This window comes from Enterobacter sp. K510, from assembly GCF_055804875.1.
In genome coordinates this window covers 172,202-286,901 of record NZ_JBNRLQ010000005.1, presented here as the reverse complement: position 1 = coordinate 286,901, position 114,700 = coordinate 172,202, and the positions used below count along the sequence as shown (strand labels likewise).

Genomic DNA, 114,700 nt, shown 5'->3' with positions numbered 1-114,700 from the left:
AATGCGCCGCTCTTTCGCGCCATCAACAACATTACCCGAATTATTTCGACTTCAGGTTTGAGCAACTCCCCCTCTTAGTTACAAAAATGGCAGTTGACGCATATCGCAGAGTACCTGATGTTAAAGGGGATAATTCACCCACAGGAGAAAAAGGAATGAGCGATATTGTGATCCGCCACGTACAACCGGACGACGCCGAAGCATTACGCCAGTTGAATGCCCAGCCGGAGGTGTATCACGACACGCTACAAATTCCGCATCCTTCTATGGAAATGTGGCAGGAGCGACTAAAACCACAGCCGGGTCGTCGCCATCTGGTGGCCTGTATTGACGGTATTGTTACAGGCCATCTGGCGCTGAGCGTCGAGCAGAACCCGCGCCGCAGTCACGTGGCGACCTTTGGCATCAGCGTATCGCCCGATTTCCGCAACCGCGGCGTCGGCAGCGCGTTATTGCGTGAGATGGTCAACCTGTGCGACAACTGGCTGCGCATTGAACGTATCGAATTAACGGTCTTTGTCGATAATGCGCCCGCGCTGGCGCTGTATCGTAAATACGGATTTGAAACCGAAGGTACCGGCAGAAAATACGCGCTGCGCAATGGCGAATATGTCGATGCGCTGTTTATGGCGCGAATGAAATAGCGCCCCTCACCCTACCCCTCTCCCCAGGGGAGAGGGCATAAACCGATGCCGTACTCCCCTCTCCCCACGGGAGAGGGCCGGGGTGAGGGGCATAAAAATTAATACCCCGCCGTCAAATCATCCACCGACCGCGGATCCGACGCGCCGTACAGCGTGCCGTCAGGCGCGATCATAATACTCTGCGTACTACCCATCGCCTCTTTCACGGCGACTTTCTGCCCTTTCTGCTCCAGCAGTTTCAGTGTATCCGGGCTGAAGCCCTTCTCCACGCGCAGCTCATCCGGTAACCACTGATGATGGAAGCGTGGGGCGTTGGTCGCCTCAGCGACGTTCATCTCAAAATCAATGCTGTTCACCACCATTTGCAGCACAGTAGTGATGATACGGCTTCCACCCGGGCTGCCGGTGACCAGCCAGGTTTTACCGTCTTTTACCACGATAGTGGGCGACATCGACGACAGTGGACGTTTGCCCGGCCCCACGGCGTTCGCATCGCCGCCCACCAGCCCGTAGACGTTAGGTACGCCCGGTTTAGCCGAGAAATCATCCATTTCGTTATTCAGCAGGATACCGGTATTCCCTGCCACAATGCCCGTTCCGAAGGTGGTGTTGAGGGTGTAAGTGACCGATACGGCGTTCCCGTCTTTATCCACTACCGAGAAATGCGTGGTCTGATTACTTTCGTAAGGCGCGAGCTTGCCCGGGCGGATCTGGCTCGACGGCTTCGCCTTTGTCACATCGATCTGCTGGGCGATGGATTTGGCATATTCCTTATTGGTCAGCGCCTGCCACGGCACCTTCACAAAATCCGGGTCGCCTAAATATTCCGAGCGATCGGCATAGGCATATTTTTCCGCTTCGGCCATCACCTGCATGGCATCGGCGCTGCCAAAGCCGTATTTCGCCAGATCGAAGTTTTCCAGAATATTGAGGATTTGCACGATGTGGATCCCGCCGGAGGACGGCGGCGGCATGGAGAACACCTCATAACCGCGATAGGTGCCGCTAATGGGCGTGCGCTCGACGGCTTTATAGGCTGCCAGATCCTCTTTAGTGATCAGGCCGCCGTTTTTACTCATCTCCTGGGCGATCTGATCGGCAATCGCGCCTTTATAGAACGCCTCCGGGCCTTTCTCTGCAATCATTTCCAGGCTTTTGGCCAGATTGGTCTGCACCAGTTTGTCGCCTTTTTTCAGCGGCTCACCGTTTTTCCAGAAGATCGCTTTGCTGTTTTCATAGTTGGGCAACACTTCGCTGCCGTAGGTTTTCAGATCTTCCGCCAGCGCGTCGTTAACGGTAAAGCCCTGCCTGGCAAGTTTGATGGCAGGCTGCACCACTTTATTCAGCGGCAGCGTGCCGTATTTTTCCAGCGCCAGCGAGAAGCCCGCCACCGTGCCCGGCGTGCCGGTCGCTAAATGTGAGGTAAGGGATTTTTTACTGTCGGGATTGCCCTGATCGTCTAAGAACATATCGCGGGAGGCCTGGGCCGGTGCCATTTCGCGGAAGTCGATGGCGGTGGTCTGTCCGTCTTTGGTGCGCAGCAGCATAAATCCACCGCCGCCGAGATTGCCCGCCTGCGGATGGGTAACCGCCAGCGCATAACCTACCGCCACGGCGGCATCCACGGCGTTACCGCCCTGCTTAAGAATATCGACGCCGACGCGGGTCGCTGCCGCATCCACAGACGCCACCATGCCTTCTTTCGCCTGCACCGGATGGAAGACATCTGCTTCCACGCCGTATGACACCGGCGGCGGTGGCGGCGGAGGTGCAGCAGCCACGCCAAAACATCCCCCTGCCATCAGAGCGGCGACGGCCACCCAACGCACAACATTCTGTTTCATCATCGCGGTTCTCCAGAGATATGAGCAACAGGCCCCGCTTAAGCCTGGTTCACTACTCTTAAAAAATCATCGTTTTGCCGGAGAGCAAGTAAACTTAAGCTATTCCCCATGAGAGGAGATGATGATGAAACCCTACCTGATTCTGGCGGCATTATTGCCGTTTGGCGCTTTCGCACAGCCACTCAATACCATGAATAACCCGAATCTGCCGGACTATCAGATCCCGTCCCAGCAGCGGATGCAGACGCAGATGCTTAACCAGCAGTCGCAGCAAAAAGGCATGCTGAACCAGCAGTTACAGACGCAGACCCGCATTCAGCAGCAGCATCTGGAATCGCAGATTAATAACAACTCGCAGCGGATCATCCAGTCCCAGCCGGGCGAACCGACGCTGCCGCGCCAGCAGCCGCTGCCAAACAGCAACGGCGGGATGCTGAATAACAGCGATGCCTCGCTGAATACGCAGCAGCACATGCTGCCGCAGCAGACGAACGGCAGCATGCTGAATCAGAACACCGGCAGCACGCCGCAGCCAAATATCCCGCTGAAAACTATCAGTCCTTAAGGCTGAAAGTTCGGGCCGATGATGTCGATGCTGTCGGTACAGATTGAATCCACCCCGGCGCGCAGCAGTTCAGCGGCGCGCCCGGGTTTGTTGACGGTATAGACCAGGATGCGCAGCCCGGCGTCTTTGAGTGCGGCGATGCGCGCTTCATCCAGCAGGCGGTGATTTAAATGAATGGAGACGCAGCCCAGCTGTGTCGTCAGCGCCCGCCAGTCGTCCCGCCATTCATCCAGTAATAACCCGCGCGGCAGTTCAGGCGCGGCCTGTTGTGCCGCTTCCAGCGCATCAATATCAAATGAGGATAACAGCGGCGGCGTCATATCCGCCCAGAGTTCGCGTGCCGCCAGCGCCACGGTTTTGCCGGTCAGCGGGCCGGTGCCGGTGGTCGGTTTGATCTCAATGTTCGCCATCATGCCGTGCTCGCGGCAGCGCTGCGCCACCTGCGACAGCAACGGCAGGGGTTCGCCTGTAAAATCGCGGCTGAACCAGCTTCCCGCGTCTACCTGTAACAGATCGCTCCACGGCAGCCTGCCCGCCACGCCCCAGCCGTTGCTGGTGCGCTCAAGATTGTCGTCGTGCAGCAGGAAGATCTGTCCGTCCTGCGACAATTTCACGTCAAATTCAATCATGGTGTGGCCGAAGCGCGCGCCAGTATCAATGGCGGCCAAGGTATTTTCCGGGGCCAGTTTGCCGCCGCCGCGATGCGCGACAATGTGGGGATAGGGCCAGTTGCTCATACTCGTTGTCCTGTGTCACCGTCGAAAAGGTGCAGATGGTTTTCCGCGAAATGCAGCCATAATGTGCTGCCAGGCGCAGGACGTTCATGATGCGGCAGACGAACCACCATTTTCTGTTCGCCCCAGCGCCCGTGGGCCAGGTTGTCAGCGCCGAGCATTTCCAGCGTGTCCATCACCAGCGGGATCCCGCCTGCGGATTGTGAGCTTAGCGTAATATGTTCCGGGCGGATACCCAGCGTCATTTTGCGACCGGTATAGCCACGGTAAACCCAGTTAATCGGCAGCGACATGCCGCTGTCGAGATCAAAATGGGTGCCGCTGGTGCTGATGCGCCCTTCCAGCAGGTTCATCGCCGGGCTGCCGATAAAGCTCGCCACAAAGCGGCTGGCGGGCTTCTCGTACACTTCTACCGGCGTGCCGATTTGCTCCGCCACGCCTTTGTTCATCACCATCACGCGCTGGGCCAGCGTCATGGCTTCCACCTGATCGTGGGTGACGTACAGTGAGGTGGTTTTCAGGCGACGGTGCAGCTGTTGCAGCTCAAGGCGCATCTGCACGCGCAGTTTGGCATCGAGGTTGGAGAGCGGTTCATCAAACAGGAAGACCGCCGGATCGCGCACAATGGCGCGGCCCATCGCCACACGCTGACGCTGCCCGCCGGACAGTTCGCGCGGACGGCGTTTGAGCAGGCCGTCCAGCTCCAGAATACGCGCGGCGTCCTTTACCCGCTCGGCGATGTGCGCTTTGCCCATGCCGCGAATTTTCAGGCCCCAGGCCATGTTTTCTTCCACGCTCATGTGCGGATAAAGCGCGTAGTTCTGGAACACCATGGCAATACCGCGATCGACAGGCTCCAGCTCGGTCACGCGCTGGCGATCGATCCACACGTCGCCGCTGGACACCCGCTCCAGACCCGCCACCATACGCAGCAGCGTGGATTTACCACAGCCGGACGGCCCGACCATGACAATAAATTCACCGTCCGACACGTCCAGCGTCAGCGGCTGAATAATCTGCGTTTTGCCGTTATCCCAGCTTTTGGTTACTGCCTGTAATTTCAGACCTGCCATCTTATTTCTCGCTATCAACTAAACCACGCACAAAAGCACGCTGCATGGCTAAAACAATGACGACCGGCGGGATGAGCGTCAGCAACATCGCGGCCATAACGTGGTTCCACTGCGTGGTGCCCTCTCCCGTGGCGATCATCCCCTTGATGCCCGCCACCGCAGTGCCGAGGTTCACGTCGCTGACAATCAGCAGCGGCCACAGGTACTGGTTCCAGCCGTAGATAAAGGTGATGACAAACAGCGCCGCCAGATTGGTTTTCGACAGCGGCAGCACGATGTCGCGGAAAAAGCGCATCGGGGATGCGCCATCAATGCGCGCGGCTTCGATCAGCTCGTCCGGCAGCGTCATAAAGAACTGGCGAAACAGGAAGGTGGCGGTTGCCGAGGCCATCAGCGGCAGCGTCAGGCCGGTATAGCTGTCGAGCATATCCAGCCGGGCGATCACTTCCACCGTCGGGAAAATACGCACTTCAACGGGCAGCATCAGGGTGATAAAAATCATCCAGAAGAACAGATTACGCAGGGGAAAGCGGAACCAGACGATGGCGAACGCGGAGAGCATCGACACCACGATTTTGCCGACCGTAATGCTGAGCGCCATGATAAAGCTGTTCAGCAGCATCAGTCCGAAGGGCGCGCTGTTCGCCCCCACGCCTTCCCGCCAGATGGTGCGGATATTTTCCAGCAGATGCGTGCCGGGGATCAGCGTCATCGGCGTTTCAAATACCTGCTGGTTGTTGAGCGTGGCGGCGACAAAGGCCACGTACAGCGGAAACAGAATGGCGGCGATCCCGAGGATCAACATGACATGGCTGAAGATCGTCAGCCCGCGACGGTTCTCGATCATTGATAGCGCACCTTACTTTCCACATAGCGGAACTGCACGACGGTCAGCCCGATGACCAGCAGCATCAGCACCACCGACTGCGCGGCAGAGGCCGAGAGATCCAGTCCGGCGAAGCCTTCGCGGTAAATTTTGTAGATCAGCGTCGTGGTGGCCTGCACCGGCCCGCCCGCCGTCGCGGCGTCGATCACCGGGAAGGTATCGAAGAAGGCGTATACCAGATTGACCACCAGCAGGAAAAAGCTCACCGGCGCGATCAGCGGTAACGACAGCTGGAAGAAGCGGCGCACCGGCCCGGCGCCGTCAATGGCCGCAGCCTCAACCAGCGAGCGGGGAATTGATTGCAGCGCGGCGAAAAAGAACAGAAAGTTGTAGCTGATCTGCTTCCAGATGGAGGCGAATACCACAAGGAACATCGCCTGTCCGCTGTTCTGCGCATGGTTCCAGTTGTATCCCACCGCTTCCAGCGCATGGGTGATCAGCCCGCGGCCAGGGTTGAATAAGAAGATCCACAGCACGGCGGCGATGGCCGGCGCGACGGCATAAGGCAGCAGCATCAGCGTCTGATACAGGCGGCTGGCGCGGATCACGTAGTCCACCAGCGCGGCGAAGAATAATGAACTCAGCAATCCCCAGAAGGTGACCATGCCGCTGAACTTGATGGTGGTCCAGAAGGAGTCGAGGTAATAACTGTCATGAAACAGGGCGACGAAGTTGTCCATGCCGACGAACTGGCTGGACAGCCCGAAGGGATCGACGCTCTGTACCGAGTACCACAGCGCTTCGCCCGCAGGCCAGATAAAGAAAATGATGGTGATAATCAGCTGCGGGGCGACCAGCGCATAAGGCAGCCAGCGCGAACGGAATACCGGACGGGATGATGACATGGGGATTGGATTCCTGAACAGCGCCGGGTGGCGGCTTCGCCTTACCCGGCCTACAGGCTAAATGCCACTTGTAGGCCGGATAAGCGCAGCGCCATCCGGCATGAAAACATTAAGACTTCGTCGACTGCTCGAAGCGGCGCAGCAACTGATTACCGCGCTCAACGGCGGAATCCAGCGCCTGCTGCGGGGTTTTCTTGCCGGTCCACACCGATTCCAGCTCTTCATCCACAATGGTGCGGATCTGCGGCATGTTGCCCAGACGCAGGCCTTTGGTGAACGGCAACGGCGGCTTATTCAGCATCTGACGAGTGGCGGTATCCGCGCCCGGGTTTTTATCGTAGAAGCCCTGCTCGCGCGTCAGGTTATAGGCAGCGGTGGTGATCGGCAGATAGCCGGTTTTCTGGTGCCATTCAGCCGCATTTTCAGGCTTCGCCAGGAACTCCAGGAACTGCGCCACGCCGGTGTAAGTCGGCTTGTCTTTACCCTGCATCACCCACAGGCTGGCCCCGCCGATAATGGCGTTCTGCGGCGCGCCTTTCACATCGGCGTCATACGGCATCATACCGACACCGTAGTTGAATTTGGCGTAGTGACGGATGTCCGCCAGCGAACCGGAAGAAGCAGTGGTAATAGCGCAGTCGCCGTTATAGAACTTCTCGGTGGACTCATCCTTGCGGCCAAAGTAGCTGAAGTCGCCTTTCTTGTTCAGATCGGCCAGCAGGGCGATGTGTTTCACCTGCTCCGGCTTATTGAATTCCAGTACCGCGTCGGTACCGTCAAAACCGTTGTTTTTGCTGGCGACCGGCAGACCATGCCAGGCGCTGAAGTTTTCGATCTGGATCCAGCCCTGCCAGCCGCTGGCGTAACCACATTTCATGCCTGCCGCTTTCAGTTTTGCGGTATAGGCGGCCAGGTCCTGCCAGGTTTTCGGCGGCTGCTCCGGATCTAAACCGGCTTTCTTAAAGGCATCTTTGTTGTAATACAGCACCGGCGTGGAGCTGTTGAACGGCTGGGACAGCAGGTGCCCGGTTTTTGAATCGGTGTAGTAACCGGCAACCGTCGGCACGAACTGCGTTTCATCAAACTTGATGCCCGCATCGCTGAACACTTCGTACACCGGTTTAATGGCTTTCGACGCCATCATAGTGGCGGTGCCTACTTCATACACCTGTAACAAAGCTGGCGCATTACCGGTACGGAAAGCCGCGATACCCGCGCTCAGACTCTGCTCGTAGTTGCCTTTGTACACCGGCACAATTTTGTAATCCGGATGGGTGTCATTAAAACGTTGCGCCAGGGATTCAACTTCTTTACCTAACTGACCTTCCATAGAGTGCCAGAACGGAATAGTGGTGACTGCCATCGCCTGACCTGCAAATGCCAGGCTTATCGCCAGTCCTAAAGCTGTATGTCGTAACGAAGTCATTCGGTTATCTCTCTTGTTGTGCCGGATGCGCGAAAACACGCGTTTTATGCTCGCGAGGTAACATGACACGCGCGAATGACAGAAAAATAACCTTTTAATTACAAAACGGTGACAGTCAGGGGTCAGGGAGATGATAGGCAGATGATGATCAGGTGAAGGTAATGTGTAGGCCCGGCGGAGGTTGCCGGGCATCAGACGCTAGCGCTGTAAACGTTGAACAACATCTTCCAGAGATAAATTCCCTGCCGCCGCCTGTACCGTCAAATCAACAAAATCAGGATTAGCCGCCAGGGTAATACCGTTGCGTTTCAGAAACAGCAAAGTAATAAACAGCGCAGTGCGTTTATTGCCGTCATTAAAAATATGACCGCGTGAGATCGCCAGCAGATGCATGGCCGCCAGCATCCAGATATCGGTAACGCCTTCGTACTCGTATTTATTCAGCACCCGATAAAGTAACGCCTCTGCACGCCCGGCATCGGGCATTCCCGGCACGCCGGGCGTCACGCTCAGCAACCGATCGTGAAACTGAATTATCTCCTCCGCTGAGATAAATTGTAGGGTCATTTATCCGCCAGCTCCCGTAGCTCATTTCCATGCACCGCCATAATGGCGGCGAATTCAGCGTCCATTTTGGCAGTCTGATAACGCTCAAACTCTTCCGCGCTGATAATGACCGCGGATTTCTGCCCACGTCGGGTAATGGTCACAGGTGTGCCAGTCGCGGCGGTTTCCAGCGCGGCAGCCAGGTTTTGCCGCGCTTCGCTGTAGTTCATGGTGTGCATAAGCGCCTCCTCAGTTGTACAGGTTAATTGTACAACTCAGACGTACAAAAAAGGAGCCCGCAGGCTCCTTTTTCATCACGAGAAACTTAACCGCCCAGATAAGCGCTGCGTACTGCTTCGTTCGCCAGCAGCGCGTCGCCGGTATCTTCCAGCACCACGTGACCGTTTTCCAGCACGTAGCCGCGATCGGCGAGCTTCAGCGCCTGGTTGGCGTTCTGCTCGACCAGGAAAATGGTCATCCCTTCCTGACGCAGCTGTTCGATGGTGTCGAAGATTTGCTGGATGATGATCGGCGCAAGACCGAGCGATGGCTCATCCAGCAGCAGCAGACGCGGCTGACTCATCAGCGCGCGGCCAATCGCCAGCATCTGTTGTTCCCCGCCGGACATGGTGCCCGCACGCTGAATACGGCGCTCATACAGACGCGGAAACAGCTCGTAGACGCGTTTAATACGGGTCTGGAACTGCTCGCGGTCGGCAAAGAAACCGCCCATCGCCAGGTTTTCATCCACCGTCATACGGGAGAAGACGCGACGCCCTTCCGGCACAATTGCCACCGCTTCCCGCATGATTTTCGCGGTCTGCCAGTCGGTAATGTCTTTCCCGTCGAAGGTCACACGCCCGCTGGTGGCACGCGGATCGCCGCACAGCGTGCCCAACAGCGTGGTTTTACCCGCGCCGTTGGCCCCAATCAGGGTGACGATCTCCCCCTGCCTGATATTCAGGCTCACGTCGTGCAGCGCCTGAATCTTGCCGTAGTGGGCACTTACTTTGTCAAAGGACAACATGACTTTTTCCATCTTATGCCTCACCTAAATAGGCACGGATAACATCCGGGTTATGACGAATTTGCTCCGGCGTCCCGTTGGCCAGCGGCGTGCCCTGGTTCACCACGTAGATGCGGTCGGAAATGCCCATCACCAGCTTCATGTCGTGTTCAATCAGCAGGATGGTGGTGTTGTGATGATTACGCAACTCGACAATCAGCTCGTCCAGTTCTTTGGTTTCCTTCGGGTTGAGACCGGCCGCGGGTTCATCGAGCATCAGGATCTCCGGCTGCGTCACCATGCAGCGGGCAATCTCCAGACGACGCTGATCGCCGTACGCCAGGTTGCTCGCCTGCCGGTTAGCGTGTGCTAACAAACCAATGCGGTCAAGCCAGGTAGCGGCGCGATCCAGGGCTTCAGTCTGCGCGCGACGGAAGGCCGGGGTTTTCAGCAGACCGGAAAACAGACCGGTTTTCAGTTGCTGATGCTGCGCAACCAGCAGGTTTTCGATCACCGTCATTTCGCGGAACAGACGCACGTGCTGGAAAGTGCGCACCACGCCCATACGGGCAATCTGCTGCCCCGGCAGACCTTCCAGATGCTGGTCGCGCAGCATGATGGTGCCGCCGGTCGGCTTATAAAAACCGGTCAGGCAGTTGAACACCGTGGTTTTACCCGCGCCGTTCGGCCCAATCAGCGACACAATTTCCTGCGGATGCAGATCCAGCGAAACGTTATTTACTGCCAGCAGACCGCCAAAGCGCATCATCAGGCCGTTAACGGATAATAAAGGCTGACTCATGCCTGCTCTCCTTTCGCGGCTTCCCCGGTTTTCAGCTTCAGCTGTGGACGGGTCATGGGCAGCAGACCCTGCGGACGCCAGATCATCATCAGCACCATCAGGCCACCGAGCATTAACATGCTGTATTCATTGAAATCACGCATCAGTTCACGGGATACCACCAGCAGGATAGCCGCGAGGATCACTGCAAACTGCGAGCCCATGCCGCCGAGCACCACAATCGCCAGCACAAAGGCGGATTCCGCAAAGGTGAAGGATTCCGGGCTGACAAAGCCCTGGCGCGCGGCAAACAGCGTTCCGGCAAAACCGGCAAAGGCGGCGCTGATAGTGAACGCGGTCAGCTTGATGCGGGTCGGGTTCAGGCCCAGAGAACGGCAGGCGATTTCATCTTCGCGCAGCGCTTCCCACGCGCGGCCCAGCGGCATACGCAGCAGACGGTTAATGACGAACAGGCTCAGCACCACCAGCAGCAGCGCCACCAGGTAGAGGAACACCACGCGGTCGCTTGGATCGTATTTCACGTTAAAGAAGTTGCTGAAGGTATCCCAGCCGCCTTCACGGGTCGTACGGCTGAACTCCAGACCAAAGAGCGTCGGTTTCGGGATCTGGCTGATGCCGTTTGGCCCGCCGGTCACTTCGGTGTTGTTGAGCAGCAGAATACGCACAATTTCGCCGAAGCCGAGGGTGACAATCGCCAGATAGTCGCCGCGCAGACGCAGCACCGGGAAGCCGAGCAGGAAACCTGCCGCCGCCGATACCAGCCCTGCCAGCGGCAGGCAGGTCCAGAAGCCGAGGCCGTAATAGTGATTGAGCAGCGCGAAGGTGTACGCGCCAATGGCGTAGAAGCCGCCGTAGCCCAGCACCAGCAGGCCGGACAGTCCCACCACCACGTTAAGCCCCAGACCGAGAATGATGTAAATCATGGTCAGGGTGGCGATATCCACCGTGCCGCGCGACACCATAAACGGCCAGGCCACAGCCAGCACCAGCAACGCCAGCAGGAACAGTTTCTGTTTTACCGTGGAGCCATCAATGGCCGGCAGCACGAATTTCGGGCCGGAAATGCCCTTCATGCTTTTCTGGAATACCGGACGCAGCAGCTGGAAGAAAAAGACCACTGCAGTACCGACAAACACCCACTGCCAGCGGATATCCGCCGCGTGTCCGACCACCAGTTTGGTGCCGTCCAGTTGCAGCTGTACGCCCATAAAGACGCCCGCGAGGACGAAGAACATCGCCGCCGACAGCAGCGCCATGGCAAAATGCATCGGTTTCATACTTTCTCTACCTCCGGACGGCCGAGGATCCCGGTCGGCATCACCAGCAGCACGCCAATCAGCAGCGCGAAGGACACCACATCTTTATATTCCGTGCTCAGGTACGCCGAAGAGAGCGATTCCGCGACGCCCAGAATGAGGCCGCCGATCATCGCGCCCGGAATGCTGCCGATACCGCCCAGCACCGCCGCCGTAAAGGCTTTCATCCCGGCCATAAAGCCGATATACGGGTTGATCACGCCGTAGAACTGACCGAGCAGGACGCCCGCCACCGCCGCCATCGCCGCGCCGATGACAAAGGTCAGGGCGATCACGCGGTCGGTGTTGATGCCGAGCAGGCTCGCCATCTTCAGATCTTCGGCACAGGCGCGACAGGCGCGGCCCATGCGGGAGTAGCGGATAAAGAGCGTCAGCGCCAGCATGGCGACGAAGGTCACCACCCAGATCACCAGCTGCATGGTGGTAATGGACGCGGAGAAGTTTTCACTGCTGCCCACCACCCACTGGCCGTTAAACAGGCTTGGCAGCGCCACATCGCGCGACCCTTCCGTCAGGCTGACGTAGTTTTGCAGGAAGATGGACATCCCGATGGCGGAGATCAGCGCGATCAGGCGCTTGGAGCTGCGCACCGGGCGATAGGCCACCCGTTCGATACTCCAGCCGTAGGCGCTGGCGATGACAATCGCCCCGACAAAGCCGGCGGCCACCAGCAGCCAGCTGCTGTCGATGCCCATCATCATCAGCGCGGCGATGATCATAAAGGAGACATAACTGCCGATCATATACACCTCACCGTGGGCGAAGTTGATCATGCCGATAATGCCGTAAACCATGGTGTAACCGATGGCAATAAGCGCGTAGGTGCTTCCCAGCGTAACGCCGTTAAACATCTGCTGCATGAAGTAGAGAAACTGCTCGGACATAGGGAAACCTTTTCATTCCCGCCCGACAGTGCCGGGCGGTGGGAGTGTTATCTGGCTACCGAGGATGAACCATCGGCGTGCCACTGGAAGACGCCAAATTCAAATCCCTTCAGATCGCCTTTCTCATCCCAGTTCAGCGGCCCAATCACGGTCTTAGCACCGTTTGCTTTTAAATCTTTTGCCAGCGCTAATGGCTCATCGCTGCCGGTACGTTCCAGCGCGGTCGCCAGCGACTGCACAGCGGCATAGGTGATCCATACGTACGGGCCGGACGGATCCTTTTTATCGGCTTTGAGCGCCGAAACGATAGCGCTGTTTGCCGGATCCTGGTCATAGCGTTTTGGCATCGTCACCAGCATGCCTTCGCCCGCCTCGCCCGCGATATTCGACAGCGACGCATTGCCCACGCCTTCCGGTCCCATAAACTGTACTTTCAGACCGTTTGCGCGCGCCTGGCGCAGCATCTGCCCCATTTCAGGGTAGTAGCCGCCGTAATACACGAAGTCGATATTTTCTTTTTGCAGACGGGCGATCAGCGCGGAGAAATCTTTCTCACCGGCGGTAATACCGTCAAAGAAGACCACATTCGCGCCGCCTTTTTTCAGGCCGTCCTGCACCGAGCGCGCCAGGCCTTCGCCGTATTGCTGCTTGTCATGAATAATGGCGATGCGCTGCGGCTTCACCTTTTCCAGAATGTATTTTGCGGCGGTCGGCCCTTGTGAGGAGTCCAGGCCTGCGGTACGCATAATGTGCTGATAGCCGCGCTGCGTCAGTTCGGGATTGGTGGCGCCCGGCGAAATCATCAGGATGCCTTCGTCTTCATAAATGTCCGACGCGGGCTGGGTGGATGATGAGCAGAGATGACCGATAACGTACTGAATACCGTCATTAACGATTTTGTTGGCCACCGCCACCGCTTGTTTTGGATCGCAGGCGTCGTCATATTCCACTGCGACCAGCTTGTCGCCTTTGATACCGCCTTTGGCGTTAATATCTTTGATGGCCTGACGGGCACCGTTGAATTCCATATCGCCCCACTGGGCAACCGGACCGGACATCGCCCCGACCACCGCTACCTTAATATCGGCAGCAGTAGCGGTTTGCGACATCGCCAGTGCGATCATCCCCGCGATCAACGTCTTCGCGTTCCTGTTCATACCTGAAAATCCCCATTCGTGATGTCGTGTTTACACGTCTGGCCACCGGCGAAGGAAGACCCCGCGGCGGCTCATAATAATTGTGTATAAAATTTGTTTGTTAATGGTTAAAAATAACGCTGACGATTTAATGCACAATGCTATTTTTACCTGTGCCTTTAATGGTTTAGCGTAGTTTTTTACTGAAAACCACACTAAATCCCCTATTTTTCAGGCGATTAAGAACAGATAATATTCTGTATTTATCCAGAGATAAACAAAAAAAGTGCCCTTGCCAGCATAAAATAATGGTACAAAGCGTGGAATAAATCACTGCCTGTCAGGTTAAAATACTGCTTATTTTTCGATCCCTGACGTTTAAAACTACTCTGGCGGCTGAGTCAGAAGTAATCGCCTGATGAATGGATTTAAAAAGTGAAAGCGCCTGAGCGCAAAAATTGAGTACACTGCACCCTCACTTGACGATCTGGACCCGCAGTAAATGAAACTGACTATTATCCGTCTGAACACATTCAGCGAACAGGATCATATCGATTTAGGCAAAATCTGGCCGGAGTACTCCCCGGATTCCCTGGCGGTTGACGACAGCCACTGCATTTATGCCGCCCGGTTTAACGATCGCCTGCTGGCAGCGGTGCGCGTCACCTTAAGCGGTAAAGACGGGGCGCTGGATTCGCTGCGCGTACGCGACGTCACCCGCCGCCGTGGCGTGGGCAAGTATTTGCTGGAGGAAGTGCTGCGCGCACACCCGGAGATCAGCGTCTGGTGGATGTCTGATATTGCGGTCGAAGATAAAACGGTGATGGATGCGTTTATGCAGTCGGCAGGTTTCAGCGCCCGCGCGGACGGCTGGCAGAAGCGGTAAATCCCCTCACCGGCGCAAGGGGAAGCAGGCTATACGATGAGCTTCAGATCGGCTTTACGATGGCGTTTCTGCTCGTCATAAAAATTTTCGTGGGAGCCAATGCTCAGAAGATACAGCTCCAGCTTCCCCTCAATCCAGCTGTAACCTAACAGATACAGCTGGTTATTCATTCTGAACTTATGTACGCGCAGGAAACTGAGATCCCCTTTCTTGCGTTCGCCAAGTTCTGGATCGTCCAGGATCAGTTCGATTTGCTCATCGACATCTTTCTGTTCCTGTTCAGTCAGCGTGGCAAATTTCTTTTCAAAACGACGTGACTGATATACCTCAATTTCAGGTCCTGTCTTTTTTGCGCACATATTTGGTGACGTGTCCGTTGTCGATTTCTGATTTAGCCAGCAGGATTTCGTTAATAAGCGCCCAGGACATTTCAGGATTCGCTTCCGCAATGCGTCCTATTTTTGCCCAGTGTTCAATTTGCTTCGGCACGCTACGGCTCTGCGCGTCGGCATGAACCTTCACATTTTCAACAAAATCATCATCCAGCCGGATGCTAATTGCCATATCGGTACTCCAGTTTTGTGGCCATCGTTTTGGAACAATGGTTTTTTTAAACATCTCAAGTTTGCGACATTTTGTCGCGTAACGCAATCAAATGAAAAAACCCGCCGCAGCGGGTTTACAGGAAGGATGGTATTTGACGGTTTTCTTATTTCGCGTCAGTCGCCGTACCGTTCGCATGCCAGGTGAACACGCCGAACTCAAACCCTTTCAGGTCGCCCTTCTCATCCCAGCTCAGCGGTCCCATTACGGTTTCCACAGAGTTGGCTTTCAGGTATTTGGCGATCTCTGCCGGATCTTCTGAATGCTCCAGCCCCGCTTTCAGGGATTGCAGCGCCGCGTAGGTGGTCCATACGAATGCACCGCTCGGATCCTGTTTCTTCGCTTTGATCGCGTCAACAATAGGTTTGTTCACCGGCAGCTGATCGTAGTTCTTCGGCTTGGTAACCAGCATACCTTCGGCAGATTCACCGGCAATGTTAGACAGGGAGACGTTCGCCACGCCTTCCGGGCCCATAAACTGGGTTTTCAGACCGGCAGCACGCGCCTGGCGCAGGATCTGCCCCATTTCCGGGTGGTAGCCACCGTAGTAAACGAAGTCGATATTCTCTTTCTTCAGACGCGCCACCAGCGTGGAGAAGTCTTTCTCGCCCGCGGTCAGACCGTCGAAGAACACCACGTTCGCGTTGCCTTTCTTCAGGTTTTCCTGCACGGCACGCGCCAGGCCTTCACCGTATTGCTGTTTGTCATGGATCACGGCGATACGCTGCGGCTTCACTTTTTCCAGAATGTATTTTGCAGCCGTCGGGCCCTGGTCAGAGTCCAGACCGGTAGTACGCAGCAGCATGTTATAGCCGCGTGCGGTCAGTTCCGGCGCGGTGGCGGCCGGAGTGATCATCAGAATGCCTTCGTCTTCATAAATGTCAGACGCTGGCTGGGTAGAGGAGGAGCACAGGTGGCCGATCACGTATTTGATACCGTCGTTAACCACTTTGTTGGCAACGGCAACGGCTTGTTTCGGGTCACAGGCATCGTCGTACTGTACCGCAACCAGCTTGTCGCCTTTGATACCGCCTTTGGCGTTGATGTCTTCGATCGCCTGTTTCGCGCCGGTAAATTCCTGGTCGCCATACTGCGCCACCGGGCCGGACATCGCGCCCACCACTGCAACTTTAATGTCTTTCGCGAATGCGACGTTGCTCATTGCCAGCGCGATACATCCTGCCAGTAACGCTTTACCCTTCATTTTCATCCTGAGAATCCCCATTATTGTGGTTATTACATTCGTTGTGATGTTGTTGTTCAGCACTTTATTTCGATTATTGGTCGGCTGCCCGTGCTTTAGCAGCATACTCTGCTAAAACATACCCCATTTTTCAGAATATGTAACAACATTTTTACCGGGTTAGCGACGCGTGAATAATATCCAGCGCCTGCCTGAACTGCGCTTCCGGAATAGTCAGCGGATAGAGGAAACGGATCACGTTGCCGTACACGCCACAGTTGAGCAGCAACAGTCCGGCCTCCAGCGCCCGCGCTTGTACCTGACGGGTAAACTCCGGCGACGGCTCGCCGCTGTGCGGAGCGGCGAACTCCACCGCCACCATGGAACCCAGCGCGCGGATCCCGGCAATCTGCGGGCACTCCGCTCTGGCTTTTTCCAGCACCTCCACCAGATGCTGTCCCAGATGGGCCGCGCGCTGACAGAGGTTTTCTTCGTCGATCACCTCCAGCACCGCCAGGGCTGCCGCCACTGCCAGCGGGTTTCCGGCATAGGTGCCGCCCAGCCCGCCCGGCGCAGGCGCGTCCATCACCTCTGCGCGTCCCGCTACCGCCGACAGCGGCAGCCCACCGGCGAGGCTTTTCGCCATGGTGATGAGATCGGGTTTGACGCTGTAATGCTCCATGGCAAAAAGTTTGCCGGTACGGGCAAAGCCGGTCTGCACTTCGTCGGCAATCAAGAGAATGCCGTGGGTATCGCACAGGGCACGCAGTCCCTGCATAAAATCATCCGGTGCGATGACAAATCCGCCCTCACCCTGCACCGGCTCCAGCACGATGGCCGCCACCTGATCCGGCGCGATGTCCGCTTTGAAAATACGCTCAAGGCTGTTCAGCGCATCGGCTGTACTCACACCATGCAGCGTATTAGGGTACTGCGCGTGAAACACCGATCCGGGAAAGGGACCGAAGCCGATTTTGTAGGGCGCGACTTTGCCGGTCAGCGCCATCGTCATATAGGTGCGGCCATGAAAGCCGCCGCCAAAGGTGATAAGGCCGGGCCTGCGGGTGTAAGCGCGGGCGATTTTCACCGCGTTTTCCACCGCTTCCGCGCCGGTCGAGAAGAAGGCGGTTTTGGCAGGCCCTGCGACTGGCACGCGCGCGTTGATTTTTTCCGCCAGCGCGACGTAACTCTCATAGGGCACGATTTGATACGCCGTGTGCGTAAAGGCGTGCAGCTGTTTTTCCACGGCGGCCATCACTTTCGGATGACGATGCCCGGTATTAAGCACGGCAATGCCCGCGGCGAAATCGATCACCTCGTTGCCTTCCACGTCCCACAGCGTGGCGTTTTCGGCTTTATCCGCATAAAAATTACACATCACGCCAATGCCGCGCGGCGTGGCCTGTAAACGTCTTTCATTGAGTTCGTTATTTCTCACCCTGTCCCCCTGAGATGCCATTGTTTATATAATGCGCATCTGTAAGTGTTTGCCAGAGGGTAAAAAATCGCCAGAGCAGGCGTAAAAAAACAAAACCCCCGGACTTTCATCCAGGGGTCTTTGACGTCAAACCACAAAAAACGGTTTGCGGAGATCAGGCTTCGATGGCGATACGCAGTTTTTTCATGGCGTTCTTTTCCAGCTGGCGTACACGCTCAGCGGAAACACCATAGCGGTCGGCCAGTTCCTGCAATGTAGACTTGTTGTCTTCGTCCAGCCAGCGGGCGCGAATGATCGCCTGGCTACGCTCGTCGAGACCCTGCATCGCATCGGTCAGTTTGTTCGCGGCCTGCTCTTCCCAGTTATCGTCTTCAATGCCGTCGGCAAAGTTAGAGGTTTTATCCTGGAGATAGAGTACCGGCGCCATTGGCTGGCTGTCGGATTCATCGTCCGACGACATGTCAAAGGTCATGTCCTGGGCGGCCATACGGGATTCCATCTCACGCACGTCTTTACTGGAAACACCCAGCTCGCGGGCGACCATTTCCACTTCGTCCTGATTAAACCAGCCCAGACGCTGCTTGGTTTTACGCAGGTTAAAGAACAGCTTACGCTGCGCTTTAGTGGTGGCGACCTTCACAATACGCCAGTTACGCAGCACGTATTCGTGAATTTCGGCTTTGATCCAGTGCACGGCAAAAGAGACCAGACGCACACCCACTTCCGGATTGAAGCGGCGCACAGCTTTCATCAGGCCGATATTACCTTCCTGAATCAGGTCTGCCTGCGGAAGGCCATAGCCCGAGTAGTTACGAGCAATATGAACAACAAAGCGCAGGTGCGACAGGATCAGCGTTTTAGCTGCTTCCAGTGAACCCTGGTAATGCAGCTTTTCAGCAAGCTCCCGCTCTTCATCAGCCGTCAACATCGGCCATGCGTTCGCAGCCCGGATATAGGATTCCAGGTTACCAACAGGGGCTAAAGCTAAAGTTTGCATTTCTTTGGTCATTCAAATCCTCTCAATGTACTTCTTACTGGCGGCGGCTTGTCCCCTTCAGGCAACAAACATGCCAGCGCTTATGAGCAGCGAGAATATCATCCACACTTTTATCAGACAGTGATTTTATCCACAAGTTCCATGCAACGTTGTGAATAGATTACGCACAAAATGTGACATTACTATGATAAAGGCTAAGCAGGAGAAAAGAGAGATCAGGGACTCTTTCCCTGCTAACAGACATCCGATGCAGCAGGGAAAGAGTATATCAGAGAATTTTTAGTCGGGGGTAAAGTGACGTAAATGTTGCACCGTTGCCAGCCACGCGGCCAGCCAGCCAATCATTGAGCACACCAGCAGCAGTAATAAACACTCGTCAAATGAGAGGCCGCTTAGCTCAAACTGGGTGCCGAAAATCTTCGCCACTTCCGTCACCGCCGATGACAGCCGCATCACCAGGATCTCCGACAGAATGAGCGACAGGAATGCCCCGCTAAAGCCGAGCAGCGCCCCGCCGTAGAGGAACGGACGCAGGATAAAGCCATCCGTTGCGCCAATCAGTTTCTGCACGTTGATGCTGTCGCGACGGGAGAAAATGCTCAGACGCACGCTGTTACCGATGACGAGGAATACCGCCGCCACCATCAGAATGCCGATCATCACAGACACGCGGCCCACCAGCCCGGTGAGCGCCGCCAGACGCGCAAACCAGCTGTCGTCCATCCGCACTTCATCAATGCCGTTAATGCGGGTGATACGGTCGCGCAGGGTATTCAGCGATTCGGTATTCTGGAAGTCGATTTTCGGCACCACGACCGCCACAGCGGGCAGTGGGTTTTCTTCCAGCATATCCAGCGCGCCGCCAAAGCCTGACCAGTTGCGGAACTCGCCCAGTGCGTCTTCCCGCGACAGGTAGTTCACCTTCTCGACGCCCTGTTCCGCCTGCAACTGCCCGACCACCTGCTGCGCGGCGCCGTCGTCCAGTGTCTTATCGAAGTAGACGGTAATTTGCGGCGACGGATAATACTGCGATGAGGCCTGGTGCACGTTTTTGTACACCATATAGCAGACGCTTGGCAGCGTCAGGGAGATGGCGATCACCATCACCGTCAGCAGGGTCGCCAGCGGCTTGCTTTTCAGATCCTGCACCGCGCCCTGCCAGGCGTAGCGCATCTGTTCATTAAAGACGTTGGTCTTGCGCGAGCCAGGTTTTGGCGGCGTTTTGCTGCGGCCGGAACCGCCACGGTTGCCGCCGCTGCCCTGTCCCGGTTTACGGAAGCGGTCCAGTTTATTGCCGAACTGGCGGATTTGATTGACTGCGTCGCGTTTATTCACCCGTCAGGCCTCCATGCAAATGACCGTCGCTCAGACTCAGCATGCGGTACGAGCGGCGCGCAATCAGACTCATGTCGTGCGTGGCCATCAGTACCGTTACCCCAACGCGGTTGAATTCTTCAAACAGACGCAAAATCCCTTCCGACAGCGCGTCGTCGAGGTTACCGGTCGGTTCGTCCGCCAGCAGCACCGCAGGTTTGTTCACCACCGCACGGGCAATACCCACGCGCTGCTGTTCACCGCCGGAAAGCTGAATGGGAAAGTTTTTCGCTTTGTCGAGCAGCCCGACTTTATCCAGCGCCGCCGATACGCGACGACGAATGTCTTCACCGCTGGCCCCGGCGATAATCAGCGGGATCGCCACGTTGTCAAAGACCGTACGGTCCATTAACAGATGGTGATCCTGAAAAATCATGCCGATCTGCCGACGCAGAAACGGCACTTCGCGGTTTTTCAGACGGCTGATCTCATGCCCGGCAAACCAGATTTTCCCGGCGCTTGGCCGCTCGATACCGCAGATCAGCTTTAACAGCGTACTTTTACCTGCGCCGGAGTGGCCGGTCAGAAACGCCATCTCGCCCGGTTGCAGGTGGAATGTCACCCCCTGCAACGCCTGTCTCCCGCCGAGATAAGCCTTGCTGACATGTTCAAAGCGAATCATTGTTAATCCTCTCGGGCAAAAAGTGCCTCTATAAAATCGCCCGCATTAAACGGACGTAAGTCTTCAATACGTTCGCCGGTACCGATATAGCGGATCGGAATACCGAACTGGTCGGCTACCGAGAAGATCACGCCGCCTTTGGCGGTACCATCAAGTTTGGTCAGGGTGATCCCGGTCAGCCCGACGGCTTCGTGGAACAGTCTGGCCTGGCTTACCGCATTTTGTCCGGTGCTGGCGTCGATGGTCAGCATCACTTCATGCGGCGCATCGACATCGAGCTTTTTCATCACGCGCACAATTTTCTTCAGCTCTTCCATCAGGTGCGCTTTATTCTGCAAGCGCCCTGCGGTATCGGCGATCAGCACATCCACCTTGCGGGATTTCGCCGCCTGGATAGCATCGAAAATCACCGAGGCGGAATCCGCGCCCGTGTGCTGCGCAATCACCGGAATGTTGTTACGCTGGCCCCATACCTGAAGCTGTTCCACCGCTGCCGCACGGAAGGTATCCCCTGCCGCCAGCATCACCGATTTGCCCTGCTGCTCAAACTGACGCGCCAGCTTGCCGATGGTGGTGGTTTTACCCACGCCATTAACGCCAACCATCAGAATAACAAATGGCATTTTGCCTTCAATATTAAGCGGTTCGTCGACTTTTGCGAGGATATCGCTCATTTCATCTTTCAGCAGACCGTACAGCGATTCCGCATCGCGCAGCTGTTTGCGGCTGGCCCCTTCCGTCAGATTGGTAATGATTTTACGGGTGGTTTCCACGCCGACATCGGCAATCAGCAGCTGCTCTTCCAGCTCTTCAAACAGATCATCATCGATTTTTTTGCCGCGGAACAGACTGATAAATCCGGAACCGAGATTTTCTTTGGTTTTCACCAGGCTGCGTTTTAAGCGCGCAAAGAAACCTTCTTTAGTCGGTTTTTCCTGCTCGACGATCGCCTCAGGCTCCGGCTCTGGCTCGTCTGCGGCAACGACGGTACCTTCTTCCGGCAGCCACGCTTCCGGCTCCGGTTCGATGGTTGCGATCTCTTCCGGCACCGGCAGTTCTTTGTGCTCTACCGCCACTTCAGGTTCGACGATCGCTTCAGGTTCAACGATCGCTTCCGGTTCCACAACCTCTTCTTCAGCGATGGTTTCCGGTTGCGCTTCGCGCTCAATCACCTTTTCCGTGACGTCCACGACGTCCGCGGCAAAGGCCTCGGATTCGATCTGCGAATGGGGCGCAGTTTCGGCAGGCGTCTGCTCCTCAACAGGGGCTTGTGCTTCAACAGGGGGTTGTTCTTCAACAGGGGGTTGTTCTTCAACAACCGCCTGGGATTCCATTTTCTGTTCTGGCGCGGCTTCCTGCGGCTCCTCTTTCTGACCAAAGCCTAACCAGGAGAACAGGCCACGTTTTTTCTCTTTTGCCATTTGCGACTACACTCCTCGCGGTTTATTCATGGCGCAGCCCGCATTGTCGCAAACAGGGGGCTGAAAAATGAGTAAGATGTAATGATAAGTCTTTCGTTAGTCTACCACTTTCCTTGCAACACGGCACCGCCTGAGGATTAAGGTTCCACCCCACGCTTCCCGCCGTTAAAATAGCGGGATAAATTTGTGACCAGAGCTTTCACTATGAAAAAACCCAACCGTGCCGCCAGCGGCCAGATTCGTATTATTGGCGGACAGTGGCGTGGCCGTAAACTGCCGGTGCCCGACAGCCCTGGTCTGCGCCCGACGACGGACCGCGTGCGCGAAACCCTGTTTAACTGGCTTGCCCCGTCGATGGTCAATGCCCGTTGCCTCGACTGCTTTGCGGGCAGCGGCGCGCTGGGTCTGGAAGCGCTGTCACGCTACGCCGGTGCCTCCACGCTCATTGAAATGGAGCGCAGCGTGGCGCAACAGTTACAGCAAAATCTGGCGACGCTGAAAGCCGCTAACGCCAACGTGGTCAACACCAATACCCTGACATTCCTGAATCAGACCGGCACGCCCCATGATATTGTTTTTGTCGATCCGCCGTTTCGCAAAGGGCTGCTCGACGAGACCTTACGCCTGCTGGAAGTGAACGGCTGGCTGGCGGACGACGCGCTGATTTATGTCGAAAGCGAAGTGGAAAACGGGCTGCCGCAGGTACCGGTTCACTGGGATCTGCATCGCGAGAAAGTGGCCGGTCAGGTGGCCTATCGTCTGTATCACCGCACCGTACAAGGAGAGCAACATGCTGATTAATCTGGGACGTTTACTGATGCTGGGGGTATGGGCGTTTCTTATCCTCAACCTCATCCACCCTTTCCCGCGGCCGCTGAATATTTTCGTCAACGTCGCGCTGGTATTCACCGCTTTTATGCATGCGCTGCAAATGGTGATGCTGAAAACCGCGCTGCCCAAAAATGGCCCGCAGATGACGGCGGCGGAACAGTGGCGCGTTTTTCTGTTCGGCGTCTTTGAACTGCTGGTGTGGCAAAAACGTCTGAAAGCGCTGCAAAACAAAAAATAATCCTCACCGGATGCCTCAGAAAATGCGGAAAGTCTCCCCGCAGGCTGAAGGGGCATTGCCATCTGCGTTGCGCGACCACTACACTGAAGACAGGGCTGTGGGCGCAACGCCCACGCGACAATAACGAATTCAAGGAATTAAGATGCTTTGGTCGTTTATCGCTGTATGTTTTTCCGCATGGTTGTATGTGGACGCGTCGTATCGCGGGCCGGCATGGCAACGCTGGGTATTTAAACCTGTCACTTTATTACTGCTATTGCTGCTTGCCTGGCAGGCGCCGATGTTTGATGCCATCAGCTATCTGGTGCTGGCGGGGCTGTGCGCCTCGTTGATCGGTGATGCGCTGACGCTGCTGCCGCGCCAGCGTCTGCTGTACGCCATAGGCGCGTATTTCCTCGCCCATCTGCTCTACACCATCTACTTCGCCGGTCAGATGACGTTGTCCTTTTTCTGGCCGCTGCCGCTGGCGCTGCTGGTCATTGGCGCGCTGTTGATCGCGGTGATCTGGACGCGACTGGAGGAGCTGCGCTGGCCGATCTGTACCTTTATCGCCATGACGCTGGTGATGGTATGGCTGGCGGGCGAGCTGTGGTTCTTCCGTCCGACGGCCCCGGCCCTGTCCGCCTTTGTGGGTGCCGCGCTGTTGCTGCTGGGGAATATCGTCTGGCTGGGCAGTCACTACCGCCGCCGCTTCCACGCCGACAACGCCATCTCTGCCGCCTGCTACTTTGCCGGGCATTTCCTCATCGTGCGATCGCTCTACTTATAATGCTTGACTCTGGAGTCGACTCCAGAGTGTATCCTCCGGGTAATGAGAAAATTATCATTCCCGGAGGATGCCATGCTCACGCCGCCCGTCAAAAAAACGCCGCAGTTTGCCCGCGCCCCGCTGCGCCCGTTAACGCCTGCGCCTGAAAAAAGCTGCTGCGCTGACCATACCGATCCGGCACCGGCATCGCTATCCGGCGATCCGCAGGGCAGCCGTTTTTCCTGGCAGGTCGCCGGGATGGACTGCGCCGCCTGCGCCCGTAAAGTCGAAACCGCCGTGCGCCAGGTTGAGGGCGTCAATCAGGTTCAGGTCACCTTCGCCACCGAAAAACTGATTGTCGATGCCGGGCGCGATGTCCGTGCGCAGATTGAAGCCGCCGTACAGCGCGCCGGTTATACGCTGCGCGATGCGCAGGCCCCGGTCCCGCCCGTCTCCGCCCTGCGGGAGAATTTGCCGCTGCTGACGCTGGCGGTCATGATGGCTATCAGCTGGGGTCTGGAGCATGTTAATCATCCCCTCGGCCAGCTGGCGTTTATCGCCACCACGCTGGTCGGTCTGTTCCCCGTTGCCCGCCAGGCGCTGCGGCTGATCAAAAGCGGCAGCTGGTTCGCCATTGAAACGCTGATGAGCGTGGCGGCCATCGGCGCGCTGTTTATCGGCGCCACCGCCGAAGCGGCCATGGTATTGCTGCTGTTTTTAATCGGCGAGCGGCTTGAAGGCTGGGCAGCCAGCCGCGCCCGCCAGGGCGTCACGGCGCTGATGGCCCTGAAACCGGAAAGCGCCACGCGGCTCACGGGCTCGGCGCGTGAATCCGTGGCACCGGACAGTCTGCGCCCCGGCGATGTGATTGAAGTGGCAGCGGGCGGGCGTTTACCGGCGGATGCAAGACTACTCGCCGCCTTCGCCAGCTTTGACGAAAGCGCGTTAACCGGTGAGTCGGTGCCCGTTGAGCGCCGCGCAGGGGAAAAAGTTCCCGCCGGGGCGACCAGCGTCGACCGGCTGGTGACGCTGGAAGTCATTTCCCGCCCGGGCGAAAGCGCTATCGATCGCATTCTACAACTGATCGAAGAAGCCGAAGAGCGTCGTGCGCCCATTGAGCGCTTTATCGATCGCTTCAGCCGCGTCTATACGCCGGTCATCATGGCGGCGGCGCTGCTGGTGGCCGTGCTGCCGCCGTTGCTGGCAGGAGCGGCCTGGTTTGAGTGGATCTACAAGGGCCTGACGCTGCTGCTGATCGGCTGTCCGTGCGCGCTGGTGATCTCCACCCCTGCCGCCATCACCTCCGGGCTGGCGGCGGCGGCGCGTCGTGGAGCGCTAATCAAAGGCGGCGCGGCGCTGGAACAGCTGGGCCGTATTCGTCAGGTGGCGTTCGATAAAACCGGCACGCTGACGGTGGGTAAACCGCAGGTAGTGGGCGTTTCGGCGCAGGGGATGGGTGAAGATGAACTGCTGGCCTGTGCCGCCGCCGTGGAACAGGGATCCACCCATCCGCTGGCGCAGGCCATCACAGAGGAAGCGCAGGCGCGCAATCTGACGCTGATGCAGGCGGAAGATCAGCGTACGCTGCCTGGCAGGGGTATTGAGGCAAGGGTCGCGGGGAAATCTATCTTTATCTGCGCGCCGGATAAACTGCCTGCCGGTGTGCTGGACGAAAGCTGGCTGGCGCACATTCAGGAACAGGAAGCGCAGGGCCAGACGGTGATCGCCGTGCTGCGCGATGGCGGGCTGTGCGGCACCCTGGCGCTGCGCGATACGCTGCGGGAAGACGCCCCTGAAGCCGTAAATGCCCTGCGTCGGCTTGGCATCAGCGGCGTGATGCTCACCGGCGATAATCCCCGCGCGGCAGCGGCCATTGCCAGCGCGCTGGGACTGGAATTCCGTGCCGGGTTATTGCCCGCCGATAAGGTGACCGCCGTGACCGCGCTGGATCGGCAGTCGCCGCTGGCAATGGTGGGCGATGGCATTAATGACGCACCGGCCATGAAAGCCGCCACCATCGGCATCGCCATGGGCAGCGGCACCGACGTGGCGCTGGAAACCGCCGATGCGGCGCTGACCCACAACCGCCTGACCGGGCTGGCGCAGGTGATCCAGCTGGCCCGCGCCACCCATGCCAATATCCGGCAGAACATCGCGATCGCGCTGGGCCTGAAAGCCATTTTCCTGGTCACCACGCTGCTTGGCATTACCGGCCTGTGGCTGGCGGTGCTGGCAGACACAGGCGCCACCGTACTGGTGACGGCGAATGCGCTGCGGTTGTTGGGTAAGCGGTAGCGGACTACTGCATCCCCAGCAATCGCGGCAACCACAGCGAGATCGCCGGGATATAAGTCACCATTCCCAGCACCAGTAGCAGCATGCCGTAGAACGGCAGCATCGCGCGCACGACGGACTCAATTTTCTGCTTGCTGACGGCGCTGGCGACAAAGAGCACCGATCCCACCGGCGGCGTGATCAGGCCGATCCCCAGGTTAACCATCATGATCATGCCGAAGTGCACCGGATCAATCCCCAGCGCGTTGGTAACCGGCAACAGAACCGGCGTCAGGATGAGGATAATTGGCGCCATATCCATCAGCGTGCCGATGAGCAGCAGCATGACGTTGAGGTACATCAGGATGACGTACTTGTTATCCGACAGCGACGTAAAGAACGCGGTAATACGCTCCGGCAGCTGCATGTAGGTCATCACGGCACCGAAGGCGGCGGCAAAGCCAATCAGGATCATGACGATGGTCACGGTTTTCACCGTGCGGCACATCAGCTTCGGCAGTTCGCTCCACTTGTAGTCACGGTAGATAAACATGGTGACGAAAAACGCCCACAGGCAGGCCACGGCAGCAGATTCGGTGGCCGTAAAAATTCCCGACAAAATACCGCCGAGGATGATCACCACGGTAAACAGGCCCCACAGGGCGTCGAAGAAAATTTTCAGCGCCTGTTTAAAGGGGATCCTGTCGCCTTTCGGGTATCCGCGCTTATGGGCGAAACCAAGGCACATAACCATCAGGCTGACGCCCAGTAATAGCCCCGGCAGCACACCGGCGATAAACAGCGTGGCGATAGAGACCGTGCCGCCTGCCGCCAGCGAGTAAATCACCGAGTTATGGCTGGGCGGAATAAGGATCGCCTGGACCGAGCCGCTGGCGGTCACTGCCGCCGCGTAATCACGGGGATAGCCCTTCTTTTCCATCTCCGGGATCATCACGCTGCCGATCGAGGCGGTATCGGCCACCGAGGAGCCGGAAATCGCGCCGAAAAAGGTGGAGGCGACGATATTCACCAGCGACAGGCCGCCGCGAATAAAGCCGACGAAGATATAGGCAAAATTCACCAGCCGTTTAGCAATGCCTCCTTCCGCCATGATCGCGCCGGCGAGAATAAAGAACGGTATCGCCAGCAGGGTAAATTTGTTCACCCCGCTGGTGATCTGGATCATCAGCGCCTCAAGGGGTAAATCGATCCACAGCGCGCCTGCGACGGCGCTCAGGCCGACGGCAAAGGCCACCGGCATCCCCAGCGCCAGCAGAATGGCGAGGGTGAACAACAACACAAATGCATCCATCTCTCACCTCTTAGCCATGGTTACCAATCAGCACTACCGGACGGTTCTCCTGGGAACCGAACAGCAGCCGCTCAATCACAAACAGGATCAGGATCGCCGAGCCAATGGGCAGCGGCAGATAGCTCTCCCCGGAAGTCAGCACCGGGAATTCCGCTACCGGCTGCTCCCACAATTCCATACACAGTAAATAGCTGTACCAGAAGATCAGGCCGGAGATGAGCAGCATCAGCAGATCCACCACCCGCGCGCAAACATTTTTCAGCGCCAGCGGCAGACGGTCGGTCAGCATGTTGACGGCGATATGCGATCCGGCGCGATAACCCACCGCCGCGCCGATAAAAGTGAAGGTCACCATACAGATAATGGCGACCGGCTCCGGCCATGACTCGCCGCGGTTAAGCACGTAGCGCGAGAAAATGCCGATGGGGATGACAATGGTCATCACCAGCAGGGAAATCCCCGCCACTGTCATGGCGAGCAGGTACAGGCGATCCATCCACTTCAGGTAGATTTCGGACATACGTCCTCCACAAGGCGTTATGCGCCAGCGGACGGCTGGCGCAGCAGAATTACTTCACATCCGCGATGGCTTTCATCAGATCCTGGTGTTTGTCGCCATACTGCGCGCGCACCGGCTCTGTCGCCTTCACAAAGACCGCCTTGTCGATTTCCTGGAATTTCACGCCGCCAGCTTTCATTTTCGCGACCGCGTCGGCGTTATACGCCTGCCACAGCGTGCGCTGTTCGGCCTGGGCTTCACGGGCGAGGGTGAGGATTTTCTGCTGATCGTCGGCGCTGAGTTTGTCCCATTTCACTTTGGAATAGAGCAGCATTTCCGGGGTAATAAAGTGACCGCTCAGGGTGTAATTCTTGGCGATCGGCAGGTAGTTATGGGCCACAAAGGTTGGTGGATTGTTTTCCGCGCCGTCGATAACGCCGGTCTGCATGCCGCTGTACACTTCACTTACCCCCATCGCCACCGCGTTCGCGCCCATTGCTTTCAGGGTCGCCAGCGCCACCGGGCTGCCCTGCACGCGGATCTTCATCCCTTTCAGCGCTTCAGGCGTGGTGACGGGCGTCTTGGTGATCAGGTTACGGGTGCCGGAATCCATCCAGCCAAGAAACACCAGCCGCGATTTCGGGTTGTTAGTCAGCTTTTCGCCGATGCTTTTGCCGATATCGCCGTCGATCACTTTATGCATATGGTCTTCATCGCGGAAAACGTACGGCAGGGTGAAAACTTCGATGTCCGGCAGAATGGCGGCGACCGGCGCCATCGAGACGCGGATCATGTCGATTGCTCCCATCTGCGCCTGTTCAATCATCTGCTTTTCATCCCCTAATACGCCGCCGGGGAAGACTTTAATTTCTAATTTGCCATCGGTTTGCTGTTTGAGTTTTTCGCCCATGTTCTGCACGGCCACCACGTTCGGGTAGCCCTGCGGATGCACGTCGGCGGCTTTGATCACCTGCGCCATCACGGCAGGGGCAAACAGTAATGACGCGGTGGACAGGCACAGCGAAGCCAGTAACGGCTTGAGGGTCGTTTTCATCGGGTCAGCTCCAGGGTAGGGTCAGCGGTAAAACTGTGTTTTATTTTTACGCTTAGAAATTAGCCTGGGTTGTGACGGGCAGGGGTGAAGCGGTTCACAAAAGCGCTAAAATAATGAAACGGAGGTTTAACAATGTGACAACAGGGGTTCTTTTTGTGGTCAGCGGCTAGTCGCCTTTACGCAGCAGATAGCGATAAGGCAGCGATTCTGTCTCCTGCGCCACAAGTTCATGCTCCATAAAACGGCAGAAACCGGGGATGTCGCGCGTGGTCGCCGGATCGTCGGCAATAATCAGCAGGGTTTCGCCCGCCTGCATGCTGCGCACGGTTTTGCGCACCATCATGACAGGTTCCGGGCAACGCAGCCCCAGGGCATCAAGGGTGTGGTCAGGTGTGGTAAACAGATCGCTCATGGTTGTCTCATCCGGTCAAAAACCGCATTAGTTTACGCCGCCATTTTTGTGACGCAAGTCAGGTTAACGATTGCGTGAAAATTAGCCATTGCAATGGTGATTTAAAGCAGTATCATGCGGCGGCTTTATAAAATTACGTTGCATTAATTGGGTTCCCTAACCCCAACCACTAAAAAGGTCACAATATGTCGCAGTTCTCTCAATCCCAGCGCGTAAAAGCGTTGTTCTGGTTATCGCTATTCCATTTACTGGTGATCACTTCCAGTAACTATCTGGTGCAGTTGCCAATCACCATTTTTGGTTTCCACACCACCTGGGGCGCGTTCAGCTTTCCGTTTATATTCCTCGCCACCGATCTCACCGTGCGTATTTTTGGCGCGCCGCTGGCCCGACGCATTATCTTTGCCGTGATGATCCCGGCGCTGGTGGTGTCGTATATCATTTCGTCGCTGTTTTATATGGGTAGCTGGCAGGGATTCGGCGCGCTGGCGCATTTCAACCTGTTTGTCGCCCGTATCGCCGCCGCCAGCTTTATGGCCTATACGCTGGGGCAGATCCTCGACGTACGCGTCTTTAACCGCCTGCGCCAGAGCCGCCACTGGTGGCTTGCGCCGACGGTTTCCACCATCTTCGGTAACGCCAGCGATACCATCGCCTTCTTCTTTATCGCCTTCTGGCGCAGTCCGGATGCCTTTATGGCGCAACACTGGATGGAAATCGCGCTCGTTGACTACAGCTTTAAGGTGCTTATCAGCCTGGTCTTCTTCCTGCCGATGTACGGCGTACTGCTTAATATGTGCCTGAAAAGACTGGCAGATAAATCTGAAATTCCGGCGTTGCAGGCCAGTTAAAGGTACGCCTGATAACTTGTGATAAGATTGACGAATGAGCCGTTATGGCCGTTTATCGAAAGGAAGAAGTCAATGCGCAATCTGGTTAAATATGTCGGTATTGGCCTGCTGGTAATGGGGCTGGCGGCCTGTGACAACAATGATAAAGCGACTCCGGCGCAGGCTGCGTCGGCGGAAGCCAATGCCACCGGTCAGCCAGTGACGCTGCTGGACGGCAAGCTGAGTTTCTCGCTGCCCGCAGACATGACCGATCAGAGCGGCAAACTGGGCACCCAGGCTAACAACATGCACGTCTACTCTGACGCGACCGGCCAGAAAGCGGTGATTGTCATTGTCGGCGATAACAGCAACGAAGAGCTGTCCGTGCTGACCAAACGTCTGGAAGATCAGCAGCGCAGCCGCGATCCGCAGCTGCAGGTAGTGACCAACAAATCCATCGACGTGAAAGGCCAGAAAATGCAGCAGCTCGACAGCATTATCTCTGCCAAAGGCCAGACTGCCTGGTCTTCCGTGGTGCTGGGTAAAGTGGATAATAAATTGCTGACCATTCAGGTCACGCTGCCGGCAGAAAACCAGCAGCAGGCGCAAACGGCAGCCGAGAACATTATCAACACCATCGTGCTGAAATAAGTCTCTGCCGGACAGGCATAGTTAAACAACGGTCTCCACAGGAGGCCGTTTTTTTAACCGCCATGCCAGCAACAGCGCCACCGCCACCAGCCCCGCAGCCGCCAGATAGATCACCGATACGCCCGCCCATGCCATCAACAGCCCGGCCGCCGGTCCTGTCACCCCCAGCGAAAGATCCATAAATACCGTATAGGTCGCCAGCGCCGCGCCCTGATTCTGTTGCGGCACGGCCTTCACTGCCACCACGCCCAGCGCCGGGAAGACCAGCGAAAAACCCGCCCCCGCCAGCAGTACACCGATTTTTGCCATCCAGGGATCGACAGCCAGCCCCACCAGTACCAGGCCGAGGGTTTCCACCACGAAACAGACCATCGCCACGTTCAGCCCGCCGACGCGGTTAACGGTATTGGGGAAAAACAGCCGTGTGCCGACAAAGGCACAGCTGAACAGCGTTAAGGCGAAGGCCGCGCCATCCCAGCCACGGGCGTCGTAAAACAGGGTGATAAAGGTGGCGATGACGCCAAAACCGGCAGAGCCGAGCGCCAGCGCCATGCCGTACAGCCAGACCCGCCCCAGCACGGCGCGAAACGGCAGCGGCTTGCCTTTGCTGACCTTCACCGCCGGACGGCTCAGGGCAAACAGTAGCGCCGTTACCGCCACCGCCATGATAATGGCCGCCAGCCCCGTCAGCCCGGTGTAGTGGTAGCAGAGCACCCCCAGCGGCGCGCCAATCGCCATCGCCCCGTAAGACGCAATACCGTTCCACGAAATCACTTTTCCGATATGCAGCGATCCCACCACGCCGACGCCCCACAGCGTAGCCCCGGTCCCGGCAAAACTCTGCCCGATGCCGAGGATCACCCGGCCCAGGCACAGCAGCAATAAACAGACCACCGGCGTGGCGGCGCTCAGCCCCGCCAGCAGATAAAACAGGCCGCTCAGCACGCAGCCGCACAGACCGAAGACGACAATCTTTTTCGGGCCGAACAGATCGGCGTAACGCCCGGCATGAGGACGACTCACCAGGGTGGCAAAATATTGCAGGCTGATCACCAGTCCCGCCCAGAAGGCGCTAAATCCCATCACATCATGGACATAGCCGGGCAACACTGCCAGCGGCAGGCCGATAGTCAGATAACTGGCGAAGTTAAAAATAACGACAGAGATAATGCGCAGGTTGAGGCGCAATCCGTTCAGCGCCGGTTCGGCAACGGGTTCAGGCATGGAACTCACCACATTTTTTACAACAGTGTTTCACTATTATCATGATGACGGCTGAAAATCAGCAGCAGATTCAGATAATGCACGTCATACGAAGCCCCGCTAACGCACTACACTTAGCGGGCACAGCGAAAAAAGGAATTCACTATGATCACCCCCCAGCCCGATAAAGCGGGCTTGCATATCCTCCTGAAATTAGCCGCTCTGGTTATTATTCTGGCGGGCATCCATGCCGCCGCCGACATTATTGTTCAGTTATTAATGGCGTTGTTTTTCGCCATCGTGCTTAATCCGCTGGTGACCTGGTTTTTGCGTCGCGGCGTGAAGCGACCGGTCGCGATCACCATTGTGGTGGTTGTCATGATGATCGTGCTGACCGCGCTGTTTGGCGTGCTGGCGGCGTCATTTAATGAATTCATCACCATGCTGCCCAAATACAATAAGGAATTAACGCGTAAGGTTCTGCAGTTACAGGACATGATGCCGTTCCTGCATCTGCACATGTCGCCGGAGCGCATGTTACAGCGCATGGACTCCGACAAAATGATGGCCTTCGCCACCCTGCTGATGACCGGCCTGTCGAACGCTATGGCGAGCATTGTGCTGCTGGTGATGACCGTGGTGTTTATGCTGTTTGAAGTGCGCCATCTGCCGTACAAACTGCGCTTTGCGCTGAACAATCCACAGATCCATATCGCCGGGCTACACCGCGCCTTAAAAGGTGTGTCGCACTACCTGGCGCTGAAAACACTGATCAGCCTGTGGACCGGGGCCATCATCTGGCTGGGCCTCATGCTGTTAGGCGTCCAGTTTGCGCTGATGTGGGGCGTGCTGGCATTTTTACTTAACTATGTGCCTAACATCGGCTCGGTGATCTCGGCCATCCCGCCGATGATCCAGGCCTTCCTGTTCAACGGCTTTTACGAGTTTATGATGGTGGGGATCCTCTTCCTGGTCGTGCACATGGTGCTGGGGAATATGGTGGAGCCGCGCATGATGGGCCACCGTCTGGGCATGTCGACCATGGTGGTATTTTTATCCTTACTGATCTGGGGATGGCTGCTCGGCCCGGTGGGAATGCTGCTCTCTGTGCCGCTCACCAGCGTCTGTAAGATCTGGATGGAGACCACCAAAGGCGGCAGCAAGCTGGCGATCCTGCTGGGGCCTGGCCGTCCTAAAAGTCGGCTGCCTGGCTAGGGATAACTCATCTTGCGCCACGCAACTGCTACGCTTAACGGTCTGAAGAATCATCAATAATGACCGGGAGCAGACCATGAAAATTGATTTAACGGGAAAACTCGCGCTGGTGACCGCCTCCACGGGCGGGATTGGCTTTGCTATCGCCCGCGGCCTGGCAGAGAGCGGTGCGGAAGTGATCGTGAATGGCCGCAGCGAAAGTTCGGTAAATCAGGGTATTCAGCATCTCCAGCAGGTGGTGCCGGGCGTGGCGGTGCGTGCGGCCATTGCCGATCTCAGTACGCCGGAAGGAGTGGAATCGGTGCTGCGGGCGGCTTCCGGCGTGGATATTCTGGTAAACAATGCCGGGATTTATGGCCCGCAGGATTTCTACTCCACCGATGACGACACCTGGGAAAACTACTGGCAGACCAACGTTATGTCCGGCGTTCGCCTCGCCCGTGCATTATTGCCTGGCATGGTGCAAAAACGCTGGGGTCGGGTGGTGTTTATCTCCTCTGAATCGGCGCTCAATATCCCGTCGGACATGATCCACTATGGCGTGACCAAAACCGCGCAGCTCTCGCTTGCCCGCGGGCTGGCAAAATTTGTCGCCGGTAGCGGCGTAACGGTCAACAGCGTGCTGCCGGGTCCGACCATGTCAGACGGCTTCGCCGCCATGATGAAAGACGAGATGGAGCGCACCGGTAAATCACTGGAAACACTGGCGACAGAGTTCGTGATGGCGAACCGCCCGAGTTCAGTGATCCAGCGCGCGGCCACGGTCGAAGAGGTCGCTAATATGGTGGTCTATGTCTGTTCGACCCAGGCGTCAGCGACATCAGGCGCTGCACTGCGCGTGGACGGCGGCGTGGTGGATGATATTGTTTGATATGCAGCCAGCGGTGCCCGACTGAGCACCGCTGGACATACAGGTCTTAAATTTTGAAGCTGGTAACAATTTTTTCCAGCTGAACGGTCTGCTCTTCCATGGACTGTGCCGCAGCGGCCACTTCCTGCACCAGCGCTGCGTTTTGCTGGGTGGTGCTGTCGAGCTGGTTAATCGCCATATTAATCTGATCGATACCCTTACTTTGCTCGTTGCTCGCCGAGCTGATCTCAGAGATTAAGGTGGTTACGCTCTCCACTTTTTCCACCAGGCCGTTCATGGTGACGCCGGCCTGCCTGACCAGACTTCCGCCCTGCTCGATATTCGCAACAGATTCTTCGATCAACTTTTTGATCTCCTGCGCTGAGGTAGCGCTGCGCTGTGCCAGGGAGCGCACTTCCCCCGCGACCACCGCGAAGCCGCGTCCGTTTTCACCGGCACGCGCCGCTTCAACCGCCGCGTTGAGCGCCAGGATATTGGTCTGGAACGAAATACCGTCAATGACGCTGATGATGTCGACAATCTTCACGGATGAGTCATTAATTCTGCTCATCGTGCTGACCACCTCGTTCACCACCGAGGCCCCTTCCCGCGCGGCGCCCGATACCTGGCTGGAGAGCTTGTTTGCTGCCTGCGCGTTATCGGCGTTCTGGCGTACCGTGCTGGTCAGCTCTTCCATCGAGGCTGCGGTTTCCACAATCGACGATGACTGATCTTCGGTACGGGCTGACAGATCGCGGTTGCCGCCAGCGATCTGGCGCGATGCCGAAGAGATCGCCTGCGCGCTTTGCCCTACCTGCTGCATTAATTCCTGCAAATAGGTAATAAAGGCATTGAAGTTCTGAATGATAGCGTTAAATTCCGGGCTTTTACTCTCGGTTAAGCGTTGGGTCAGGTCAGCGCCACCTCTGGACAGTGCCTGGATATTGTTATTTAACAGGCTGACGTTTCTGAATATGTTGCGCACAAAAATCATTAAGACGAGGATTAAGACGATCCCCAGCGTTAACTGAACAATAGTTAATTTGGTCAGAATAGAATTCGATGCCTGCTCCAGCTTACTGGCTGGCAGATCGACGGCCAGGAACCAGGGGCTGCCTTCAATGGGCAGCACAAATAACGCGTGCTCACCGTCCGATCCAGAATACTTTCCTTCATAAGACTTTTGTTGGCCGGTATTCAGCAGCGACAATAATGCCTGAGAAGATGGCAGATTAAGGTCACGTAAATTATTCAGCGCCTTGCCGCCTTCTGTGGAAGCGCCATTACCGACGATTTTTCCGTCCTGCTCAATAATCAGAACGTTACCCTCAACCGCTTTACTCATGTCTGCGGCCAGCTGATTGAAAAAGCCGAGCGTCACGTCAATGGTCGCCACGCCCCAGGGTTTACCGTCACGCCATATCGCCATGGCGCAGTTAGTCCGCGGCTGTGGGCTGGCAGCATCCTGATAAGCACGCGCCCAGGCACATTCGCCTTTGGCGGCGTTCAGGCCGTCTTTATACCAGGGCTGTTCCCAGTATTTGTCTGCTTCCGGCTGGTTCCACACGGTATTGACCTGCAGTACTCCACCGGCATCGCGGGCAAAGAAGGTGCTGAACTTCTCGCGCTCAGGATCGCGCAGACGGGGTAATGGCCAGATACCGCCGCCGAACACATTCTGATCGCCATACTGGTTTACCAGATTTGGCAGCAGTTGATCGATCTGCGCACTGTCGAGGGTGCCGACAAGTTCAGTGATGGTTTTTTGCTGCGCTTTCACGCGGTTCATTTGTTCTTTAATAGCGTTACTTTGCAGGGCAACGGTATGACGAACCAGTTCCGTTTCCGTGGCGACAATTTGCGGCGAGACAAAATGCTTAATCACGAAAAACGTAACCAGCACTAAAATAAAGAAAAATCCAACAAGAAGCAGGCTAAAACGACCCTGGGTGGTTTTCCATAGCATGATAAATATGACTCAGGTAGGGGAGGTATAGAATGGATAACGGCATAACGCTCAATAACTTTAATTTTATAAATTAGTTAGCAGTGAACGCTTATATAATTAATGGCTGCGGAAAAGCGGAGAAATAAAATAGCCCGATTCTTATCGGGCTATTTGCTAAAAATATTTTGAGTCTATCAAAATTTATTTATCGCTGAGTGCCTGCGCACACGCCCAGGCGCTGGCCCAGGCCCACTGGAAGTTATAGCCGCCCAGCCAGCCGGTGACATCCATCACCTCGCCAATAAAATACAGTCCAGGCACATTACGCGCTTCCATGGTGCGTGACGACAGCTCATGGGTATCCACGCCGCCGAGGGTCACTTCCGCCGTGCGGTAGCCTTCGGTACCGTTTGGCTGCACCCTCCACCGGGTCAGCGTTTCAATAAGCGCCTGCTGGTCGCGTGGGTTAAGCTGCTTCAGGGTCACATCCGGGATCTGTCCCAGCGACTGTAAGCACTCCACCAGTCGCTTCGGCAGGTGCATCGCCAGCGTGTTTTTCAGGCTCTGGTTCGGATGTGCCGCCCGCTGCTCATTGAGGACGCTTTCAGGATCGCATTCCGGCAGCAAATTAATGGTGACGAATTCACCCGGCTGCCAGTAGTTGGAAATTTGCAGGATCGCCGGGCCGGACAGACCGCGATGGGTGAAGAGCAGGTTTTCACGGAATACCGTGCCGTATTCCGCCTCGATCACTGCGGGCACCGACACGCCGGAAAGCGTTTGTAACTGCTCCAGTAATGGTTTATGCAACGTGAAAGGCACCAGGCCTGCCCGTGTCGGCAGCACTTTAAGGCCAAACTGTTCGGCAATTTTATAGCCGAAGGGCGTTGCGCCAAGGCCCGGCATGGAAAGGCCGCCGCTGGCGATCACCAGTTTGTCGGCGCTGACGGTATCGCCGTTCAGCGTCAGCGTATAACCGTCGTCATCGCGGGCCACCTCAAGCACCTCAGTGCGCAGTCGCATCACTACTTTTCCCGCTGTACATTCTGCCACCAGCATATCAACGATCTGCTGGGCGGAATCGTCGCAGAACAGCTGTCCGAGGGTCTTCTCATGCCACGCGATACCGTGTCTGCCGACCAGATCGATAAAATCCCACTGGGTATAACGTGCGAGGGCAGATTTACAAAAATGCGGGTTCTGGCTCAGATAAGCCGCAGGGTCGACATAAAGGTTAGTAAAGTTACAGCGGCCCCCGCCAGACATCAGGATCTTACGGCCCGGTTTTTTACCGTTATCGAGTAACAGGACGCGCTTACCTGCCTGTCCGGCCTGCGCGGCGCAAAACATTCCGGCCGCTCCGGCGCCAATTACGATGGCATCAAACCTTTCCACACGACGATCCTCTTGATTAATGAGCGGCGAATTGTAAATTTTCGCCGCTGGTCGCACCAGCAAAAATATGTCAATTCGATGACAGCTATTTGAAAAATAAAAGATAATTGTTTTTACGCTTTTACAACCTAAGGAAAATTATCAAAAAAAGTCTATATTTCACTTTCCCCGCACCGCGGTTGTCCACGATAATGCGCCGCGTTCATGACCTCAAAATGGCGTAACGTATATGCTACATTTATTTGCCGGCCTGGATTTACATACCGGGTTATTACTTCTTCTTGCTCTGGTCTTTGTCCTGTTTTACGAAGCCATCAATGGCTTCCATGACACGGCGAACGCGGTGGCAACGGTTATCTATACCCGTGCGATGCGTTCTCAACTCGCGGTCATTATGGCTGCGGTGTTCAACTTTTTCGGCGTTCTGCTGGGTGGACTGAGCGTGGCCTATGCGATTGTGCATATGCTGCCAACGGATCTTCTGCTCAACGTCAGCTCGGCGCATGGCCTCGCCATGGTGTTCTCAATGTTAACGGCGGCGATTATCTGGAACCTCGGCACCTGGTACCTGGGTCTGCCGGCCTCCAGCTCTCACACCCTGATTGGCGCGATTATCGGTATTGGTTTAACCAATGCGCTGATGACCGGCTCTTCTGTGGTGGACGCGCTTAACATTCCTAAAGTTATCAATATCTTCGGCTCGCTGATCATCTCGCCTATCGTTGGCCTGGTGTTCGCAGGCGGGCTGGTATTTTTGCTGCGTCGTTTCTGGAACGGCAGCAAAAAACGCGACCGCATTCATATGACTCCGGCAGAGCGTGAAAAGAAAGACGGCAAGAAAAAGCCGCCATTCTGGACGCGTATTGCCCTGATCCTGTCCGCTATCGGCGTGAGTTTTTCTCACGGCGCTAACGATGGTCAGAAAGGTATCGGCCTGATCATGCTGGTTCTGATCGGCGTAGCGCCAGCGGGCTTTGTGGTGAACATGAACGCCTCCGGTTATGACATCACCCGTACCCGTGACGCGGTAAATAACGTCGAGACCTACTTCCAGCAGCATCCTGCGCTGCTGCAAAAAGCCACCGGTGTGGACCCGCTGATCCCGACGCCGGAAGAAGTGGCGTCCAAACCGAACGAGTTCCATTGCCATCCGGGCCGCGCCATTAACGCGCTGGACCGCGCTAAAGCAATGCTGACCAATATCGAAAGCTACGACAAACTGCCGGTAGAACAGCGCGGCCAGCTGCGTCGCATTTTGCTGTGTATCTCTGATATTACCGACAAAGTGGCCAAACAGCCGGATGTCAGCGCTGAAGACCAGCGTCTGCTGAAGAAGCTGAAAGGCGATATGCTGAGCACCATCGAATACGCGCCGGTCTGGATCATCATGGCCGTTGCGCTGGCGCTGGGTCTGGGCACTATGGTGGGCTGGCGTCGTGTGGCGACCACCATCGGTGAGAAGATTGGTAAGAAAGGCATGACCTACGCACAGGGGATGTCGGCGCAGATGACCGCAGCGGTCTCCATTGGTCTGGCAAGCTATACCGGGATGCCAGTTTCCACCACGCACGTGCTCTCCTCTTCCGTGGCGGGTACGATGATTGTGGACGGCGGCGGCCTGCAAAGAAAAACCGTGACCAACATTTTAATGGCCTGGGTATTCACCTTACCGGCGTCGATTATTTTGTCCGGCGGACTGTACTGGATCGCGCTGAAACTGATTTAAGCGCGGGCAGGAAGCATACAAAGCGGGTCAGTTTACTGGCCCGCTTTTTTTATGCTCAGTGCCAGATCATGAGGGCGATCAGGCTAACCACCACCAGGCCACACAGCGCGCTGGTTAAAATAAAATGCTGACGAACCCGCTGGCAGCGGCGAATAAACTCATCATCATGATGGTCCAGATAACGTTGCTGGTAGATATACCACACCAGGCGCATCTGCTTACTGGGCTGTCCGTGCGAGGTAAAAAATCCTCCGCCATCCACATATTGATAGAGCAACGGATCGCAACCACGAAGTACCACTAACAATGCGCGTAATGATGAGAAGTAACGCGCCATATTCACCACACAAACGACACACAAAGCCCAAAACAGCGCGACGGTGCTGACCATACCCCCTCCCCGGCGATCCGCCCACGGAGAAATCCCCCGGGACTCTCGCTCCCCGATACTCAGCGAAAACAGTTCAGTGAAGAGTGTTACCAGAAACCGAGCGGGATCACATTTATTTATCCGGACGGTTCATTAAATAGTGTAGGAGATCCGTTAATTTTTTTACCACAAGGTTAATCGTAATCATGGTCTGCAAATCGATTATTTGTTGCAGTAAAGCGTGAGCCAGGCGGATTGACGGCAGAGATCGTGCGTTATAAGGTAGAAATATCTACTACAATTATACTCTTAAGGCCGGGCATTCCCCGCGCAAATAGTATGCAGGACGCGGGACACAGCACAACGCAGGATGAGCTGCTAACCCACTGGTCATCGACAACTTATGGAAGGAGTAACATTATGGCTTACACACATATCCTGATCGCAGTCGATCTCTCCCCGGAAAGCAAAGTTCTGGTCGAGAAAGCGGTATCCATGGCGCGCCCTTACAACGCGAAGGTTTCGCTGATCCATGTTGATGTTAACTACTCCGATCTTTATACCGGCCTTATCGATGTGAATCTTGGCGATATGCAGAAGCGCATCTCCGAAGAGACGCATCACGCGCTGACCGAGCTGTCCACCAACGCGGGCTATCCGATCACCGAAACCCTGAGCGGCAGCGGCGATTTAGGTCAGGTGCTGGTCGATGCGATTAAGAAATACGATATGGACCTGGTGGTCTGCGGCCATCACCAGGATTTCTGGAGCAAACTGATGTCCTCCGCGCGCCAGCTGATCAACACCGTTCACGTTGATATGCTGATCGTGCCGCTGCGCGACGAAGAAGACGAGTAAGGTTCAGATACCCTCTCTCCCTGCGGGAGAGAGGAATTTCTCCGGCGTTCCGGCGTAAATATCAAACCGGTGGCCCTTGGTGACCACCGCGTTTGGCGTGGCGACGCCCGCCAGCGGCGGCGCATAGTCCGGGCGCTTCACCACCACGCGTTTGGTCGCCAGCCGCCGCGCAGGTTCCAGCAGCCCGTCTGCATCCAGATCCGGCCCCACCAGCGACTGAAATACCCGCATCTCTTTTTTCACCAGCGCGCTTTTCTGCTTATGGGGAAACATCGGATCGAGATAGACCACCTGCGGGCGCGGCGTGATCTCATCAAGCCCGGTCAGGCTCGAAGCGTGGATCAGCTGTAAACGCTCCCGCAGCCAGGGGCCGATTTCCGCATCCGCATAGCCACGCGCCAGACCATCGTCCAGCAGCGCCGCCACCACCGGATTGCGTTCCAGCATGCGCACCCGACAGCCAATGGACGCCAGCACAAAGGCATCGCGGCCTAAGCCTGCGGTCGCATCCACCACGTCCGGCAGATAACCGCCCTTAACGCCGACTGCTTTCGCCACCGCTTCGCCACGTCCGCCGCCGAATTTGCGCCGGTGTGCCATCGCCCCTTCGACAAAATCGACAAAGATGCCGCCGAGCTTTGGCTCATCGCGTTTACGCAGCTCAAGATGCGTCGGGGTGAGCACCAGCGCCATCAGGTTATCCGCGTCATGCTCCAGCGCCCAGCGGGCCGCAAGAACAGATAAGGCACCGTCTCCGGTGCCTGATTCATCTGACAAACAAATTTTCACGCTGTTGTCAGCCTTCGATGCCGTAATGCGCCAGCATGGCGTCCAGCTGCGGCTCGCGGCCACGGAAGCGTTTGAACAGCTCCATTGGCTCTTCGGAACCGCCGCGCGTCAGGATGTTATCCAGGAACGACTGGCCGGTTTCGCGGTTGAAGATCCCCTCTTCTTCGAAGCGGGAATAGGCGTCCGCCGCCAGCACGTCGGCCCACAGGTAGCTGTAGTAACCTGCCGCATAGCCACCGGCAAAGATATGGCTGAAGGCATGCGGGAAACGGCCCCAGGTCGGCCCCGGGATCACGGCGACCTGTTTTTTAATTTCCGCCAGGGTTTCGAGGACTTTCGCCCCCTGCTCCGGGCTGAATTCTGCATGCAGGCGGAAGTCGAACAGGCCGAACTCCAGCTGGCGCAGGATAAAGAGCGCGGCCTGATAGTTCTTGGCGGCGAGCATTTTTTCCAGCAGCGCTTCCGGCAGCGGCTCGCCCGTTTCGTAGTGACCGGAGATAAACGCCAGCGCTTCCGGCTCCCAGCACCAGTTTTCCATAAACTGGCTTGGCAGCTCGACCGCATCCCACGGCACACCGCTGATACCCGAAACGCCTGCGGCTTCGATACGCGTCAGCATATGGTGCAGACCGTGTCCGAATTCGTGGAACAGGGTGGTCACTTCATCGTGGGTAAACAGCGCCGGTTTGCCGTTCACCGGGCGGTTAAAGTTACAGGTGAGATAGGCGACCGGTTTTTGCAGCGAGCCGTCCGCTTTACGCATCTGACCCACGCAATCGTCCATCCACGCCCCGCCGCGTTTGTTTTCACGGGCATACAGATCGAGGTAGAAGCTGCCGCGCAGTTCATTGCTCTCGTCATAAAGCTCGAAGAAACGCACGTCCGGGTGATAAACGTCAATGTCCTTACGCTCTCTGGCGGTGATGCCATAAATGCGTTTCACCACTTCAAACAGGCCGTTAACCGCTTTTTCTTCCGGGAAGTACGGGCGCAGCTGTTCGTCGCTGATGCTGTACAGATGCTGTTTCTGTTTTTCGCTGTAGTAGGCAATATCCCACGGCTGAAGGTCATCCACACCGCACTCTTCTTTGGCGAAGGTACGCAGCTGGGCGAGTTCACGTTCACCCTGCGGACGGGCGCGGCGTGCCAGATCGGTTAAGAAATCCAGCACCTGGGTCGGGCTTTGCGCCATTTTGGTGGCCAGCGATTTGTGCGCGTAGCTGTCGAAGCCCAGCAGTTGCGCCAGTTCGTGACGCAGGGCGAGGATCTCCGCCATTACCGGGCTGTTATCCCATTTACCGGCATTCGGCCCCTGATCGGAGGCGCGGGTGCTGTAGGCGCGGTACATATCTTCACGCAGCGCCTGATTGTCGCAGTAAGTCATTACCGGCAGATAGCTTGGAATATCCAGGGTTAACAGCCAGCCTTCCTGCTCTTTGGCTTCGGCCTGCGCTTTGGCGGCGGCCAGCGCGCTTTCGGGCATGCCGGACAGTTCAGCTTCGTTGGTGACGAGTTTCGACCAGCCCATGGTCGCATCCAGCACGTTGTTGCTGTACTGGTTGCCGAGTTCGGACAGGCGGGCGGCGATCTCGCCATAGCGTTTTTGTTTCTCTTTCGGCAGGCCAATGCCGGAGAGTTCAAAATCACGCAGCGCGTTATCGACGGCTTTTTTCTTCGCCACATCCAGTTCGTTATACGCGTCGCCATCGCGCAAATTGCGGTACGCCTGGTACAGCCCTTCGTGCTGACCGACCCAGGTACTGTATTCAGACAGCAGCGGCAGCGTCTGCTCGTAGGCTTCGCGCAGTTCCGGACTGTTTTTAACAGAATTCAGGTGGCTGACGGGAGAAAACAGACGGCCCAGACGGTCATCCACTTCCGCCAGCGGCTGGCAAAGGTTATCCCAGGTATAAGGCGCGCCCTGCGCCACCACGCGCTCTACCGCCTCGCGGCAGTCGTCCAGCGCTTTGGTGACGGCGGGTACGACGTGCTCAGGTTTGATGGCGGAAAACGGCGGCAGTTCGAAAGGCGTCAGTAATGGATTGGTCATAAGCGCTGTCCTGGTTAATAAATAAGTTAAGCGCCCGATCAGCGCTTTTTCCGATAAGGTCTGGTATGGGGTTTAGTGTAGTTAATTTCAATGCCGGACGTTGCGCTTTCGCGGTGGCGGCCACTTTTCGGTATACTGTCGGCATACTTCTTTTCAGGTCATTGGAACGCGCTACATGCTCAGTTATCGTCACAGCTTTCACGCCGGCAATCATGCCGACGTCCTTAAACATACCGTTCAAAGCCTGATCATTGAATCGCTGAAAGAAAAAGAGAAGCCTTTTCTCTATCTGGACACCCATGCTGGCGCGGGTCGTTATCAGCTCGCCAGCGAACACGCTGAGCGCACCGGGGAATACCTCGAAGGTATCGCCCGTATCTGGCAGCAGGACGATCTGCCGGAAGAGCTGACGCCCTACATCACCGTGCTGAACCATTTTAACCGTAGCGGCACGCTGCGTTATTACCCCGGCTCCCCGCTGATTGCCCGCCAGCTGCTGCGCGAGCAGGACACGCTGCAATTAACCGAGCTGCACCCAAGCGACTACCCGCTGCTGCGTTCGGAATTTCAGAAAGATGCCCGTGCTACCGTGGCGCGTGGCGACGGCTATCAACAGCTGAAATCGAAACTGCCGCCGCCGTCCCGCCGTGGCCTGATCCTCATCGATCCGCCGTACGAAATAAAAACCGATTATCAGGCGGTGGTGCAGGGCATCAGCGAAGGCTACAAACGTTTTGCGACCGGCACTTACGCCCTGTGGTATCCGGTGGTGATGCGCGCGCAAATCAAACGTATGTTGAAAGAGCTGGAAGCCACCGGCATTCGCCGCATTCTGCAAATCGAGCTGGCGGTGCGCCCGGACAGCGATCAGCGCGGCATGACCGCCTCCGGCATGATTGTGATTAACCCGCCGTGGAAGCTGGAGCAACAGATGCAAAACGTGCTGCCATGGCTGCACAGCAAACTGGTGCCAGCCGGTACGGGGCATACGCTGGTGAACTGGGTGGTGCCGGAGTAATCGCAACCATCGGTGGAACCTTTTAAGCCGCGCGTTACACTGCGCTCAAATGCGACTCTATTAAGGAACGGTCATGACTAAGCATTATGATTATCTCGCCATTGGCGGCGGCAGCGGCGGCATCGCCTCGATCAACAGAGCGGCCATGTACGGCCAGAAATGTGCGCTGATTGAAGCCAAAGCGCTGGGCGGCACCTGCGTTAACGTCGGTTGCGTGCCGAAAAAAGTGATGTGGCATGCGGCGCAGATCCGCGAGGCAATCGAGCTTTATGGCCCTGACTACGGCTTTGATACCACCATCAATCACTTCGACTGGAACAAACTGGTCGCCAGCCGTACTGCCTATATCGATCGCATCCACAACTCCTATGACAACGTGCTGGGTAAAAATCATGTTGACGTGATCCGCGGCTTTGCGCGTTTCGTTGACGCCCATACCGTGGAAGTGAACGGCGAAACCATCACTGCTGACCATATTCTGATCGCCACCGGCGGCCGTCCGAGCCATCCGGATATTCCGGGCGCAGAATACGGGATCGACTCCGATGGCTTCTTCGAATTACCGGCCATGCCGCAGCGCGTGGCAGTGGTGGGCGCAGGGTACATCGCGGTTGAACTGGCTGGCGTCATCAACGGCCTTGGCGCGCAGACGCATCTGTTCGTGCGTAAACACACGCCGCTGCGCAGTTTTGATCCCATGCTGAGCGAAACCCTGGTGGAAGCGATGGCGGCCGACGGCCCGACGCTTCACACCCACGCGGTGCCGAAGTCGGTGGTGAAAAATGCCGATGGCAGCCTGCTGCTGACGCTGGAAGATGGCCGCAGTGAAACCGTCGATTGCCTGATCTGGGCGATTGGCCGCGAACCGGCTAATGACAATTTCAACCTGGCGGTAACGGGCGTGAAAACCGACGAAAAAGGCTATATTGTCGTGGATAAGTTCCAGAATACCACTGTACCGGGGATTTATGCCGTGGGCGATAACACCGGTGCCGTTGAACTGACGCCGGTGGCCGTGGCCGCGGGTCGTCGCCTGTCCGAGCGCCTGTTTAACAACAAGCCGGACGAGCATCTGGATTACAACAATATCCCGACCGTGGTGTTCAGCCATCCGCCAATCGGCACCGTGGGCCTCACCGAACCGCAGGCGCGCGAGCAGTACGGCGACGAGGCGGTGAAAGTGTATAAATCGTCCTTTACGGCGATGTATACCGCGGTAACGTCCCACCGTCAGCCATGCCGTATGAAGCTGGTCTGTGTGGGCGAGGAGGAGAAAATCGTCGGCATTCACGGCATTGGCTTCGGCATGGACGAGATTTTACAGGGCTTCGCCGTGGCGCTGAAAATGGGCGCAACCAAGAAAGATTTCGACAATACCGTGGCGATCCACCCGACCGCCGCCGAAGAATTTGTCACCATGCGTTAATGTCCTTCCTGCTATTTCAGCAATAAAAAAACTGGCGAATTATCGCCAGTTTTTTTTCGCCATTACGCCGCTAAAAGTTTTTATCCAGCGACAGCGTGATATTGCGCTGATGGTAGTCGTAGAAATTAATATTACTGTCGACGCGTTTATAGCTGAAATTCAGCTTCGGCATCACGCCAAATACATAGAGATCCCGGTGCCAGAGCGACAAATTATAATACTGCTCATTGTCTTTGCGGCGGGTAGAGAATATTTCACTGTCGGCCTGGTAATGACGTTTTGCGAAGGCCGTGGAGGCGGAAAACGAAATCTGCCAGGGTAAGTCCACCTGTACCCCGCCCCGCACGCCCGTCCGCTGATTGGTTTCGCTTTTTGCCGCGGTTTGCTGATCCTGAATATCGACGCCCGCATAGGCTGACACCAGATTACTGAAAGCATGAGACAGCGTGGTGGAAGAATAACGGCTATAGCCGCGCAAAAAGCCGTATTCGTCGGCATCGTAATGGAGTTTTTGATATTCCAGCGCCTGACTTATCTGCCATGCGGGTGAAAGCAGGTAGCTGTATTCCGCCCGCACGCCGGGGCCGGAAGAATAGGCTTCCGTGCCGTACCATCTTTTTTCATAAAAAGGCAGCAGGGCGAACTGCTGGCGATAATCCCGCCACTGATAACCGGCATAAAGGCGGCTGGTAATATCATCGAAATCATGATTATTCCAGTAGCTTTTGCCGTTCACTGTGCCCATAAAGCGCAGGCCATGCTGGTTATACAAAGAGACATCTTTTTGCAGTGCGCCGTTAAACCAGAAGCCCTCTCCCCGCTGCGGGAAACTGTCTTTATTGCGTAAAAAGAGCCGATCGCCGATGCGAATGGTTTTACTTGTCGAGGCATTATTCACATTGCTGTCGTTAAGATAGCTGACGCTGAGCCTGCCGGTCAGATCGCTGCCCTGCTGAATACGCTCAATATAAACGCCAATGATCGCCTGGATATTTTCCGGCGGATTGCTTTGCAGCACGCGGCGAAACTGGTATTCCGCCGTATCGTACTGGTGGTTTTCAAACATGGCGCGGGCCATGTCGAGCCGCACCGCATCAAGTTCAGGGTGTTCACTCAGAATGGCGCGGTAGTGCGCGATAGCCTGATCGTAATCGCCCTTGCTGCGGGCCAGCCCCGCCTTTGCAAAGCGGATCAGCGTGGGATCGGCGCTGGCTGACGCTTCATACACCGGCAGAATGGCTTCCACCATCGGCCATTTGCCCTCGCGCACGGCCTGATCGAGCAGCGCCGTCGCCAGCTCAGGCTGTTCAGCAAGTTGCGCATTGTTAACAGAGATAAAGGTTCCGGCGGCGGAGGCGCTTTTATCCTGCTGTGTCAGACGATCAAAATGGGGTGCAGCGGGAATGACGTCAGTATCCGGCGGTGCGGCTAAGGCGGCGCCGAGCGGAAACAACAGGCTTATTGCGCCTGTACGCAGGACATTCATAGGGATTTATACCATCACGAAAAACCGGCCAGCCAGGCTGGCCGGGAGGCGAGTTACTGACGCGTTGCGCCAAAAGCTACGTTTTTGCTGGTGTCGGCGAAGCTGGCAAGACCGCCCAGCTCCTGCGCGGCAGGGCCATTGAAATGGCCGGTGAAGGTACCGTCCTGACCGCCTGACTGCGCCTTACCGGTGAAGCCGCCGTCCGCAATGGTGCCCTGCATCGCCACAGCGCTGCCGAAGGCGTCGCCTGCGGCAATGTTGCCGTTGATGGTTTTCGCGGCAAAGTCGACGTTGAAAGTGGCATCGCTGCGAATGTCTTCACGCATGCCGTTGCCGACATAGGTCGCTGTACCCTGCGTGGGCACGTTGGCGGCCAGCGTCGGCTCGCCCGTGTAGAACACGTCATGCTTGCCCGTTTTAAAGTCAGTCCAGGTGCCAAAGGTGGTGTAGCTCATACGGCCGCAGCACCAGGAGGTGGCGGAATGACGGGTGCCGTCAGTACTGGTCAGCGACTGAGTAAAGACATAGGCCGGTTCGATACCGGTACCGCGCATGGTATAGGAAAGGCCCTGCGGCGTGGTGTAGGTATAGCCTGACAGGGTGCCCCCGGTCGCCAGGCTTGTCGGCGCGCTGGCAGGCGGTTGCGGCGTGGTGCCGGTATTGTTATTGCCAGCGTTATTGCCAGAACCATTGTCTGTCTGCACCGGCGGCGTCGTGGTCGGCGGCGTTTTATCGCCACTACCGCCACCGCCACCACCACCGCCGCCACAGGCGGTTAAAATACACACCGAAAGTAATAAGGCAGGCTTTAACGTGGTCATAAAATGAACATCCTTGGTTGTGAAATATGTTGCATTATTTCTGCAAAAAATTTTTACATGAATTTACCGTAAAAAATCACGTACGAACTTAATGAATGTTCATATAACAGGATTATGAGAATTATCTTAGTAAGAAAATACGAATTTCATCGCTGGCAGACCCGCTAATTTACGCGGGCCTACCAATATTGGTGGGATTAATTACTTTGCTGCGGTACCGTCATTGGCATATTAACGGTCGATTGCGCGCCATTATCCGGCGTCCTGACCACCATATTCGGCAGCGCCAGTTCAATATCATTTGCGATTAATCCTTCCAGAATACGGATATTAATCTCCTGCTGAATATCCATATACTTGTTGTAGTCGGCGGTATTAACAATATGCACCACTTCAAAATTCAGGCGATCCTGGGTAAATGCCAGAAAATGCGCACGGTCAAACTTGGTTTCGCCCACATCCTCAATAATGTCCTGGACCATTTTGCCGATGATACGCAGCTTTTCGGGCGGCGTTGAACTGGCCACCCCAAAGTTGAACACAATACGGCGGGTCTGCATTCGCTTGTAGTTGTGGATGGTCTGCTGCAACAGGATGGCGTTAGCGCAGACGATCTGCTCGCCGCTGAGGCTACGAATACGGGTGGTTTTTAAGCCAATATGCTCAATGGTACCGGCAACGTCGTTGAAAACAATGAAATCGCCGATCTCAAAGGGCTTGTCGAAGCCGATGGACAGTGACGCAAAAACATCGCTGAGCACCGTCTGTACCGCCAGCGCAATGGCAATACCGCCCACCCCAAGACTGGCCACCAGCGCGGTGATATCGACGCCCGCATTGGCGAGGATCGACAGCAACATCATCGACCAGACCAGCACCCGTAATATCATGCCCAGAATAACCATGGTGACCGGGTTACGGTTTGATCCCGGCGCATGGAGTAAACGATGCATCCAGGACTGCACGCCCTGATCGAGCCAGATTGCTACCTGCAACGCAAGGACCAGAAACCAGGCGTGGGAAATGGTGGAAAATAAGCGATCCGGCAGCGCGGTAAAACGCAGGCTGAACAGGAACGACGCGAACAGGATTAATAACCGGTTGGTCTTTCTCAGCATATCAAAAAGGATATACCGCAGATTACCGCCATCAGTATGTTTGTTATTCCAGTTCTCGATTGTCTTATAAGCAAATGAAATTAATCGCCTGATTAAGTAATAAGTGATCAGGGTAACGACAACGACAATCGCCACATTGATCCAGAAGGTGGTCGATAACAGTATATTGACAATATTTAATCGGGACAGATATTCCATTTTACCTCCAGTCAGTATATCGCGGTCTAAGTATAGACAGCCTGTCAGTCTGCGGGAGCAGCAATATCAATGTGTTGCATTGTATTAAATTACAGCTGTCGGGGTGCTGAACCGGTTAACAGGGCAGGTTTTGATAGAAACAATCGGCTAAACAGGTATATTAACATTTTGTTAGCAAAATCCGGCAAAGCCTATGACGACTCCTTCTCTGGAACGCACCGTTTATGTGGTTGATGATGAACAAGCGGTCATCTCATCGTTAAGCAATCTTCTCAGCGCGGAAGGTTATACCGTTTCAGCCTTTACCTCACCGCAGGCGTTTTTGTCCCATCCGCACTACCCTGCCCCCTGCTGCCTGATTGTCGATTTGAATATGCCTGATATGAACGGGCTTGAGGTGACGCGCAATCTGCGCGAGCTGGGCTACGCCATTCCGGCTATTTTCCTGACCGGTTACGGCACCATCCCGGTTACCGTACAGGCCATGAAAGCAGGCGCTTACGAGTTTCTGACCAAGCCCGTGTTGCCCGATCCGCTGCTGCTGGCGGTGGCGGATGCGCTGGCCTTTTCTGAAGCGGAGATGGCCGTCGCAGAAGAACGACGTGAACTGATGGCGCGCGCCCGCACCCTGACGCAGCGCGAAAACGAAGTGATGCAACTGGTGGTGACGGGATTACTCAACAAACAAATTGCGGCGCAGATGGGCATCAGCGAAATCACCGCCAAAGTCCATAAACGCCGCGTGATGGAAAAGATGAAGGTGCGCACCCTTTCCGATCTGGTCAAAGCCACCGAAAAACTTAACCCCGATAATAAACACAGCTGAGGGTGATCAAACGCTCTCTTCCGGCTGCACAGGCAGCGTGAAAGAGAAAATGCTGCCGCCGCTCTCCCGGCTGGCGGCTTTCAGCTTGCCGCCGTGCCGCTTGATGATCTCGGCGCTGATGGTCAGCCCCATCCCCATACCTTCGGCTTTGGTGGTAAAGAACGAATCAAAAATCTTTTCGATAAGCGCCTCCGTCAGGCCGCTGCCGTTATCCGCGACGTCAAACTGAATGGTCGCAGGATCCGGCTGGGAAGACGACAGCCGCAGGCTGCGCACGCCCATGTTGTCCGCCATCGCATCCATCGCATTGATCACCAGATTGAGCAACACCTGCTGGATCTGCACGCTGACGCAGAAAATGCGGTCATTGGTCGCCCGGAAATCCAGCTCCAGCGAGATGAAACGCCGCTCCATCTCCAGCCGTGACAGGGAGTGAATATTACGCGCCAGGCCATGCAGCCGGGCCTGGGCAAATTCCGCTTCCTGGTTGCGGGTCAGCGCCTGTAAGCCGCGAATAATATCCCCGGCGCGGTTTCCTTCGCTGATCACCTCATTAATACTTTTGCACGCATTATCCAGATGCTGTGGATCGCGCTTCAGCCAGCGCAGTGCCGCGCCCGCATTGGCGACGATGGACATCAGCGGCTGGTTGATCTCATGGGCGATAGAAGCCGTCAGTTGCCCTACCGTGGTGGCCCGCGCCACGCGCGCCAGATCGGCCTGAGCTATGCGCACCGCGTCTTCAGAGTTACGCTGAGCGGTAATGTCAGTGATGGTGCCGAAATACTCTTTCACTTCCGGCCAGTTTTCTACCGGCTCGCCGATGCCCTTGATGTAGCGGCACACGCCGTCCGGCCTGATAATACGAAACTCTGCCTGCATCGGCTGACCATTGCGCACGCTCATGGTCACCAGATCGTTGATAACGCTGAAATCATCCGGGTGTACGCGTGTCATAAAATCGGCCATCGACAAACTGCCCTGATGATCCGGCAGGCCGACGATACGCGTGTACTCCTCCGACAGCAGCATGATGTCCTGCTCAAGGTGCCAGTGCCAGGTACCGGTATGACTGATTTTTTCCCCTAACATCAGCGACTTCTGACTGGCGCGCAGCTGTTTTTCCACCTTGCGGCGCTGGATGTTTTCATCCAGCAGTTCAGCGTACAGTCGCGCCGTTTCCAGCGATACCGCCGCCTGCGCGCCCAGCATAGAGACGATCCGCGAATGCTCGGCGGTGAATACATCCGGCAGCAGACGGTTTTCCAGATACAGCACGCCAACCATTTGCGCCTGTTTAAACATCGGTACGCACATCACCGCCGCACCTGAGGCCACCAGATAATGGTCCTGACTGAACGGGCTGAAGGTTTCCGGTTTGCCGGTGCGGATCTCCTGCCCGGTGCGGATCACCGCCGCCAGTACGGAGAGCGGCAAATCGGTGGCCAGCGGCGTTTCTTTCACAATGCTCACTTTGATGCCTTCGGCGGTAGTGGTCGCCCGCGCCTGGATCTCGGGAATATTGCCGTCGATCAGACGGATCAGCAGACAGTGCTGCGCCCCGGCCCGTTCCACCAGCATCATCATCAGTGTGTTGATCAGGCGGTTAAGATTGATCTCCTCCGTCAGGGCGCGGATCGCGGTCACCATACTCTGGAGGTCGCTTATCTCGGCGTTCTGCTCGAAAGCGAGCGTATCCAGCGCCGTCTGCGTGCCCTGGGTGGTGAGATGGGGATAGCGGCTCTCCAGCTGACGTACTTTAGCGCCCGCGCCCCAGCGTTCCCACGCGCTGATTGCGCCTTTTATGTAGGCTTCCGCGGCAAAGCGCATGCCGGTGGTGGTGGCAAGGCGGGCGGCCAGTTCACAGGCCAGCGCCTGAATGTGATGGAACTGTCCGTCGCGCGCCAGCGCCAGCGCGGACTCATATTTTTCGGCCGCGCCGGTCGCGTCGCCTTTCAGCCGCAGCAGCTCCGCCTGCAACAGCGCCGCTTTATCGGAGAAGGTTTTCGTATTCTCCACGCACCAGGTGGTGATTTTGTCCAGATGTCGGTTAAATCTTTCCAGCACGTCATCCGTCACCGCTGTCGGCGACAGGGGCACCGACAGAGTTAAAGCGCTGTAGAGATGGAAATCGAGCATATGGGTATGCCCGGGGATCAGCCCAGTCAGAGCGGCAATCTCAGCAAAGCAGCGGCTCGCGCAATCATATTCACCGGCTAAGAAGTGCGCTTTGCCTTTATACAACCCGGACCAGAACTGCATCAGGAAGATGGGCTCCACGGCGCTACCCGACTGCACAACGTGCAGCTCCGGCGGCGTGAAGCGATGACCGGAAAATCCTTCGCTGCAAGGCTGACGCAGGAACTGAACGTAATCACGCTGCATCAGCAGGATCACTTCGACGTCGCGATATTGCGCCTTGCGCACGTAGCTCAGGCCGCGCTCGATAGAGGTCAGCACGCCGTCCAGGTGATCGCCGCGCGCCAGATAGTTCATCACCACATGGCGCAACGCGAGGCAGGCGGTGGTGCGATCGCCAACTTCCACCGCCACGTCGAAGGTCGCTTTTGCCTGCTCAATGGCGTAAGTCACCGGCATCGTCCAGATGCTCACCTGGTCAAGCGGCAGCAGCGTGCGCGCTTTATAGCTGGCAAAATCGTGTTTATACACCAGCTGACGGGCCAGCAGCGTGCTGGCAAATCCCCGGCTGTACTCATCGTAATGATCGCCACACAGCACGCCATACCAGGAGAGCGCGAAGGTCGAGGCGCCGCTGATACCGCGGGCCAGCGTCAGATGCAGCAGTTTGCAGAGGATCATGAACTGCAAACGCGGGCTGATAAAGGCCGCATAGGTGCTGGCGCTGGCCATTAAATTCATTACCGCTTCGGTTTCGCGGCAGGTCACTTTTGTCAGGTTTCTGAAACGGCTGTAGGGGTTTTTGCCCACATCCGCTTTCAGGGCCTGACGCGCCGTATCGCACTCCTGTTTGTCAGGATGGAGGTTCAACTTGATGCCGAACACCGCCAGCCAGGCGATTGCCGTTTCCAGCGCCAGCTGGCTGTCTGACTGACGCATATGGATCTCCGCCATCAGACAGGCGGCGATGGCTTTATCCGCCAGATCGCCCGGCGCGCCGAGCAGCGTGGCGCATAGTTCACGGGCCGCACAGAGGTTACCGTTGAGGAATTCGCATTCGGCTTCCTCCAGCATAAACATGGCGCGGGTGTCGCCGCTGACCAGCGCATTCAGATGGTGGGCGGTGTGCAGAAAACGCAGCGCCGAGGCGTAATCGCCGGTGACTTTGGCGCGTTTCACCGCTTTCAGGATCAGCGCCGCGAAGGCGTCGGCGTCAGGGCGCAGCAGGGCATAATTCTTGATCGCCCCGATGTGATGCACCGCCCTGAACAGCGGCTCACTGGAGATGGCATTGCCCGCCATTTCTGCCAGCGCGCTGGCCGCGAAGAGGTGCAGGCTGTCTTTCTCATCCGTCGGGATCAGCCCGGCTGCCGCTTCCAGCACGCTGGTGTGCATAAAGGCGTATTTTTTATCGGTCAGGGAAATGAATCGCGCCGTGGCGGCGGGCGTCAGACGGGCGACCAGTTCGGCGACCGACAGGTTAAGGATGTGCGCGGCCAGCATGGTGTCGCCTGCCCCGCCGATACAGGCGAGCCGTCCCAGCAACTGCCGGGCCTGCGACGGTAAGTTTTCCAGTCTGGCGACGATGCCCGAGGCGACATTATCGGAATAATGGAATGCCATGATCGCATGGCGATCCCAGGTCCACTTCATCGGTTTCTGCCAGCTGATTAGCCCGTCCTTCACCGCCTGACGGAACAGTTCATGGGTGAACTGCGGGTTGCCGCCGGTTTTCTCATGCAGGAGCGCCGCCAGCTCGGTGGTTTCGGCGGTTCTGGCATGGAACTGCCCCGCCAGCAGACGGGCAATATTTTTGACCGACAGCGGCTCCGGCGTGATGTCGATAATGCGCGAGGCCGCCGCGCGAATGCGCGCCAGATTGGCGCTGGCAATCGGACAGGGCATCGAGGCTTCGTCCCGGTGCGACAGCACCAGTAGCAGCGGAATATCATCGCTAAGGCTTAACAGATTCTGTAAAACCTGGAAGGTCGCCTGATCCGCCCAGTGCACGTCGTCGATCAGCATGACCAGCGGTCTGCCCGGCGTCGCAAAGGCTTTCACCAGGTTGCAGGCCATGCAGTTGAATTTGTCCCGCTCATCCAGCGAGTGCACATCGGTAAGCAAGGCCGCCTTTTGCCCGAGCAATACGCCGAGCTCAGGAATAATGCTGATCGCCAGACCCGCGTAATCGCCCAGCAGTCGCTGAATATGCGTTTTCCAGCGCTGCATCTCCATGGCGGGCAGGCCAAGCAGATGCAGCGCGATGGTTCTGAATGCGGCGGTGAAAATGGCGTAGGGTAAAACCGGGGAGTGCTGATCTGCCTTCACGACGGTGAGCAGCGTCTGTTTCTGTTGCAGGATCTTCAGTGCTGAAGCCATCAGCGAGGACTTACCCGATCCCGGCGGCCCGGCGATCACCACCAGCGCGTGTTTGCCGCTGCTGTGCACTTCGTCATAAGCGGAAAGAATATCCGCCGCCTGCGGATGTTCAGAGCAGAGCGCATCCGACGTCAGCCCGCTGCGGCGCGTATCCTGCTGCCCCAGCGAGAACGAACTGAGCAGCCCGTCCGGCATCAGGTTCGACTGGCAGCGATAGAGATCCGCCAGCAGTCCTTCCGCCGTCTGATAACGGGTGTCCGGAGACTTGGCTAACAAACGCATAATGATGGCCGACAGCACCACGGGCACGTCCTTGCGCAACCGGTGCGGCGGCAGGGGTTCGGAGGCGATGTGATGATGCACCCACTCCGCCTGGCCGCCGTCGAGATTGCCGTAGGGTAAACGCCCGGTCAGCAGTTCATAAAGTACGATGCCGAGGCTGTATAAGTCACTCAGGCTGCTCACCGGATCGGCGGTGCGTGAGGTATGCTCCGGCGACATATAGGCCAGGGTGCCGCCTGTCACCGGCAGCCGGGACTGCTGCGCCTGGGCGTCGGTAGTCAGACCAAAACCGCCGAGCAGATAACGCTCCTCATCCATAATGAAGAAATTGGCGGGTTTGATGTCGCCGTGCACCAGACCACTTTGATGCATCTGGCTGAGGGTGGACGTCAGCAGGATCGCCTGCCGGAGGAAATCAACCAGCGAACCGGTGGGCAGACAGAGGGTGTCGGAAAGGGTGCGCCAGCTGAACGCCGGATACATCAGCGCGTAACGTCCCTGAAACTGGGTATAGCCGAGCGGTTTCAGCGCCCAGCGTTCAGACAGGGTGTCACGCAGGGCGTATTCATTTTTCAGGCGGCGGGTGATCTGATACCCCGCTTCCTCGCAGGCGGGCATCGCCAGCGTAAAGGCCTCGCCCGTTGCGTTATCGCGACACACCAGCCATTCAACGTTCCCTTCCAGAGCGAGCGGAGTAAGGGTCATTTCATCTGACACCAGGAAACTGTCGATTTCGGCCGCCTGGTAAAGCAGAAGCATACTGCTCATTCGCCCCCCTCATGGTGAGAAAACGTCTGATGAATATGTTCAAAAAGTGTATCAATGTTGATCGGCTTGGGTAAAAACGCAATCGCCCCGAGGGTCATCGCGCACCACATCATATTGTCATCGCCGTTACCGGAGATAATAATGCCCGGCGGTTTTTCCAGCCGTTCGCCCAGCGCTTTGAAGAGTTCAAAGCCGGACATGCCTTTAAGTTCAACATCAATAATAAACAACGCCGCATCCCGGATGGCGGCGTCATCATTTAACAGCGCTTCTGCCGACTCAAATACCTGCGTACTGTAGCCATCAGACTCAAGTAAATTACTCAGCCCCGTGCGAACGGAACGTTCATCATCAACGACTACAATGCACTTCGACAGCTTCATGCTGATTTCCTTAGACAGGCTCACAACAGGTTGAGAGGCCTTTCTAAGGGCGTTTCTCACCCGAAGGCGGTGGCGTACCACTTATTTTAGGGACGCACTCATGACGGAACCAGGCCAGAGTCACCGGCTGGCGGCTGATTAACCTTTTGCATAACGGAATGACCTGCTCGCCAACCAGCATGCCAAACAGCCCAAGCAGGGCGATCACTGGCGGGGCGGGCGAATTCACTTCGATCAGGGTATAAATTACCCCGGCGAGAATACCCATTAACAGCGAAACAATATAGGATTTCAGCATGGTTAACCCGCCTGTTTAGCGCTGGACGTTACGGGGGAGGAGTGGAAAGAAGCGGCAGGTTTTGCGTCGGAAGTACGGGCGACAGGCTCAGGATGCATAAAGGGCGCGGCCAGTTGACCGCCGAGGATCATTCCCAGCAAGCCCACCAGCGCCACCGCGGGCGGCGCAGGGGATCGGACGTTCATCAGCGCGTAAATCAGCCCGATAAGCAGACCTGCCGCCAGAGAAATCAATAAAGGACTCACAGGTCCTCCTTGTAAAAAGGCGCTGGCCGCCACACCCGGTGACGGCCAGCGGCAGTGATTAGCGAACCGGAGCCGGTACCGGTACCAGGGTGCGATGCTCGCTTTCCTGACGTGACGGCGCTTTGTGCACCATGGTGTAGGCGTAGTCCACGCCCATGCCGTAAGCGCCGGAGTGCTCACGCACAATATCCATCACCGGGGTGTAAGTCTCTTTACGCGCCCAGTCACGCTGCCATTCCAGCATCACTTGCTGCCAGGTTACCGGGATCACGCCCACCTGGATCATGCGCTGCATCGCCATGTCGTGGGCTTCTTTGGAGGTACCGCCAGAGGCATCCGACACCATATAAATTTCGTAGTCGCCTTCCAGAATGGCGCACAGAGAGAAGCTGTTGTTGCACACTTCAGTCCACAGACCTGCTACCACAACCTTTTTCTTGCCGTTTTTCGCCAGCGCGTCACGCACTTTCTGGTCATCCCAGGAGTTCATGGAAGTACGCTCAAGGATGTCCTGACCCGGGAACACGTCCAGCAGTTCCGGATAGGTGTTGCCGGAGAAGCTTTCTGTTTCCACGGTGGTGATGATGGTGGGAATGTTGAACACTTTCGCCGCTTTTGCCAGCGCCACGGTGTTGTTCTTCAGTACCTGACGATCGATGGACTGCACACCAAATGCCATCTGCGGCTGGTGGTCGATAAAGATCATCTGGCAGTTATGCGGGGTCAGTAATTCAAGTTTGCTGTTGTTCATGATGTCGCCCATTGAGGTTAATTGTTAAGTGTCTCTGTCGGGGCGCAGTGTAAGAACCTTTTGATTTCCCGCCTATTGTCTCTGCGTATAACTATACCTTCGTATAACTAGACGCTTTTTATCCCGCCTGACCATAATCCCGCCATTCTCCCCCTGCGCTACTGCTCAGGCATTTTATTGTCCACGGTTCACATACCTTTTTTACGGACATCTTCATTCTGGAGGTTCTATGGTTACCCTCGGTAAAGCCGACATCATTCTGACGAATGGTAAGTTTCATACTGTCGATCGCGAGAATCCGCTGGCGGAAGCGGTCGCCATTCGCGATGGCAAGTTTATTGAAGCCGGTACGCTTAATGAGGTGATGCAGTATCACTGCGAGGCCACCAAAGTGATCGACCTGAAAGGTCACACCGCCATTCCGGGCCTTAACGATTCGCACCTGCACCTGATCCGCGGCGGCCTGAACTACAACCTCGAACTGCGCTGGGAAGGCGTGCCGTCGGTGGCGGACGCGCTGCGGATGCTGAAAGAGCAGGCCCTGCGCACGCCAAACCCGCAGTGGGTGCGCGTGGTGGGCGGCTGGAGCGAATTCCAGTTCGCCGAACGCCGGATGCCGACGCTGGATGAAATCAACGAGGCCGCGCCGGACACACCGGTGTTTGTGCTGCACCTTTACGATCGCGCCCTGCTCAACCGCGCCGCGCTGAAAGTGGTGGGTTACACCAAAGATACCCCGAACCCGCCGGGCGGCGAGATCCAGCGCGACAGCAACGGCAACCCGACCGGGATGCTGATTGCCCGTCCGAACGCCATGATCCTCTACGCCACCCTGGCGAAAGGGCCGAAACTGCCGCTGGAGCAGCAGGTGAACTCCACCCGCCAGTTTATGCGCGAGCTGAATCGCCTCGGCCTGACCAGCGCCATTGACGCGGGCGGCGGTTTCCAGAACTACCCGGAAGATTACGAAGTCATCGCCGAGCTGCATGAGAAGAAGCAGATGACCATTCGTATCGCCTATAACCTCTTTACCCAGCGTCCCGGACATGAGCTGGAAGACTTCGAAAAATGGACCGACATGCTGACGCCGGGCCAGGGCAGCGACTATTTCCGTCATAACGGGGCGGGTGAAATGCTGGTCTTCTCCGCCGCCGACTTTGAAGATTTCCTCGAGCCGCGCCCGGATCTGGCACCGGGCATGGAAGACGAGCTGGAGCGCGTGGTGCGCCATCTGGTGGAGCATCGCTGGCCGTTCCGCCTGCACGCCACTTACGATGAGTCCATCAGCCGTATGCTGGACGTGTTTGAGAAAGTGAACCGCGACATTCCGTTCAACGGCCTGCACTGGTTCTTTGACCACGCGGAAACCGTGACCCAGCGTAATATCGACCGTATTAAAGAACTGGGCGGCGGCATCGCCGTGCAGCACCGCATGGCGTTCCAGGGCGAATACTTTGCCGAACGCTACGGCATCGAAGCCACCCGCCACACCCCGCCGGTCGCCCGTATGCTGGAAACCGGCGTGCCGGTCGGTCTGGGTACCGACGCCACCCGCGTCGCCAGCTATAACCCGTGGACCGCGCTCTACTGGCTGGTTTCCGGCCGCACCGTCGGCGGCATGCAGATGTATGACGTTAACGCCCGTCTGGATCGTGAAACGGCATTGATGCTGTGGACGCAGGGCAGCGCCTGGTTCTCCAGCGAGCAGGGCAAAAAAGGCCAGATTAAAATCGGACAGCTGGCGGATATGGTGGTGCTGAGCAAAGACTATTTCGCCGTGCCGGAAGAAGAGATCAAAGGCATTGAATCCGTGCTGACCATTGTTGATGGCAATATTGTCTATGCCGCCGGATCCTTCAGTGCAGAAGCGCCGCCGTCTATCCCGGTTCTGCCGGAATGGTCGCCGGTGGTGAACGTCCCTGGCCACTACCGCAGCGCGCCGCCGAACGCCCAAACCCGCGTCGGAATGCAGCAGATGCCGCACCAGTGCAGCGGGCCGTGCGGCGTACACAGTCACTCCCATGATATTGCGCGGGGTTCAAACGTACCGGTTGCCGAAAATAACGCCTTCTGGGGCGCGCTCGGTTGCAGCTGCTTTGCGTTCTGATGCCATGAAAAATTCACTGAACGTTAATCCGCCCCGTATTGATATGGGGCTATTGTTCCTGCGCGTGGCGGGCAGCCTGCTACTGTTGTATGTCCATGGCTTACCGAAGATTTTTCACTTCAGCGAGGAACTGACCCGTATCGAAGATCCCTTCGGCATGGGGCCGTACATGAGCCTGATCCCGGCGATTGTTGCCGAGGTGATCTGCCCGCTGTTTATCATTGCAGGCGTCTTCACCCGACTTGCGTGCCTGCCGATTATCGGCGTGCTGCTGGTCGCCATGGTGGCGGTGCATGCAGACTGGTCGATTGCCGAAGGGCAGTTCGGCTGGCTGCTGCTGATCATTTTCGGCACCCTGGCGCTGACCGGGCCGGGGCGCTGGCGTATCGGCTCGGGCGGCGTAGCGGAGGTGTCCCGTGGCGCAGGTTAACGACATTCACGATATCGCGAAAGCGGATCTGCCACCGGTCACGGTGGCGGTTTCCCCGTGGCAGCCGCTGCGCCAGCGGGTGTTCCGCATGCTGTGGATCGCCACGGTGGTTTCCAACGTCGGCTCATGGATGAACGATGTCGGTATTAACTGGACCATGCTGACGCTGAGCGCCGATCCGCTCTCCGTCGCCATGGTGCAGGCCGCCAGCAGCCTGCCGATGTTCCTCTTTGCCCTGCCATCAGGGGTGATGGCGGATATCGTCGATCGGCGTAAATACCTGCTGTTCTCGCAAATCTGGGTGTTTATCGCCGCCGCAGGCCTGACGTTTATGTCATGGGCGGATATGGTCACGCCGGGCGTCCTGCTGATCGCCGCCTTCCTGCTCAGTACCGGGGCGGCCATGAGCTCGCCGCCGTTCCAGGCCATAGTGCCGGATCTGGTAAGTAAAGCGGAGCTGGGGCCAGCGATTGCGCTCAATTCGCTGGGGATCAATATCAGCCGCGCCATCGGCCCGGCGCTCGGCGGCCTGGTGCTCTCCTTTGCGGGGCCGTGGATGGTGTTCCTGCTGAACGCCCTGTCGGTGCTCGGCGTCTTCTGGGTACTGTATGTGTGGAAGGCGCAGCCGAATGTGCAGCGTCTGCCGCCGGAGCACTTCTTCCCGGCGGTACGGGCGGGGGTGCGCTATGTGCATGCCGCGCCGGTGCTGCGTAACGTATTAGTGCGCACCGTCGCCTTCTTTGTTTTCGGCAGCGCGGGCTGGGCATTACTGCCGCTGGTGGCGCGTCGGGAACTGGGGCTGGGGCCGGGCGGCTACGGCATTATGCTCGGCTGCATCGGCGTGGGCGCGGTATGCGGCGCGCTGCTGCTGCCACGCATGCGCAAACGCTTCAACCCGGATCGGCTGATGGTGCTGGCGAGCATGATGTTTGCCGTGACGATGCTGGCGCTGGCCTTTGTCCGCCACTTCTGGCTGCTGAACGCCTTTGAATTCTTTACCGGCTTCGCGTGGATTGCCGTGCTGTCGACGCTCAATCTGGGGGCGCAACGCAGCGCCGCCAAATGGGTGAAAGCCCGCGCGCTGGCGGTCTACCTGACGGTGTTCTTCGGTTCGATGACCGCAGGCAGCGCCCTCTGGGGACAGCTCGCCTCGCAGTTCAGCATTCCGTTTTCCCTCTGTGTGGCGACGGCGGGCATGTTGCTGGCCAGCGCCACCGTGCTGCGCTGGCGGCTGGATCAGGATCCGGATCTGAATCTCGATCTGAGCGCCATTAACGAAGCCGCGCCGGAGCTTGAGATCCGCCACGATCGCGGCCCGGTCATGGTGAGCTATCACTACCTGGTCAGCCCGCAAAGCGCCCATGATTTTGTGGTGTGTATGCAGGATATGCGTCGCGTCAGGCGACGCGGCGGCGCGCTGAACTGGGCGATTTACGAAGACATCCTGCAACCGGGTATTTTCGTGGAAACCTTTGTCGTCGGATCCTGGATGGAGCATTTGCGTCAGCGGGAGCGCTACACCATGAACGACAAGAAAATTCAGAATCGGGTGCTAGGATTCCATCAGGGGTCCGATCTTCCGGAAGTTCGTTATCTTATCGCGCCAGAATAAGGCTCGACTTGTTAAATGCATATTAATCAACGAGGTAAAGCATGAGCACATTTAAGACGCAGGATGGTACGCAGATCTATTTCAAAGACTGGGGCACGGGTAAGCCGGTACTGTTCAGCCACGGCTGGCCGCTGGATGGCGATATGTGGGACAGCCAGCTCAATTTCCTCGCCGAGAACGGCTACCGGGTTATCGCCTTTGACCGCCGTGGCTTTGGCCGCTCCGACCAGCCGTGGAATGGCTATAACTACGACACCTTCGCGTCAGACATTAACGATCTGATCACCCATCTGGATCTGCAACAGGTGACGCTGGTGGGCTTCTCCATGGGCGGCGGCGACGTGACGCGCTACATCAACAACTACGGCACCTCGCGCGTGGCGGGTCTGGTGCTGCTGGGCGCAGTGACCCCGATCTTCGGTAAAACCGCGGATTATCCGGCGGGCGTCGATATGTCCGTCTTCGAAGGTATCCGTCAGGGTCTGCGTAAAGATCGCGCGCAGTTCATCAGCGATTTCGCCACGCCGTTCTACGGCACCAACGCCGGGCAGACCGTCTCTGAAGGCGTGCTGACCCAGACGCTGAACATTGCGCTGCTGGCCTCGCTGAAAGGCACCATTGACTGCGTGACCGCCTTCTCGGAAACCGACTTCCGCCCGGATATGGCGAAAATCGACGTGCCGACGCTGGTGATCCACGGTAGTAATGACCAGGTGGTGCCGTTTGAAAGCACCGGTAAAGTGGCGGCGGAAATGATCGCCGGCGCTAAACTGAAGGTGTACGACAACGCGCCACACGGTTTTGCCGTCACCCATACCGACGAGTTGAATGCCGATCTGCTGGCCTTTTTACAGACGCTGTAACGGACGTTTAACACTGCCCCCTGAAGACCGGCCATCGTGCCGGTTTTTTTTATAAGAACATACTCAACTTTAATCCGTTTAGAGAGTACGCTTATCCGCACGCACGCTTATTTTCTAAGGATTAAACATGGCTCACCAGTGGTTAAACGTCATTCATCTGATTACAGGGATGGTCTGGCTCGGCGGTTTATTGATGATGGCGGTGGTGGTCGTGGCCTGTGGCGCGGGCAATACCAGCAACTATACTTCGCTGCTCGCCCAGGTTCGCCGCTGGAGCCGCAGCGTGACGTCTCCTGCAATGCTGATCCTCTGGGCCTGCGGGCTGGCGATGATTGTCAGTCATGGCGGCGGCTTGCCCCTCTGGCTGATCCTTAAAATTGTCGTGCTGGTGGTGCTCTCCGGTCTGCATGGCATGCTCTCTGCCACCCTGCGACGTCTGGCAGAAGGACAAAATAAGCCTTTGCGCCCGTTTATTCGTTATACGCCATGGATCGTCGTGCTGGCGACGGCGCTGATTGTTCTGTTTGTTAAAATGGGGCATGTCATCGGCTAATTGCCGGAAAACATTCATATCGTGTTGCAAAGCGATTGCTCTGAATTGTGGGGGCAATCGCCGTTCGTGCATTCGGAAAATCAGTAGTGCAAACAGCGATTTATTATTTTCGTGCGCCAGACGAGGCGTGAAGAAATGTGATCTACCGCACAGTATGCAACTCAACGGGTAAAAAGACTGTCTACGCTTATAAGTAGCCGGGCAACACCCGTATCTTTTTACGACGCCATCCGGAGGTCAGCATCACTATGTTCAACCAGAAACTCAAACCAGATGAATCCGTTGAATTCGTGATCGAAGAAAAAACCAGCTTTGACACCGATCCGTACGAGCTCAAGCTTGCGGAAATGCTTGAGGCGGAACCGGAACCGGAAATGATCGAAGGCTACCCCGCCTCCGATGCGCTGACGCCTGCCGATCGCTATCTGGAACTGTTTGAACACGTGCAGTCCACCCGACTGTTTGCCGACAGCAAAACTTTTCCCGACTGTGCGCCGAAAATGGATCCCCTTGATATTCTGATCCGTTATCGCCGTATCAAACGCCGCCCTGATTTTGATCTGCAAAAGTTCGTCATGGCGCATTTCTGGTTGCCGGAACAGTACGGCAGCGAATACGTCTCCGATCCCAAAAACTCGCTGAAAGAACACATCGACCAGCTCTGGCCGATACTGACCCGCGAGCCGCAGGATCATATCCCGTGGTCATCGCTGCTGGCGCTGCCGCAGGCCTATATCGTGCCGGGCGGCCGCTTTAGCGAAACCTATTACTGGGACTCCTATTTCACCATGCTCGGCCTCGCCGAGAGTGGGCGTAACGACCTGCTGAAATGCATGGCGGACAATTTTGCGTGGATGATCGAACGTTACGGTCATATCCCGAACGGTAACCGGACTTACTACCTCAGCCGTTCCCAGCCGCCGGTCTTTGCGCTGATGGTGGAACTGTTTGAGGAAGACGGCGTGCGCGGCGCGCGTCGCTATCTGGAACATCTGCTGATGGAGTACAGCTTCTGGATGGACGGCGCGGAATCGCTGGTGCCAAACCAGGCGTACCGTTCTGCGGTGCGTATGCCGGACGGATCGCTGCTCAACCGTTACTGGGATGACCGTGATACGCCGCGCGATGAATCCTGGCTGGAGGACGTGGAAACTGCCCGTCATTCCGGGCGTCCGGCCAGCGAAGTGTACCGCGATCTGCGCGCGGGCGCGGCGTCCGGCTGGGATTATTCTTCCCGCTGGCTGCGCGATGCGAACCGCCTCGCCAGTATCCGCACCACACAATTTATCCCTATCGATTTGAACGCTTTCCTGTTCAAACTGGAAAGCACCATTGCCAATATTTCCGGCGTGAAAGGCGACCGGGAAGGCGAAGCGATGTTCCGCCAGCGGGCGAGCGATCGCCGTGCGGCGGTCAACCGCTATCTGTGGGACGACGAGAAAGGCTGTTACCGCGATTACGACTGGCGACGCGGCGAAATGGCGCTGTTTTCCGCCGCCAGTCTTGTTCCGCTCTATGTCGGTATGGCAACGCATGAACAGGCCGACCGGCTGGCCGTAGCGGTGCGTGAACGTCTGCTGACGCCAGGCGGCGTGATGGCGACTGAATATGAGACCGGCGAGCAGTGGGACAAACCGAACGGTTGGGCCCCGCTGCAATGGATGGCGATCCAGGGCTTTAAACTTTACGGTAATGATGCGCTGGGAGATGAGATCGCCCACAGCTGGCTGGAGACGGTAAATCTGTTCTACCAGCGTCACCATAAGCTGATTGAAAAGTACCATATCGCAGGCGGTACCCCGCGCGAAGGGGGCGGCGGTGAATATCCGTTGCAGGACGGCTTTGGCTGGACGAACGGCGTGGTACGGCGTCTGATTGGTCTGTACGGCGAACCCTGATCGCTACCCGGCAGCAACGCGCTGCCGGGCATACAGCGGTTAGTCAATCACCTCATAAATCGATGTCTGGATCGCCAGCCATTTTTTGGTGCGGGCATCCGGCTCTGCCAGAGCTCTGCGCTTCGCCTGATCCATTTCATATTGCTGACGCTTCACCACCGCAGGCGTCGTACAGAATGCCCGCAGATAAGCTTTGCGCATTGAGGTGAGCTTTTCGCCGGTGACCATGGCATGGCTCAGGGTGCTGATAAAGCGTCGGCAGGGTTTCAGTTCTACCATTTGCAGGCGATAGCGCAGCAGCAGTTCCAGTACATCATCGTGACCTGCTGACATCGCCTCTTCCGTCCACGACAGCTTCCAGTCCATACCACCCTGCAAGAACAGCTGCACCACCCGCGAATCGTTACGGTTAATGGCCGCACGCAGATTATTTTCGTCCCAGGTAATGCCCATACGGGTCAGATTCTCCCGCGACGAGGGTTTTTCGCGTAGCGGCTCGCTCTGCTCCTGCTGCACTTCTGTCTGGGCGGCCTGCGCAGTTTGTGGGGGATTGCCACCACCACTGAACAACCACAGCCCGCCGCCCATGATGCCGAGCACCATCACGCCTACCGCGCCCCACAGCACCCCCGATACCAGTTGTTCCCGCTGCTCCGGCGTGCGCGGTGCGCGCTGCCCCGGACGTTCAATGCTGTCACGAACCTCAAAAATATCACCGCCGGTAGCGCGCGCTTTTTTACGCGCCCGCTCCCAGAAAGATTGCAGCTCACCCGCGTCTGCCGCCAGTAACAGATCCGGGCTGATACGGGTGCGCCCTTCTCTGAAGGCGTTCTGCACGGAACTGGTGATCTGCGGGTAATAGCTGTCCAGTAAACGCAGCTGCGCGGGGGAGAGCAAATCCTGGGAGATCAGGGTATTGCGGATCTGTCGGATGTCATCCAGAAAGACCTGGAGCGTTTTGCGTGGCTCGGCAAACAGCATCAGCGTATGCGGATCGTTAAACAGCGCCGAGTAGCGCTGGGTGAACTCTTTTTTATCCACCAGCATCAGCGCCAGCTCGCTGAATAACATGCCGCTTAACACGTCGTTACGCTCGCCCAGCTTCAGCCAGCGCCGCACGCGATCGACGCCGAACTGCGTTTTCAGATGGTTACTGAGCTGGATACTGTCGGGCCAGGCTTCGTAGATCAGCGCTTTGATCATCAGCTCAATCGCCCGTAACTGCGCCAGCGCCTGCTGCTGTTGCTGCGTCTCATCCTGCACAGTGATTTCGGTGCTGTAGGTGAGCTGCGGCTGTTTTTCACGCAGCAGTTCAAGGGAGGTCATAAAGCGCAGCGCCGTGATCAGCTGGTTTTCACTGACCTCCTGCCCGCTTTCATACTGCGGCACCCGCTGCTGCAGATGGCGCAACAACAGGGTGAACTGCGACAGTTCCGCATCGTTCAGCCGCAGCCGGTGAGCCACCGCCGCCCAGCCGCCAAGATTCGCCCGGGCGGCGTCCAGCTGTTCCAGAAACCAGCGTGGATCTTTGCCCTCGGTCACATCAATATCAAGCAGTGATAAAATTTCGGTGGAGGCCTGACGAATGATGCCGATACAGTGTTCAAACTGTTCGCGAATGCCAGACGTTGAATTGCGCATCTTTATTTTCCTTTAAGTGCAACCAGCCGACGTTAATTTTGTGGGCGTTTTTTCTTTATTTTTTCTTTTTTTCCAGCCACTTATACGATAGACCAGTTATACAGGAATATCAGTGACGGCTGCACAGATATGGACGCGAAATATGCTTGAGCTGACTACGGAACGCCTCTGGTGCCGACAGATCCAGTCAACGGACTGGCCGTTTTTCCTCGCGCTGTATGAAGATGCGCAGATCATGCGTTTCGTCTCTGACCCGCGTCCGCAGGAGGAGATCCACGCGGCATTCGAGAGCCGCCTGCCGCCGTGGACGCCGGGCAGCGCGCACTGGCTCTGTCTGATGGTATTTGAGCGTGCCACGGGGCAGCCGCTGGGCGTTACCGGTTACGTGCACCATGAAGCGGACTGCGCTGAAGTGGGCTTCCTGTTTGTACCGCAGGCGCAGGGTAAAGGCTTTGGCGGCGAATCCCTGCGGGCAGTGTGCGACTATGCTTTTCAACAGGGCGGCATTCGTCGGCTTATCGCCACGGTCACTGCCGGGAATACGTCATCAAAGGGATTACTGGAAAAAACGGGGTTCATACTGGAAGGTGAACTGCGCGAAGCGTTCTGGCTGAACGGGCAGTGGCAAAATGACTGGCTTTTCGGTTTGCTGCGCCATGAATACCGCTGATCCAGACGATTCGCCCTTCATAATGCTGATCCTTATGCCAGGCTTAACAGGATAGCGAGGCAAAATTTAAGGAGTCAGCATGAGAAAAATGATTGTAGCCGCCACGGTAGCGGCGTTATTTGCCCTTCCGGCGCTTGCCGACGATAAGCCCGGCCTGAATACGGATGAAGCGCCGCGACCGGCGCACAAGCTCAATGACGGCTACCGCGGCGCTGAAGAAGCCCACTCAATGACCGTCGACCATGTTACAGAGATGCACGACGATGCCTCTGTGACCCTGCGCGGTAACCTGATTGCGAAAAAAGGTAACGATATTTATACCTTCCGCGATAAAACCGGCCAGATAGACGCTTATATTCCCATGGCGGTATTTACAGAAAGAGAAGTCAGCCCGGATCAGCTGATCAGTATTTCCGGTTCGCTGGATAAACAGCAAACCCCGCCGCGGATAAAAGTTTCACGTCTGCAAAAAGAATAACCGTACGGGGGCGCTGCCCCCGTTTGTTTTATTGCTTACAAAAACATCCCGCCCGACACTTCAATACGCTGCGCGTTCATCCAGCGAAGTTCGTCGCTGAGCAGCGCGGCGATGGCGTCGCCAATATCATCCGGTAGTCCAACGCGACCCAGCGCGGTTTGCGAGGCGACAAACTGGTTCATCTGCGCGTCATCCCGCACCCGTCCCCCGCCAAAGTCCGTTTCAATTGCCCCCGGCGCAATAATGTTTGCGGTGATACCGCGTGCGCCCAGCTCTTTCGCCTGATAACGGGTCAGCACTTCCATCGCGCCCTTCATGGCGGCGTAAGTGCTGGAGCCTGGCAGAGCAAAGCGCGCCAGCCCGGAGGAGACGTTCAGAATGCGACCGCCGTCCTTCATCAGCGGCAGCAGGCGCTGGGTCAGGAAAAACGGCCCTTTCAGATGAATATTCATCATCTCATCAAACTGCGCTTCGCTGGTATCCGCGTAAGGGGCGTACAGACCCACGCCGGCGTTGTTTAATAAATAGTCGAAGTTGTCACGCTGCCAGACATCTTTCAGCTGTTGCCGCACCTGTTCAGCAAATCCGGCGAACTTGCTGACATCACTGACATCCAACTGCAAGGCCACGGCCTTCGCGCCCGCGCGCTCAATTTCCCCGACCACTGCCGCGGCAGCTTGCCCATTGCTGTGGTACGTCAGGATCAAATCTGTTCCCTTTGCCGCCAGCTTCAGCGCAGCGTTTTTACCGAGGCCACGGCTGCCGCCGGTCACTATTGCGATAGGTTGTGTCATAAGAAACCTCATTTCAGGGGGTGTGGTGATTGAGAAGCAGCTTATTAGGTGATAGAAAATCAATAAAGATGTCCCGGTACGCTTCACTGTTTCATTTACAACAACAATAGGGCGCGGCGATGGATAAAGTTTACGCAATGCAGCTGTTCATTCGGGTGGCCGAACTGGAAAGTTTTACCCGTGCGGCGGAGTCGCTGGGGCTGCCGAAAGGCAGCATCTCCCGCCAGATACAGGCGCTGGAGAACCATCTGGGCACGCAGTTGCTGCATCGTACCACCCGGCGGGTACAGCTCACCCAGGACGGCATGGTCTATTACGAACGGGCTAAGGATTTACTTATTAACCTCGATGAGCTCGATGGTTTATTTTTGCACGATCCTTCCACCCTCAGCGGACGACTGCGCGTGGATATGCCGGTCGCGGTGGCTAAAAACCTGGTCATTCCGCGCCTGCCCACCTTTGTACAGCAGTATCCCGGCCTTGAAATTGAACTGAGCAGCAGCGACCGGCTGGTGGATGTGATCCGCGAAGGCTTCGACTGCGTGGTGCGCGTCGGCACGCTGAAAGATTCGGGGTTGATTGCCCGTCCGCTGGGCAAGCTGTCGGTGATCAACTGCGCCAGCCCCGATTACCTCGCGCGATTTGGCTACCCGGAAACCCTGGAGGATCTGAGCGGCCATGCGGTGGTGCACTATGCGGTTAACCTCGGTACGCGCCCGCAGGGCTTTGAGGTATATCGCGACAATGCCACGCAGTGGATCAAAACCGGCGGCATCCTGACGGTCAACAGTACCGAGACGTACCACGCCGCCTGCCTGGCGGGACTGGGGATTATTCAGGCGCCGCGCATTGGCGTGCGGGAGGCGCTGCGCAGCCGCAAACTGGAGGAAATCCTGCCGCAGTATCGCGCGCAGCCGATGCCGGTATCGCTGATTTATCCGCATCGCCGCAACCTGTCGCGCCGGGTGCATCTGTTCATGGAATGGCTGACTGACGTGATGAAAGCTTACGTTGACCAATGACCGTCTATAATTTCTGTTACATCACGCTAACAACGAAGGAACACAGCTCTGATGACAGCGGAAAATAGCGAGAAACGACCGACTCAGGACCTGGACTACGAGCCGGTAAAAAAAATGGACACCACGGATAAGCCGGAACCGGAGCCTGAAAAAAAAGGTGAGGGCGGCGGTGCCATCGAAACGGTGAAGGAGACCGCGGAGAAAATCCAGCGGCGTCCGATGGTGGCGCACCTGATCCGCGCCACCGAACGCTTTAATGACCGCATGGGCAATCAGTTTGGTGCTGCTATCACCTACTTTTCGTTCCTGTCGATGATCCCCATTCTGATGGTGTCGTTCGCGGCAGCGGGCTTTGTGCTGGTGTCGAACCCGACGCTGCTGCAGGATATTTTTAATAAGATCCTCACCAACGTCAGCGATCCGACGCTGGCTTCCACGCTGAAAAATACCATCAACATTGCCGTGCAACAGCGTACAACGGTAGGCCTGGTGGGGCTGGGGGTGGCGCTCTACTCCGGTGTTAACTGGATGGGCAACCTGCGCGAAGCGATCCGCGCCCAGTCGCGCGACGTCTGGGAGCGTAACGCCCAGGACGATGAAAAGTTCTGGGTGAAATATCTGCGCGATTTTATCTCGCTGATCGGTCTGCTGGTGGCGCTGATTATCACACTTTCCATCACCTCCATTGCCGGGGCGGCTCAGGAGATGATCATTTCGGCGCTTTATCTGGATTCCATTGATTGGCTGAAACCGGCCTGGCGGCTGATTGGTCTGGCGATTTCCATTTGCGCCAACTATCTGCTGTTCTTCTGGATCTTCTGGCGACTGCCGCGCCACAGACCGCGTAAGCGGGCGCTGATGCGCGGCACGCTTATCGCCGCCATTGGCTTTGAAGTAATTAAAATCATCATGACCTACACCCTGCCGTCAATGGTGCAGTCGCCGTCCGGCGCGGCCTTTGGTTCGGTGCTCGGCATCATGGCGTTCTTCTACTTCTTCGCCCGTCTAACGCTGTTCTGCGCCGCCTGGATCGCCACCGCAGAATACAAAGACGACCCGCGAATGCCGGGAAGAAAACACCGCTAAACCTATTATCGGGCTGAATAAAAAAGCAAAATTTCAGCCCGATTCATCATTTCAGCATTATAATCCAGCCCGTAACTTTTATTTAACCGAAAACCAGTTTTATATGCTGATATTAAAAAACTGTGAAGCATTTCATGGAAGCCAAATCACAGGCACGAAAATTATTCACTTTTTGCGCAATTAATCACCGCTCCGCTGATTTGTAACAGATTGAAATGTCGCTTTTGCTGTGCGTAATATGGCCGTCCGTTCGCCATAAAATAAGAAATATCTATGCAAGCTACAGCCACAACCCTCGACAATGAGCAGGAAAGCCCGCCGGTAAACTCACGCAATAAGGTCGTTGTTGCCTCCCTGATTGGCACCGCCATCGAGTTTTTCGATTTTTATATTTATGCCACCGCGGCGGTGATCGTCTTTCCACATATCTTCTTCCCGCAGGGCGATCCGACGGCGGCCACGCTACAGTCGCTGGCCACTTTCGCTATCGCCTTTATCGCCCGTCCAATTGGCTCGGCGGTGTTTGGTCACTTTGGCGATCGCGTGGGACGTAAAACCACGCTGGTGGCGTCACTGCTGACGATGGGGATTTCCACGGTGCTGATCGGCCTGCTGCCGGGCTATGAAACCATCGGCATTTTCGCGCCGCTGCTGCTGGCGCTGGCGCGTTTTGGTCAGGGCCTGGGCCTTGGCGGTGAGTGGGGCGGCGCGGCGTTGCTGGCGACAGAAAATGCGCCGCCGCGTAAACGCGCCCTGTACGGCTCCTTCCCGCAACTCGGCGCGCCCATTGGCTTTTTCTTTGCCAACGGCACCTTCCTGCTGCTCTCCTGGCTGCTGACCGACGAGCAGTTCTTGAGCTGGGGCTGGCGCGTACCCTTCATTTTCTCTGCCGTGCTGGTGCTCATCGGCCTGTACGTGCGCGTGTCGCTGCATGAGTCGCCGGTGTTTGCTAAAGTCGCCGCGGCGAAAAAACAGGTGAAGATCCCGCTGGGTACGCTGCTGACGAAACATCTGCGCGTCACCATTCTCGGTACCTTTATCATGCTGGCGACCTATACGCTGTTTTACATCATGACGGTTTACTCAATGACCTACAGCACCACGCCTGCGCCTGTGGGACTGGGGATGCCGCGTAATGAAGTGCTGTGGATGCTGATGCTGGCGGTAATTGGTTTTGGCGTAATGGTGCCGGTAGCCGGTCTGCTGGCTGACGCTTATGGTCGCCGTAAATCAATGATTGCTATTACCTCGATGATCATTATTTTTGCGCTCTTTGCCTTCCCGCCGCTGCTGGGTTCCGGAAGCCAGGCGCTGGTGATGGTCTATCTGCTGGTGGGTCTGAGCCTGATGGGGCTGACGTTTGGCCCGATGGGGGCGCTGCTGCCGGAGCTGTTCCCGACGGAAGTACGTTATACCGGCGCGTCGTTCTCCTATAACGTATCGTCGATTCTGGGTGCGTCTGTGGCCCCGTATATCGCCGCCTGGCTGACCGCCAATTATGGCCTGTTCTATGTCGGCATCTATCTTGCCGCGATGGCCGGTCTGACGTTAATCGCGCTGATCCTTACGCACGAAACGAAAGATCAGTCGCTGTAATAAATTTGCCCCTCTCCTGTTCAGGAGAGGGGCAAATACTCACGCCGTGCGCAGGTTCTGCGCTGCTTTCACCATGTTCGCCAGCGCGCTACGGGTCTCCGGCCAGCCGCGGGTTTTCAGGCCGCAGTCCGGGTTCACCCATAAACGCTCCGCCGGTACACGCTGCGCCGCTTTTTTCAGCAGCGCTTCGATCCACTCCACGCTCGGCACGTTCGGCGAGTGAATGTCATACACGCCCGGCCCGATTTCGTTCGGGTACTCGAACTCTTCAAAGGACTCCAGCAGCTCCATGTCAGAACGCGAGGTTTCGATGGTGATCACGTCGGCGTCCAGCGCGGCAATGGAATCCATGATGTCGTTAAACTCGCAGTAACACATGTGGGTGTGGATCTGCGTGTCATCGCGTACCACGGCGGCGTTAATCCGGAAGGCTTCGACGCCCCAAGCCAGGTAGTCAGCCCAGTCGCTGCGGCGCAGCGGTAAGCCTTCGCGCAGGGCCGGTTCGTCAATCTGAATGATGCCGATGCCCGCCGCTTCCAGATCCGCCACTTCGTCACGCAGCGCCAGGGCGATCTGTTTAGCGATAGTTTCACGGCTGACGTCTTCACGCGGGAAGGACCAGCAGAGAATGGTCACCGGGCCGGTCAGCATGCCTTTTACTGGTTTGTCAGTCAGCGACTGGGCGTACTTCGCCCACTCGACGGTGATGGCTTCCGGGCGGCTGACGTCGCCAATCACCACTGGCGGTTTTACGCAGCGGGAGCCGTAGCTCTGCACCCAGCCGTTTTGCGTGAATACGAAGCCGTCGAGGTGTTCGCCAAAGTATTCCACCATGTCGTTACGCTCGGCTTCGCCGTGCACCAGCACATCCAGCCCTAAGCGTTCCTGTTCGGCAATTGCCTGTTTGATATGTCCGGCGATGCCGGTGCGGTAATTGCCCGCGTCCAAACGTCCCTGTTTGAAATCCAGACGCAGGCCGCGGATCTCGGTGGTCTGCGGGAAGGAGCCGATGGTCGTTGTCGGCCACGCCGGCAGGTTGAAGCGTTCACGCTGGGCTTTTGCGCGTTCTGCATAAGCACTCTGGCGCTGGCTGTCCTGCGGGGTGATGGCCGCCAGACGCTGCTCCACGGCGGGGTTATGTACCCGCGCTGAACTGCGACGCGCCTGGATCGGGGCGCTCCATTCTGTCAGTTTTGCCGTATCGCCGCTGTTCAGCGCATCGCGCAGCAGCGCCAGTTCTTCACATTTTTGTAGCGCAAAGGCGAACCAGCTTTTAACTTCTGCATCAAGACGGGTTTCCACCGAGAGATCGATTGGGCTGTGCAGCAGCGAGCAGGACGACGCCACCCACAGATCGCGTTTACCGACAATCGGCTGGATCTGCGCATATTTCTCTGTCAGATCGGCACGCCAGACGTTACGGCCATTAATTAAACCGGCGGACAGCAGCCAGTCGGACGGCAGACGGCGATGCAGTTCATTGACGTCATCCTTGCCGTGTACCAGATCCACATGCAGCCCCTGCACCGGCAGTGCCGTGATGGTGTCGAGGTTGGGCGTCACGCCTTCAAAATAGGTGGTCAGCAGCAGTTTGACCTGTCCGGTTAGGGCATCGTAGGCCGGTTTGAACGCGTCCAGCCACGCCTGCGGCAGCTCCAGCACCAGCGCCGGTTCGTCAATCTGCACCCACTCAACGCCGCGTTTCGCCAGCTCGCCCAGCACCTGCTGATAGACCGGCAGAATATCGTCCAGCAGGCTCAGACGATCAAACTGCTCGCCTTTCACTTTGCCGAGCCACAGGTACGTCACCGGCCCCAGCAGCACAGGTTTGACGTTATGGCCCAATGCCAGCGCTTCATCCACCTCTTCCAGCAGCTGCGTCCAGGTGAGTTTGAACTGCTGGCCTTTGGTGAATTCCGGCACCATGTAGTGATAGTTGGTGTTAAACCATTTGGTCATTTCTGCGGCCGCAGCCGGTTCGCCGGTCGGCGCACGGCCACGGCCAATGCGGAACAGGGTGTCGATGTCGACGGATCCATCGTTGTTCTGATGACGAGCCGGCACGTTGCCGAGCAGCAGGCTGGTGGTCAGAACATGGTCGTACCAGGCGAAATCGCCCACCGGCAGCAAGTCAATGCCCGCCTGTTTTTGTTGATCCCAGTGGCGGGCGCGCAGTTCGCGTCCCACCGCCAGTAATTCTTCACGGTTGGTGTTACCCGCCCAGTAGCTTTCTTGCGCTTTTTTCAGCTCGCGACGCAGGCCAACGCGAGGGAAACCGAGGGTGTGGTTGCGGATTGTCATAATTTCTTCCTCTAATGAATTATAAATCCTGTGGATTTTGAATTTAGGGAAGGCGGCAAGTTTGCTCATCCCCGGGAGCTCACATCAGTAAGTGACCGGGGTGAGTGAACGCAGCCAACGCACCATAAATTTAAAAGACATTGGATTTTTAGCCGTCCAGATGTTTACACATCTATAATTGGCAGTTACTGTATATTCCTCAAGCGCAAATTGTTCATGCCGGAGTGAAGGACTTTCATGATCGAGATTAAACATCTGAAAACGCTACAGGCGTTACGGAATAGCGGATCGCTGGCGGCGGCGGCAGCCACGCTGCATCAGACGCAATCCGCCCTCTCCCACCAGTTCAGCGATCTGGAGCAGCGCCTTGGCTTTCGGTTATTTGTGCGTAAGAGTCAGCCGCTGCGCTTTACGCCGCAGGGCGAGATCCTGTTACAGCTGGCGAATCAGGTACTGCCGCAAATCAGCCGGGCGCTTCAGGACTGCAACGAGCCGCAGCAGACGACGCTGCGCATTGCCATTGAATGCCACAGCTGCATTCAGTGGCTGACCCCGGCGCTGGAAAATTTCCGCGCGAAATGGCCGCAGGTGGAGATGGATTTCAAATCCGGCGTGACCTTCGATCCCCAGCCCGCGCTGCAACAGGGGGAACTGGACGTGGTGCTGACCTCCGATATTCTGCCGCGCAGCGGTCTGCACTATTCACCGATGTTTGATTTTGAAGTGCGGCTGGTGCTGGCCCCGGATCATCCGCTGGCGGCAAAAGCGCGTATTACGCCGGAAGATTTAGCCTGCGAAACGCTGCTGATTTATCCGGTGCAGCGCAGCCGGCTGGATATCTGGCGGCATTTCCTGCAACCGGCAGGCATCACCCCGGCGCTGAAAAGCGTCGATAACACGCTGCTGCTGATCCAGATGGTAGCGGCAAAAATGGGCATCGCGGCGCTGCCGCACTGGGTGGTGGAGAGTTTTGAGCGCCAGGGCCTGATCGTGACCAAAACCCTGGGCGAGGGACTGTGGAGCCGGCTGTACGCCGCCGTGCGCGATGGCGAGCAGCGTCAGCCGGTAACGGAAGCCTTTATTCGCTCAGCGCGGAACCATGCCTGCGATCATCTTCCTTTTGTGCGGAGCGCGGAGCGACCCACCGGCGATGCACCCACAGCGAAGCCACTATCACCGACCCACCAATGATAAAGCTGGGCCAGTGCGGCTGCTGATGCCAGATCGCCAGGTTAACCAGCAGACCGGCGGGCACATGCATATTGTTCATGATGCCCAGCGTGCCCGCATCCACCTGTGTGGCGCCATAGTTCCACATGAAGTAGCCAATGCCGGAGGCTGCCACGCCAAGAAACACCAGAATGCCCCATTGCAGCGTGGTTTCCGGTAATTTCTGCGCGTTGCCCATCATAAACCAGGCGATCGCCGCCACCACGAACGCGCCCATATAGAACCAGGCAAAGGCGTTATGCTGCGGCATCGGACGGGTTTCCATCAGGCGTTTATAGCCCACCATTCCCAGCGCAAAGCTGATGTTTGACAGCTGCACCAGCAGCAGGCCCATCCAGAAGTGATCGGTGACCTGATCGTAACGGATGATTCCCGCGCCAATCACCGCCAGCAGGGCGCTAAATGCATAGCCCCAGCGCAGGCGGCGCTTGCTCATCAGATCATAAATCAGGGTGATGTACAGCGGCGTGAGCACGGTGAACAGCAGCAGTTCCGAAACCGTCAGGTACAGATAAGCATGGAAGCTCAGCATATACATGATGCCGAGCTGCATGGCGCCCACCAGCATATAGAGCGCAATGGTTTTCAGATCGTGCCCGCGGGTGCGCAGAAAAGGTAAAAAGACCAGCGCCGCGAGGCCGACGCGCACCAGCACGGCGAAATAGCTGTCAACGTGACCGGCAAGGTATTCGCCAAACAGGCTGAAGGAAAACGCCCACAGAACGGTGGTGATGATCAGTAACGCCACAATGAATGTCTCTTTGATTAATGAGCACTCATTGTAGCGGACTTCATGGTTGACAACTGATTACTATTTAATCAATCGAGAAACAGTTTACGCAGATAATTGGGGACGGCGTTGTCGGCGTTGGTGCCGATGACTTCCAGTTCCGGATGCAGATCTTTCAGGCGCTGGTGCGCGTTCGCCATAATGCAGCCTTTACCGGCCATCGAGAGCATTTCCGCATCGTTCATGCCGTCGCCGAAGGCGATGCAATCCTGTAAGCCATAGCCCATCGCTTTGGATACCGCTTCCAGCGCATGCCCTTTCGAGACGCCGCCCGCCATCACTTCCAGACAGGTAAGCGTGGAAAAACTCACGTTCACGCGATCGCCCCAGCGGGCGTTGATCGCCTGCTCCAGCGGCAGCAGCTTTTCGTGGCTTTCGCAGCTGAAGAAAATTTTGCTGACGTTGTCGGCGTCCAGCAGGCCTGGCTCAAAGAGGGAATAGCTGAAAACCGCCTCTTTGAAAAAACGCATTTCATCGGGACGATGACGGTTAATAAACCACTCGTCGTCACGATAAACGTTGGTGAGAATATCCGGATTAGCATGCACCACGCCAAACAGGTCGCTGGCAATATCGCGATCCAGGTTATGAGTGAAGACCAGATTGCCATCGGTATCATGCACACGCGCACCGTTGGAGGTGATCATATAGGCTTTGATGCCGAGATTATCGCGGATCTGGCCCACGTCGACGTGGTGACGGCCAGTGGCGAAGACAAAGTTAACGCCCCGCGCGGTCAGCAGTTTTAACGTCTCTTTCGCATAAGGGGAAAGGGTATGGTCGGGCGAGAGCAGCGTGCCATCTAAATCAGACGCAACAACCTGATACATAAGAAAATTCAACCTCTGGACAAAGCGGGAGACCCGCCGGGTGAGTTATGCCTGTCGAAAAAATCGACGATGGCGTTAAGCGCGACTGAGCGCATAGCGTCCTTTTCAAAAAGGATCTCATGGTAAGCGCCATTAATGACCAGCGGTTTGCCTCCTTCACAGGGATGGCCCGCTGCGGCGCGAATTTCACAATAACGATCGTGCATGCGGTTATCCACTACCCGCTCTTCTTCTGCCTGGATAAGCAGCATGGGCGTGGCGTCGTTGGCGGCGCCTTCCAGCACCATCTCGCCCGCACGTATTCCTTCCCGTACCCAGTGATTCGTTGGCCCGCCGACGCGCAGCTGCGGATCGTCAGCATAAAAGCGCAAATTGCGCCGGTAGCGTTCCCGGCTGTGGGTCAGCACGTTGAGGCTGTAGGGCAGCGGCTGCCAGCGTCCGGTGCCGATGGCGTAGCTTTCGCGCATACGCGGGTTGCCTTCGGCCCAGTCAAGAATGTGCCGCACCATCCAGTCCGGCAGACGGATAACAATGCCAAACATCGGCGCGGTCAGCGCGATGGCATCACAGGCCTGCGGCGTATGTTGCAGAAACAGCGTGGAGATCGCGCCCCCCATGGAATGCCCCAGAATGTAACGTTTGCGCCACGGGCCTGGCGTCACTTCCTGCGCCCAGAAAGCCGCCAGATCGTCGACGTAATCATCAAAATTATCGACGTGACCGCGATGGCTGTCGGAAAGCAGACGCCCGGAGCGCCCCTGCCCGCGGTGATCGATGATCAATACGTCAAAACCGAGATGAAACAGATCGTACGCCACTTCGGCATACTTCACGTAGCTTTCGATGCGTCCGGGGCAGACGACAATCACCCGATCGTGGCCGGGCGCGCGAAAGCGCACAAAGCGGATCGGGATATTATCGACGCCGATGATTTCGGCTTCCTCGCGCTGACGCCAGAAATCGGTCAGCGGTCCGTGAGTGAAGGCCGCATACGCGTTTTCTCTTGTTTCCCAGTCCATTTTCTGCCGAAACATTGGGTCTGAACCCCCGACTGCCGTGTATTATCGTTTTTTCAGGCCGCGCTACACCGTACCCAAACACCAGGGTATTGTGGCACAAAAAATGTCATCCAGGGAGTTTCACATGACCTTCGAATGGTGGTTCGCTTACCTCATCACGTCAATTATCCTCAGCCTGTCGCCGGGCTCCGGGGCGATCAACACCATGACTACCGCCATGACGCACGGCTATCGCGGCGCGGCGGCGTCGATCAGCGGATTGCAGACCGGGCTTGCCATTCATATCGTGCTGGTGGGTATTGGCCTGGGCACGCTGTTCTCCCGTTCGGTGATGGCCTTTGAAGTGCTGAAGTGGGCGGGCGCGGCCTATCTGGTATGGCTGGGTATTCAGCAGTGGCGCGCGGCGGGGGCACTGGATCTCAATACGCTGGTGAGCACCCAGTCGCGCGGGCATCTGTTCCGCCGGGCGGTGTTTGTGAACCTTACCAACCCCAAAAGCATTGTGTTTCTTGCCGCGCTCTTCCCGCAGTTTATCGTGCCGCATCAGCCGCAAATCATGCAGTACGTGGTGCTCGGCACCACCACCATCGTGGTGGATATTATTGTGATGATTGGTTACGCCACGCTGGCGACGCGGATTGCGTCATGGATCAAAGGCCCGCGCCAGATGAAAGCGCTCAACCGGATCTTTGGATCGCTGTTTGTGCTGGTGGGCGCGCTGCTGGCCTCCACCCGTCATGCGTAAGTAAATCGGGAAAGCGGCTCGCAAATTTTGTTTTGTCGCAGTGCCAGAATGCCGCCACTGATGTCACCACGGACGGCATAACATGGCGCGAGCTGCGACACCCCATGATTCGGTATTCAAAACTTTCCTCTCCCGCGTGGAAACCGCGCGGGATTTTATTGACATTCACCTGCCGCCAGACCTGAGAACGCTCTGCGATCTGGATACGCTGCGCCTGGAATCCGGCAGTTTTGTCGAAGACGATTTGCATCCCTACTACAGCGATATTCTTTATTCGCTAAAGACGACCAGTGGTGATGGCTATATCTATGTGCTTATCGAGCACCAAAGCTCGCCCGATAAACATATGGCATTCCGGTTGATGCGCTACGCGGTGGCCGCCATGCAGCGCCACCTGGAGGCCGGGCATTCCACTCTGCCACTGGTGATCCCGGTGCTTTTCTATCAGGGGCGACGCAGCCCCTGGCCCTGGAGCCTGAACTGGCTGGACGACTTTCAACAGCCGCAGCTGGCCCGGCAGCTCTACAGTAGCCCATTCCCGCTGGTGGACATTACGGTGATCCCCGATGAGGAAATCATGCAACATCGCAGCATGGCGGCGCTGACCCTGATCCAGAAGCATATCCGCCAGCGTGATATAGCCCTGCTGCTGGACAGACTCGCCAGCCTGCTGCGGGAAAAGCACATGAGCGGACAACAAATTGCGGTACTGATAAAATATATGATTCAGGCAGGAGAAACGCATGACGTGAAAACGTTATTGTATGAACTGGCGCGCCGCGTGCCACAACAAGGAGACAAGCTGATGACAATCGCTGAACAGTTAAAAATGATGGGGCGGACAGAAGGACTCCTGCAAGGGATACAAGAGGGAATACAGGAAGGAATACGGGAAGGACTACAACAAGGGATACAGGAAGGACTACAGCAAGGACTACAAAAAGGGATAAGGGAAGGACTACAGCAAGGGATCCTCGAAGGTCAACGCGCTGCTCGACAGGAGATTGCGCGACAGATGCTGCAAAAGGGCTTCGACAAAGACGCGATCACGGATATGACCGGTCTGACGCAGGACGAGTTGCAGCACCTTTGCCACTAAAAATCACCCACCCGTCTTTTATGCCGGGTGGGGAAAAGTTAGCGGGAAATAATCAGATGAATGCCGAAGCCCGCGAACAGCGCGCCGGCAACGCCATCGATCCATTTCGCCATCCGCTGATAACCGCGACGCATCGACGGCAGCGCGAACAGGCTCGCCACGACGGTGAACCAGGCGAAGGTTTCCAGCGAGATCAGTACGAAAATGCCCCAGCGTTCCGCGGAGCCGACGTTATCGCCGACAAACAGCGAGAACACCGAACCGAAGTAAATAATCGCCTTGGGATTCGCCAGATTAGTCAGCAGACCTTTCAGGAAACTACGTCCGCTGGTCGCCAGTTCCACCTGCGGCGTCGGTGCGCTGCTGTCCTGCTTTTTCAGCGCCCCGCGCAACAACTGGTAACCCATCCAGCACAGATACAGCCCGCCGCCGACCATAATAATGTTATGCAGCCACGCCATTTTTTCGAGGATCAGGTGCAGGCCAAGCAGCGCCACGCCCGCCCAGACCATCACGCCCGTGGTGATGCCCAGCACGCCCATCATGGCTTCTTTACGTGAACGGCTAACGGCAGTCTGTGAAACAAAAAAGAAATCCGGTCCCGGGCTCATCAGTGCAACGATATGCACCAGCGCCACGGTCAAAAACAGCATTAACATAACTCGCTCGCGGGGAAATAAATGATCAGGATCTCATCCTGACACTTTTTTACGTGCTTGACTACTCGTCATCGTCGCCATCGACATGCGAACGGATCAGCGCCATAAACTCTTTGCCAAAACGTTCGAGCTTACGCATCCCCACGCCGTTAACGCTCAGCATTTCGCTGGCGGTGATCGGCGTCTGCTCCGCCATCTCAATCAGCGTGGCATCGTTAAACACCACATACGGCGGGATGTTCTCTTCATCGGCGATGGCCTTACGCAGTTTGCGCAGTTTGGCGAACAGCTTGCGGTCATAATTGCCGCCGAAGACTTTCGGGTTATTACGCGCTTTGATAGCCACCACGCGCGGCACGGCGAGCTGCAGCGGGACTTCCGCCCGCAGGAACGGACGCGCAGCCTCGGTAAGCTGTAGCGCAGAATGCTGGGCGATATTTTGCGTCACCACGCCAAGATGGATCAGCTGGCGGATCACGCTGACCCAGTGCTCGGTCGTATGGTCGCGCCCTTCGCCGTAGATTTTAAGTTTGTCATGACCCAGTTCGCGGATACGCTGATTATTCGCGCCGCGCAGCACTTCCACGACATAGCCCATACCGAAGCGCTGGCCGACGCGGTAAATTGCCGACAGCGCCTTTTGCGCATCCATCAGCCCGTCGTACCGGCGCGGCGGATCGAGGCAAATATCGCAGTTGCCGCACGGCTCCTGACGACCTTCACCAAAATAGTTAAGCAGCACCAGGCGGCGGCAGGTCTGCGCTTCAGCAAATGCCCCCATGGCGTTCAGCTTGTGGCGCTCGATATCCTGCAACTGACCAGGCGGCTTCTCTTCCAGACATTTACGCAGCCAGCCCATATCAGCCGGATCGTAAAACAGCATGGCTTCAGCAGGCAGACCGTCACGCCCGGCGCGACCGGTTTCCTGATAGTAGGATTCGATATTGCGCGGAATGTCGAAATGCACCACGAAGCGCACGTTAGGCTTGTTGATGCCCATGCCGAAGGCCACTGTCGCCACCACGATTTGCAGATCGTCGCGCTGGAACTTCTCCTGTACTTCAGCGCGTACGCTGTTTTCCAGCCCGGCATGATAGGCTCCGGCGCTGAAACCCCGGCTTTGCAGGCGGGCGGCGGTGTCTTCCACTTTCGCGCGGCTGTTACAGTAGATAATGCCGGATTTGCCTTTCTGATCCTGCACATAGCGCAACAGCTGATCGAGCGGCTTGAACTTTTCCATCAGCATATAGCGGATGTTCGGGCGGTCGAAGCTGCTGACCTGGATCAGCGGATCGTTAAGACCCAGCAGATGCACAATATCATGGCGGGTGGTGTCGTCAGCCGTGGCGGTCAGCGCCATAAACGGCAGCGCCGGGAAGCGCGTACGCAGCTGCCCCAGGGCGGCGTATTCCGGGCGGAAATCATGGCCCCACTGGGAAATACAGTGCGCTTCATCGACGGCGACCAGCGCCGGGTTCCAGTGAGCAAGATGCTCAAGGAAGTTATCCAGCATCAGGCGTTCAGGGGCGATGTACAGCAAGCGGATTTGACCGTTGCGACAGCCTGCCATCACCTCTTGCTGCTGCTCGCGGGTTTGTGTCGAGTTCAGACAGGCGGCGGCCACGCCGTTCGCCAGCAGTTGATCCACCTGGTCTTTCATCAGCGAGATCAAAGGCGACACGACAATGGTCAGCCCTTCCAGCACCAGCGCCGGGATCTGATAGCACAGGGATTTGCCGCCGCCGGTGGGCATCACGACCAGACAGTCGCGGCCTTCCAGCACGGTATCAATGATTGTTTGCTGACCGGGGCGGAATTGCTGATAGCCGAAGGTTTCCTGCAAGACCTGTTTCGCCAGCGATGCCTGATTCATTACTTCCGCCTGCGCCACATCTACCCCATTTACCTGAAATAAAAACAGGCGCTATTTTCAGCGCCTGCGAGTGAAACTGCAATGCCTTAGAACAGATCGTTTAGCATAACGCCAACGCCGACACGCGTCTGGTTAAAGTTGTAATCAATTAATGATTCGCCGTAACCGCTATAAACCTGAGTATAAAGACGGACATGGCGGGTGATCGGATAACTCACGCCCAGTTCTGCGCCGCCGTAACCGGTATTCCAGTTATATTGCCCTTTTGCGCTCAGGATAGCTTCCCCCAGCTGATAACCCACTTTCAGCTGGTAGTAACCCATATATTTGGTGATGTCCGGGTTGTCGTCGGTATCGCCCACCACGTACCAGGGCTTCACTTCCACCAGCCAGTTGCTGTTCTGCGCCATCAGGCGGGTATAAACACGGTTCCAGCTACGGGATGTCGGATCGGAGCGACCGTTAGAGTCGTGGTTAAAACCAAACTCCACATCGCGCAGCGTCCAGCCAGCCAGCTCGTAGTCGGTGGCAAAGCCGAGGAACAACTGGGGTTCGTAGTTGGTTTCGCGGAACGGGGATGACTCGCCGCTGTTGGAGAGCTGCCACCAGGATTTCTGCGTATAGGATGCGCCAAGCACCGAGTTCGGCCCCATGATCCCGCGCCAGAACGGGAAGGCCAGACTCAACTGAAACTTCACTTCATCTTTGCGTGAGTTTTTCGCCCAGTTGTAAGTTTCGATTGCCTCTTTGTTCAGATCGCTGGTGGCCGTGTAAATGGCATAGTTCGATTCATACGGATACAACGTAAAAGGATTATCGTGCTCTTGTAAAAGGTTGGCGATGATACTCCCCCGCACTGCCGGGGCGTCATGCACGGCTTTAACCGTCGCTTCCTGCGCAAATGCTGTAAACGGCAGCGCAACGGCCGCCAGAAACCAACCCAGAAACGTCCGCATCGGTCTTGCTCTCCTGAACAAAAAATAGAGGTGAATAATAATCAGACGCCCATTCTACATATTTATTAATTAACTGCGCAGTTATCGTTTCCGAAAGTGGAAATCAACATTGGCGAAGCATAAAATCAACATTTCTTTAACCAATGGATCAGGTGATTATGTCAGCCGTCCTTACAGCCGATGAAGCGTTACAGCTGGTCGGTGAGATTTTTGTTTATCATATGCCCTTCAACCGCGCGCTGGGACTGGAGCTGGAACGCTACGAAAAAGACTTTGCCCAGCTGAGTTTTAACAACCAGCCGATGATGGTGGGTAACTGGGCGCAGAGCATTTTACACGGCGGGGTAATCGCCTCGTCGCTGGACGTCGCCGCGGGGCTGGTGTGCGTCGGCAGCACCTTAACGCGTCACGATACGATCAGCGAAGATGAGCTTCGCCAGCGCCTGTCGCGCATGGGCACTATCGATCTGCGCGTCGATTATCTGCGTCCGGGCCGGGGAAACCGTTTTACCGCCTCCAGTACTTTGCTGCGTGCCGGTAATAAAGTGTCGGTTGCCCGCGTTGAACTGCACAATGAAGAACAGCTGCATATCGCCACCGCCACGGCGACGTATATGGTAGGTTGAGCGGCAGAGATCGGGTAAAATGTCGTTACTTTTTAGTAACAGATGTTGGATGTACCCATGGATGCAAAGCAGACGCGGCAGGGGGTATTGCTCGCCCTCGCCGCTTATTTTATTTGGGGTATCGCACCGGCCTACTTCAAACTGATCGATTTCGTTCCCGCCAGTGAAATTCTGACCCACCGCATTATCTGGTCGTTCTTTTTCATGGTGGCGCTGATTAGCGTAAGCCGTCAGTGGTCGCAGCTGAAGAAGCTTCTCAGTCGGCCGAAAAAAATCCTGCTGCTGGCCCTGTCGGCGGTGTTAGTTGGCGGCAACTGGCTGCTGTTTATCTGGTCGGTGAATAACCATCATCTGCTGGAAGCCAGCCTCGGCTATTTTATTAATCCGCTGGTGAATATTCTGCTCGGAATGATTTTCCTCGGCGAGCGTTTTCGCCGTATGCAGTGGCTGGCGGTGCTGCTTGCCGGTTGCGGCGTGCTGGTGCAGCTGTGGACCTTTGGCTCGCTGCCGATCATCGCGCTGGGCCTGGCCTTCAGCTTTGCGTTTTATGGCCTGGTGCGTAAAAAGATCGCCGTTGACGCGCAAATCGGCATGCTGATCGAAACGCTGTGGCTGCTGCCGGTCGCCGCCATCTGGCTGTTCGGCATCGCCGATACCGCCACCAGCCATATGACGCAGAACCCGTGGTCGCTGAATCTGTTGCTGATGGCGGCGGGCGTAGTGACGACAATCCCGCTGCTGTGCTTTACCGGCGCGGCGACACGTCTGCGCCTGTCCACGCTGGGCTTCTTCCAGTACATCGGGCCGACGCTGATGTTCCTGCTGGCGGTGCTGTTTTACGGCGAAGTGCCGGGCGCGGATAAGATGGTCACCTTCGGGTTTATCTGGGTGGCGCTGGCGGTGTTTGTGATGGATGCGCTCTATACGCAGCGCAGGGTCCGGAAAGGGTTGTGATGTTTTGCCGGATAAGCGAAGCGCCATCCGGCATAAACACTACAGCCAGTTACGGCGCTTGAAGTACAGATAGGGCGCCAGTCCCGCGAGCATCATCAGAATGATCGCCCCCGGATAGCCGAAGCTCCATTTCAGCTCCGGCATAAACTCGAAGTTCATACCGTAACTGGAAGCCACCAGCGTCGGCGGCAGGAACACCACGGACACCACCGAGAAGATCTTGATGATGCGGTTCTGCTCGATATTGATAAAGCCCATCGCCGCCTGCATCAGGAAGTTAACTTTCTGGAACAGGGATTCATTGTGCGGCAGCAGGGATTCGATATCGCGCAGGATCTCACGCGCCTGCTCCAGCTGACCGCCCGGCAGGCGCGCCTTACGCACCAGGAAGTTCAGCGCGCGCTGGGTATCCATCAGGCACAGCCGTACCTTCCAGCCGATATCTTCCTGCTCCGCCAGCGCCGACAGCGCTTCGTCGTACTCATCGCCCTGCTGGCCTTCCATAATGACGCGGCTCAGCTTTTCCAGGTCGCTGTAAATATTTTCGATCTCATCCGCCAGCTGTTCGATTTTGGTCTCGAACAGATCGAGCAGCAGTTCGTAGGCGTTGCCGTCGATCATCGCCTGGCTGCGGGCGCGCATACGGTATAACCGGAAAGCGGGCAGTTCACGTTCACGCAGGGTAAACAGACGGCCATCGCGAATGGTGAACGCCACGGTGGAGTTACCGGCGTGATCTTCCGCATCTTCAAAAAAGAAGAAGGAGTGAATGTGCAGGCCGTCTTCATCTTCAAAGAAACGTGCCGAGGCTTCGATGTCTTCCAGCTCGGGGCGGGTCGCCAGGCTTTGCCCCAGTTCGGACTGTACGCGGTGTCGCTCATCGTCATCCGGTTCGACCAGATCCACCCAAACGGCGTCAATAAGGGGTTGTGACTCTTCCGCTTCCAGACGAGTCAGGCGATTATTTTCCAGTTGAAATGCGCTCAGCATGACCGGGACTCCCAATGCAAAAATTATCGGACAGTTCGGTGGGCACACAGAAACAAATTGGGTTTCAGACCATTAAACAGCCTGACTCAGTGCGACGGGTAAAAAATGCGGTCGCTGACAACCACTAAGGCCATCAGCGCGAGGAGATAGCCTTAGGAGTTGTTCCTGGATGACAGGTAATTGAGCCAGCATCTACTGGGTGTGTCCAAGGCGAATGTCCTCTTAGCGTAATCGTGCGCGCATGTTACGCCAGCAGAAAAATGGCGTCAACACGCAACGGAACGGCTGAGGATATTAATTAACCTTCCCGGTATAAGGCTAGCAGAATATTACAAAATTATGATATTTTTCTGAATGTTACACCGTTTCCAGCTTCGCATAGGCGGCTACCAGCCATTTGATGCCCTGACCGGGGAACGCGATTTGCAGACGGCTGTGCTCGCCGCTGCCTTCCAGATTCACCACCGTACCTTCGCCGAATTTTGCATGGCGCACGCGCTGTCCCAGCTTAAAGCCGGAATCGCTTTGGGTGATGGGCGTACCTAACTGCTTGTGCGTCACCGGACGGCTGATGCTGGCGCGCAGACGCACCTCCTCCACGCACTCTTCCGGCAGCTCGCCGATAAAGCGTGACGGGCGGTGATAAACCTCTTTACCGTACAGACGGCGGGTTTCCGCATAGGTGATGGTCAGTTTTTGCATGGCGCGGGTAACGCCCACGTAGGCCAGACGGCGCTCCTCTTCCAGACGGCCGCCTTCATCCAGCGACATCTGGCTCGGGAACATGCCCTCTTCCACGCCGACGATAAATACCTGCGGGAACTCCAGCCCTTTCGCGGAGTGCAGCGTCATCAACTGCACCGCATCCTGCCAGGTATCCGCCTGCCCTTCGCCCGCTTCCAGCGCTGCGTGGGACAGGAATGCCTGCAACGGCATCAGATCTTCTTCTTCGTCGTTGTAGCTGAACTGGCGCGTTGCCGTCACCAGTTCCTCTAAGTTCTCCACGCGCGCCTGGCCTTTTTCGCCTTTCTCCTGCTCATACATGATGAACAGCCCGGAATCTTTGATCACCCGGTCCGCCTGCACGTGCAGCGGCATGTCGGAGGTTTCCTGCGCCAGGGCTTCGATAAGCTCCATAAAGCGTTGCAGCGCGCTGGCGGCGCGGCCCGCAAGGGCTCTCTCCTGCAATAGTTCACGGCTGGCCTGCCACAGGGTCAGCTGCCGGTCGCGCGAAGCCTGACGCACCACGTCCAGCGTACGATCGCCTATGCCGCGCGTGGGAGTGTTCACCACACGTTCAAAGGCGGCGTCGTCGTTACGGTTGGCGATCAGACGCAAATAAGAGAGCGCGTCTTTGATTTCCTGACGTTCGAAGAAGCGCATACCACCGTAAATGCGATACGGCATCCCCACCTGCAGGAGCGCCTCTTCCAGCACGCGCGACTGGGCGTTGCTGCGATAGAGAATGGCGCACTGCTCCAGCGCGCCGCCGCTGTCCTGCCAGGTTTTAATGCGGTTAACCACGAAGCGCGCTTCGTCGAGTTCGTTAAAGGCGCAGTAGAGCGAAATCGGATCGCCATCGATGCCGTCGGTCCACAGCTTTTTCCCCAGTCGCCCGTTGTTGTTTTCAATCAGGGCGTTGGCGGCACGCAGAATATTGTTGGTGGAGCGATAGTTCTGCTCAAGGCGGATAGTTTCCGCACCGGGGAAGTCGTTCAGGAAGCGCTGGATGTTTTCCACCTGTGCGCCGCGCCAGCCGTAGATCGACTGGTCATCGTCGCCGACGATCATCACCTTGCCGGTGTCGCCTGCCAGCAGGCGGATCCAGGCGTACTGAATGTTGTTGGTATCCTGGAATTCATCCACCAGAATATTGGTGAAGCGCTCGCGGTAGTGGTTGAGGATGTGCGGCTTATTGAGCCACAGCTCATGGGCGCGCAACAGCAGCTCGGCAAAATCCACCAGCCCTGCGCGATCGCAGGCTTCCTGATAAGCCTGGTAGACTTTCTGCCAGGTCTGCTCCACCGGGTTGCCGAAGCTTTGAATATGATGCGGGCGAATGCCTTCGTCTTTCTGACCGTTGATGTACCACATCGCCTGACGCGGCGGCCACTGCTTCTCGTCGAGGTTCATGGCTTTGATCAGACGGCGTAACAGACGCAGCTGATCTTCGCTGTCGAGGATCTGAAAATCCTGCGGCAGATTCGCATCCATATGGTGCGCGCGCAGCAGACGGTGCGCGAGACCGTGGAACGTTCCGACCCACATGCCGCCCTGGCTGTTGCCCATCAGCTGGCTGATACGGTGGCGCATTTCCGCCGCCGCTTTGTTGGTGAAGGTCACCGCTATAATGGAGTACGGCGAGCAGTTTTCTACCGTCAACAGCCAGGCGATACGGTGGACCAGTACGCGTGTCTTACCGCTGCCTGCGCCTGCCAGCACCAGCATATTGGTGCGCGAGGCGGCTACCGCATCACGTTGTTTGTCATTGAGGCTGTCGAGCAGGTAAGAAACGTCCATTGGCACCGCCACGTAGTAATCAGAAACAGAACGAATTGCCTGGTGGCGCTTCGCTTACCGGGTCTGCGTTATCGCAGGGCGGATAAGCAGAGCGCCATCCGCCAAAACCCTGGTATTTTATACAGAACTATTGGTGATTATATCAGCGAGGTCAGAGATGCCAACTGCGAAATTTCAAGGTGCGGCAATAAACGGCTGTCGGTGGCGGTCATCAGGCTGGCCCCTTGCGGTTTGATCCAGCACGCCTGCATGCCATAACGGATCGCCCCGGCCACGTCAGTGGTGAGGTCGTCGCCCACATGCAGGATCTCCCCTGCGGGCACGCCGAGCTTTTCCGCCGCCATCTGATACATATCGCTGAAGGGTTTCGAGCGGCCGTGCGGACCGGCGCGCAGCACAAAGGCAAAGTAATGACCCAGACCGAACCGTTCAGGCTCGGCGTTGCCATTGGTGATGGCCACCAGCGGCCACTTTTTGCCCAGCGCCGCCAGAGTGTCGTGCGTGGCCTGCGGCACATCAATGCGGCTGCGCCAGTGGGCGAAGTTTTCCATGGCGGCACGGGCGCCGGCATCGGCTTCTTCCGCGTTCAGTCCGGCGTTCAGCATCGCCTGCATCACTGCCCGACGCCGCCATTCGGTTACGTCATGATAAATATCCGGCTCGCTTTCGCGTAACGCCTGGCGCAGCTGCTGAAAATCGCTCTTTTGCAGCGCCTTCAGCGCCGGATGGTAATTTTGTACGAAAGTCAGCGACTCCTGTTCGGTACGCAGGATCACCGGATGGTTGTCATACAAGGTGTCGTCGAGATCGAACGTCAGGGCCGAAATGTGGCCCAAAGGACGGTAAAAACGCATTATTTCCCCCGTTTGGCGCGCGGATGCGCCGCGTCATACACTGAGGCAAGATGTTGAAAATCAAGGTGGGTATAGATCTGCGTGGTGGACAGGTTCGCGTGCCCCAGCAGTTCCTGCACGCCGCGCAGATCGCCGCTCGATTCCAGCATATGGGTGGCAAAGGAGTGACGGAGCTTATGGGGGTGAACATGGCTGTTCAGCCCCTGCTTGATACCCCACTCCGCAAAGCGTTTCTGCACGTTACGCGCGGAGATCCGCTTACCCGTCTTCGATAAAAAAAGCGCGTCCTCATCGCTGCCAAACAGACCGCGCAGATCCAGCCAGTGCTCGATCCAGCTTACCGCGTTACGACCAATCGGCAGGCGGCGCTCTTTGCTGCCTTTACCCATCACCCATACTTCGCCGGTTGATAAATCCAGATGTTTGATATCAAGCCCGACCAGCTCTGACAGACGCAGACCCGCGCCGTACATCACCTCCAGCATCGCCCGGTCGCGCACCGCCAGCGGATCGTTAAGATCGATATCCAGCAGGCGATTCACATCATCGACGTCGATATTTTTTGGCAAATGGCGCGGTGCTTTTGGCGCGGCGATGCCTTTAGCCGGATTGGCAGATAGCTCACCCTGCGACACCATCCAGTCGAATAAACTGCGCAGGGCAGACAGGCGCAGCGCAAGGCTGGCCGCGCCCAGGCCGTGGCGACGGCTACGGACCGCAATGGTGCGCACGCTGGCGGCATCGCAATCTGCCCAGCGGGTAATACCGGTTTCACGGGCGATTGCCATGATGGCATCGAGCTGACGCCGGTAGTTGAGCAGGGTAATGGGGCTGAGCTGGCGCTCAACGCCCAGGTAGCGCAGAAAACGGCTTACCGCATGGTCAAGAGAGGTGTCGCTCATATGCGCTCGATCCAGCGCTCCAGCAGCTCCGGCAGCATCAGGGCAATCTCCTGAAGCAGTTGGGTTCCCTGCCCTTGCTGATAATGGTGCACGTCACGGCTGCTGAACAGGATCACCCCAAGATCGCCGTCACGCCCCATCATCGACATCGCCACCGAGCCGATGGCTTTGGCGTCAGGGAGTATCACCAGTAATTCCGGGCCGTTCAGGGTACCAAGATAGTGATTTTCATGACCAAGGCGCTGAATACGCAGCGGCTCAAAGGCCTGACGGCTCAGCGCCAGATGGGTGAAGCCGGACGGCGCGCCAATGCGCCAGCGATCGGGAAATAAACGGATGCTCGCCCCCGCCAGGCCCATTTCACGCGCCCAGCGGTGGAAACGGTTGAGCAAATCCTCAAGGCTGCTGGCGGACGCCAGACGGCCCTGTAAACGCAGCAGGCGATAGAACAGGCTTTCGTTGGTACTGGCCTGCTCCATCAGCAGCGTCATATTCTCTTCGAGCACATTGATGTGATGCCGGGCGCGGGCCATCTGCCATTCGACGAGAGAGACGGCGCCGCGCACCGGGTGCGGCACGTGGAGGAGTTCCACGGCGCGCGCATTACGGATAAAGAACTCAGGATCGCGCAGCAGATACTCCACCACATCACTGTCATTGAGTGTGGCCGTCGCCTCCTGCTGTTCTTCCCCTGTCTGCTTCATAAATGAATAAATCCGTCGTAAACATGTGTCGCCGGGCCAGTCATATACAGAGGATGGCCCGGCCCCTTCCAGGCGATGTCGAGTCGGCCGCCTGGTAAATCCACGCGCACCTCTTCCGCCAGTAAGCCTTGCTGAATGCCGACCGCAACCGCCCCACAAGCGCCGCTGCCGCAGGCCTGGGTTTCGCCCGCGCCGCGCTCAAAGACGCGCAGCCGGATCTGTTCGCGCTTTACCACCTGCATAAAGCCGATATTAGCCCGCTCCGGGAAGCGCTCATGGCTTTCCATGGCCGGGCCGAGGGTTTCCACCGGCGCGCTGTCGACATCCTCCACCTGAATGACGCAGTGCGGATTGCCCATAGAAACCACGCCGCAGAGAATAGTCTGCTCGGCAACGCGCATAATATAGGTCTTTTCCGCTTTGTTGGCGCGAAATGGCACCGCGGACGGCTCAAAGTTTGGCTCGCCCATATTCACGCGCACCAGCTCATCTTCCGTGACGCTCAGCACCATGCGGCCATTGGCCGTGCTGACGCGAATATCGCGTTTATTGGTCAGCCCTTTCAGCCGCACAAAGCGGGCGAAACAGCGCGCACCGTTACCGCACTGGGAGACTTCGCTGCCATCGGCGTTAAAGATGCGGTAATGAAAATCGAGATCCGGATCGTAAGGCGGTTCGACGATCAGCAGTTGATCAAAACCCACCCCCAGATGTCGGTTGGACAGACGGCGGATCAGCTCTGGCGAAAAAAAGACATTCTGCGTTACCGCGTCGACGACCATAAAATCGTTGCCAAGGCCATGCATTTTAGAGAACTGCATCATCTACTCCATTCCCGCGGTTACAGAATAAAATCTGTTAGTAATTTACCTGAGTAGGGCCGTCATTGTTGCCACGATCGTTACGCGTTGGCGTCAGTTCTTGCTCGGTGCTTTCTACCTTTTTGGTCGGCGGCGGCGCTGACTTATCGGCTGGCGGGAAATAGAGCGGGCCTTTCAGACCACAGCCGGCCAGACTGCATAACGCAACGAAAACAAAAAGCGTTCGGAACACATTCTTCATTATGGTTTGCCTGTAAGTTCATGCTTGCTGTTTCTATCATCGCAGGAGAAGCCGCAAAAGCAAGAGTTTGCGCACCTCCTGCATTGGGAATTGTTTCGCGTTATACTCGCGGCATCACGAAAAAAAGGAAAAAAAATGAACGATTCAGAATTCCATCGCCTGGCCGATAACCTGTGGCAGACCATTGAAACCCGTCTGGATGAATGGGACGGCGACGGCGATATTGACTGCGAAATCAACGGCGGCGTGCTGACCCTGACGTTCGAAAACGGCAGCAAAATCATCATCAACCGTCAGGAGCCGCTGCATCAGGTGTGGCTGGCGACCAAACAGGGCGGCTACCATTTTGATTTGCAAGGCGATGAGTGGATTTGCGATCGCAGCGGCGAGCGCTTCTGGGATCTGCTGGAGCAGGCCGCCACGCAGCAAGCGGGCGAAGCGGTCAGCTTCCGTTAAGAGAAATACTGCTGCAACAGCGGAGCGTCGTCATCCTGATTGGCAGGAGGAACGGCGCTGATTGTCTGATTGCGGAACGGGATCACCTGCGCGCGCCCGTTCACCTGCACAATCTGATAGAACTGCGGCAGATTGAAGTTGATAAAGCTTGAGCCGTAGGTAAAGCGATCGTGCGACGAGGAGTAGAAGCGGCTGACGTCGCGTACCAGCTCCTCGGTGCTGCCTTCACAGTGGTGATACACCTCTGCGCGGTTGCTTTCATCAAGGATGTAGATCGTAAAGCCGTTGTTATCCGCCGAGGCTTCGAAGAAGAACTGAATAATGCCCTCGCTGGCAAAACCATCCACCACCGGCGGCAGTTTGACCTGATTGGTCTCGACCTGCACCGACAGCCCGTGCAGCTTGTTGTGGGAAATGGCACCGTAAAACTCGATCGCATTTTCCAGCTTCTGCACCGACACGTTCAGACGCTCAAAGAACAGTCCCCAGGTTTGCCCTGCCACGCGCAGCGCTTTGAAGCGCCCGGTTTCCTGACGGGTGCTGGACAGGCGTAATTCAATGCACTCGGACACCAGCTGCTGCACGCGGGTACGGATCAGACCGCGCAAATGCTGGCTGTAGCAGAACACTTCCACGCTGTCCGGCGGCGCGGCGTCCTGATGCATTTTGCCGAGAATGGTTTTCAGCGCTTCGATCATCGCCTGCTCGCCGTTGAAGTGCAGGGTACGCACTTCATTCCACGAGTTGCGATACAGCAGATCGACGCTGCCCACCAGGCAGTTCTGCTGCTCGCCGAAGCTGAACACATCCAGCTTACGGAAATCAAAATGCACCACCTGATTGCGGAAGGCCGCCGTCGGGTCATATTCCAGATTGACGATGATCGCCAGATGGCGAATTTCACACGGGCTGTAGAGCGCTTTCGGCGTCGGCGCGGGTAAACGCAGCGGGAAGTGGTGCGACACATCCGCCACCATTTCCTGTAGCTTCGCCAGATCCGCCACGCCGTTGCCCTTAATAAACAGCCGGGTGCGTGAAGTCAGCAGGCCGTTAAACCACGCCCAGGCCACCAGCTTATTCAGATAGCGGTTATATTCCAGCGGCTGATGGCTGATGATGGCGTCCATGCTTGGCGCACGGTTGTAGAGATACCAGCCAGCGCGGTTGGCACGGCCCGGCGGCACATGGATAAAGGTCAGATTCGGTTCCGAAAGATCCGGTGAAATCTGCGGGTTAACCAGCGTCACTTTGCCCGGCAGCGCTTCAAAGGCGGCATACAGTTTACGCGTCAGCACGCCGATATCCTGCGGACTGGCGGAAACGCTTAAATTATTGCGGCGCGCGAAACGGATCAGGTTGCGATAGGTTTGCATCATCGCATCAAGCAGTTCATTGTGCGCTTCGCGAACCTGTTCGATTTTCCAGTTGGCGCGGTTGTCGAGCATGGCAAGACGCTCATCGTCCCAGCCCCACTCTTTCACCAGCGAACTGACCACTTCACGACGCCAGCCCACGCAGGCGCGTTCGCGGCTCAGTTTTTCGCATACTTTCAGATAGAAGCAGCGGCGTACCAGGTCGAGACGGGTGAAATCTTCGATAGCGGTCAGATAGGCGGTCACGCGCTCCAGCATCATGCAGTAGTGATCGAGACCAAAAGAGACGATCTCGCCGTCGTGCAGACGCTGTTTGATATCTTTCGCCAGCAGGCGGGTATTCGGATATTCCCAGGAATAGGCTTCCAGCAGCAGCGTTTTCAGCACCGCTTTGTACGGGGAATCGATACTTTTATACAGCTGCCACAGGCTGGCGCCGAAGTACTCTTCGGCGGACAGGGAGCTTAAGCCGCCCAGATCCAGCCATTCGTTTGGCGTCAGCACGCCCTGCGCGTAAAGCGACATGACGTAATCGTCATAATGATCTTCTTCGTCGCCCGGCACCATATTCCACAGAATACGTTTCCCGGCCAGACGCACCGCGGTGCGATAGAATTCGTCGAGCAGCAAAATATGCTGCGTGGAGCCGCAGTCTTCGCCGCCGAGGCTGCCGCTTTCGTTATGCCTGAAACGGTTTTCATCGATCAGGAAGAAGCTAACTTCCACGCCAAGGGAGGCGGCCCAGCTTTCCAGCAGGCTGCATTTGCGCTGCAATAGCTGGCGCTCGTCGTTATCGAGCCAGGACTGATGGCAAACCCAGATGTCGAGATCCGAGGAACAGCTTTGCCCCACCGACGAGGTACTGCCCATGGAGTACACGCCGGTAATCGGCAGTTCGCCCTGTGGAGGGGTATCCTGCGGCGGCAAGTCGAGTTCGTTCAGATAGTGAAGTTGGGTTTCATCAGGCGTGTAAAGGCAAATACCACTGGGAACGTTACCGTCAAGGTAACCCGGCATCAGCGGATGGTGGTAATGCAGCAATGTAGGCAGCAGACTGTATACCTGCTGGAAAGCAGGCCCCATAGCAGCCAGCGCGCGATCGACACGCAGTTGGTTTATGGCATCCAGTCTCTGTTTCAGAGTCTCAATATAGAGGTACAAGACGTATCGCCTGATGTTTAAACCTTCCCGGTTGCGGTTGCGATGGCCTTCCCGTCACCGAACTGTTCAGATTTCAGTATTTCAAAATTACCCGTCGCCACGTTTTCGCCCTTGTGTTTTTAGGAGTACAGTCGAAAAAATGGTCTAAAACGTGATCAATCTAACACCTTGCCGATTGACCGTAAAGAAAGATGCACTACATACAAGTGTAGCATCAATCATTATGTGTAAATTCCCAAATACGGCTACGTCCCTCTTTCCCGCAATCCTCCGTGAAACCTGACACCCTATGGCAACAATGTTAGGATGGTCAGCGGACGATAATGACGGTAACAAGCATGTTAGACAATGTTTTAAGAATTGCCACACGCCAAAGCCCCCTTGCGCTCTGGCAGGCACAATACGTTAAGCAGCGCCTGATGGCGTGCCATCCGGGCCTGACCGTTGAGCTGGTGCCTATGGTGACGCGCGGCGATGTGATCCTCGATACGCCGCTGGCAAAAGTGGGCGGTAAGGGATTGTTTGTTAAAGAGCTGGAACTGGCGCTGATTGAAAATCGTGCCGATCTGGCCGTCCACTCAATGAAAGATGTGCCGGTTGAGTTCCCGAAGGGGCTGGGCCTGGTCACCATTTGCGAGCGTGAAGATCCGCGCGATGCCTTTGTCTCCAATAATTATGACAGCCTCGACGCCCTGCCCGCAGGCAGCATCGTTGGCACGTCAAGTTTACGCCGCCAGTGTCAACTGGCCGAACGCCGCCCGGATCTGGAGATCCGCTCGCTGCGCGGCAACGTCGGCACCCGTCTTGGCAAGCTGGATAAGGGCGACTATGACGCCATTATTCTGGCGGTCGCCGGTCTCAAGCGTCTTGATCTGGAAGATCGTATCCGCATGGCGCTGCCGCCTGAGCTGTCGCTGCCCGCCGTTGGTCAGGGCGCGGTCGGTATTGAGTGCCGTCTGGACGATACCCGCACCCATGCCCTGCTGGCTCCGCTCAATCATGCCGATACCGCGCTACGCGTAAAAGCCGAGCGGGCGATGAATACGCGGCTGGAAGGCGGCTGCCAGGTGCCGATTGGCAGCTATGCTGAATTAGTCGACGGTGAGATCTGGTTGCGGGCGCTGGTTGGCGCGCCGGACGGCACCGTGATGATCCGCGGTGAGCGACGCGGTAAGCCTGAAGAGGCAGAACAGCTGGGCATTTCCCTTGCCGAAGAGCTGCTGGCGAACGGCGCGCGCGAGATCCTGACCGAGGTCTATAAAGGAGAAGCACCCGCATGAGTATTCTGGTCACCCGCCCGTCCCCAGCCGGGGAAGAACTTGTGAGCCGTCTGTGCGCACAGGGCCAGGTGGCCTGGAGCTTCCCGCTGATTGAATTTACCCCAGGGCGGGAGCTGGCGCTGCTGCCGGAAGTGTTTGCCGCCCTGACGGCGAACGATATGGTTTTCGCCGCCTCACAACATGCCGTCACCTTCGCCAGCGCGCACCTGCGTAAGCTTGGCCTGCGCTGGCCCCACGCGCCGCACTATTTCGCTATCGGCCGCACCACGGCGCTGGCATTGCACACCGCCAGCAGTCTCAACGTGCGCTATCCTTCGGATCGGGAAATCAGCGAAGTGTTGCTACAATTACCTGAATTACAAAATATTGCAGGCAAACGCGCCATCATTTTGCGCGGCAATGGCGGACGAGAATTGCTCGGGGATACGCTGGCGTCGCGGGGTGCGGATGTCGAATTTTTTGAATGTTATCAACGCTGTGAGAAGTCTTACGATGGCGCGGAACAGGCGATGCGCTGGCAGTCTCGCAGGGTCACGGACATTGTGATCACCAGCGGCGAGATGCTGCGTCAACTTTTCGACCTGATCCCCGCCTGGTATCGTGAAAACTGGTTACTTCGCTGCCGCCTGATCGTGGTCAGCGAACGTCTGGCGAACCTCGCCCGGGAACTGGGCTGGCAGGACATTAAGGTCGCTGATAATGCTGACAACGATGCGCTGCTTCGCGCATTACAATAACTTTCATAATGGGAAGCCATAATGACGGAACAACAGAAAGACTCCGCCGTGGTCGATGAAACCAGGGAGGCGGTGGACACCAGTCCACAGCCAGAAAAAGCACCAGAACATGAACGCGCGAACGCGAATAAAACCAGTCTTGTGCTCAGCGCCATTGCGATTGCCATCGCGCTGGCCGCCGGGGTTGGGCTGTATGGCTGGGTGAAACAGCAGAACGCGACACAATCCGAAACCAGCGATGCGCTGGTCAATCAGGTTACTGCCCTGCAAAAAGCGCAGGAAACCCAGAAAAGCCAGTTCGAGGGCATCATTAAGCAGCAGGCTTCACAGCTGGAAGAGGCGCAGCGTCAGCAGGCGACGCTGGCGAAACAGCTTGAGGACGTGCAGCAAAAAGTCGCCACTATTTCCGGCACCGACGCCAAAACCTGGCTGCTGGCGCAGGCAGATTTCCTCGTCAAACTGGCCGGGCGTAAACTGTGGAGCGATCAGGACGTCACCACCGCTGCGGCGCTGCTGAAAAGCGCCGATGCGAGCCTCGCCGACATGAACGATCCGAGCCTCATCACTGCCCGCCGCGCCATTACTGATGACATCGCCAGCCTTTCCGGCGTCGCGCAGGTGGATTACGACGGCATCATCCTCAAAGTGAACCAGCTGTCCAACCAGATCGATAATCTGCGTCTGGCGGACAACAACGACGACGATTCTCCGATGGATTCCGACAGCAGCGAGCTGTCCAGCTCCATCAGCGAGTGGCGCGTCAACCTGCAAAAAAGCTGGCAGAACTTTATGGACAGCTTTATTACCGTGCGCCGTCGCGATGAGACGGCCGTGCCGCTGCTGGCGCCGAACCAGGACATCTACCTGCGCGAAAACATTCGCTCGCGGCTGCTGGTCGCAGCCCAGGCTGTGCCGCGTCATCAGGAAGAGACTTACAAACAGGCGCTGGATAACGTCTCCAGCTGGGTACGTGCTTATTACGATACCGACGATGCCAGCACCAAAGCCTTCCTGGACGATATTGATAAGCTGAGCCAGCAAAGCATCACCATGAACGTGCCGGAGACGCTGCAAAGCCAGCCGATCCTTGAAAAACTGATGCAGACCCGCGTGCGCAATCTGCTGGCACAGCCGGGTGCGGCCGCGGGTGAGGCTGCGCAAGACGCGCCTGCCGCTGCGCCGCAGGGAGAATAATCATGTTAAAAGTATTATTACTCTTTGCATTGCTGTTAGCCGGGATCGTGCTCGGCCCGATGGTCGCCGGGCATCAGGGTTACGTACTGATCCAGACGGACAATTATAATATCGAAACCAGTGTGACCGGCCTTGTGATCATTCTGATCCTCGCCATGGTCGTACTCTTTGTGATCGAGTGGATCTTACGTCGCATTATACGCACCGGGGCACATACCCGCGGCTGGTTTGCCGGCCGTAAACGCCGCCGTGCCCGTAAACAGACCGAACAGGCGCTGCTCAAGCTGGCGGAAGGCGATTATCAGCAGGTTGAAAAGCTGATGTCGAAAAATGCCGATCACGCTGAACAGCCGGTGGTGAACTACCTGCTCGCCGCTGAAGCGGCCCAGCAGCGCGGGGACGAAGCGCGCGCCAATCAACATCTGGAGCGCGCCTCGGAGCTGGCGGATAACGATCAGATCCCGGTGGAAATCACCCGTGTTCGCCTGCAACTGGCGCGCAATGAAAACCATGCGGCGCGCCACGGCGTCGACCGACTGCTGGAAATCACCCCGCGTCATCCGGAAGTGCTGCGTCTGGCGGAGCAGGCGTATATCCGTACCGGCGCCTGGAGTTCTCTGCTTGATATTCTGCCTTCCATGGCAAAAGCGGACGTTGCTGATGAAGCCCATCGTGATGCCCTTGCACAGCAGGCGTGGATTGGTTTGATGGATCAGGCCCGCGCCGATCAGGGCAGCGATGGCCTGAAAGCGTGGTGGAAAAACCAGAGCCGTAAAACGCGTCAACAGGTGGCGCTGCAGGTGGCGATGGCCGAACATTTAATCGAATGTGACGATCATGACACTGCCCAGCAGATCCTGCTTGATGGCCTGAAACGCCATTACGACGACCGGCTGGTCATGGTGATCCCACGGTTGAAGACCAATAATCCTGAGCAGGTGGAAAAAGTGCTGCGTCAGCAGATCAAAACCCAGGGCGATCGTCCGCTCCTGTGGAGTACGCTGGGTCAGTCGCTGCTTAAGCATGGTGAATGGAAAGAAGCCAGTCTGGCGTTCCGCGCCGCGCTGAAACAGCGTCCGGATGCCTTTGACTACGCCTGGCTTGCCGATACGCTGGATCGTCTGCATATGCCTGAAGAAGCCGCCACTATGCGTCGTGACGGTCTGCTGTTGACCCTTCAAAACAACCCGCCGCAGTAATTTCCCCCATCGTCACCCTCTCCCACCGGGAGAGGGCATAAAAAAATGCCCGTTCTGAAACCAGAACGGGCATTAACAGGTCTGTGTGACAACAAATCGGTGCTTCACTCAACGTTGTGTCCATGGTGTTTGATGAGGCCGAAGCGACATCTGTCTGTGGACGATAAGCACCATTAAATGGCTCTGCGTCATTCCTGAGTTTATGAGGCACTAAGGCGAACATAAGAGGTGGAATGAGCATCTACACATATATTATTGCACAACCCGTGCCAGATTTTTATCCCTAAATCTCGTAGCTCTGAATCTTTTAATATTTTTGGATTTTCATCACGTTACGCGTCAGGTCACAGGTCATTTTGTGATGTTGCGCGGGAAAATTGTCGCCATTAAGCGACAAAATGGAATCGTTATAAAAATATGCTTAAAAAACATCGGGATAACTGTCTCCTATCCGCGACATTCATCGGCGGCGACGTCGTCGAAAAGCAACAAGCAGGAAACAACAGGGAAAAGAGGTGATAACAGTGAGGAACGGCAGAAAACAAAAAACCCCGCCGAAGCGGGGTTCAAAATTGGTCGGCGAGAGAGGATTCGAACCTCCGACCCACTGGTCCCAAACCAGTTGCGCTACCAAGCTGCGCTACTCGCCGAAATACTGCTTTTTGACTTTTTAGTTAAATCAATTTGTGGTGCGAGGGGGGGGACTTGAACCCCCACGTCCGTAAGGACACTAACACCTGAAGCTAGCGCGTCTACCAATTCCGCCACCTTCGCATTCCACGGTACTCTTTGTAACTAATGGGGTGGCTAATGGGACTCGAACCCACGACAACTGGAATCACAATCCAGGGCTCTACCAACTGAGCTATAGCCACCACTGATATTCTTTCACGCGGCCCTGCTACCATCACAGGCCACCGCAGCTCCAGCACCGGGTAAATGGTGCGCCCGACAGGATTCGAACCTGAGACCTCTGCCTCCGGAGGGCAGCGCTCTATCCAGCTGAGCTACGGGCGCTTAGCGCCGTTGCGGGGGTGGATAGTACGGACTTCGGGCGTACCTGTCTAGTGCTTTTTAAAAGAAATCTCCAGAAAATGCGCGTTTGGTTATGCTTTGCGCATTTTGCTGCTTATTTCCCCAGCTTATCAGGCTGCGTATAGCGATTAAGGCCTAAAACCTTATAAACCACCGTGACTGCGGCGAGGAAGATGATGCCCACAAACAGCGACATACGGGTGTCCTCATTCAGGCCCATGCCAATCAGTACACAAATCAAAAACGCCATGGTGGCGTAGTTTGCCCACGGGAACAGCACCGAGCGGAACGGATGGGTGGCAATGGCCGCTTTATGCGCCTGACGGAAACGCAGCTGGCTTATCAGGATCACAAACCACGGCACCATCCCCGGCAAAACGCTGGCGCTGTAGACGTACACAAATACGCGCTGCGGGTTAGGGATGATGTAGTTCAGGCAGGAGCCAATCAGCAGAATGACGATAGAGATCGCCACGCCCGCCACCGGTACGCCGTTACGGGAGACTTTCGCCATTGCTGCCGGCAGCTGGCGGTTCTTCGCCAGCGCATACAGCATACGTCCACAGCTGTACATGCCGCTGTTACAGCCGGAAAGCGCGGCGGTCAGCACCACGAAATTGATGATCCCGGCGGCGGCGGTAATGCCGATTTTCGCAAAGGTCAGCACGAACGGGCTGCCGTTGCTGCCAATTTCATTCCACGGGAAAATGGTGACGATGACGAAAATCGCGCCCACATAGAAAATCAGGATGCGCCACAGCACTTTACCTACCGCGCTGCGCAGCGTGACCTGCGGGTTTTTCGCTTCGCCCGCCGTAATACCAATCAGCTCCACGCCCTGATAGGACGCCACCACGATGCACAGCGCCGTCAGGAAGCCTTTCCAGCCGCCCGCGAAGAAACCGCCATGTTCCGTCAGATTGCCAAAGCCAATCGCATGGCCGCCGTTGCCAAAGCCGAAGAAAATCACCCCCAGCCCTACCACAATCATCACAATGATGGTGGTGACTTTGATCATCGCAAACCAGAACTCAATTTCACCGTACAGACGTACGGCGGCAAGGTTTGCCAGCGCCACCAGCCCGACGGCGATCAGCGCGGGGATCCACTGCGCCATCTCCGGGAACCAGAACTGCACATACACGCCGATGGCGGTGATTTCTGAGATACCCACCGCCATCCACATAAACCAGTAGGACCAGGCGGTGAGATAGCCGAAGAACGGGCTCATATAGCGGTGCGCGTACACGGCAAAGGAACCGGCGACCGGCTCAAGGAATAACATTTCGCCCATGGAGCGCATGATGAAGAAGACGAACAGCCCGGCAATAATGTATGCCAGCAATACTGATGGCCCTGCCCATTTCAGGGTGCTCGCCGCGCCCATAAACAGGCCAACGCCTATCGTGCCTCCGAGGGCAATAAGTTCGATGTGTCGAGCTTCCAGCCCACGCTGAAGCTCCGGTTTGTTCTCGGCCATAAATCCTCTGTTGTGTCTGCTACTGTTCCCGGCGGTGCGGGTTATAGTTATGACTCAGTGCAATGCATTGAGTGGGCGAATGGTTTCTTAATTCGGGGAAAATGGCAAACGATGGTTAACAAAAACGTATGAGTTGCTCAATAAAAAAGCAGGCGGCGCATTGCACCGCGCTGCCTGTCGATTACATCTGGCCGCGATAGTGCCAGGCAAGATAGCGCAACAGCTTCAGTTGGCGGGTGAGGCGACTCGGTTGCGATAACAGGCGATACAGCCACTCAAGTCCCATACGCTGCCAGACTTTCGGCGCACGCTTCACATGGCCGGTGAAAACGTCATAGGTGCCGCCTACGCCCATATAGAGCGCCTGCGGATATACCTCGCGGCAATCCCGCATCAGGAGCTCCTGGCGCGGCGAGCCCATCGCCACGGTGACGATTTTCGCGCCGCTGTCGCGGATACGCTCAAACAGCGCCTGACGCTGGTCTGCAGTGAAGTAGCCATCCTGACTGCCGACAATATTCACCTGCCACTGCGCGCGCAGCTTTTCCTGCGTCTGGGCCAGCACGTCCGGCTTACCGCCCACCAGAAAGACGGGCGTACCCTCTTTTCCGGCGCGCGCCATCAGCTCTTCCCATAAATCCGCCCCGGCCACGCGCTCGACCTTCGCCTGCGGATACTTTTTGCGAATGGAACGCACAACGCTGATGCCGTCGGCATATTTATACTCTGCCGCTTCAATCAGGGCCCGCACCTGGGCGTCATTTTCCACGGCGAGCATTTTCTCGGCGTTGATCGCCACCAGCGTGCCCTGCTTCAGCGCGCCTCCGGCATAGAGGTGATCCAGCGCATGTTGCATATTCCGCCAGCCAATCAGCTTCAGCCCGCGCAGGGTGTACACCGGGGCGTCGGTTTTGTCAGTCATGGGATTCCTTATCAGACCTGTGAAAGGGTTTTGTGGGCGCGCAGCACGCGGGCATGGATCAGCCCGGCGCTGTCAAACAGCCAGTACAACAGTTTGGCCAGCACCAGACAGGCCCCAAAGACAACGAGGAAAAAGACCACCCGCGAGACGAACGAGTCCAGCCCTTCCCTTGCCAGCACAATCATGTTGAAAATGGCGCCGAAACAAAAGCTGTGCAGAATGGCCGCTTTATAACGATTGGTTTCCCGGTTGCCCAGCTGATACAGCCAGTCGAACCACTTAATGATCATCCCCACCACCACGGCACCGAGCGGGATAAACCATACGCCGCCCATCACCACCAGCGAACCGATCAGCGTTGGCGAGATAGCCAGCCCGGAGTGGTTATTCAGCACTTCCCAGGTAAAGTAATTGGCGGTATTCAGCACAATGCCAGGCCGGTCCGGCCACAGCCAGGTCGGGATAAACACATAGAAATCGCGCACAATGGGCGCCAGCCCCTGGAAGTCGATTTTGTCGTAGTTTTGCAGCAGCAGCGACAGGTTCTCCCACGGCGAGAAGGTATCGCGCGTCAGGTAGAGGAAGGTATAAAAAGCTTCGTCGCCGCTGACGTTCAGCCCGTAACGCTTAAGCGCCAGCCAGAACATGCCGACAATACCGAGCACCCCCGCCGCTGCCAGCATCCACAGCGAGATCCACCCGCGAATGATGCCGATAAATAAAAAGATGGCGAAGGCGATAATGATATTGGCGCGCGTACCGCCCACGATCATATAGGTCAGCAGGCCAAAAGCCACGGTGCTGACGAGGAAGAACAGCCATGCCCGCCCGTCCTGGCGCAGAAAATAGACCACCAGCATCGCCGGAATAAAGAAGTAGAAGAAACGCTTGAGCGCCACGCCGGAGACTTCGCTGGAGAAAATCTGGCTGTACGAATGCAGGCGGAACAGCAAAAAGCCGTTGTGCATAAAGAAAATACCCACGCTGACGAGCGCGATCCCCATCAGCATCACCCACGCCAGATGCGCTTCCACCCGATTAATGGTGAACAGCGGACGGCGTTCGCGTTCCTGCCCTACCGGGCGCAAACGGGTTTTATAGGTCACATAATAGATGGCATAGAAACAGGCCGCCGCCAGCAGGCTCTGCATCATTATGCCCGGCGGGGCCACGCCCACGTCGAAGCGGAACACCAGCACGCTGGTGAGCGGGAAACCGAAGAAGAAGGTCAGCAAAAACAGCAACGAGAAGAAAACGTTGAAGTTAAAGCGTACGCGGCGGAATTCAAACCACGTCAGCGTGCCGATAAACAGCGAGGCCAGCAGCCAGATGACCAGTAATCCGCAGAACTCAAGCTGACTCATGCCACCTCTCCCGCCGCGATACGCAGCGCCTGATGCCAGGGCGTCAGATAGTTAGGGCTGAAGAAGGTAATGGCGTTTTTATCCACCGCCGCCAGCTGGCGCTGCGCTTCGCGCACCACCGCCTCGTTCAGCGCATCACCGGTAAACAGCACCGGAATGTGCTGCTCCACCATATCCTGCCAGAACGGATTTTCACGATTGAGCACGCACGGCACACCCGCCTGGATCAGCAGACAGAGCGTGCCGATCCCCTGCTGACGGGCAAAGATAAAATAGCCCAAATCGCACTGGCGCAGTAAATCCAGGTATTCCGCAAATTCCATTTTCTCGCTGAGAATGCGCAAATGCTGCGGGCTGAACAGGGTTTCACCCGCCTGCCGGACCTGCGCGATATACGCCTCGTTATTCGCGGGATAACCCATAGGCACAATGACGTTCACCGTATCGCCAAACTGCTGGTGAATGGCCTTCAGCGCAGCGATATGTTCATTGCTGGGATCGCCGGAGTTGCCCACCAGCACGGTCAGTTTGCCTTCGCTACGTACGGCAGGCGCCATAGTATTGAGGGACGGATCCATGCGCGTCGGGAAGTAGAGCAACTCGCCGCGCACCTGCGGATGGCGACGGGCAAAAAATTGCAGATCGCCGCGCGTGGCAAAGATACAGCCGACGCGCGCCTGAGCCAGCCGCCGCAGCGGATAAAACAGGCGAAACTTGAGGCTCTGCGACACTTCATACAGATCCGCGCCCCAGGCATGCCAGTTGAACTGCTGCGGCTTGATCGCGCCACGCAGCAGCGCCAGCCACAGGTCAGTATTAAACTGACCATGAAAGAAAAAGCGCTGTCCGCGATCGGCTTTTGCCAGCGAGATGACCGCCTGCGCCAGGGATTTTTTGTCGGCAAAGAAACGCAGTCGCAGCGCGGGAAAAGCGGCGCTGTAGCCGTCATCCGGCCCGGCGATCATAAATTCGCGCGCATGCTCGCCTGTGGAGGCGAGGTGATCGTTAAAAAACCGCAGCACGGTTTGATTATGGTGTGGGATATTCGATCCCAGTACATGAATGAGTGCAGTCATACCCGTTTACGCCAGAGCAAAAACACGCCACAACAAATGGCGAAATAAACAATATAAGTAGCCATATAGGCCTGCGCTGCGCCTGCGGCGCCGTGCGCCGGGATCAGCACGCGGGAAAATCCGGTGAGCAGGGCAAACTGGCTGATTTCCGCCAGAATATAAAATTTCAGCGAGGCGCGGGCGATCACCAGATAGCCGAAGACGTAAGCACCCACTTTCAGTACATCGCCCACCAGTTGCCAGGCAAACAGGTCACGCATGGCAATAAATTTGTCAGAGAACAGCAGCCAGATGGCAACATCCCGCAGCAACCAGACGGTGAAACTCGCCGCCGCCACTGCCGGTAATACAAATTTCAGCGACTTGACGATCTCACGGGTGATGTCCTGTTTCGAGGTCAGGCGCGAGAGCGTCGGCAACAGATAAACGCTGAACGAGGCGGTAATAAACTGCAAATAGGCGTCAGAAATACTGCTGACCCCCTGCCAGATCCCCACTTCGTCCCAGCTGTAGTGCGCCGCGAGCATGTTTCGCATCATCACATAGGCCACCGGCAGGGTGACGGAGGTGATGAGCGCCATCAGGGTAAACTTTGCCAGCTGCCCGGCGAACAGTTTATCCCATTGCGGCTTCAGGTAACCCAGCGGAATAGTTTTACGGCGGATAAGCAGCACAGTCGCCGGGATCACCACCAGCGCCGGTACCAGCGCCAGCCCCAGTAACGCGCCCTGATAGCCGCCGAGGCGGAAGCAGGCGTAATAGGCCATCACGCCCACAATACTGCCGCAAATCAGCGCCAGCGCGTTTCCTGCCGCGTCACGAAAGCCTTTCATCACCGCCAGCAGGAAGTTCGCCCAGGCGATGCCCATCTGCACCAGCGCCACCAGCTGAACCAGCCCCTGGAAATGCGTATGACCAAAGAGTCCCTGGCTGATGGGTGCCGCCGCCAGCAGGAAAACCAGCGCCAGCAGCGTCGAGAAACCCAGCACCATCGCGGACGAGGTGCCGACCACGTTGCGTAGCTGCGTGGGATCGTCATGGTATTGCGCCACCAGCTTAGTGACGCCGTTGAAAATACCCGCCCCGGCCAGCACGCCGAGCACGGTCACCAGCTGGCGGAAGTTACCCGCCTGGCCGACGCCCGACGGGCCAAAAGCCACGGCGAGCAGTTTCACCACCAGCAGTCCCGCGCCAATCTTGACCAGCGTGGACGCGGCGGTCCATACCGAAGCTTTAGCCAGCGACATCTCAGTTAAAATAGCTCAGCAGAGTGCTGATAACCGTACGTTGATTGACCGGTGCCAGATTGTAGAACAGCGGCAGGCGAAGCAAACGCTCACTTTCCTGCGTGGTGTAACGGTCTTCGCCGTGGAACTCACCAAACTGTTCGCCCGCCGGGCTGGAGTGCAGCGGAATGTAATGGAACACCGCGAGAATCTCCGCCTCTTTCAGGAAGGCGATCAGCTTGCTGCGGTCGGCTTCATCGCGCAGTTTGATGTAAAACATATGGGCGTTGTGGCTGCAATCCGCCGGAACCGTCGGCAGTTCAATGCGACCGGTGCGTGCCAGCGGGGAGAGCGCGTCGAAATAGGTCTGCCACAGCGACAGGCGCTGCTGGTTGATGCGGTCAGCCGCTTCCAGCTGCGCCCACAGGTAGGCGGCCTGCAAATCGGCCATCAGATAGCTGGAGCCGATATCGCGCCAGGTGTATTTATCCACCTGACCACGGAAGAACTGGCTGCGGTTGGTGCCTTTTTCGCGGATCACTTCGGCCCGCTCAATCAGCGCGCGGTCGTTGATCAGCGTCGCGCCGCCTTCGCCCCCGGCGGTGTAATTTTTGGTTTCGTGGAAGCTAAAGCAACCAATATGGCCGATTGTCCCCAGCGCGCGGCCTTTGTAGGTCGACATCACGCCCTGTGCGGCGTCTTCCACCACAAAGAGGTTGTACTGCTTCGCCAACGCCATAATGGTGTCCATCTCGCAGGCGACGCCCGCGTAGTGTACCGGCACGATGGCGCGTGTTTTTTCGGTGATCGCCGCTTCGATGCGCGATTCATCAATGTTCATGGTGTCCGGGCGAATATCGACAAAGACGATTTTCGCGCCGCGCAGCACAAAGGCATTGGCGGTGGACACGAAGGTATAGCTCGGCATGATCACCTCATCGCCGGGCTGAATATCCAGCAGCAGGGCGGCCATTTCCAGCGACGCGGTGCAGGACGGCGTTAACAGCACCTTCGCGCTGCCAAAGCGTTGTTCCATCCACTGCTGACAGCGACGGGTAAAACCGCCATCGCCACACAGCTTGCCGCTTCCCATGGCCGACTGCATGTATTCAAGTTCACTGCCTACTACGGGGGGTGCGTTAAAAGGGATCATCATGTCACCTGTATAACCAGTAGGCGGTGCTTTCCACATTCGCACCGCTTTGAATGTAACGTTTAAGCGCGGCGGTATTTCCCGCCTGCGTCGCCACACGTAACCTTGTCAGCTGGCGCGTCTGCGTCCAGTATGACGCCGCCTGCATCAGGGCTTCACCCGCGCCGCGCCCGGCCAGCAGGCCAATACGCGCCTCATGGTCATTGAGCTGGCGCAGGGAGACAAACGCCCGGATGTCGCCGTCAGCGGCGCGGAAAACCAGGCACTGGTGATCAAACTCGCCTTTGACGGCGTTTTCAATCCACTGGGCGTAAAAACGTCCGCTGGCTTCTGGCGGATACCAGGGCGCGCGAAAACGGCTTTGCGCGAATGCCTGCGCCGCCAGCTCGCGCAGCCGCGGAATGTCTTCAGCGCCGGCGACCTGCGCCTGCGGATCGGCCATCGGCGCGCAGAGGTTCAGCGCGAGATCCACTTCCCCTTCCACCAGCTGAAAACCGCGCTGTTGCAGCGCGTCCAGCCGTGCCGCATCGCTGGCCGGAATTTTGACCTGCACCCGCTCCCAGGCGTTGAGATCGGCTTCGGTGATCGCCGGGCCGCTGTCGCTCAGGCGTACGATAGCGCTGCGCAGGCCGAAAAACTGGCTTTCCCAGGCAAGAGGCTCAACCGTACCGTGCAGCGGAAAGGACGGGGCTGTCATCGCCAGACGCCTTTGGTATCAATAATATACTGCTGCGTGATCGCATCGCCCGGAAGAGCTTTAAACTGCTGATGATCCACCAGCATGACGATGACGTCAGCTTTTGCCAGCGCGTCGTCAAGGCTCACCAGTTCGCCCAGACCGGCGAGTTTTTTCGGCAGCGCATGAATATTCGGCTCCACCATCAGGGTGTTGCCGCTGTGCCATTCGGCGATCTGCCGGGCGATTTCCATTGCCGGGCTTTCGCGTAAATCGTCAATGTTGGGCTTAAATGCCAGGCCGAAGCAGGCGATGTTAAGTTCGCTGGCGCGTTTGCCGCTCGCCGTCAGACAGTCGGCAACCGTGGCTTTCACCTGATTCAGCACCCACTGCGGTTTGCTGTCGTTCACTTCGCGGGCAGTGCGGATCAACCGCGCCTGCTGCGGGTTTTGCGACACGATAAACCACGGGTCGACGGCGATACAGTGTCCACCCACGCCCGGCCCCGGCTGCAAAATGTTAACGCGCGGGTGGCGGTTGGCGAGGCGGATCAGCTCCCAGACGTTAATGCCCTGGTCGGCGCAAATCAGCGACAGTTCGTTGGCAAAGGCAATGTTCACGTCGCGGAAGCTGTTCTCGGTGAGTTTGCACATCTCAGCGGTGCGGGCATTAGTGACCACACACTCACCTTCAAGGAAAATGTTATACAGCTCGCTGGCACGGGCGGAGCACACCGGCGTCATGCCGCCGATCACGCGGTCATTTTTGATCAGTTCAACCATCACCTGGCCAGGCAGCACGCGCTCCGGGCAGTAGGCGATATTAATATCCGCCTGCTCGCCCGCCTGTTGCGGGAAGCTCAGATCCGGACGCATTTCCGCCAGCCACTGCGCCATTTGTTCGGTCGCGCCCACAGGTGAGGTGGATTCAAGGATCACCAGCGCGCCTTTTTTCAGCACCGGCGCGATGGATTTGGCCGCCGCTTCCACGTAGGCCATATCCGGGTCGTGATCGCCTTTAAAAGGCGTCGGCACGGCGATCAGGTAAGCATCCGCCGCCACCGGCGTGGTGCTGGCGCGCAAAAAGCCGCCCTCAACCGCCGCTTTTACAACGCTGTCGAGTTCAGGTTCAACAATATGAATTTGCCCGCGGTTAATGGTGTCCACCGCGTGCTGGTTGATATCAATACCCACTACCTGCTTTTGACGGGAGGCGAAAGCCGCCGCGGTTGGCAGTCCGATGTAGCCAAGGCCAATGACAGAAATGGTTGAAAAGCTCATAGCGTTACCCGATTGTGTTTAAGTGCGTGCAAAATTCGACCGCAGGCCTCACCGTCTCCATACGGATTGTGCGCGTGGCTCATCGCCTGCCACGCATCAAAACTGGTCAGCAGGCGCGTGACTTCATCCACGATACGCTGTCTGTCGGTACCGATCAGCCTGACCGTACCGGCTTCCACGGCTTCCGGGCGCTCAGTGGTGTCACGCATCACCAGCACCGGCTTGCCTAATGAAGGCGCCTCTTCCTGAATGCCGCCGGAATCTGTCAGGATCAGCCACGAGTGGTTCATCAGCCAGAGGAACGGCAGGTAATCCTGCGGCTCGATGAGAATCACGTTATCCACGTGCCCCAGGATGCGGTTTACCGGCTCGCTGACGTTAGGGTTGAGGTGTACCGGATAGACAATCTGCACATCATCATGGGCGGCGGCGATGTCCGCCAGCGCGTGACAGATTTGCTCAAACCCGCGACCAAAGCTTTCGCGGCGATGACCGGTCACGAGGATCAGCTTTTTGGATTTATCGATAAACGGATAGCGTCCGGCCAGCTCGTTTTGCAGCGCCTCGTTGTTCAGCACGGTATCGCGTACCCAGAACAGCGCATCAATAACGGTATTGCCGGTGACAAAAATTTTCTTATCGGCAACGTTCTCCCGCAGCAGGTTGTGCCGGGCGTTTTCCGTGGGGGCAAAGTGGTACATCGCCAGATGACCGGTCAGGGTGCGGTTGGCTTCTTCCGGCCACGGCGAGGAGAGATCGCCGGTGCGCAGGCCCGCTTCCACATGGCCTACCGGAATACGCTGATAAAACGCGGCCAGGCTTGCGGCGATGGTGGTAGTGGTATCGCCATGTACCAGCACAACATCCGGCTTAAAAGATTCGAGGATGGGCTTTAGCCCTTCCAGAATGCGGCAGGTAATTTCTGTCAGCCCCTGACCCGGCTGCATAATATTAAGGTCGTAGTCCGGAACGATCGAAAAGAGATGTAACACCTGATCGAGCATCTCACGATGCTGCGCGGTGACGCACACTTTCGCCTCGAAATAAGGATCCTTTGCCAGTGCATGAACCAGAGGCGCCATTTTGATGGCCTCTGGTCGTGTGCCAAATACGGTAAGTACTTTCACAACGATTCTCTTCGATTAGATGATGAAGGCACGGCGGCCTTCATCTCAGACGGCGTTTAGTATGAGCGACGACGCGTTAACGCTACACCGGCTCCGACTAACGCCCCCACAATTCCCCACATGATCATCAGGAAAGCACGACGCGGACTGTCGCGTTTTACCGGTTCTTCCGGTGTGCGCAAATAACGATAAGTCTGAAAACGGGGATCCAGTGTGGGGCCGACGTTGAGCGTATTCAGCATGGCACGGTTTTGGTCATAGTCCAGGTCAAACTCCGGGCCGACGGAACGCAGGTTTTCGAGGCGCGCCTGCAGCATCGGACGGCCCAGCAGGAACATTTCTGAATCAGGCAGTTCGTCGGCCGGCACCTCGGTTTCACTGCGGGAAATATTGTGTTGTTCGGCAACTTTCAGCGCCTGTTCCACGCTGTGAACGCGGCGGTTGAAAATAGCGCGGGCCACCTCTTCCTGACGCTTGACCTGCGCCTTCATCTGAATAGTACGCGCCGCCCATGCGCCTTTCAGCTCATCATTCAGATGGCTGGCAGCGCGCTGGCTGGCAAAGGCCACATACTGACGCAGCAGATTGTTAGCGTCCGGCGCCGTTTCCGCCGTCAGCTTAACGTTGTCATTCAGGTTACGCAGGGCGTCGCCAGGCGTGTACTGGATGTTGTTGATTAATTCATCCAGCATCGCGGCATCGGCTTTGCTGTTACCCACTGTACGCTGCTTGTAATAATCGGTCTGTAACCAGAAATCACGGCGGGTGTCCCATGACGCCAGCTGCATAACAAATTCTTTATAGGCCTCGTCCATTACCGAAGGCTGATCGACCGGCGCCAGGCTGGCTTTAACATCCAGATTACGCAGGAACTGCTGCTGAGAGTAGTAGCCGCCAAGCATGTTCACGGTAGGCCGATCGGTCATTGCCGTGGCGCTCCACTCCTGACGCGCGAAAAAGGTATAGGGTAATACGATCAAGGCGAAAACCAGCGCCACACCTGCAATCCAGAATTTCCCTGCCCACAAAGTACGAAACAAACCACGAATATCCAGTTCATTCTCCGTACCTACTGATTGTGCTCCCGGTAATGGTTGAGTCATCGCTATCCCAGAATTACTTGGTTAATGGTGGATTATGTCTGCTTTTGCGACGGAGACGGCGTTTCACACGTTTAATGAAGCGTGCGACTTTCCATGCCCGTTTAATACAGTAGCCGTACAGGAAAAATGCTAGCAAGAATAATACCAACATCACCCATTCCGGTACGATATGTACATATTCCATCACAACGCCGATAGTGGCCAGCAAGGCGGCCGCGAGCGTGATAAGGACAAATGCCTGACGGGAGGTAAAGCCGGCACGCATAATAAGATGGTGGATGTGCTGACGATCCGGTGAGAACGGGCTCATGCCCTTACGCAGACGACGATACATAATCGCCACCATGTCCATTAATGGAATAGCGATGATCCACAGCGCCGTGACCGGGCTTATGGGATGGCGTTGGCCCTGAGTGGTTTCCAGCAGGATCCAGATCACGGTAAAGCCAATCAGCGTACTGCCCGCATCGCCCATAAACACTTTATAGCGGCGGCCAAGCACGCCAAGGTTAAGCAGAATATAGGGCAGGATGGCGGCGATCATGGCGAAGCACCACATCGCAAGGCTGGTCTGACCGTCGAACCACAGGATGATGCCAATGGCCCCGAAGGAGACGCAGGACAACCCTCCGAGCAGACCATCAATACCATCAACCATATTAAAGGCATTAATGGCGGCCCAGACGGCAAACAGCGTCAGGAAGAAACCGAACGGTCCGAGCACCAGTTCCCATGAGCCAAAAATATGCCCGAGGCTGAGGAGATAAAGCTTGCCGACAGCCATCATGACGATGGCGATAAGCGCCTGAATAGTGGCACGTATTTTAACGCTGATATCAAAACGATCGTCTAACGCGCCCACGAAGACAAGTACGCCCGCACAGGCCAGATAGAGAGCAGCATGAGGTATGTAGTAATCAGCAATGTAGAAGGTGAAGCAAATCCCGGCGTAAACAGAGATACCGCCCACCAGCGGGATCAGCCCCTGGTGTCTTTTACGGAAGTTTGGCTTGTCCACCAGACCGATTTTCTTCGCGATTTTCCGTGCGAAAAAAAGAAAGATAAAAGTGAGTAAAAAAATACTGAATAACTCAGTAACCGCAGTGAGTAAATTCACAATGCATGCTCTCAGCGAATGTTGATCCTGGAAGTATAACGACGTTGACCTTGCTCAAGAAGCAATAAAGCGGGTCATACACAGGGTCTGTTGTATGTTTTTCAATCAATTAGGCCATTCTTATAGTGAATGTTCCGTAATATCGCGCGCTGCCCGAAGCATCTTGTGGCTCCGTGGTTATAGCGTATATTCCGCAAAAGAAAAACGCCACGTAAAACGTGGCGTTTCGGGGCTTTATTTGGATTACGCGCACTCCGTCAAGTGAGAAACTGCGCGTTTTTCCCGCATCTTCACATCAGCCTGTCGATGCAAACCGCCGTCAAATCATTCACCAGAACCAGCAAAATTGATAAGACTTACGAACGTTTCATCATGTCGAAGAATTCGTCGTTGGTTTTGGTCATCGCCAGCTTGTTGATGAGGAACTCCATTGCGTCGATCTCGCCCATCGGGTGAATGATCTTACGCAAAATCCACATTTTCTGCAGTTCTTCCTGCGTGGTGAGCAACTCTTCTTTACGCGTACCTGAACGGTTGTAATCGATCGCCGGGAACACACGCTTCTCAGCGATTTTACGCGCCAGATGCAGTTCCATGTTGCCGGTACCTTTAAATTCTTCGTAGATAACTTCATCCATTTTAGAACCGGTATCGACCAGCGCGGTGGCGATGATGGTCAGGCTGCCGCCCTCTTCCACGTTACGTGCCGCGCCGAAGAAACGCTTCGGACGATGCAGGGCGTTGGCATCCACACCACCGGTTAACACTTTACCGGAAGCCGGTACCACGGTGTTGTAGGCGCGGGCCAGACGGGTGATGGAATCGAGCAGAATGATAACGTCTTTCTTATGCTCAACCAGACGCTTCGCCTTTTCGATCACCATTTCAGCGACCTGAACGTGGCGGGAAGCCGGTTCGTCGAAGGTGGACGCAACCACTTCGCCTTTCACCAGACGCTGCATCTCGGTAACTTCTTCCGGACGTTCGTCAATGAGCAGAACCATCAGCACGCAATCCGGGTGATTGTAGGCGATGCTCTGGGCAATGTTTTGCAGCAGCATGGTTTTACCGGCTTTCGGCGGTGCCACAATCAGACCACGCTGACCACGACCAATCGGCGAGGCCAGATCGAGAACGCGGGCGGTTAAGTCTTCTGTAGAGCCGTTACCACGTTCCATACGCAGACGAGAGTTTGCGTGCAGCGGGGTCAGGTTCTCAAACAGGATTTTGTTACGCGCGTTTTCTGGTTTGTCGT

At 56.8% G+C, this 114,700-nt stretch carries 107 protein-coding genes and 4 tRNA genes (2 of these 111 cut by a window edge); 38 read left to right on the top strand and 73 right to left on the bottom strand.

From position 1 onward, the window contains the following. Together ACQUTD_RS11100 and yhhY are read left to right on the top strand one after the other, a co-directional pair. A protein-coding gene (locus ACQUTD_RS11100; RefSeq protein ID WP_473275115.1) for a DeoR family transcriptional regulator crosses the window boundary here: on the top strand, positions 1-78 show its 3' end. It extends 705 nt beyond the left edge of the window; only the last 78 of its 783 coding nucleotides appear in the window; its start codon lies off the left edge, out of view; the stop codon is at positions 76-78. A gap of 77 nt (positions 79-155) precedes the next feature. Next, positions 156-644: an N-acetyltransferase gene (yhhY, locus tag ACQUTD_RS11095; protein WP_473275117.1), complete on the top strand. Its 489-nt coding sequence runs from the start codon at positions 156-158 to the stop codon at positions 642-644. A gap of 98 nt (positions 645-742) precedes the next feature. On the opposite strand, the gene ggt is transcribed toward yhhY, so the two are convergent. Then, positions 743-2,488: a gamma-glutamyltransferase gene (gene ggt, locus ACQUTD_RS11090; protein ID WP_473275542.1), complete on the bottom strand. Its 1,746-nt coding sequence runs from the start codon at positions 2,486-2,488 to the stop codon at positions 743-745. 124 nt (positions 2,489-2,612) lie between these two features. Between ggt and ACQUTD_RS11085 the strand changes: the two genes are divergently transcribed. Next, positions 2,613-3,053: a DUF2756 family protein gene (locus ACQUTD_RS11085; protein WP_318376015.1), complete on the top strand. Its 441-nt coding sequence runs from the start codon at positions 2,613-2,615 to the stop codon at positions 3,051-3,053. Here ACQUTD_RS11085 and ugpQ read toward each other — a convergent pair. From ugpQ to livK, 12 genes are all read right to left on the bottom strand, one after another. Beyond that, entirely contained in the window at positions 3,050-3,790 is a 741-nt protein-coding gene (gene ugpQ, locus ACQUTD_RS11080) for a glycerophosphodiester phosphodiesterase (protein WP_473275119.1), read from the bottom strand. The two genes, ACQUTD_RS11085 and ugpQ, sit on opposite strands and share 4 nt — an antisense overlap. Further along, entirely contained in the window at positions 3,787-4,860 is a 1,074-nt protein-coding gene (locus tag ACQUTD_RS11075; RefSeq protein WP_072571197.1) for a sn-glycerol-3-phosphate import ATP-binding protein UgpC, read from the bottom strand. The genes ugpQ and ACQUTD_RS11075 overlap by 4 nt, the downstream gene beginning before the upstream one ends. A 1-nt stretch (position 4,861) precedes the next feature. Continuing rightward, positions 4,862-5,707, bottom strand: coding sequence for a sn-glycerol-3-phosphate ABC transporter permease UgpE (ugpE, locus tag ACQUTD_RS11070; protein WP_318362643.1), 846 nt, complete (start codon positions 5,705-5,707; stop codon positions 4,862-4,864). Further along, positions 5,704-6,591 (bottom strand): sn-glycerol-3-phosphate ABC transporter permease UgpA, encoded by an 888-nt coding sequence (ugpA, locus tag ACQUTD_RS11065; protein ID WP_072571195.1) that lies wholly within the window; start codon positions 6,589-6,591, stop codon positions 5,704-5,706. Before ugpA ends, ugpE begins: the two co-directional genes overlap by 4 nt. 109 nt (positions 6,592-6,700) lie before the next feature. Next, complete coding sequence (gene ugpB / locus ACQUTD_RS11060; RefSeq protein ID WP_072571194.1) at positions 6,701-8,017, bottom strand: sn-glycerol-3-phosphate ABC transporter substrate-binding protein UgpB; 1,317 nt, start codon at positions 8,015-8,017, stop codon at positions 6,701-6,703. 198 nt (positions 8,018-8,215) lie between these two features. Continuing rightward, complete coding sequence (locus ACQUTD_RS11055; RefSeq protein ID WP_473275122.1) at positions 8,216-8,584, bottom strand: type II toxin-antitoxin system death-on-curing family toxin; 369 nt, start codon at positions 8,582-8,584, stop codon at positions 8,216-8,218. After that, positions 8,581-8,802 (bottom strand): type II toxin-antitoxin system Phd/YefM family antitoxin, encoded by a 222-nt coding sequence (locus tag ACQUTD_RS11050; protein ID WP_318373481.1) that lies wholly within the window; start codon positions 8,800-8,802, stop codon positions 8,581-8,583. The genes ACQUTD_RS11055 and ACQUTD_RS11050 overlap by 4 nt, the downstream gene beginning before the upstream one ends. A gap of 86 nt (positions 8,803-8,888) precedes the next feature. Next, the gene (gene livF / locus ACQUTD_RS11045) at positions 8,889-9,602 is read right to left on the bottom strand and encodes a high-affinity branched-chain amino acid ABC transporter ATP-binding protein LivF (RefSeq protein ID WP_072571193.1); all 714 of its coding nucleotides are present in this window, start codon (positions 9,600-9,602) and stop codon (positions 8,889-8,891) included. A 1-nt stretch (position 9,603) separates the two neighbouring features. Further along, a complete protein-coding gene (livG, locus tag ACQUTD_RS11040) occupies positions 9,604-10,371 on the bottom strand; it encodes a high-affinity branched-chain amino acid ABC transporter ATP-binding protein LivG (protein WP_072571192.1) in 768 nt (255 codons plus the stop codon). Further along, the gene (locus ACQUTD_RS11035; RefSeq protein WP_473275125.1) at positions 10,368-11,648 is read right to left on the bottom strand and encodes a high-affinity branched-chain amino acid ABC transporter permease LivM; all 1,281 of its coding nucleotides are present in this window, start codon (positions 11,646-11,648) and stop codon (positions 10,368-10,370) included. Before ACQUTD_RS11035 ends, livG begins: the two co-directional genes overlap by 4 nt. Next, positions 11,645-12,571 carry a high-affinity branched-chain amino acid ABC transporter permease LivH gene (gene livH / locus ACQUTD_RS11030; protein WP_072571190.1) on the bottom strand — a complete coding sequence of 309 codons (927 nt, stop codon included), beginning with the start codon at positions 12,569-12,571 and terminating at the stop codon, positions 11,645-11,647. The genes ACQUTD_RS11035 and livH overlap by 4 nt, the downstream gene beginning before the upstream one ends. 47 nt (positions 12,572-12,618) lie before the next feature. Continuing rightward, positions 12,619-13,728: a high-affinity branched-chain amino acid ABC transporter substrate-binding protein LivK gene (gene livK, locus ACQUTD_RS11025; protein WP_473275127.1), complete on the bottom strand. Its 1,110-nt coding sequence runs from the start codon at positions 13,726-13,728 to the stop codon at positions 12,619-12,621. Between the two features lie 481 nt (positions 13,729-14,209). On the opposite strand from livK, the gene panM reads away from it, so the two are divergent. Next, the gene (panM, locus tag ACQUTD_RS11020) at positions 14,210-14,593 is read left to right on the top strand and encodes an aspartate 1-decarboxylase autocleavage activator PanM (protein WP_072571188.1); all 384 of its coding nucleotides are present in this window, start codon (positions 14,210-14,212) and stop codon (positions 14,591-14,593) included. Positions 14,594-14,622: 29 nt separating this feature from the next. Here panM and ACQUTD_RS11015 read toward each other — a convergent pair whose 3' ends face one another. The 8 genes from ACQUTD_RS11015 to ftsY all read right to left on the bottom strand — a co-directional run bounded on the left by ACQUTD_RS11015 (position 14,623) and on the right by ftsY (position 22,231). Further along, positions 14,623-14,952, bottom strand: a complete 330-nt coding sequence (locus ACQUTD_RS11015) for a type II toxin-antitoxin system RelE/ParE family toxin (RefSeq protein ID WP_473275129.1) — start codon at positions 14,950-14,952, stop codon at positions 14,623-14,625. Continuing rightward, the gene (locus ACQUTD_RS11010) at positions 14,927-15,157 is read right to left on the bottom strand and encodes a TA system antitoxin ParD family protein (RefSeq protein ID WP_318377398.1); all 231 of its coding nucleotides are present in this window, start codon (positions 15,155-15,157) and stop codon (positions 14,927-14,929) included. Before ACQUTD_RS11010 ends, ACQUTD_RS11015 begins: the two co-directional genes overlap by 26 nt. A gap of 145 nt (positions 15,158-15,302) precedes the next feature. Next, positions 15,303-16,406, bottom strand: a complete 1,104-nt coding sequence (locus tag ACQUTD_RS11005; RefSeq protein ID WP_158684875.1) for a branched-chain amino acid ABC transporter substrate-binding protein — start codon at positions 16,404-16,406, stop codon at positions 15,303-15,305. Positions 16,407-16,551: 145 nt separating this feature from the next. Beyond that, positions 16,552-17,817 (bottom strand): 4-aminobutyrate--2-oxoglutarate transaminase, encoded by a 1,266-nt coding sequence (locus ACQUTD_RS11000; RefSeq protein WP_473275132.1) that lies wholly within the window; start codon positions 17,815-17,817, stop codon positions 16,552-16,554. A gap of 154 nt (positions 17,818-17,971) precedes the next feature. Then, positions 17,972-18,826 (bottom strand): RNA polymerase sigma factor RpoH, encoded by an 855-nt coding sequence (gene rpoH, locus ACQUTD_RS10995; RefSeq protein ID WP_072571184.1) that lies wholly within the window; start codon positions 18,824-18,826, stop codon positions 17,972-17,974. Positions 18,827-19,093: 267 nt separating this feature from the next. Then, entirely contained in the window at positions 19,094-20,149 is a 1,056-nt protein-coding gene (gene ftsX / locus ACQUTD_RS10990; protein ID WP_072571183.1) for a permease-like cell division protein FtsX, read from the bottom strand. Continuing rightward, positions 20,142-20,810: a cell division ATP-binding protein FtsE gene (ftsE, locus tag ACQUTD_RS10985; protein WP_088221025.1), complete on the bottom strand. Its 669-nt coding sequence runs from the start codon at positions 20,808-20,810 to the stop codon at positions 20,142-20,144. The genes ftsX and ftsE overlap by 8 nt, the downstream gene beginning before the upstream one ends. A gap of 2 nt (positions 20,811-20,812) precedes the next feature. Next, on the bottom strand, positions 20,813-22,231 hold the full coding sequence (gene ftsY, locus ACQUTD_RS10980) for a signal recognition particle-docking protein FtsY (RefSeq protein WP_473275136.1): 1,419 nt from the start codon (positions 22,229-22,231) through the stop codon (positions 20,813-20,815). 204 nt (positions 22,232-22,435) lie between these two features. Here ftsY and rsmD point away from each other — a divergent pair, with 204 nt between their 5' ends. The 4 genes from rsmD (at position 22,436) to zntA (ending at position 26,343) form a co-directional block, all read left to right on the top strand. Continuing rightward, positions 22,436-23,032, top strand: coding sequence for a 16S rRNA (guanine(966)-N(2))-methyltransferase (rsmD, locus tag ACQUTD_RS10975; protein WP_072571180.1), 597 nt, complete (start codon positions 22,436-22,438; stop codon positions 23,030-23,032). Then, positions 23,022-23,300 (top strand): DUF1145 family protein, encoded by a 279-nt coding sequence (locus tag ACQUTD_RS10970; RefSeq protein WP_072571179.1) that lies wholly within the window; start codon positions 23,022-23,024, stop codon positions 23,298-23,300. Before rsmD ends, ACQUTD_RS10970 begins: the two co-directional genes overlap by 11 nt. A 142-nt stretch (positions 23,301-23,442) precedes the next feature. Continuing rightward, complete coding sequence (locus ACQUTD_RS10965) at positions 23,443-24,069, top strand: lysoplasmalogenase (protein ID WP_072571178.1); 627 nt, start codon at positions 23,443-23,445, stop codon at positions 24,067-24,069. 72 nt (positions 24,070-24,141) lie between these two features. Next, a complete protein-coding gene (zntA, locus tag ACQUTD_RS10960) occupies positions 24,142-26,343 on the top strand; it encodes a Zn(II)/Cd(II)/Pb(II) translocating P-type ATPase ZntA (protein WP_473275140.1) in 2,202 nt (733 codons plus the stop codon). A 4-nt stretch (positions 26,344-26,347) separates the two neighbouring features. Here the strand turns inward: zntA and ACQUTD_RS10955 are convergent, their stop codons facing one another. The 4 genes from ACQUTD_RS10955 to tusA all read right to left on the bottom strand — a co-directional run bounded on the left by ACQUTD_RS10955 (position 26,348) and on the right by tusA (position 29,599). Further along, on the bottom strand, positions 26,348-27,634 hold the full coding sequence (locus ACQUTD_RS10955) for a TRAP transporter large permease subunit (RefSeq protein WP_473275143.1): 1,287 nt from the start codon (positions 27,632-27,634) through the stop codon (positions 26,348-26,350). Between the two features lie 10 nt (positions 27,635-27,644). Next, entirely contained in the window at positions 27,645-28,154 is a 510-nt protein-coding gene (locus ACQUTD_RS10950; protein WP_318362634.1) for a TRAP transporter small permease, read from the bottom strand. A gap of 49 nt (positions 28,155-28,203) precedes the next feature. Next, positions 28,204-29,187 (bottom strand): TRAP transporter substrate-binding protein, encoded by a 984-nt coding sequence (locus ACQUTD_RS10945; protein WP_072571174.1) that lies wholly within the window; start codon positions 29,185-29,187, stop codon positions 28,204-28,206. Positions 29,188-29,353: 166 nt separating this feature from the next. Continuing rightward, positions 29,354-29,599: a sulfurtransferase TusA gene (gene tusA / locus ACQUTD_RS10940; protein ID WP_072571173.1), complete on the bottom strand. Its 246-nt coding sequence runs from the start codon at positions 29,597-29,599 to the stop codon at positions 29,354-29,356. A 185-nt stretch (positions 29,600-29,784) separates the two neighbouring features. Here tusA and ACQUTD_RS10935 point away from each other — a divergent pair, with 185 nt between their 5' ends. Together ACQUTD_RS10935 and ACQUTD_RS10930 are read left to right on the top strand one after the other, a co-directional pair. Next, positions 29,785-30,450: a 7-cyano-7-deazaguanine/7-aminomethyl-7-deazaguanine transporter gene (locus ACQUTD_RS10935; RefSeq protein WP_072571172.1), complete on the top strand. Its 666-nt coding sequence runs from the start codon at positions 29,785-29,787 to the stop codon at positions 30,448-30,450. 72 nt (positions 30,451-30,522) lie between these two features. Then, complete coding sequence (locus tag ACQUTD_RS10930) at positions 30,523-31,080, top strand: DcrB family lipoprotein (RefSeq protein ID WP_072571171.1); 558 nt, start codon at positions 30,523-30,525, stop codon at positions 31,078-31,080. A 21-nt stretch (positions 31,081-31,101) separates the two neighbouring features. On the opposite strand, the gene ACQUTD_RS10925 is transcribed toward ACQUTD_RS10930, so the two are convergent. Beyond that, positions 31,102-32,304 (bottom strand): MFS transporter, encoded by a 1,203-nt coding sequence (locus ACQUTD_RS10925; protein ID WP_072571170.1) that lies wholly within the window; start codon positions 32,302-32,304, stop codon positions 31,102-31,104. Positions 32,305-32,448: 144 nt separating this feature from the next. Here ACQUTD_RS10925 and ACQUTD_RS10920 point away from each other — a divergent pair, with 144 nt between their 5' ends. Together ACQUTD_RS10920 and ACQUTD_RS10915 are read left to right on the top strand one after the other, a co-directional pair. Next, complete coding sequence (locus ACQUTD_RS10920) at positions 32,449-33,498, top strand: AI-2E family transporter (RefSeq protein ID WP_072571169.1); 1,050 nt, start codon at positions 32,449-32,451, stop codon at positions 33,496-33,498. Between the two features lie 76 nt (positions 33,499-33,574). Next, the gene (locus ACQUTD_RS10915; protein WP_318362612.1) at positions 33,575-34,369 is read left to right on the top strand and encodes an SDR family NAD(P)-dependent oxidoreductase; all 795 of its coding nucleotides are present in this window, start codon (positions 33,575-33,577) and stop codon (positions 34,367-34,369) included. Between the two features lie 46 nt (positions 34,370-34,415). Here the strand turns inward: ACQUTD_RS10915 and ACQUTD_RS10910 are convergent, their stop codons facing one another. Together ACQUTD_RS10910 and ACQUTD_RS10905 are read right to left on the bottom strand one after the other, a co-directional pair. Then, entirely contained in the window at positions 34,416-36,314 is a 1,899-nt protein-coding gene (locus tag ACQUTD_RS10910) for a methyl-accepting chemotaxis protein (protein ID WP_473275155.1), read from the bottom strand. A 183-nt stretch (positions 36,315-36,497) separates the two neighbouring features. Further along, positions 36,498-37,691, bottom strand: coding sequence for an aminoacetone oxidase family FAD-binding enzyme (locus ACQUTD_RS10905; RefSeq protein ID WP_473275157.1), 1,194 nt, complete (start codon positions 37,689-37,691; stop codon positions 36,498-36,500). 229 nt (positions 37,692-37,920) lie between these two features. On the opposite strand from ACQUTD_RS10905, the gene pitA reads away from it, so the two are divergent. After that, positions 37,921-39,417 carry an inorganic phosphate transporter PitA gene (pitA, locus tag ACQUTD_RS10900; protein ID WP_072571141.1) on the top strand — a complete coding sequence of 499 codons (1,497 nt, stop codon included), beginning with the start codon at positions 37,921-37,923 and terminating at the stop codon, positions 39,415-39,417. A gap of 55 nt (positions 39,418-39,472) precedes the next feature. Here the strand turns inward: pitA and uspB are convergent, their stop codons facing one another. After that, positions 39,473-39,808, bottom strand: a complete 336-nt coding sequence (uspB, locus tag ACQUTD_RS10895; protein ID WP_072571140.1) for a universal stress protein UspB — start codon at positions 39,806-39,808, stop codon at positions 39,473-39,475. Between the two features lie 399 nt (positions 39,809-40,207). Here uspB and uspA point away from each other — a divergent pair, with 399 nt between their 5' ends. Beyond that, the gene (gene uspA / locus ACQUTD_RS10890) at positions 40,208-40,645 is read left to right on the top strand and encodes a universal stress protein UspA (protein WP_072571139.1); all 438 of its coding nucleotides are present in this window, start codon (positions 40,208-40,210) and stop codon (positions 40,643-40,645) included. A 3-nt stretch (positions 40,646-40,648) separates the two neighbouring features. Here the strand turns inward: uspA and rsmJ are convergent, their stop codons facing one another. Beyond that, the gene (gene rsmJ / locus ACQUTD_RS10885; RefSeq protein ID WP_473275161.1) at positions 40,649-41,434 is read right to left on the bottom strand and encodes a 16S rRNA (guanine(1516)-N(2))-methyltransferase RsmJ; all 786 of its coding nucleotides are present in this window, start codon (positions 41,432-41,434) and stop codon (positions 40,649-40,651) included. Positions 41,435-41,441: 7 nt separating this feature from the next. Further along, positions 41,442-43,484: an oligopeptidase A gene (gene prlC, locus ACQUTD_RS10880; protein ID WP_473275163.1), complete on the bottom strand. Its 2,043-nt coding sequence runs from the start codon at positions 43,482-43,484 to the stop codon at positions 41,442-41,444. A 175-nt stretch (positions 43,485-43,659) separates the two neighbouring features. On the opposite strand from prlC, the gene ACQUTD_RS10875 reads away from it, so the two are divergent. Beyond that, complete coding sequence (locus ACQUTD_RS10875; RefSeq protein WP_072571136.1) at positions 43,660-44,502, top strand: 23S rRNA (adenine(2030)-N(6))-methyltransferase RlmJ; 843 nt, start codon at positions 43,660-43,662, stop codon at positions 44,500-44,502. Between the two features lie 73 nt (positions 44,503-44,575). Continuing rightward, the gene (gene gorA, locus ACQUTD_RS10870) at positions 44,576-45,928 is read left to right on the top strand and encodes a glutathione-disulfide reductase (protein WP_473275166.1); all 1,353 of its coding nucleotides are present in this window, start codon (positions 44,576-44,578) and stop codon (positions 45,926-45,928) included. Positions 45,929-45,998: 70 nt separating this feature from the next. On the opposite strand, the gene ACQUTD_RS10865 is transcribed toward gorA, so the two are convergent. The 3 genes from ACQUTD_RS10865 to ACQUTD_RS10855 form a co-directional block, all read right to left on the bottom strand. Next, positions 45,999-47,414: a surface lipoprotein assembly modifier gene (locus tag ACQUTD_RS10865; RefSeq protein WP_318362606.1), complete on the bottom strand. Its 1,416-nt coding sequence runs from the start codon at positions 47,412-47,414 to the stop codon at positions 45,999-46,001. Positions 47,415-47,467: 53 nt separating this feature from the next. After that, the gene (locus ACQUTD_RS10860; protein WP_318362605.1) at positions 47,468-48,235 is read right to left on the bottom strand and encodes a Slam-dependent surface lipoprotein; all 768 of its coding nucleotides are present in this window, start codon (positions 48,233-48,235) and stop codon (positions 47,468-47,470) included. A gap of 197 nt (positions 48,236-48,432) precedes the next feature. Beyond that, positions 48,433-49,551, bottom strand: coding sequence for a mechanosensitive ion channel family protein (locus ACQUTD_RS10855; RefSeq protein WP_318362604.1), 1,119 nt, complete (start codon positions 49,549-49,551; stop codon positions 48,433-48,435). A gap of 208 nt (positions 49,552-49,759) precedes the next feature. Between ACQUTD_RS10855 and ACQUTD_RS10850 the strand changes: the two genes are divergently transcribed. Then, complete coding sequence (locus ACQUTD_RS10850; RefSeq protein WP_473275544.1) at positions 49,760-50,377, top strand: response regulator; 618 nt, start codon at positions 49,760-49,762, stop codon at positions 50,375-50,377. A gap of 6 nt (positions 50,378-50,383) precedes the next feature. On the opposite strand, the gene ACQUTD_RS10845 is transcribed toward ACQUTD_RS10850, so the two are convergent. Genes ACQUTD_RS10845 through ACQUTD_RS10825 form a run of 5 tightly spaced genes read right to left on the bottom strand, consistent with a single transcriptional unit; the run spans position 50,384 to position 57,622 of the window. Then, positions 50,384-55,945: an ATP-binding protein gene (locus tag ACQUTD_RS10845; protein ID WP_473275171.1), complete on the bottom strand. Its 5,562-nt coding sequence runs from the start codon at positions 55,943-55,945 to the stop codon at positions 50,384-50,386. Then, complete coding sequence (locus tag ACQUTD_RS10840) at positions 55,942-56,328, bottom strand: response regulator (protein WP_318377214.1); 387 nt, start codon at positions 56,326-56,328, stop codon at positions 55,942-55,944. The genes ACQUTD_RS10845 and ACQUTD_RS10840 overlap by 4 nt, the downstream gene beginning before the upstream one ends. Before the next feature lie 43 nt (positions 56,329-56,371). Further along, positions 56,372-56,626 carry a DUF1427 family protein gene (locus ACQUTD_RS10835; protein ID WP_473275173.1) on the bottom strand — a complete coding sequence of 85 codons (255 nt, stop codon included), beginning with the start codon at positions 56,624-56,626 and terminating at the stop codon, positions 56,372-56,374. A 2-nt stretch (positions 56,627-56,628) separates the two neighbouring features. Then, positions 56,629-56,871, bottom strand: a complete 243-nt coding sequence (locus ACQUTD_RS10830) for a DUF1427 family protein (RefSeq protein ID WP_473275175.1) — start codon at positions 56,869-56,871, stop codon at positions 56,629-56,631. A gap of 58 nt (positions 56,872-56,929) precedes the next feature. Continuing rightward, positions 56,930-57,622: an isochorismatase family protein gene (locus tag ACQUTD_RS10825; protein ID WP_473275177.1), complete on the bottom strand. Its 693-nt coding sequence runs from the start codon at positions 57,620-57,622 to the stop codon at positions 56,930-56,932. 229 nt (positions 57,623-57,851) lie between these two features. Between ACQUTD_RS10825 and ACQUTD_RS10820 the strand changes: the two genes are divergently transcribed. The 6 genes from ACQUTD_RS10820 (at position 57,852) to ACQUTD_RS10795 (ending at position 65,085) form a co-directional block, all read left to right on the top strand. Beyond that, complete coding sequence (locus ACQUTD_RS10820; RefSeq protein ID WP_473275181.1) at positions 57,852-59,729, top strand: amidohydrolase family protein; 1,878 nt, start codon at positions 57,852-57,854, stop codon at positions 59,727-59,729. Positions 59,730-59,733: 4 nt separating this feature from the next. After that, positions 59,734-60,159: a DoxX family membrane protein gene (locus ACQUTD_RS10815; RefSeq protein ID WP_473275183.1), complete on the top strand. Its 426-nt coding sequence runs from the start codon at positions 59,734-59,736 to the stop codon at positions 60,157-60,159. Next, entirely contained in the window at positions 60,146-61,771 is a 1,626-nt protein-coding gene (locus tag ACQUTD_RS10810) for an MFS transporter (RefSeq protein WP_473275186.1), read from the top strand. Before ACQUTD_RS10815 ends, ACQUTD_RS10810 begins: the two co-directional genes overlap by 14 nt. Positions 61,772-61,812: 41 nt before the next feature. Next, a complete protein-coding gene (locus ACQUTD_RS10805; RefSeq protein WP_318362599.1) occupies positions 61,813-62,634 on the top strand; it encodes an alpha/beta fold hydrolase in 822 nt (273 codons plus the stop codon). Positions 62,635-62,761: 127 nt separating this feature from the next. Further along, on the top strand, positions 62,762-63,187 hold the full coding sequence (locus ACQUTD_RS10800; RefSeq protein WP_318377198.1) for a CopD family protein: 426 nt from the start codon (positions 62,762-62,764) through the stop codon (positions 63,185-63,187). Between the two features lie 248 nt (positions 63,188-63,435). After that, positions 63,436-65,085, top strand: coding sequence for an alpha,alpha-trehalase (locus tag ACQUTD_RS10795; RefSeq protein WP_072571124.1), 1,650 nt, complete (start codon positions 63,436-63,438; stop codon positions 65,083-65,085). A gap of 39 nt (positions 65,086-65,124) precedes the next feature. On the opposite strand, the gene ACQUTD_RS10790 is transcribed toward ACQUTD_RS10795, so the two are convergent. Beyond that, positions 65,125-66,726, bottom strand: coding sequence for an STY4199 family HEPN domain-containing protein (locus tag ACQUTD_RS10790; RefSeq protein WP_473275189.1), 1,602 nt, complete (start codon positions 66,724-66,726; stop codon positions 65,125-65,127). 142 nt (positions 66,727-66,868) lie between these two features. Between ACQUTD_RS10790 and ACQUTD_RS10785 the strand changes: the two genes are divergently transcribed. After that, positions 66,869-67,396, top strand: a complete 528-nt coding sequence (locus tag ACQUTD_RS10785) for a GNAT family N-acetyltransferase (RefSeq protein WP_473275191.1) — start codon at positions 66,869-66,871, stop codon at positions 67,394-67,396. Positions 67,397-67,475: 79 nt separating this feature from the next. Then, positions 67,476-67,874 carry a YgiW/YdeI family stress tolerance OB fold protein gene (locus tag ACQUTD_RS10780; RefSeq protein WP_072571121.1) on the top strand — a complete coding sequence of 133 codons (399 nt, stop codon included), beginning with the start codon at positions 67,476-67,478 and terminating at the stop codon, positions 67,872-67,874. Between the two features lie 35 nt (positions 67,875-67,909). On the opposite strand, the gene ACQUTD_RS10775 is transcribed toward ACQUTD_RS10780, so the two are convergent. Beyond that, a complete protein-coding gene (locus ACQUTD_RS10775) occupies positions 67,910-68,668 on the bottom strand; it encodes an SDR family oxidoreductase (RefSeq protein WP_473275193.1) in 759 nt (252 codons plus the stop codon). Positions 68,669-68,787: 119 nt separating this feature from the next. Between ACQUTD_RS10775 and ACQUTD_RS10770 the strand changes: the two genes are divergently transcribed. The 3 genes from ACQUTD_RS10770 to ACQUTD_RS10760 all read left to right on the top strand — a co-directional run bounded on the left by ACQUTD_RS10770 (position 68,788) and on the right by ACQUTD_RS10760 (position 72,372). Continuing rightward, positions 68,788-69,690 (top strand): LysR substrate-binding domain-containing protein, encoded by a 903-nt coding sequence (locus ACQUTD_RS10770; protein ID WP_473275196.1) that lies wholly within the window; start codon positions 68,788-68,790, stop codon positions 69,688-69,690. A gap of 51 nt (positions 69,691-69,741) precedes the next feature. Beyond that, complete coding sequence (gene yhjD, locus ACQUTD_RS10765) at positions 69,742-70,776, top strand: inner membrane protein YhjD (RefSeq protein WP_318373443.1); 1,035 nt, start codon at positions 69,742-69,744, stop codon at positions 70,774-70,776. A gap of 273 nt (positions 70,777-71,049) precedes the next feature. After that, positions 71,050-72,372, top strand: coding sequence for a metabolite/H+ symporter (locus ACQUTD_RS10760; RefSeq protein WP_473275199.1), 1,323 nt, complete (start codon positions 71,050-71,052; stop codon positions 72,370-72,372). Positions 72,373-72,411: 39 nt separating this feature from the next. Here ACQUTD_RS10760 and metE read toward each other — a convergent pair whose 3' ends face one another. After that, positions 72,412-74,673 (bottom strand): 5-methyltetrahydropteroyltriglutamate--homocysteine S-methyltransferase, encoded by a 2,262-nt coding sequence (metE, locus tag ACQUTD_RS10755; protein WP_473275201.1) that lies wholly within the window; start codon positions 74,671-74,673, stop codon positions 72,412-72,414. A gap of 237 nt (positions 74,674-74,910) precedes the next feature. Here metE and metR point away from each other — a divergent pair, with 237 nt between their 5' ends. Then, the gene (gene metR, locus ACQUTD_RS10750) at positions 74,911-75,864 is read left to right on the top strand and encodes an HTH-type transcriptional regulator MetR (RefSeq protein ID WP_072571115.1); all 954 of its coding nucleotides are present in this window, start codon (positions 74,911-74,913) and stop codon (positions 75,862-75,864) included. On the opposite strand, the gene ACQUTD_RS10745 is transcribed toward metR, so the two are convergent. The 3 genes from ACQUTD_RS10745 to pldB form a co-directional block, all read right to left on the bottom strand. After that, the gene (locus tag ACQUTD_RS10745) at positions 75,752-76,651 is read right to left on the bottom strand and encodes a carboxylate/amino acid/amine transporter (protein ID WP_072571114.1); all 900 of its coding nucleotides are present in this window, start codon (positions 76,649-76,651) and stop codon (positions 75,752-75,754) included. The genes metR and ACQUTD_RS10745 overlap by 113 nt on opposite strands. Before the next feature lie 71 nt (positions 76,652-76,722). Then, entirely contained in the window at positions 76,723-77,523 is an 801-nt protein-coding gene (gene yigL, locus ACQUTD_RS10740; RefSeq protein WP_473275206.1) for a sugar/pyridoxal phosphate phosphatase YigL, read from the bottom strand. A gap of 8 nt (positions 77,524-77,531) precedes the next feature. Further along, complete coding sequence (pldB, locus tag ACQUTD_RS10735) at positions 77,532-78,557, bottom strand: lysophospholipase L2 (protein ID WP_473275209.1); 1,026 nt, start codon at positions 78,555-78,557, stop codon at positions 77,532-77,534. Positions 78,558-78,666: 109 nt separating this feature from the next. On the opposite strand from pldB, the gene rhtB reads away from it, so the two are divergent. Further along, complete coding sequence (gene rhtB / locus ACQUTD_RS10730; RefSeq protein ID WP_473275211.1) at positions 78,667-79,287, top strand: homoserine/homoserine lactone efflux protein; 621 nt, start codon at positions 78,667-78,669, stop codon at positions 79,285-79,287. Positions 79,288-79,369: 82 nt separating this feature from the next. Next, positions 79,370-80,386, top strand: coding sequence for an Rpn family recombination-promoting nuclease/putative transposase (locus ACQUTD_RS10725; RefSeq protein WP_473275213.1), 1,017 nt, complete (start codon positions 79,370-79,372; stop codon positions 80,384-80,386). A 38-nt stretch (positions 80,387-80,424) separates the two neighbouring features. Here ACQUTD_RS10725 and rhtC read toward each other — a convergent pair whose 3' ends face one another. The 3 genes from rhtC to pldA all read right to left on the bottom strand — a co-directional run bounded on the left by rhtC (position 80,425) and on the right by pldA (position 83,874). Beyond that, complete coding sequence (gene rhtC / locus ACQUTD_RS10720) at positions 80,425-81,045, bottom strand: threonine export protein RhtC (protein WP_072571109.1); 621 nt, start codon at positions 81,043-81,045, stop codon at positions 80,425-80,427. 61 nt (positions 81,046-81,106) lie between these two features. Next, the gene (gene recQ, locus ACQUTD_RS10715) at positions 81,107-82,936 is read right to left on the bottom strand and encodes an ATP-dependent DNA helicase RecQ (RefSeq protein WP_473275216.1); all 1,830 of its coding nucleotides are present in this window, start codon (positions 82,934-82,936) and stop codon (positions 81,107-81,109) included. A gap of 68 nt (positions 82,937-83,004) precedes the next feature. After that, positions 83,005-83,874 carry a phospholipase A gene (gene pldA, locus ACQUTD_RS10710; protein ID WP_072571107.1) on the bottom strand — a complete coding sequence of 290 codons (870 nt, stop codon included), beginning with the start codon at positions 83,872-83,874 and terminating at the stop codon, positions 83,005-83,007. Positions 83,875-84,032: 158 nt separating this feature from the next. On the opposite strand from pldA, the gene yigI reads away from it, so the two are divergent. Together yigI and rarD are read left to right on the top strand one after the other, a co-directional pair. Beyond that, entirely contained in the window at positions 84,033-84,500 is a 468-nt protein-coding gene (gene yigI / locus ACQUTD_RS10705; protein ID WP_072571295.1) for an acyl-CoA thioesterase YigI, read from the top strand. Between the two features lie 57 nt (positions 84,501-84,557). Beyond that, positions 84,558-85,454 carry an EamA family transporter RarD gene (gene rarD, locus ACQUTD_RS10700; RefSeq protein ID WP_473275219.1) on the top strand — a complete coding sequence of 299 codons (897 nt, stop codon included), beginning with the start codon at positions 84,558-84,560 and terminating at the stop codon, positions 85,452-85,454. Positions 85,455-85,493: 39 nt separating this feature from the next. Here rarD and corA read toward each other — a convergent pair whose 3' ends face one another. The 8 genes from corA to lptM all read right to left on the bottom strand — a co-directional run bounded on the left by corA (position 85,494) and on the right by lptM (position 92,486). Beyond that, positions 85,494-86,444 carry a magnesium/cobalt transporter CorA gene (gene corA / locus ACQUTD_RS10695; protein WP_072571105.1) on the bottom strand — a complete coding sequence of 317 codons (951 nt, stop codon included), beginning with the start codon at positions 86,442-86,444 and terminating at the stop codon, positions 85,494-85,496. Between the two features lie 152 nt (positions 86,445-86,596). Beyond that, a complete protein-coding gene (gene ysgD, locus ACQUTD_RS10690; RefSeq protein WP_473275546.1) occupies positions 86,597-86,653 on the bottom strand; it encodes a YsgD/CorL family protein in 57 nt (18 codons plus the stop codon). A 148-nt stretch (positions 86,654-86,801) separates the two neighbouring features. Next, a complete protein-coding gene (gene uvrD, locus ACQUTD_RS10685; RefSeq protein WP_473275223.1) occupies positions 86,802-88,964 on the bottom strand; it encodes a DNA helicase II in 2,163 nt (720 codons plus the stop codon). A gap of 137 nt (positions 88,965-89,101) precedes the next feature. After that, positions 89,102-89,818, bottom strand: a complete 717-nt coding sequence (gene yigB / locus ACQUTD_RS10680) for a 5-amino-6-(5-phospho-D-ribitylamino)uracil phosphatase YigB (protein WP_473275225.1) — start codon at positions 89,816-89,818, stop codon at positions 89,102-89,104. After that, positions 89,818-90,720 carry a tyrosine recombinase XerC gene (gene xerC, locus ACQUTD_RS10675; protein WP_473275228.1) on the bottom strand — a complete coding sequence of 301 codons (903 nt, stop codon included), beginning with the start codon at positions 90,718-90,720 and terminating at the stop codon, positions 89,818-89,820. Before xerC ends, yigB begins: the two co-directional genes overlap by 1 nt. After that, positions 90,717-91,424 carry a DUF484 domain-containing protein gene (locus ACQUTD_RS10670; RefSeq protein WP_318362581.1) on the bottom strand — a complete coding sequence of 236 codons (708 nt, stop codon included), beginning with the start codon at positions 91,422-91,424 and terminating at the stop codon, positions 90,717-90,719. The genes xerC and ACQUTD_RS10670 overlap by 4 nt, the downstream gene beginning before the upstream one ends. After that, entirely contained in the window at positions 91,421-92,245 is an 825-nt protein-coding gene (gene dapF, locus ACQUTD_RS10665) for a diaminopimelate epimerase (protein ID WP_318377428.1), read from the bottom strand. The genes ACQUTD_RS10670 and dapF overlap by 4 nt, the downstream gene beginning before the upstream one ends. Before the next feature lie 37 nt (positions 92,246-92,282). Then, a complete protein-coding gene (gene lptM, locus ACQUTD_RS10660) occupies positions 92,283-92,486 on the bottom strand; it encodes an LPS translocon maturation chaperone LptM (protein ID WP_072571099.1) in 204 nt (67 codons plus the stop codon). A gap of 135 nt (positions 92,487-92,621) precedes the next feature. On the opposite strand from lptM, the gene cyaY reads away from it, so the two are divergent. Next, positions 92,622-92,942 carry an iron donor protein CyaY gene (cyaY, locus tag ACQUTD_RS10655; RefSeq protein ID WP_318377425.1) on the top strand — a complete coding sequence of 107 codons (321 nt, stop codon included), beginning with the start codon at positions 92,622-92,624 and terminating at the stop codon, positions 92,940-92,942. Here the strand turns inward: cyaY and cyaA are convergent. Further along, positions 92,939-95,476, bottom strand: coding sequence for a class I adenylate cyclase (cyaA, locus tag ACQUTD_RS10650; RefSeq protein ID WP_072571097.1), 2,538 nt, complete (start codon positions 95,474-95,476; stop codon positions 92,939-92,941). The genes cyaY and cyaA overlap by 4 nt on opposite strands. A gap of 338 nt (positions 95,477-95,814) precedes the next feature. Between cyaA and hemC the strand changes: the two genes are divergently transcribed. Genes hemC through hemY form a run of 4 tightly spaced genes read left to right on the top strand, consistent with a single transcriptional unit; the run spans position 95,815 to position 99,886 of the window. Continuing rightward, a complete protein-coding gene (gene hemC, locus ACQUTD_RS10645) occupies positions 95,815-96,756 on the top strand; it encodes a hydroxymethylbilane synthase (RefSeq protein ID WP_318377424.1) in 942 nt (313 codons plus the stop codon). Continuing rightward, the gene (gene hemD, locus ACQUTD_RS10640; RefSeq protein WP_473275234.1) at positions 96,753-97,493 is read left to right on the top strand and encodes a uroporphyrinogen-III synthase; all 741 of its coding nucleotides are present in this window, start codon (positions 96,753-96,755) and stop codon (positions 97,491-97,493) included. The genes hemC and hemD overlap by 4 nt, the downstream gene beginning before the upstream one ends. A gap of 21 nt (positions 97,494-97,514) precedes the next feature. Next, on the top strand, positions 97,515-98,687 hold the full coding sequence (gene hemX, locus ACQUTD_RS10635; protein ID WP_473275236.1) for a uroporphyrinogen-III C-methyltransferase: 1,173 nt from the start codon (positions 97,515-97,517) through the stop codon (positions 98,685-98,687). Between the two features lie 2 nt (positions 98,688-98,689). Next, positions 98,690-99,886 (top strand): protoheme IX biogenesis protein HemY, encoded by a 1,197-nt coding sequence (hemY, locus tag ACQUTD_RS10630; RefSeq protein WP_318362579.1) that lies wholly within the window; start codon positions 98,690-98,692, stop codon positions 99,884-99,886. Between the two features lie 573 nt (positions 99,887-100,459). On the opposite strand, the gene ACQUTD_RS10625 is transcribed toward hemY, so the two are convergent. The 16 genes from ACQUTD_RS10625 to rho all read right to left on the bottom strand — a co-directional run. Further along, a tRNA-Pro gene (locus tag ACQUTD_RS10625) sits at positions 100,460-100,536 on the bottom strand. A gap of 37 nt (positions 100,537-100,573) precedes the next feature. Then, positions 100,574-100,660, bottom strand: a tRNA-Leu gene (locus ACQUTD_RS10620). Between the two features lie 25 nt (positions 100,661-100,685). Next, positions 100,686-100,761, bottom strand: a tRNA-His gene (locus ACQUTD_RS10615). Positions 100,762-100,826: 65 nt separating this feature from the next. Continuing rightward, positions 100,827-100,903: transfer RNA gene (locus tag ACQUTD_RS10610), tRNA-Arg, on the bottom strand. 112 nt (positions 100,904-101,015) lie between these two features. Then, the gene (gene thrP, locus ACQUTD_RS10605; protein ID WP_072571092.1) at positions 101,016-102,401 is read right to left on the bottom strand and encodes a bifunctional threonine/serine APC transporter ThrP; all 1,386 of its coding nucleotides are present in this window, start codon (positions 102,399-102,401) and stop codon (positions 101,016-101,018) included. Positions 102,402-102,582: 181 nt separating this feature from the next. Then, complete coding sequence (gene wecG, locus ACQUTD_RS10600; protein ID WP_473275239.1) at positions 102,583-103,323, bottom strand: lipopolysaccharide N-acetylmannosaminouronosyltransferase; 741 nt, start codon at positions 103,321-103,323, stop codon at positions 102,583-102,585. 11 nt (positions 103,324-103,334) lie between these two features. Continuing rightward, complete coding sequence (wzyE, locus tag ACQUTD_RS10595; RefSeq protein ID WP_318377548.1) at positions 103,335-104,687, bottom strand: ECA oligosaccharide polymerase; 1,353 nt, start codon at positions 104,685-104,687, stop codon at positions 103,335-103,337. Then, complete coding sequence (locus ACQUTD_RS10590) at positions 104,684-105,763, bottom strand: TDP-N-acetylfucosamine:lipid II N-acetylfucosaminyltransferase (RefSeq protein ID WP_473275241.1); 1,080 nt, start codon at positions 105,761-105,763, stop codon at positions 104,684-104,686. Before ACQUTD_RS10590 ends, wzyE begins: the two co-directional genes overlap by 4 nt. Then, entirely contained in the window at positions 105,760-107,010 is a 1,251-nt protein-coding gene (wzxE, locus tag ACQUTD_RS10585; RefSeq protein WP_473275243.1) for a lipid III flippase WzxE, read from the bottom strand. Before wzxE ends, ACQUTD_RS10590 begins: the two co-directional genes overlap by 4 nt. 1 nt (position 107,011) lies before the next feature. Beyond that, entirely contained in the window at positions 107,012-108,142 is a 1,131-nt protein-coding gene (gene rffA / locus ACQUTD_RS10580) for a dTDP-4-amino-4,6-dideoxygalactose transaminase (protein ID WP_473275548.1), read from the bottom strand. Positions 108,143-108,146: 4 nt separating this feature from the next. Next, complete coding sequence (rffC, locus tag ACQUTD_RS10575; protein ID WP_473275245.1) at positions 108,147-108,839, bottom strand: dTDP-4-amino-4,6-dideoxy-D-galactose acyltransferase; 693 nt, start codon at positions 108,837-108,839, stop codon at positions 108,147-108,149. Further along, positions 108,836-110,098: a UDP-N-acetyl-D-mannosamine dehydrogenase gene (gene wecC / locus ACQUTD_RS10570; protein WP_321988243.1), complete on the bottom strand. Its 1,263-nt coding sequence runs from the start codon at positions 110,096-110,098 to the stop codon at positions 108,836-108,838. Before wecC ends, rffC begins: the two co-directional genes overlap by 4 nt. Beyond that, positions 110,095-111,225 (bottom strand): non-hydrolyzing UDP-N-acetylglucosamine 2-epimerase, encoded by a 1,131-nt coding sequence (gene wecB, locus ACQUTD_RS10565; protein WP_072571085.1) that lies wholly within the window; start codon positions 111,223-111,225, stop codon positions 110,095-110,097. The genes wecC and wecB overlap by 4 nt, the downstream gene beginning before the upstream one ends. A 56-nt stretch (positions 111,226-111,281) precedes the next feature. Further along, positions 111,282-112,328, bottom strand: coding sequence for an ECA polysaccharide chain length modulation protein (gene wzzE, locus ACQUTD_RS10560; protein WP_318374245.1), 1,047 nt, complete (start codon positions 112,326-112,328; stop codon positions 111,282-111,284). Between the two features lie 13 nt (positions 112,329-112,341). Beyond that, the gene (gene wecA / locus ACQUTD_RS10555) at positions 112,342-113,445 is read right to left on the bottom strand and encodes a UDP-N-acetylglucosamine--undecaprenyl-phosphate N-acetylglucosaminephosphotransferase (RefSeq protein WP_473275249.1); all 1,104 of its coding nucleotides are present in this window, start codon (positions 113,443-113,445) and stop codon (positions 112,342-112,344) included. 356 nt (positions 113,446-113,801) lie between these two features. Beyond that, positions 113,802-114,700, bottom strand: partial view of a transcription termination factor Rho gene (rho, locus tag ACQUTD_RS10550; RefSeq protein ID WP_072571082.1) — the 3' portion only. Its footprint extends 361 nt past the window's final position; only the last 899 of its 1,260 coding nucleotides appear in the window; its start codon lies beyond the right edge, outside the window — the gene reads right to left on this strand; the stop codon is at positions 113,802-113,804.

Excerpts from the sequence above, each read along its gene's own strand:
- yhhY (WP_473275117.1), top strand. The coding sequence starts at position 156 with ATGAGCGATATTGTGATCCGCCACGTACAACCGGACGACGCCGAAGCA.
- ggt (WP_473275542.1), bottom strand. The coding sequence starts at position 2,488 with ATGAAACAGAATGTTGTGCGTTGGGTGGCCGTCGCCGCTCTGATGGCA.
- ACQUTD_RS11085 (WP_318376015.1), top strand. The coding sequence starts at position 2,613 with ATGAAACCCTACCTGATTCTGGCGGCATTATTGCCGTTTGGCGCTTTC.
- ugpQ (WP_473275119.1), bottom strand. The coding sequence starts at position 3,790 with ATGAGCAACTGGCCCTATCCCCACATTGTCGCGCATCGCGGCGGCGGC.
- ACQUTD_RS11075 (WP_072571197.1), bottom strand. The coding sequence starts at position 4,860 with ATGGCAGGTCTGAAATTACAGGCAGTAACCAAAAGCTGGGATAACGGC.
- ugpE (WP_318362643.1), bottom strand. The coding sequence starts at position 5,707 with ATGATCGAGAACCGTCGCGGGCTGACGATCTTCAGCCATGTCATGTTG.
- ugpA (WP_072571195.1), bottom strand. The coding sequence starts at position 6,591 with ATGTCATCATCCCGTCCGGTATTCCGTTCGCGCTGGCTGCCTTATGCG.
- ugpB (WP_072571194.1), bottom strand. The coding sequence starts at position 8,017 with ATGACTTCGTTACGACATACAGCTTTAGGACTGGCGATAAGCCTGGCA.
- ACQUTD_RS11055 (WP_473275122.1), bottom strand. The coding sequence starts at position 8,584 with ATGACCCTACAATTTATCTCAGCGGAGGAGATAATTCAGTTTCACGAT.
- ACQUTD_RS11050 (WP_318373481.1), bottom strand. The coding sequence starts at position 8,802 with ATGCACACCATGAACTACAGCGAAGCGCGGCAAAACCTGGCTGCCGCG.
- livF (WP_072571193.1), bottom strand. The coding sequence starts at position 9,602 with ATGGAAAAAGTCATGTTGTCCTTTGACAAAGTAAGTGCCCACTACGGC.
- livG (WP_072571192.1), bottom strand. The coding sequence starts at position 10,371 with ATGAGTCAGCCTTTATTATCCGTTAACGGCCTGATGATGCGCTTTGGC.
- ACQUTD_RS11035 (WP_473275125.1), bottom strand. The coding sequence starts at position 11,648 with ATGAAACCGATGCATTTTGCCATGGCGCTGCTGTCGGCGGCGATGTTC.
- livH (WP_072571190.1), bottom strand. The coding sequence starts at position 12,571 with ATGTCCGAGCAGTTTCTCTACTTCATGCAGCAGATGTTTAACGGCGTT.
- livK (WP_473275127.1), bottom strand. The coding sequence starts at position 13,728 with ATGAACAGGAACGCGAAGACGTTGATCGCGGGGATGATCGCACTGGCG.
- panM (WP_072571188.1), top strand. The coding sequence starts at position 14,210 with ATGAAACTGACTATTATCCGTCTGAACACATTCAGCGAACAGGATCAT.
- ACQUTD_RS11015 (WP_473275129.1), bottom strand. The coding sequence starts at position 14,952 with ATGTGCGCAAAAAAGACAGGACCTGAAATTGAGGTATATCAGTCACGT.
- ACQUTD_RS11010 (WP_318377398.1), bottom strand. The coding sequence starts at position 15,157 with ATGGCAATTAGCATCCGGCTGGATGATGATTTTGTTGAAAATGTGAAG.
- ACQUTD_RS11005 (WP_158684875.1), bottom strand. The coding sequence starts at position 16,406 with ATGAAAATGAAGGGTAAAGCGTTACTGGCAGGATGTATCGCGCTGGCA.
- rpoH (WP_072571184.1), bottom strand. The coding sequence starts at position 18,826 with ATGACCAAAGAAATGCAAACTTTAGCTTTAGCCCCTGTTGGTAACCTG.
- ftsE (WP_088221025.1), bottom strand. The coding sequence starts at position 20,810 with ATGATTCGCTTTGAACATGTCAGCAAGGCTTATCTCGGCGGGAGACAG.
- ftsY (WP_473275136.1), bottom strand. The coding sequence starts at position 22,231 with ATGGCAAAAGAGAAAAAACGTGGCCTGTTCTCCTGGTTAGGCTTTGGT.
- rsmD (WP_072571180.1), top strand. The coding sequence starts at position 22,436 with ATGAAAAAACCCAACCGTGCCGCCAGCGGCCAGATTCGTATTATTGGC.
- ACQUTD_RS10970 (WP_072571179.1), top strand. The coding sequence starts at position 23,022 with ATGCTGATTAATCTGGGACGTTTACTGATGCTGGGGGTATGGGCGTTT.
- ACQUTD_RS10965 (WP_072571178.1), top strand. The coding sequence starts at position 23,443 with ATGCTTTGGTCGTTTATCGCTGTATGTTTTTCCGCATGGTTGTATGTG.
- zntA (WP_473275140.1), top strand. The coding sequence starts at position 24,142 with ATGCTCACGCCGCCCGTCAAAAAAACGCCGCAGTTTGCCCGCGCCCCG.
- ACQUTD_RS10955 (WP_473275143.1), bottom strand. The coding sequence starts at position 27,634 with ATGGATGCATTTGTGTTGTTGTTCACCCTCGCCATTCTGCTGGCGCTG.
- ACQUTD_RS10950 (WP_318362634.1), bottom strand. The coding sequence starts at position 28,154 with ATGTCCGAAATCTACCTGAAGTGGATGGATCGCCTGTACCTGCTCGCC.
- ACQUTD_RS10945 (WP_072571174.1), bottom strand. The coding sequence starts at position 29,187 with ATGAAAACGACCCTCAAGCCGTTACTGGCTTCGCTGTGCCTGTCCACC.
- tusA (WP_072571173.1), bottom strand. The coding sequence starts at position 29,599 with ATGAGCGATCTGTTTACCACACCTGACCACACCCTTGATGCCCTGGGG.
- ACQUTD_RS10935 (WP_072571172.1), top strand. The coding sequence starts at position 29,785 with ATGTCGCAGTTCTCTCAATCCCAGCGCGTAAAAGCGTTGTTCTGGTTA.
- ACQUTD_RS10930 (WP_072571171.1), top strand. The coding sequence starts at position 30,523 with ATGCGCAATCTGGTTAAATATGTCGGTATTGGCCTGCTGGTAATGGGG.
- ACQUTD_RS10925 (WP_072571170.1), bottom strand. The coding sequence starts at position 32,304 with ATGCCTGAACCCGTTGCCGAACCGGCGCTGAACGGATTGCGCCTCAAC.
- ACQUTD_RS10920 (WP_072571169.1), top strand. The coding sequence starts at position 32,449 with ATGATCACCCCCCAGCCCGATAAAGCGGGCTTGCATATCCTCCTGAAA.
- ACQUTD_RS10915 (WP_318362612.1), top strand. The coding sequence starts at position 33,575 with ATGAAAATTGATTTAACGGGAAAACTCGCGCTGGTGACCGCCTCCACG.
- ACQUTD_RS10910 (WP_473275155.1), bottom strand. The coding sequence starts at position 36,314 with ATGCTATGGAAAACCACCCAGGGTCGTTTTAGCCTGCTTCTTGTTGGA.
- pitA (WP_072571141.1), top strand. The coding sequence starts at position 37,921 with ATGCTACATTTATTTGCCGGCCTGGATTTACATACCGGGTTATTACTT.
- uspB (WP_072571140.1), bottom strand. The coding sequence starts at position 39,808 with ATGGTCAGCACCGTCGCGCTGTTTTGGGCTTTGTGTGTCGTTTGTGTG.
- uspA (WP_072571139.1), top strand. The coding sequence starts at position 40,208 with ATGGCTTACACACATATCCTGATCGCAGTCGATCTCTCCCCGGAAAGC.
- prlC (WP_473275163.1), bottom strand. The coding sequence starts at position 43,484 with ATGACCAATCCATTACTGACGCCTTTCGAACTGCCGCCGTTTTCCGCC.
- ACQUTD_RS10875 (WP_072571136.1), top strand. The coding sequence starts at position 43,660 with ATGCTCAGTTATCGTCACAGCTTTCACGCCGGCAATCATGCCGACGTC.
- gorA (WP_473275166.1), top strand. The coding sequence starts at position 44,576 with ATGACTAAGCATTATGATTATCTCGCCATTGGCGGCGGCAGCGGCGGC.
- ACQUTD_RS10865 (WP_318362606.1), bottom strand. The coding sequence starts at position 47,414 with ATGAATGTCCTGCGTACAGGCGCAATAAGCCTGTTGTTTCCGCTCGGC.
- ACQUTD_RS10860 (WP_318362605.1), bottom strand. The coding sequence starts at position 48,235 with ATGACCACGTTAAAGCCTGCCTTATTACTTTCGGTGTGTATTTTAACC.
- ACQUTD_RS10855 (WP_318362604.1), bottom strand. The coding sequence starts at position 49,551 with ATGGAATATCTGTCCCGATTAAATATTGTCAATATACTGTTATCGACC.
- ACQUTD_RS10845 (WP_473275171.1), bottom strand. The coding sequence starts at position 55,945 with ATGAGCAGTATGCTTCTGCTTTACCAGGCGGCCGAAATCGACAGTTTC.
- ACQUTD_RS10840 (WP_318377214.1), bottom strand. The coding sequence starts at position 56,328 with ATGAAGCTGTCGAAGTGCATTGTAGTCGTTGATGATGAACGTTCCGTT.
- ACQUTD_RS10835 (WP_473275173.1), bottom strand. The coding sequence starts at position 56,626 with ATGCTGAAATCCTATATTGTTTCGCTGTTAATGGGTATTCTCGCCGGG.
- ACQUTD_RS10825 (WP_473275177.1), bottom strand. The coding sequence starts at position 57,622 with ATGAACAACAGCAAACTTGAATTACTGACCCCGCATAACTGCCAGATG.
- ACQUTD_RS10820 (WP_473275181.1), top strand. The coding sequence starts at position 57,852 with ATGGTTACCCTCGGTAAAGCCGACATCATTCTGACGAATGGTAAGTTT.
- ACQUTD_RS10815 (WP_473275183.1), top strand. The coding sequence starts at position 59,734 with ATGAAAAATTCACTGAACGTTAATCCGCCCCGTATTGATATGGGGCTA.
- ACQUTD_RS10805 (WP_318362599.1), top strand. The coding sequence starts at position 61,813 with ATGAGCACATTTAAGACGCAGGATGGTACGCAGATCTATTTCAAAGAC.
- ACQUTD_RS10800 (WP_318377198.1), top strand. The coding sequence starts at position 62,762 with ATGGCTCACCAGTGGTTAAACGTCATTCATCTGATTACAGGGATGGTC.
- ACQUTD_RS10795 (WP_072571124.1), top strand. The coding sequence starts at position 63,436 with ATGTTCAACCAGAAACTCAAACCAGATGAATCCGTTGAATTCGTGATC.
- ACQUTD_RS10790 (WP_473275189.1), bottom strand. The coding sequence starts at position 66,726 with ATGCGCAATTCAACGTCTGGCATTCGCGAACAGTTTGAACACTGTATC.
- ACQUTD_RS10785 (WP_473275191.1), top strand. The coding sequence starts at position 66,869 with ATGCTTGAGCTGACTACGGAACGCCTCTGGTGCCGACAGATCCAGTCA.
- ACQUTD_RS10780 (WP_072571121.1), top strand. The coding sequence starts at position 67,476 with ATGAGAAAAATGATTGTAGCCGCCACGGTAGCGGCGTTATTTGCCCTT.
- ACQUTD_RS10775 (WP_473275193.1), bottom strand. The coding sequence starts at position 68,668 with ATGACACAACCTATCGCAATAGTGACCGGCGGCAGCCGTGGCCTCGGT.
- ACQUTD_RS10770 (WP_473275196.1), top strand. The coding sequence starts at position 68,788 with ATGGATAAAGTTTACGCAATGCAGCTGTTCATTCGGGTGGCCGAACTG.
- yhjD (WP_318373443.1), top strand. The coding sequence starts at position 69,742 with ATGACAGCGGAAAATAGCGAGAAACGACCGACTCAGGACCTGGACTAC.
- ACQUTD_RS10760 (WP_473275199.1), top strand. The coding sequence starts at position 71,050 with ATGCAAGCTACAGCCACAACCCTCGACAATGAGCAGGAAAGCCCGCCG.
- metE (WP_473275201.1), bottom strand. The coding sequence starts at position 74,673 with ATGACAATCCGCAACCACACCCTCGGTTTCCCTCGCGTTGGCCTGCGT.
- metR (WP_072571115.1), top strand. The coding sequence starts at position 74,911 with ATGATCGAGATTAAACATCTGAAAACGCTACAGGCGTTACGGAATAGC.
- yigL (WP_473275206.1), bottom strand. The coding sequence starts at position 77,523 with ATGTATCAGGTTGTTGCGTCTGATTTAGATGGCACGCTGCTCTCGCCC.
- pldB (WP_473275209.1), bottom strand. The coding sequence starts at position 78,557 with ATGTTTCGGCAGAAAATGGACTGGGAAACAAGAGAAAACGCGTATGCG.
- rhtB (WP_473275211.1), top strand. The coding sequence starts at position 78,667 with ATGACCTTCGAATGGTGGTTCGCTTACCTCATCACGTCAATTATCCTC.
- ACQUTD_RS10725 (WP_473275213.1), top strand. The coding sequence starts at position 79,370 with ATGGCGCGAGCTGCGACACCCCATGATTCGGTATTCAAAACTTTCCTC.
- rhtC (WP_072571109.1), bottom strand. The coding sequence starts at position 81,045 with ATGTTAATGCTGTTTTTGACCGTGGCGCTGGTGCATATCGTTGCACTG.
- pldA (WP_072571107.1), bottom strand. The coding sequence starts at position 83,874 with ATGCGGACGTTTCTGGGTTGGTTTCTGGCGGCCGTTGCGCTGCCGTTT.
- yigI (WP_072571295.1), top strand. The coding sequence starts at position 84,033 with ATGTCAGCCGTCCTTACAGCCGATGAAGCGTTACAGCTGGTCGGTGAG.
- rarD (WP_473275219.1), top strand. The coding sequence starts at position 84,558 with ATGGATGCAAAGCAGACGCGGCAGGGGGTATTGCTCGCCCTCGCCGCT.
- corA (WP_072571105.1), bottom strand. The coding sequence starts at position 86,444 with ATGCTGAGCGCATTTCAACTGGAAAATAATCGCCTGACTCGTCTGGAA.
- uvrD (WP_473275223.1), bottom strand. The coding sequence starts at position 88,964 with ATGGACGTTTCTTACCTGCTCGACAGCCTCAATGACAAACAACGTGAT.
- yigB (WP_473275225.1), bottom strand. The coding sequence starts at position 89,818 with ATGCGTTTTTACCGTCCTTTGGGCCACATTTCGGCCCTGACGTTCGAT.
- xerC (WP_473275228.1), bottom strand. The coding sequence starts at position 90,720 with ATGAGCGACACCTCTCTTGACCATGCGGTAAGCCGTTTTCTGCGCTAC.
- ACQUTD_RS10670 (WP_318362581.1), bottom strand. The coding sequence starts at position 91,424 with ATGAAGCAGACAGGGGAAGAACAGCAGGAGGCGACGGCCACACTCAAT.
- dapF (WP_318377428.1), bottom strand. The coding sequence starts at position 92,245 with ATGCAGTTCTCTAAAATGCATGGCCTTGGCAACGATTTTATGGTCGTC.
- lptM (WP_072571099.1), bottom strand. The coding sequence starts at position 92,486 with ATGAAGAATGTGTTCCGAACGCTTTTTGTTTTCGTTGCGTTATGCAGT.
- cyaY (WP_318377425.1), top strand. The coding sequence starts at position 92,622 with ATGAACGATTCAGAATTCCATCGCCTGGCCGATAACCTGTGGCAGACC.
- hemC (WP_318377424.1), top strand. The coding sequence starts at position 95,815 with ATGTTAGACAATGTTTTAAGAATTGCCACACGCCAAAGCCCCCTTGCG.
- hemD (WP_473275234.1), top strand. The coding sequence starts at position 96,753 with ATGAGTATTCTGGTCACCCGCCCGTCCCCAGCCGGGGAAGAACTTGTG.
- hemX (WP_473275236.1), top strand. The coding sequence starts at position 97,515 with ATGACGGAACAACAGAAAGACTCCGCCGTGGTCGATGAAACCAGGGAG.
- hemY (WP_318362579.1), top strand. The coding sequence starts at position 98,690 with ATGTTAAAAGTATTATTACTCTTTGCATTGCTGTTAGCCGGGATCGTG.
- thrP (WP_072571092.1), bottom strand. The coding sequence starts at position 102,401 with ATGGCCGAGAACAAACCGGAGCTTCAGCGTGGGCTGGAAGCTCGACAC.
- wecG (WP_473275239.1), bottom strand. The coding sequence starts at position 103,323 with ATGACTGACAAAACCGACGCCCCGGTGTACACCCTGCGCGGGCTGAAG.
- wzyE (WP_318377548.1), bottom strand. The coding sequence starts at position 104,687 with ATGAGTCAGCTTGAGTTCTGCGGATTACTGGTCATCTGGCTGCTGGCC.
- ACQUTD_RS10590 (WP_473275241.1), bottom strand. The coding sequence starts at position 105,763 with ATGACTGCACTCATTCATGTACTGGGATCGAATATCCCACACCATAAT.
- wzxE (WP_473275243.1), bottom strand. The coding sequence starts at position 107,010 with ATGTCGCTGGCTAAAGCTTCGGTATGGACCGCCGCGTCCACGCTGGTC.
- rffA (WP_473275548.1), bottom strand. The coding sequence starts at position 108,142 with ATGATCCCTTTTAACGCACCCCCCGTAGTAGGCAGTGAACTTGAATAC.
- rffC (WP_473275245.1), bottom strand. The coding sequence starts at position 108,839 with ATGACAGCCCCGTCCTTTCCGCTGCACGGTACGGTTGAGCCTCTTGCC.
- wecC (WP_321988243.1), bottom strand. The coding sequence starts at position 110,098 with ATGAGCTTTTCAACCATTTCTGTCATTGGCCTTGGCTACATCGGACTG.
- wzzE (WP_318374245.1), bottom strand. The coding sequence starts at position 112,328 with ATGACTCAACCATTACCGGGAGCACAATCAGTAGGTACGGAGAATGAA.